This window comes from Pseudomonas sp. PDM26, assembly GCF_019219185.1.
Classification (GTDB): Bacteria; Pseudomonadota; Gammaproteobacteria; order Pseudomonadales; family Pseudomonadaceae; genus Aquipseudomonas.
The window spans coordinates 1-115,343 of sequence record NZ_JAHUWC010000009.1; the positions used below are offsets into that span (position 1 = coordinate 1).

A 115,343-nucleotide genomic window follows, 5' to 3' on the forward strand; every position below is an offset into this window, starting at 1 on the left:
TCAAGTTCCTCTTCGACCGCGACACCTGGCCCCTCGGCCAGGAAAGCAAATGGCTGCGCCAGGCCCGCGCCTACGCCGGCGACACCTACGGCCTGCACCTGCCGCTGATCGCCGGCACCGAAGTGGCGATCGCCTTCGAACAGGGCGACCCGGACAACCCCTACATCGCCCACGCCCTGCACGACGACCAGCACCGGGATCTGGTGTCCCAGCGTGCAAACAACTACCAGCGCAACGTGCTGCGCACGCCGGCCAACAACAAGCTGCGGATGGAGGACTTGCGCGGGCAGGAGCACGTCAAGCTCAGCACGGAATACGGCGGCAAGAGCCAGCTCAATTTGGGGCATCTGGTGGATGCGAAGAAGGCCAAGCGCGGCGAAGGCTTTGAGCTGCGCACCGATGATTGGGGCAGTCTGCGTGCGGGCAAGGGCGTGTTCATCAGTGCCGATGCCCAGACCAAGGCGCAAGGGCCGGTACTGGACATGGCCGCCGCCGTCGGCCGCCTGCAACAGGCTGGCGAACAGTTGCAACAGCTGTCCACCGACGCCCAGACCGCCAACGCCGAACCGGCGGATGTGGCGGCGCAACTGAACCTGCTGCGCCAGGACCTGGAACAGCTCAAGTCGCAGGTCCTGCTGCTCAGCGCCCCGCAAGGCATCGCGGTGACCAGCGGCCAGCACCTGCAACTGGCCGCGCAGGACAACCTGATGCTCAACGCCGGCGGCCAAGCCGACCTCAGCGTGGTCAAGCGTCTGTTCATCGGCGTCGGCCAGGGGCTGAGCCTGTTCGTGCGCAAGCTCGGCCTCCAGCTCATCGCCAACCAGGGCCCGGTGAGCGTGCAGGCGCAGAACGACCGCCTGGAACTGATCGCCCGGCTGGGTCTGGACATCACCAGCACCGAGGACGAAATCCACATTACGGCGAAAAAGAGGATCGTCCTCAACGGCGGCGGCAGTTACCTCAGTCTGGATGAATGCCGAATCGAATCGGGCACCGCCGGGGATCACAAGGTCAAGGCGGCGCACTTCGAGTACAGCGGTGCGGCGAGCATGAAGGCCACGCATCCGGACTATCCGCAAAGCCTGTCGAAACAAATGCTGCGATTCAACGTATCGCAAGCCCCCAACGCCAACCACCAAGTCTGGGCAGGCGTGCCCTACACGCTTTACGCCGACGGTGCGGTGCTCAAGCAAGGTGTGCTGGACGCTTCCGGGCAACTGCTGATCGATCATCAGGTGGTGACCCGGGGCTACCGGTTGGTCATGGCCAACGGTGTGACCTACCAGATCCCGGTGCCCACCGAATACCGCAACGCCGGACAGGCGCACCTGGCCAATCGCGGCTTGCATAACCATCCCTCGCAAGCCCACGCCGAGGTGAGTCAACCCACATCGCACACGGATCACCGAGGCCTGTATGCCACGGTGATGGAAGGAGCCAGTGATCAGGAAGGGAAAACAAAATGAGCCAATACGAGATCGTCACACCGGTCGCACTCCAGCATACCAACGAGGTGACCTGCACCCCGCCATGGTATGTGCGCAATACCGAATACCCTCCCGCCATGGCGACTTATCATCCGCTGATCAATGGGGAAGAGACGTTTCGGGCCGTGCACCTGGCCATTTCACAGGCCAAGGCAACTGTCGACATCATCTGCTGGGGCTTTCAGCCGTCGATGTATTTCATCCGCGATGGAATATCGCCGCGTATCGGCGAATTGCTGATGGCCATGGCGCGCGAAGGCGTCAAGGTGCGGATACTGGGGTGGGAAATGCCATTCAATACCGCCGGCAAAGCCGGAGAAGCCAACCTGCCCGGCAAAGGCCCATTCCGATACAAGGATCGGGAGCTGCAACCCTCCACGGATGAGCAATATGCTTATGACCGCCAGTGGTTTGCCAACTGTGCGCTTGCCGACAACATGGCCGCTGCGCATCTGGCGGCTCGCGGCACGCCAGTGTTCGTCAGTCGCGGTTTCAGCGTGCTTGAGAGGGCCGAAATAGCCCATCAAGCGATGTACAAAAGTCTCGACCCGCAGATCAGCGCCACCACGCAATTCATCCTGACGGCGACAGCGACCCATCATCAAAAGACAGTCCTCGTCGATTATGAACTTCCGGACCGCGCCGTCGGTTTCGTGATGGGTCACAACATGCTCGACGAGTACTGGGACACCAATGACCATTTGGCGGTGAAGCGTGACAAGGACACCAAACCCGCCCCCAACAAGGGCCCGCGTGGCGATACCCCACGTCAGGACATTTCCAGCCGGGTCAGCGGGCCGATCCTGGAACACCTGCACCACAACTTCGCCAGCGCCTGGCGCAAGGAAACCGGCGAGGACTTGCTCGACCTGCGCCAAGCCAAAGCGGTAGGGCCGCAACTGCAATGCGCCCCCCAAGCCACCCGACAAATCGCGCAGATCCTGCGCACCCAGGCCCAGGAGGGCAAGCGCGATATCGAAAAGCTCTACCTGCAAGCCGTCAATAACGCGAGCCAGTTCATCTACATCGAAAACCAGTATTTCCGCTGGCCGCCCCTGGCCGAATTGATCAAGGCCGTCGCCGCCGGCCAGACCAAGGCCGGGCGCGACCCTGGCATACACGGCCCCTTGCACCTGTTTGTGATCACCAATGCCAGCGAGGGTGGCATTGGCTCCGGCACCGTGAACACCCAGCGCATGCTCGAAAGCCTCGGGCGAGGTCATACCATGCCTGCAATCACCAAGTTACGGCGGATTGAAAAGGCAAAAGTCGAGGCCGCCGCACTGGAATCCAGTCTAGGCGAACGGCTGGAGCAGCATGCCTTGGTCACGATGACGAAACTCGCCGACGCATTGGGCGGAACCGATCTCAGCGACGAGGCCAAGGAAGCCCAGCGGCGCAAGACTCTGGACAACGATTGGCGCAAAGCCGCACTCCGGAGCCAAATCGAGGCAATCGAGAAGGAGACTTTTGCCCAACTCCCGGAATTAACCGGCCTGAAAGTCCATGTGTGCTCACTGGTTGCCCCCGACTCGCCGGCGGGCAAAAAATGGATGGAAGTGTACATCCACTCCAAGCTGATGATCGTCGACGATGTGTTCACCACTCATGGTTCGGCCAACATCAACACCCGCAGCATGCAGGTGGATAGCGAACTGAACATTGCTCATGAGTGGGCGAGTGTGACGCAGGCGTTAAGGCGGCGGTTGTGGGAGATGCATACGGCTAAAAAGGGTGCGCAGGATGATCCGGGGAAGGCGTTCAAAGCCTGGGAAGACATCATTAAACGAAATAAGGATTTTCAATCTAAACAACTGACTCCCTACGCCCCCCTTGTCGAGTTTTACTTCGGCGAATCCGACCTGTCGGACCTCGACTGATGCGACGGATCTTGTTGCTGTCATGCCTGCTGCTGGTCGCCTGCGATACCAGCAGTCCAACTTCTACGTCGACCAAGGAAACGCCCTTGAATCCTTTAACTGAAGCCAAGGCCAATATGGCCTTTACCTGTGTGCACGAGCAGATTCCCGCGCCCTCCGCCGAGACCGATGTGCTGTTCCAATACGCGCGCTGGTTGCAAAAGAACAACCAGCTCAAGCAAGACGAAGCCGTTGATGTGCAAATTGAGCGCCTGTATCGCATCGCCAGTGAAAACGGACACTACAAAGCCAATATCAACCTGCAGAACGGTGCGATGCGCGGTACTTTCAAACTCCGTGGGGAAGAGCACTTGCGCATGAGTGAGCAACTGATCAACGCGGGAGTGGCAACGGGATACTACTTTGTCGGAATTTTCCTGCAGAACGGTTCGGCGGGACTACAGAAAGATCACGAAATGGCGTTGCGTTACTACCGCAAGGCCGCCGATGAAGGTAACGCGCTGGCTCAAGCCTATGTCGCCGACAAGTTGGCGCCGATCAACATTGCCCCGGACGTTGCCCGGCAAATGCGCCGTTGCGCTGGAGAGCAAGGAAACGGCAAAGCGGCAAGAGCACTAGGTGTTGACCTGTCGACAGATGGGCATTATCAGGGGGCACTTGAAGCATTCCAACTCGGAGCTGCGGCGGGTGACAGCACTTCGGCTTCTTTTTTGAGTGAGGGCTTCCGTGGTCCGGAGCCGGATGATCGGCTGTACTACCTGGGCCAACAGGAAGACCTCGAACGCGCCGATCGCTACGAAAAAATCTGGAAAATCCTCTATGGCTACTCCTACGCCAATCCCAAGGTCCCTGAGATCAACGAGATCCTCCCGCTGCCGCCTGCCACGTTGCCCGCTTGGGACGGCAAACTGCAATGGCTCGAAGAACGCCTGGCCAATGTCCCACCAGAAAAACCCAGCGAAGCACTGATTCAGCAACTGGCCAAAGCCAAAGTCCTCGAACCCGCCACCGGCCGGCCCATGCCAGGCTCCTCGGCCTTTATAGAGATCGACTACATCAAAAGACCGACCTGCATCAGCGGCCAAGCCTGTACGCATACCGGTTATTGGCTGGCGGAAAGTATCGCCGGTCAATCCTGGTCGCGCCTGGAAAAAGGCGAGCCCCGGCGCTTCGAGAAGGGCGAGATCATGCCGACCCTGAACGTCAAGCATCGTCACAGCCGATTCCTGCTAGCCGACCGTGTGACGGTCGAGGCGGAAAATATCGAATGGAGGCTGTTCGGTGAGGCCTGAGTATTTATGGGGCTGTTTGATACTCATCGCCTTGACCGGTTGTGGCGCCAACAGTGCCGAGCCTTTGTCGGTGGACTTTGTAAACCCGCTCACCGATATCAACGTTAATCTCGCCTTCACCTGCCAACACGAAACAATTCCGGCGTACTCCGCCGAGACCGATGTGCTGTTCAAATACGCGCGCTGGTTGCAAAAGAACAACCAGCTAAAGCAGGACAAGACTGTTGATGCAGAGATCGAGCGCTTGTACCGCATCGCCAGTGAAAACGGCCACTACAAGGCCAATATCAATCTTCAAAACGGTGCCATGCGCGGGTATTTCAGACTCCGTGGCGAAGAGCATTTGCGCATGAGTGAGCAACTGATCGACGCGGGAGTGGCAACGGGATATTACTTTGTCGGCATTTTCCTGCAGAACGGTTCGGCAGGTCTGCAGAAAGATCACGAAATAGCGTTGCGTTACTACCGTAAAGCCGCTGACCAGGGTAGCGCGCTAGCCCAATACTATGTGGGGGAGAAGCTCGAACCTATCGATATCGCCCCGAAAGTTGCACTTAAAATGTACCGCTGCGCCGCCGAGCAAGGGGATGGAAAGGCAGCTACAAGTCTGGGGGTGTATTTGTCTGAAGTTGGCCAGTATCAGGAAGCATTAGAAGCATTCCAATTGGGCGTAGCAGCCGGTGATGAAACAGCAGCCGGCTTTTTAGATGACGGATTTCGCAGCCCGGAACCGGCCGACGAACTGAATTACCTCGGTCAACCTGAAGACCTCGAACGCGCTGATCGCTACGAAAAAATCTGGAAAATCCTCTCGGGCTACTCCTACGCCAATCCCAAGGTCCCCGAGATCAACGAGATCGTCCCGCTGCCGCCTGCCCCGTTGCCAGCCTGGGACGGCAAACTCCAATGGCTCGAAGAACGCCTGGCCAATGTCCCACCAGAAAAACCCAGCGAAGCACTGATTCACCAACTGGCCAAGACCAAAGTCCTCGAACCTGCCACCGGTCGGCCCATGCCAGGCTCCTCGGCCTTTATACCGATCGACTACATCAAAAGACCGACCTGCATCAGCGGCCAAGCCTGCACGCATACAGGTTATTGGCTGGCGGAAAGTATCGCCGGCCAATCCTGGTCGCGCCTGGAAAAAGGCGAGCCCCGGCGCTTCGAGAAGGGCGAAATCATGCCGACCCTGAACGTCAAGCATCGTCACAGCCGATTCCTGCTCGCCGACCGTGTGACGGTCGAGGAGGAAAATATCGAATGGAGGCTGTTCGGTGAAGCCTAAGTATTTCCTAATCTATATGCTTGGAGCGGCCTTGATGGGCTGTGACACCTCATCTGTCAATCGACCGAAGCCGGATACCAAGAACAATCCAAGTAAAGAAATTTGTCGTGAGTTCACCAATGACTCGAAGGGCAAGTGCACAACCAAACTACGTTTTATTTCCAGCAATTATGTTGTTAAAAAATGGCATGTTTACTGGATGACCAGAACAGAATATAAGGAAAAGCCCTGCGGTTTCGGTATAGCTTTTTACTTTCACAATCTCATGTCGTGGAGATGTTTTAGATCAGAGATGAATCAGATCGATCACATTGAGGAACGCCGACTTAGGAGTGTTGCGCCGTACTCTGCTGAGTTTAAAGCGCTGGAGGGCAGCGCACCTCTACTAGCAACCTGGCAACAGGAGCAAATGGCAAAGTATGCGAAAGACGAAAAATCAGTTTTCTTTGAAGACATTGAAATTATTGGGGCTGATCCAAATGATTTTGAGATCATCTTTCCATTTGGGGATGATGAAGTATGGAAAAAAATCAGCGTCTCGCAAAGTGGAAAATCGTTATTTTCCAGATGGAAGCCGATTGGAAATATTGAGCTGAATAAATTTCGTGCGTACATCCCGGTTCGATGTCCGAAAAACGGTCTCCGTTGTGTTGAAAATTTCGAAGATGTTAAAAATGATAGTTTCCGTTATGGAATAACTGGATGGATAGGCGATGACATTATTGTTCTCCATGAAAATGGCATAAGTCGTTTTCCTGGCATGGCATCGCCAGACACATTCATGTTCAGGACCAGATACAGAACCTACATTTACGCTCACAAAAATTTCTATGAGTTGAGTGGCGATCGCAACCAGCTACTTAAAATGGATATTGAATTTTATGAGTTCTACAAGTATTGATTATGGCTCTTGACTGAGGGCGGGATTTTGATGGCACTTCAGGGGGGTGTATTGTTGTCAAATTCCCATGGTGTTACAGCCGTGAGAGGATGAAACCACACACTTAGACTACGAAGATGACTTCGTAAGCGCCCAAGCTAATGGCAATGTCATTGAAAAAATTGAGAGCGACGTGGAAGTCACGCGCCGGGATGGGGCAACGATAGTCATGCGCGAGGGTAGTGTGACCATCGAGAGCCTTGCCCCAAAATCAGTGGGGATCAGGGACTTGTCCGAGATTGAATCATTCGCTGTGCGAGCCGTGGCCCAGACACGTATCACTCGTATTGGATTTATTGGCGGCGGCCATGTCGAAGTCACGTACTCACAAGACAATCAGGTGATGGAAGTCACCGGTCGAAACCTCAAGCAAACAATCTCCAAGGACAATGAAATTATCGTTAGCCAAGGTGATTCGGCCAGCGGTCAAGTGCATTGATTCCAGAGCCCCCGGTCGGTAGTTGAGTGCTGGAAGTGTTCGAAGTTGCCACTTGGAGGCGAAGGTTTCCGATTCGCTCGACCGAGGTAACTGATCTGGGTGTGCAGATGTATCCCTGAGCTTGCTCCGGGCGTCGTTCCGAAGATGACGTCGGCAACCCGGATACACCTCTCAAATCAGAATAAAGACCACCAGCAGCCCGGCAAAGATCGACCACTTTTCGAGGTAGTAAAGCGTACGATTGCGCTTTTTCAGTTGTTTGCCGTGCAGGCGAACCTTGTAGATCCTGCTGAACAGCCGGTTGAGCCCGCCGGTCCTGTCGCCCGCCTCGTTCGGCGCACCTGCCGCCGACAGGACTGTGCGGCTGAACCAGCGATTGAATGCCGCAGCCCAGCGATACTTCATCGGCCGCTCGACGTCGCAGAACAAGATGATGCGATTGTGCGGCGTGGTGTTCTCTGCGTAATGAATGTAGGTTTCATCGAACATCACCGCTTCGCCATCGCGCCAATGGTAGTTCTGGCCATCGACATTGATGTAGCAACCTTCAGCGTTGGGTGTTTCCAGGCCCAGGTGATAGCGGTACGAACCGGCGTACGGATCGCGATGGCGCACCAGTCTGGAGCCCGGGGGCAGTTCGGCGAACATCGCCGCCTTGATCGAGCCAATGCCCTGTACCAGCTCAGTGGTACGCGGGCAGAGCTTCATGGCCGACGGGTGGCTATCGCCGTACCACTTGAGATAGAAGCGCTTCCAGCCGGTCTTGAAAAACGAGTTGAAACCGACGTCATCGTATTGATTCGAGCGCTTGATCTCGCCGGTGTGAAGCAAGTTCTGGCCTTCGGCACGAATTTCTTCCCAATGCGCCTGCAGCGGGCTCAGGTCGGGAAAGTCGGCCGGGTCGAGATAAGGCTTGTTGGGGATTTTCGAAAACAGATAAAGAAAGCAATTGATCGGCGCCAGAAACGTCGAGTGATCACTCAACTGGCGGCCCAGCTTGTGGCGCACCTGACCGCGCAGGTGGACATACGCAATGGAGACAACGTAGATAACGGCAATGATGAGTTTCACGGAAATCGTCACAGATCGGAAGTAAACAAGCTGCGCCCTCCCGGGTCTTGTGCAGCGACTGGTCACGAAACAGCGGCCCCTTAGTGCCATCGAGCCTTGCCGATGGTCGGTTTTCGGCTGATGGATGGCATTTTAGCCACAGTTTGTAACCAATGGTTAACCTGCAACTGCGAAAATGTGTCCGCAAAATCCGCCAAAGCGTTGCAGTGGTCTCAACGCCCTATCGTTTAAAGAGCCAGACCAGTACAATTGCCGCCAAACTTTACGCGCGACCCAGGTTGAGAGCGGGAAATCCCCTTTCAGCGCACATTGACTCGGGTGAAGCGCGCCACATGCTGCTGTCCACTTAATGCCAGATGGATCTTGCACTGCCGATCGGGATGAACGTCCCGGGGTCCGGACAGTGGAAACCGGTACTGCCGCAACCCTGGCTACTCTGAATGCTTCGCAGGAAAAACCTTTGATTTCTACAGCTAACATCACGATGCAGTTCGGCGCCAAGCCGCTCTTCGAAAACGTTTCGGTCAAGTTCAACGGTGGCAACCGTTACGGTCTGATCGGCGCCAACGGTTGCGGCAAGTCGACCTTCATGAAGATTCTCGGCGATGACCTCGAGCCGTCCGGCGGCCAAGTCATGCTGGAACCGAACGTGCGCCTGGGTAAATTGCGCCAGGACCAGTTCGCCTACGAAGAATTCAACGTGATCGACACCGTGATCATGGGTCACGAAGAGCTGTGGAAGGTCAAGGCCGAGCGCGACCGCATCTACTCGCTGCCGGAAATGAGCGAAGAAGACGGCATGGCCGTGGCCGAGCTGGAAACCGAGTTCGCCGAAATGGACGGCTACACCGCCGAATCCCGTGCCGGCGAACTGCTGCTGGGCCTGGGTATTCCTCTGGAACAGCATTTCGGTCCGATGTCCGAAGTGGCGCCAGGCTGGAAGCTGCGGGTGTTGCTGGCACAGGCACTGTTCTCCGATCCGGAAGTGCTGTTGCTCGACGAACCGACCAACCACCTGGACATCAACACCATCCGCTGGCTGGAAACGATCCTCAAGGCGCGTAACAGCACCATGATTATCATTTCCCACGACCGTCACTTCCTTAACAGCGTCTGCACTCACATGGCCGACCTGGACTACGGTGAGTTGCGCCTGTTCCCGGGCAACTACGACGAGTACATGACCGCGGCGACCCAGTCCCGCGAGCAACTGCTGTCGGACAACGCCAAGAAGAAAGCGCAGATCTCCGAGCTGCAGACCTTCGTCAGCCGCTTCTCGGCCAACGCCTCGAAAGCCAAGCAGGCCACATCCCGCGCCAAGCAGATCGACAAGATCCAGCTGGCCGAAGTCAAGCCATCGAGCCGCGTCAGCCCGTTCATCCGCTTCGAACAGACCAAGAAACTGCACCGCCAGGCCGTTACCATCGAGCAGATGTCCAAGGGCTTCGACGGCAAGACCCTGTTCAAGAACTTCAGCTTCACCGTCGAAGCTGGCGAGCGCGTGGCGATCATCGGCCCGAACGGTATCGGCAAGACCACCCTGCTGCGCACCCTGATGGGCGAGCTGACCCCGGACGCCGGTTCCGTGAAATGGACCGAAAGCGCGGAGCTGGGCTACTACGCCCAGGACCATGCCCACGACTTCGAAGACGACGTCAGCCTGTTCGACTGGATGGGCCAGTGGACCCAGGGCGAGCAGATCATTCGCGGCACCCTGGGCCGCATGCTGTTCTCCAACGACGAGATCCTCAAGTCGGTCAAGGTCATCTCCGGTGGTGAACAAGGTCGTATGCTGTTCGGCAAGCTGATCCTGCAAAAGCCGAACGTGCTGGTGATGGACGAACCGACCAACCACCTGGACATGGAATCCATCGAGTCGCTGAACCTGGCGCTGGAGAACTATCCGGGCACGCTGATCTTCGTCAGCCACGACCGTGAGTTCGTATCGTCCCTGGCCACCCGCATCATCGAGTTGAGCCCTAACGGCGTAACCGACTTCAGCGGCACCTACGACGACTACCTGCGTAGTCAGGGTGTGGTGTTCTAAGGCAACTACAGGCCTTTAGCTGCAAGCTTCAAATGAAAAGCCCTGTCCGTGTGACGGGGCTTTTTGTATTTAGAGGCCAAAAGATCGCAGCCTTCGGCAGCTCCTACAGTTGACCGTGTACACACTGTAGGAGCTGCCGAAGGTTCGGGCCGCGTTCGGACGATCTTTTAATCGTTAGCCTGCTTTCTTTTATGACAACGCCGCGCCATGATGCAGGTCTCCCACCGCCGCCCGCGAACGAGCCCTCATGTCTGTGCAGCAAGCTGCCCCGCAAAGCTCCAAGGCGATCACCCTGCAGATCGTCTCCATCGTTTTCTATACCTTTATTGCCTTCCTCTGCATCGGACTTCCGATTGCGGTGTTGCCGGGTTATGTCCACGAGCAGCTCGGGTTCAGCGCCATCGTGGCCGGGCTGACCATCGGCTCGCAATACCTCGCCACCCTGCTCAGCCGGCCCATGGCCGGGCGGATGTCCGACAACGTGGGCACCAAGCGCGCAATCATCTATGGCTTGTCGGGGATTGCGCTCAGTGGCGCGCTGACCTTGCTGTCGACCCTGTTGCAAGGCTTTCCCTTGCTCAGCCTGCTGATTCTGATCGCCGGGCGCCTGTTGCTGGGGATCGCCCAAGGATTGATCGGCGTCGGCACCATCAGTTGGTGCATGGGCCAGGTCGGCGCCGAGCATACCGCGCGGTCGATTTCCTGGAACGGCATCGCGTCCTATGGGGCGATTGCCATCGGTGCACCGCTGGGCGTGGTCATGGTGCAACAACTGGGTTTCGCCAGCCTGGGCATCGCTCTGTCGCTGCTGGCCCTGGCTGCACTGTTGCTGATTCGCAACAAGCCTTCGGTGCCGGTGGTGCGCGGAGAGCGTTTGCCGTTCCGGGCGGTGTTTGGGCGCATTGCGCCGTTTGGCGCGAGCCTGAGCCTGGCGTCCATTGGTTACGGCACCCTGACGACCTTTATCACCTTGTATTACCTCAATCGCGGCTGGACCGGCGCGGCCTACTGCCTGACCGTGTTTGGCGTGTGTTTCATTCTGTCGCGACTGCTGTTCATTTCCGCCATCAGCCGATTCGGCGGGTTCACGTCGGCCATTGCCTGCATGGGCATCGAGACGGTTGGCCTGGTGCTGCTGTGGCTGGCACCTTCGACTGCGTATGCGCTCATTGGCGCCGGCCTGACCGGGTTTGGCCTGTCCCTGGTGTACCCGGCGCTGGGTGTCGAGGCCATCAAACAGGTGCCCAACTCCAGCCGCGGCGCGGGCTTGAGTGCTTATGCGGTGTTTTTCGACCTGGCGCTGGCCATCGCTGGCCCGTTGATGGGCGCAGTGGCGTTGAACCTGGGCTATGTGTGGATTTTCTTCAGCGCGGCGTTGTTGTCGGTGACGGGCCTTGGTCTGACGTTGTTGCTCAAGCGCCGCAGCCCTCTGTAGGAGCGAGTCTGTGGCGAGGGGGCTTGCCCCCGTTTGAGTGCGTAGCACTCACAAGATCTTTGGCACATCAGAGTTTTTGGGGCTGCTTTGCAGCCCAACGGGGGCAAGCCCCCTCGCCACAGACTCGCTCCTACAGGGCGGCGCGCACATTATTGATCGGCGGTTTGCATCCCGGCCCGGGTCGCCCTGCCCAGGGCGCGCGAGAAGAACCTTCCGGCTTCAGAGATCAAATTGCGGTGTATGTCTTGCCGATCGACGCCATCGGCATCGGTGCACAGCGCGGGCATGATCACGATCTGCTCGTCATTGCACGGCGCCATGAACACGAAGTGCCCTGCCCCGGCCAGCAGCTTGAAGTCAGGCGCTGTCGGCAGTTTGCGCGCCAGTGCCGCGGCGTTCTTGTCGACAGCCACCAGCTTGTCGCCATCGCCGCTGTAAAGCAGCACCGGCACATGCACATCGGCCAGGGTGTGGCGGCCGAATTTCAGGCTCAACGGCGCCATCAGCATCAAGGCGTGGACGCGAGGATCGGCCACCGGTTGCAGGTCGTCGCGGTCGACAATCAGTTCACCCTGGGTGTTGCAGGCATCGCGGTCATCCGGGCGCTCCTGGCAATAACGGCGCAGGCGATCCAGGTCCGGGGTCGCACCGGACAGAATCAATGCGGTCTCGCCACCGGCTGAGTAACCGATGACCCCCACTTGGTCGGCATTGACGAACGGCGATAGCATACGGTCGCCCAAGGTAGCGGTAATGGCTTCGGAAATCTGGATCGGCCGGCCATACAGGTTACTCAAGGTACCGAGTCGGCTGTGGTCCCTGGAGTTGTCACCGGGGTGAATCACCGCCACCACGACAAAGCCTTTGCGCGCCAGCGACGTGGCAAGGTCGTGCAGGGCCAAGGGGGTGCCTGTGTTTCCGTGGGACAGCATCAGCATCGGGAACCGGCCGATGGCGACCTTGGTGTCCTCCCCGGCTTCGACGGTGTAACCCTCGAGCTTACTGGTGTGCTCCCAATCACTGGACGGATAGAAGGCGATGGCGCGCATCGGCTGCAGGTCCAGTGGGTCGAGAAAAGTCATCTCATGGAAGCCGACGCTCCAGTGAGGATGCGGCGCAGGCGCGGCGTGCACTGTATTCAGGCTGCTGAGCAGGCAAATCAGCAAAGTTGCACAAAGACGCACCATGGGATGCCCCACCTGTTACCGGACTTGAGACGTAAGCCCTCGACTGCATAAGTCGGGCCACAATCTGAAACGACCAGAAACAAAAAACTCCGTAACTGGTACTTGCGTAACCAGAATACAGAGTTTTTTTGGGCTGTACCGGAACGGTTGAGTTCTTTACGCAAGCCTTACGCAGCGGCGAACAATTGCTCGCTGATTTGCGCATGAGCAGCGCTCATGGCTTTGTTGCGGACCTCGTCACCGTAAGCCAGGCCTTCGGCGCGGACGATTTCGATGTCGGTGATGCCGATGAAACCGAACAGCAACTTCAAATATTCTTCGTGGGCAACACCGCTTGCCTGACCGGCGTGGATGCCGCCGGAAGTCGAGACGATCACCACTTTCTTGCCGCCGCACAGGCCTTCAGGGCCGGCTTCGGTGTAACGGAAGGTCTGACCGGCGACGGCGATGCGGTCGATCCAGGCCTTCAGTTGAGTCGGGATGGTGAAGTTGTACATTGGTGCGGCAATCACCACGGCATCGGCAGCCAGGAATTCGGCCAGGGTCGAGGCGCTCAGTTCGGCTTCATGCTGTTGTGCGGCGTTGCGCAGTTCAGCGGTGGTGCCGGCGGCGACCAGGGTGGTGGCGGAAAAGTGGCTGATGGCGTCGGCGGCCAGGTCGCGGTAGGTCACTACGGCGGTAGGCTCGGCGGCTTGCCAGGCTTTGACGACTTCGCCGCTCAGCTGACGGGAAGCCGAGTTGTCGCCCAGGATGCTCGAATCGATATGCAGCAGTTTCATGTGGGATCTCCAAGTGAGGATCGCCCACAAGGGCGATCTGATGGAACTAATCCTACAGACGAAACCAATAGCTGATTAGACGGCAATAATGCGATAGTTCGTCTCACAGATAGAACAATCGGATTCACATCATGCAAGACCTCAACGACCTGTATTACTTCGCCAAAGTGGTGGAAGCCGGTGGTTTCGCGGCAGCCGGGCGTTTGCTGGGCATCCCCAAGTCCCGATTGTCACGGCGCATCGCCGAACTGGAAGAACGCCTTGGCGCTCGCTTGCTGCAACGCACCACCCGACAGCTGAAATTGACCGCTGTGGGTGAGCGCTACCTCAGGCACTGCCAGGCGATGCTGCTGGAGGCGGAAATGGCCGACGAGGCCGTCGCCAGCATGTCCAGCGAGCCCCGCGGGCGTTTGCGGGTGTCCAGCCCGGTCGGGCTGGCCCACGAAATATTACCGGGGGTGATCAGCGACTTTCTGGAACGCTTTCCACAAGTCCAGCTGGAGGTGATGCTGCTCAACCGACGGGTCGACCTGGTGAACGAAGGCATTGACGTGGCCCTGCGTGTGCGCGAGCTGGGCGACGAAGACCCGCTGCTGGTCACCCGCCGGCTACGTCAGGCGCAGATGCTGATGGTCGCCAGCCCCGGTTTCCTCGTTGGCCGTGAGATCAACCATCCCGAGGATCTGAAAAGCCTGCCGGTGCTCGGCGCTCTGGAAGCCGACCGCCTGGTGCACATCAGCCTGCTGGATCAAACAGGCAAAAGTTGTGAACTCGCGCTCGAGGCCCGGCTGGGCATCGATGACTTTATCGTGCGCAAGGCCAGCACCCTCTCTGGTCTGGGCTTTACGATGCTGCCCATGATGTATTGCGAGCAGGAACTGGAAAACGGCTCGCTGGTGCAGTTACTACCCGAGTGGTCGTTGCCCGGTGGCTGGCTGCAAGCGGTCTATCCTCATCGACGCGGGGTGATGCCGGCGGTACGTGCCTGGATTGACCATTTGGTCGAATCCTTCAATGCCTGTGGGGAACGATTGTTATGAAAGCCGGACGGATGAGCGAAGAGGATGTCGCGAAGTTTTGCCTAGCCCTGCCGGGAGCGCGGGAAGACTATAAATGGGGAGGCGTACGGGTGTTTTCGATTGCCGGGAACAAGATGTTCGCGTTGCAGGGCCTGCGGGGTGATTCCCTGGCCTTCAAGGTCGACAAGGATGTGTTTCTCGGCCATTGCGACCGCCCGGGGATTCATCCGGCGCCTTATTTGGCGCGCGCCCAGTGGATCATCATGGAAACGCCCTACCCGCTCGGTAGCGAAGAGCTACAGGGATTGCTGCAGCGTTCGCACCAGTTGGTGGTGAGCAGACTGCCAAAGCGTACTCAAGTCGGTCTGTTGCTATAGGGCCTTCTTTATCAGAACAAGGCGAACAGATGCGCACCGAGGAACAGGTGATCGATCCAGAACACCTGGTGCAGTAGCACGATGATCCAGAACACCAACTGGTACGAGACTTTGCGGGTTTTGTGCCGAAACGCTTGCTGGGCCAGCAAGGCACCGGGCCAGCCTCCGGCGAACTCCAGAGCATGCAGGACATTCTCTGGCGTGCGCCATTGCTCGGCGCGGGCCTTGCGCTTGTCGTTCCAGTACAGCAAAAACGTCACGACGCTGACGATGCCGTAGGCCGCCAGGGGAATCAGCGACTCCCCGTGCATCCATGACGACACTGAACCCGACAGCGGCAACGCGCACAGGATTGCAAACACCAGCCACTTCAACCTTGAATGGCGGATCTGTCCCCCGGGCTGGCGCCCGGGGTTGTTGCGCGCGCTTGAGTCACTCACGGCTTGACCGCGCTCCAGTCGACCCAACCGAATTGCCAGGTCGCCAGGATGATCAGACCGAACACAATGCGATACCAGGCAAACGCCGCATAGCTGTGGTTGGCGATGAACTTGAGCAGCCCGCGGACTGCGATCATCGCGAAGACGAACGCGGTGACGAAACCGATCGCGAACACCGGGAAATCCGCCGGGACAAACAGGTGGCGGTATTTATAGCCCGAGTACACCGCTGCGCCGACCATGGTTGGCATCGCCAGGAAGAACGAGAACTCGGTAGCGGTCTTGCGCGACAGGCCGAACAGCAACCCGCCGATGATCGTCGAGCCCGAACGCGAAGTGCCCGGAATCATGGCCAGGCATTGGGCGAAGCCGACTTTCAGGGCGTCTTTCCAGGTGATTTCATCCACCGTTTCGGCGTGTACTTCATGCTGACGGCGCTCGGCCCACAACATGATGATCCCGCCCACGACCAGCGCCGTTGCCACGGTGATCGGATTGAACAGGTATTCGTGGATCAAATCGGCGAAGATCACGCCCAACACCACGGCCGGCAAGAACGCGATCAACAGGTTCGCGGTAAACCGCCGAGCGCCCGGCTGGGTCGGCAGACCGATGACCACGTCGAAGATCTTGCGTCGAAACTCCCACACCACTGCCAGGATGGCACCCAGCTGAATGATGATGTTGAACGCCATCGCCCGCTCGCCCCCGAAGCCGAGCAAGTCGGCCACGATGATCTGGTGGCCGGTACTGGAAATGGGCAGGAATTCGGTCAGCCCCTCTACAACCCCAAGAATCAATGCCTGAAAGGCGGTCCAAAGATCCATCAATCCCCCAAAAGGCTATGCGCATTGGCATGCCCCGTTAGTATTTTCAAAAGCTTTAATTGCGATCAGCGTAGCTGAAGCCCCGCGCATCAAGGATCACCACAGAACCGTAAAAATCCTGTGAAAAAACAATCCTGATTCGGGTTTATCCGCGCGGGGCCGAAATCCTACCAGACAAGTCCGATTGGCGCTGCCGCGTTATCGCGCATCAATGAAGCACACCCTGCGCCACGGGATTCTCGACGCCGATCCGGCTACAATCCGTGCCCTTTTCGATTTTCCCAAGGAGCCTCCATGTCCGGGCTTGAACTGTTTGCCGCCGCCCTCGGTGTCATTGCCGTCTGGTTGACAGTCAAACAGAACCCCTGGTGCTGGCCCATCGGCCTGATCATGGTGCTGCTCTATAGCTGGATCTTTTTTGAGGTGAAGCTGTATTCGGACATGCTGCTGCAAGTCGTCTATGCCGCCTTGCAGCTTTACGGTTGGTGGCAGTGGACGCGGAGTGGTGAAACGACCCATGGCCGCGAAGTCAGTCGGCTCGACACTCGGTCCGTGGCGTTGAGCCTTGCCATTGGCGCGGTCGGCAGCCTGTTGCTGGGGGCGGCCATGGTCCACTGGACGGACGCTGCCCAACCCTGGCTCGATGCGGCGCTGACCGGATTCAGCCTGGTGGCGCAAGTCTGGATGGCGCAAAAACGTGTCCAGTGCTGGCCGCTGTGGATCGCCCTGGATGTGATTTTCGTCGGGTTGTTCATCTATAAAGGCCTGTACCTGACCGCCACACTGTACGGGTTGTTCACCGTGATCGCCGTGCAGGGCTGGCGCGAATGGCGCGCCGATCCGGCATTGCGCGCATGAAAGTCCTGGTACTCACAGGCCCCGAATCCAGCGGTAAAAGCTGGCTGGCGGCCGAGTTGCAACAGCACTTCGGCGGGATTCTGGTCGACGAGTATGTGCGCTGGTTCATCGAGCAGAATCCGCGGGACACCACATTGGACGACATTCCGGACATCGCTCGCGGTCAATTGGCATGGGAGGACCATGCGCGGGCGCAACAACCGTCTTTGCTCATCCTCGACACGCACCTGTTGAGCAATATCCTCTGGAGCCAAACCCTGTTTGGCGACTGCCCCGCCTGGATCGAACAAGCGCTACTGGCCCGGCATTACGACGTGCACTTGCTGCTGTCGCCGGAACAGGTCGACTGGAAGGATGATGGCCAGCGTTGCCAGCCCCGGTTGAGTGAGCGCCAGGCATTTTTCGAGCAGACCCTGGTCTGGCTCGAGCGCCACGCACAACCGGTTCAAGTACTGCAGGGAGATTGGGCCGAACGCCGTTTCCAGGCACTGGACGCGGTGACCCGATTGCTCAGCGCCTGACCTGTCTTTGGGGCAATTCCCCCACCATCCCCCCAACTCCCGGGGAAAAGTGTCCGGCCCTGAAACACCCTCCCTACCGCAAACCGCCCATTTCAGCGCCCGTCACCGTTTGATCATCGGGTTTGTTAAGACATTGATACAACATCACTGAAACCCTTGTTCCAGAGCGGTCTATTCGCATTTACGGGCTGCCTGCGCGGGGTTTTGTCTCAGCTTTGAAACATCCTCGACAAAGGGTATCCGGACAACATCCATAAGCCATTGAATCAACACGAGATTCAAATACCGGCACAGCTTTCGCTCACTCCTTCACACAGCCGACCAGAGCCAGCCTACATGATAAGGAAAGAGCGTCGTGGGGATACTCAATAAGAAAGCCTTGACGTGCCTGCTGCTGATCGCGAGCGCTGCAGGCACGCTTTTCAGTTTCGACGCTCAAGCCGAAGGCAATGGCGTCATCGTGCTTGATCGCACCATTCACCCAAGCCCTATCGGCCGCAGCGGCGGCAGAGATCCCAACCCCAACACTCTCAATGCCAACCCATCGGCCCGCGTCACCGGCGAACTCAGCGACGCCGACATTGCCGGGGTCACCACCGGAACGGCCCTTCGCCACAGCAACGGGCAAAGCCTGGGTGGCATGCAAGGCCTCAACGCCGTCACCCACCCCAACGGCATGCCCGGTATGTCCGTCGGACACGGTGGTGGCAGTGGCAGCGCGATTTCCACAACCATCAATCGCGCCATGAGCAGCGGCCTCGGCTCACTGGGCAGAATGGCCGGAGGCCAATGAGATGAGTCGATCCCTGCTGTTATTTGCCCTGTTCGGCTGCACCAGCGTGATGGCCGATTCCGGCGTCAGTTCGGTGAACAACGCCACCCTCCAGGATTCCGGTACTCAATACCGCGGCAACTTCAACGTCAACCAGGCGGCAGGCGATCAACAGCAGCAGGCCAACGTCCGCGCGATCGCGATGGGTACCCAAGCCGGTGCGACCACCAGTGTCAGGCAGAAAATCACCACGCCCGCCAATCCGTCGATGGATGCGACGGCCACTATCGGTGGCACCTCTTTCAGTAATGGCAATGGCGTACTGGGCGTCAATCAGGGTGCCGGAGCGAACAACCAGATGGCCAACGCCATGCGCATCAGCATCAGCGCTGCACCGCAAGCCATTGACGATAGCGCCCTTTCTCAACAGAACGTGGCGTTGTTACCGAACTCGGGAGCAACTGGCACCCAAAACGGCAGTCGCCAGGTCGTGACAAGTGACCAGGCCTTCACCGGCAGCCGGGGAGTGATCCAGGTGAACCAGAGTGCCGGGGTGGGGAACCGAATGGCTAACACCCTGAGCATCCGGGTCGCTGACTGACCCAACTACAGTGCGATCAGGAAAGTACCAACACTTAAGCAACTAAGAAGCACGGAGAAACACCATGAACCCGACAACGGCTCTCAGACCACTGGCTTTCGCTCTCGCAGCAGTGATGGCAATCGCAGCACAAGCCGGCGGTCTTGATGAAAATCAGGGTAACGGTCAGGGCAGTGGACCTGGCAACAATCATCAGCCTAACGGCCCGACCCTGGAACAAATTCTGCAGATTACAGCAGGCGCCGGGGCCGCCGTGATGGACTCGCAGGGCAGCAGTGACAACTCCGTATTGAACCAAGGCACCCTGAACGACGCTAAAGTCGATAGTTCCCTGAACAACTCCAACGGCAACATGGGCGCCAACGTTGCAGCCGGTGACGGCAACCAACAAGACAACGCCGCCGCCCTTGCCACGGCTGACGAAAGCTTCATCTTCGGCACCGCAGTCGCCGTCTCCAGCGCGACTCAGAGGAGCACCGGCAACACCGTCAAGAACTACTCCAACACCAACAACGCTACGCTCAATAACGCTGGCAATAGCGGTTCCGGCAACATCGGCATCAACGTGACCGCCGGCAACTTCAACCAACAGAAAAACAACCTGGCGATTGCCGTTTCTGGCGGGCGTGTAGCACTAGCGGCGGCAGCGGCCAACCAAAGCACGTCCGGGCTGAACGTCACCAACAACGGCAACACCACGACTGATTTCGTCACCGTGGGTGTATTCGGTCTGGCTGGCGTAACCACTCAACAAGTGATGACGCCAGATGGCTGGAAACCCCCTGTAACCAACAATACTTCGATAACAGGCTCGATGAACAACTTCTCCGGCAACGGCGGAGCCAACGTATCGTCCGGCGCAGGCAACCAGCAAAGTAACTCGCTGTCCATCGCCGCAGGCTGCAAGGCTTGCCAGTAATCGCGATCGCAGTGAAAGCACCGGCGACGGGGCTTTTCCACAGCCACAAGGCGTACCGATCATGCGTAAGACAGCCCTTTTCGCCCTGCTCTGTCTGTCTGGCCTGACCCAGGCTGCACAGATGCCGGTTGCCGCCCTGCCGGGTGGCGTGTTGGTGTACAAGCACGTACAGAGTTTGCGTGAGCGCAAGTTCAGCGACATCGTCGAACAGAAAACCGATTTCAGCTGCGGCGCCGCCGCGCTGGCAACGATACTGCGCCAGGCCTATTGGCTCGACGTCGATGAGGAGCACATCATCAAGGGCATGCTGGTCACCGCAGACCAGGACATAGTGCGTACCCAGGGTTTTTCCATGCTGGACATGAAGCGCTACATAGAGCGCATCGGCATGCGCGCCCGGGGCTACAAGATCCCGCCGGAAAGACTCGATGCAGTGACGATTCCGGTGGTGGTATTGATGGAAATTCGCGGCTACAAGCACTTCGTGGTGTTGCAGCGGGCGGACAAACACTGGGTCTATATCGGCGACCCCGTACTTGGACACAAACGCTACGCCCATGATGACTTTGTCAAAGGCTGGAATGGCATTATTTTCGCGATCGTCGGTCCCGGATACGACAAGACCAACGCGTTACGCAGTCCACCGGAACCGCTGACAGCCAAGAACAAGATGGATAACTTCAACCCGGTCAAAGATGCCGAATTGATGGATTTTGGTTTCATACAGAGCGACTTCTTCTAATCGCCAACAAGATGACAGGGGGCAGGATGCTCCGGGAGCAGCAAATGAAAACCTCGTATTGGGTGGTCGCAGCCTGTCTGGCAGCGAACACTTCAGGTTTTGCTGATGAGTTCAGACCCATCGAAATCAAGGACCAGGAACTGGCCGAGCTGCGTGGCCGGTATGTGATGCCGGGGCGGGTCATCAGCTTCGGTGTTGTCATGAGCAGTACCTGGCGCAATGCCAGTGGTGATCTGATCGGAGCCTCCACCTCGATGCAGCTTCAGGCCGCAACGGTCAAACCCGAGTTCTATGTTTCAACCATCAAGCAATCTGGTCATGGCGGCTCGCCCAGGTCGGGCAGCGGTAGCGTGACGGGTGGCGCTGCCCTGAACACTTCCCGGGGCATAACCCAGGTCACACGGGCTGCAGGCGATGGCAACAGCGCAAACAACAACATCGCCATCAACGTCAAAGAAGCCAGCGCGGCCCCGGCACTGGTGCCGAGCCAGGGCCAGGGCCAGGCGCTGATCGCCGGTCAAACCATTACCGGCAGCAATGCCGCAGGCAGTGTCGCCGTATCCGCGACGAGCGGCGGTGTTCAGGTGGCCATTACCGCCAACAACAACCAGGGCTCAAGCCTGCAACAGGTCGCCCAAGGCGGGTTGCTGCAAAACACCCGGTTGTTGGGCAGCAGCAATGTGGTCGACAACATGACTCAACTCAACGTAGTGCTCAACAATAATGGACCGAGTGCGGGTGTACTGGACTGCAACCTCAACCAACTCGCCGCATTACGGACCATGGGCTATTGAACTACGCTGAGTCTGGACCATTGGGCACAAATGGACGGCTTATTTCATGTACCGATCAGTATCACTGCGTGCAGTTGTCTGCTTGAGTGCCCTACTCCCCGTGGCGATGTTGCAGGCAGCACCTGACCCGGAAATGGAGGCGCTCAAACGAGAGCTTCTGGAGTTGAAACAACGCTACGAAGTCCAGCAAAAAGCCTTGGCGGTACTGGAACAACGAATCCGCCAGGTTGAAGACCAGCCGGCTTCTCCTCCCCCTAAACGCCTGGCCAAGTCGCCAGCCGACATGAAAGGCAATCCAAACGTCGCCACCGGCACCGGTGCGGCGGCCGCTTCAGGCGGTGCCGCCGGGGGCAGCGGCAGTTCGTATGGACAATCGCTGGCCGATGACTCACAACCGGCGCAAAGCGTTTCAAATCTGTATGACGAGGCTAGCGGATTCTTCGGCGGTGGCAAATTCAGCTTCGAAACCGGGATTACCTACTCCCGATACGATACCCGCCAACTGATCCTCAACGGCTTTCTCGCCCTGGACTCGATCTTTCTGGGCGCCATCAACCTGGACCGGATCAAGGCCGACACCTGGACGCTTGACCTCACCGGCCGCTACAACTTCAACAATCGCTGGCAGTTCGACCTGAACGTGCCGGTGGTCTACCGTCAATCCACCTATCAGTCCGGTGGCGGCAATAACGGCACCGCCAACGTCACGACTGAAGATACCGTCAAAGAAGACCCGACCATAGGTGACGTCAACTTCGGTATCGCCTACAAATTCCTCGACGAGTCGGTCAACACCCCGGATGCCGTGGTGACTTTGCGCGTCAAAGCGCCGACCGGCAAAGATCCGTTCGGCATCAAACTGGTTCGGGTGGCCGACAACTCTAACCTGGCCGTGCCTGAATCCTTGCCTACCGGTAATGGCGTCTGGTCGATTACGCCGGGGATCTCTCTGGTCAAGACGTTCGATCCGGCGGTGCTGTTCGGCAGCCTGTCCTACACGCACAATCTGGAGGAGTCTTTCGACGACATCAGCTCCAACCCGGCGGTCAAGACACCGGGCAAAGTACGCATTGGCGACAGCTTCCAGATTGGCGCCGGTATTGCGTTCGCCTTGAACGAAAAGATGAGTATGTCGTTTTCAGTCTCTGACCTGGTACAACGCAAAAGCAGGCTCAAGGAAGATGGCGGGGATTGGCAATCGGTGGTCTCCAGCGATGCCAACGCCGGTTACTTCAATATCGGCATGACCATTGCGGCCACCGACAACCTGACTATCGTACCCAACCTGTCCATCGGCATGACGGACGATGCCCCGGACTTTCAGTTCAGCCTGAAACTGCCTTACTACTTCTGATCCGAACAAAACCCGCAGCCATTTCAATCGCAGCGTTTTTTTGTTCAAGGCTGCGGTTCAGCGAATATGGTGCTTGTGCAACAACCGGTAGAAGGTCGGTCGCGACACACCCAATACTTTGGCGGCGACACTCAGGTTATCGCTGTGGCGGCTCAATACATCGCACAATGCCTGGCGCTCGGCCCGGCTCTTGTATTCTTCGAGGGTGCCCATCGGCGCGGCGATTGTATGCGGACTGATCAAGCCCAGATCACGGGCCTCGATCTGCCGGCCTTCGGCCAACACCAGCCCGCGACGAACGCGGTTGGCCAGTTCGCGAACATTGCCTGGCCAGTCGTGCTTGCTCATGGCAATCAATGCGTCTTCGCTGAAACTGCGTGGGCGGCGCCCGGTTTCACGGCTGTAGAAATGGGAGAAGTGGTTGGCCAGCGCCGCCAGGTCGCCATGGCGTTCGCGCAGTGGAACGGTCGCCACTTGCAGTACGTTCAAGCGGTAATACAAGTCTTCGCGAAAGCGTCTCTTCTCGATGGCGGCTTCAAGGTCGACATTCGTTGCCGCCAGAACCCGCACATCCACCGCAATCGGCTGACTGCCGCCCACCCGCTCTATGTGTTTTTCCTGGAGGAACCGCAACAGGTTGGCCTGCAACTCCAGCGGCAGGTCACCGATCTCGTCGAGAAACAGAGTGCCACCGTTGGCGGCTTCTATCCGTCCGATCTTGCGTTGGTGCGCGCCGGTAAATGCGCCTTTCTCATGGCCAAACAGCTCGGACTGGATCAAGTGTTCGGGAATCGCACCACAATTGATCGCAATAAAGGGTTTGCTGTGACGCTGGGACAGACGATGCAGGGTGCGTGCGACCAGCTCCTTGCCAGTGCCGCTTTCACCCCGAATCAACACCGGAGATTCGGTCGGGGCCAGTTTGTTCAACAGTTTTCGCAGTTCACGGACAGGTTTGCTGTCACCCATCAATTCGTGCTCGGGCTGGTCAACATGGACCGTGCCCTGCCCGCGCAATCGCGCCATGCCAAACGCCCGGCCCAGCGTTACCTGAACCCGGGACACATCGAATGGCAAGGTATGAAAGTCAAAAAACCATTCACAGACAAAATCGCCGACATTTTGCAGGCGCAGCACTTCCTGATTGAGTACGGCTATCCACTCGGTGCCACTGCGGCTGATCAACTCCTTGACGGCTTCCGGGTGCTCAAGGTGAGAGGGCTGCAAGCGTAACAAGCCCACGTCACAGGTTCGGTCAGTGGCGTTCGCCAGCGTGCAGCTATCGACGTCCCAACCGATAGCGCGCAATCCCGGGATCAGACGATAGCAATCGTCACAGGGGTCCACCACTAATAAACGTCGTAAAGCAGGCGCATCGCTCATGACTGTTCCTTGGCGCCAAATTTAAGAAATTTTATTAAAAACAGTCGTTTGGCAGACCTGACTGTAACATTAGCAAGAATTTGACAGCGCCTTGTACTGTTTGACTATAGGGACGCTGTAAAACCAGTTATAAGTTGCGATTATGTTAGTGACCTAACGACTCTTTCCTTTCATTGCGCTTTCAATGCCAGCCTCATTCTTGAGCCTATGAAATAAAGTGGAAATTTCTTTTAATTGTGTGTGACCCAAACCCCGGTTGCGGACATCAGTACAAGTAACCAGCCGAACGGTAAGCCCAACCGACGGCACATCACTTGATTGGGCATACAGAGAGAAGACCCTATGAACGCCCCGCTCCGTATCAACGAAGCACTGCTGATTGCCGACCGCGCATTCAAACCATTCAAATGCGTGGCCTGGGCCCCACAAGACGGTAATGGCGAACTCAGCCTGACCGTTATCGACCGCACCAGCACCAGCATTGGCCGCAAGCAGATCCCAAGCAGTGCCTACTCCGACCCTGAACAACTTGAACGTCTGCTGGAACAGGCCCGCGCCGAATTGAGCGAGGAAGGTTACACACTGCAGTCGTGGTCGATGCCGCACTAATCGTTTTGCGGATTACTCCGGGGTAATCCGCACCCTTCCCCCCTGTCATTAGTCGGGTTGATCGTTTTCACCGATCCGCACTCATTTCCCGCACACATTCGAACTTTTGCGCACCCGGTACTTTGCAGGCTTGCCATTGGTTCGAAAAGACACTGTTGTGGCACACAACGACTCTCCGTCTGTGAGTTCTCACCATTGCGCATCTCATCATTCAGGGATTGAATATCCTCCCTACATAGTCGCCACCCAAACTTCTGGATCAGGACGACTCGCAAGGAGATGCGGCGCATGTCAATCCGGTCCGCTTTTGCCTTCTCCGCCACCCGGAACACTCCCGGGACCCTCGATGCGACGTTTGCCGCCAACGGCAAAACCCAGGTGTTTTTCGCCGACAGCCTTTCCAGCCTCGCCAATGATATTGCGATCGATGCGCAGGGCCGCCTGCTGGTAGCCGCAAAAGTCGCCATGGCCGATGGCAGCCGCTTTGGTCTGGCCCGCTTGCTGGAGGATGGTTCCGCCGACCTCGCGTTCGGCAAGCAAGGTAGTGTCATCGGCCAATTCGAACCAGGGTTCGAAGCCATGGGCGCCAAGGTCCTGGTCATGCCCGACGGCAATATCCTGTTGGCCGGGCTGCACTACGAAAACACGCACCGCACGCTCCCGGCCCTTGCCTTGCTGGATCAGCAGGGTCGCCTGGTTCAGAGCTTTGGCGATAATGGCCGCTGCGTCGTGCGATTGCCTGGCGGTCTGTCCCTGGGCATTCGTGATGCCTGGCTGCCGCCCGGTGTGCCGGGCGCGGAAGCCTGCGATGTGGACGTACAGCAAGACGGCCGGATCCTGATCCTGGCCAACCATCACTACGAACTGGCCGATCACGTGGGCCTGTTGATACGACTGGATGTCGAAGGCTCGCTGGACTGCTCGTTCAACGGTAGCGGCTTCGTGGTGGTCAGGCACCTGCTGATGAATACCTGGCTCAGCAGCCTGACGGTACAACGTGATGGCCGAATTCTGGTCGGTGGATCGATCAACTTTCCTGAGGAAGGCTTGCTGGCACGCTATCACGCTGACGGCCGCCTCGACGACCGTTTTGCCGTGGATGGATTCATGACTTTCAAAACGCAAGGGCATGGCGCCCGGGTCAGTCAGGTGGTCCAGCAAAACGAAGGTGGCATCCTGTGTTTTGGCAGCAGTTGCGAGCCGATGCATTGCCTGACATTTAAAATGCACAGCGATGGCCGACCCAACAATCATTGCAACGGCGGACAACCACAGCGGCTGCAAATCGGTCACAGAGGATGCCAGTGGATCGCCGCGCAGTTACAGCCCGATGGCAGTGTGCTGGCGGCGGGTGCAACCATCGGCGGCGTTGAAGCAGACTTCATTCTCGGGCGATACCTGCCCAATGGCCATCCCGATCGCCGCTTTGGCAAAGGTTGCGGCTGTACGCGTACCCGCCTGGGCCCCGGCCCGGATACCGCCACCTGTGTCACGGTACAGGCCGACGGAAACATCGTGGCTGGCGGCTATTCGCTGCAGGGCAGTTACAAGGCAGTCGTCGCGCGCTTTCTGGGCTAACCCGATGCGCTTTTCCTGCGCTTGATCTTCTCGCCCGCTTACGGCAACTTGCGCGCTTCTTAAAACAAGGAGCAGCCGATGTCCGGTTCAATGGCCCAGGCGGTCGCGCACAACTTTCTCGGGAACTCGCCCCGTTGGTATAAGGCCTGCATCGTCGGCTTTCTGATTCTCAATGCCCTGGTGCTGTGGACCGCAGGCCCGGTGGCGGCCGGCTGGCTGCTGGTGCTGGAGTTCATCTTTACCCTGGCCATGGCGCTCAAGTGCTATCCGCTGATGCCCGGCGGCCTGTTATTGATTGAAGCCCTGCTGCTGAAGATGACCACGCCCCAGGCGCTGTACGACGAGTTGCTGCACAATTTCCCGGTGATCCTGCTGCTGATGTTCATGGTGGCCGGTATCTATTTCATGAAGGACTTGTTGCTGTACCTGTTCTCGCGCCTGCTGTTGGGAGTTCGCTCCAAGGCCCTGCTGGCCCTGATGTTCTGCTTTCTGTCGGCGTTTCTGTCGGCGTTCCTCGATGCCTTGACCGTGACTGCCGTGATCATCAGTGCCGCCGTGGGGTTTTACTCGGTGTATCACCGCGTCGCCTCGGGTAACGATCCGCGTCAGGACAGCGAATTCAGCGACGACAAACATCTGCCCACCCTCCATCAGGGTGATCTCGAACAGTTCCGCGCCTTTCTGCGCAGCCTGCTGATGCACGGTGCCGTGGGCACCGCATTGGGCGGAGTCTGCACGCTGGTCGGTGAACCGCAGAACCTGCTGATCGGCCATGAAATGGGCTGGCACTTCTCCGACTTCTTTACCCGGGTTGCGCCGGTATCCCTGCCGGTACTGGTTGCCGGGCTGGTCACGTGCGTGCTGCTGGAAAAGCTGCGCTGGTTCGGATACGGCACGCTGCTGCCGGATAACGTCCGTGCGGTGCTGGCCAACTATGCCGCCGAAGACAATGCCGAGCGCACCACACGCCAACGTGCAGCGCTGCTGGTGCAAGGCCTTGCCGCATTGATTCTGATTGCCGGGCTGGCGTTTCACATCGCCGAAGTGGGTTTGATCGGTTTGATGGTGATCGTGTTGATCACCGCCTTCACCGGTATCACCGACGAACACCGCCTGGGCACCGCGTTCAAGGACGCCATGCCATTTACCGCATTGCTGGTGGTGTTTTTCGCCGTGGTCGCGGTGATTCACGATCAGCAACTGTTCGCCCCGTTGATCCACTGGGTGCTGGCGCTGCCGGCGGACCAACAACCGGGCATGCTGTTCATTGCCAACGGCCTGCTGTCCGCCATCAGCGACAATGTGTTCGTGGCAACCATTTACATCACCGAAGTGAAGCGCGCATTCATGGCGGGTGAGATGACCCGTGAGCATTTCGAGACGTTGGCCATTGCGATCAACACCGGCACCAACCTGCCGAGCGTGGCGACCCCGAATGGTCAGGCAGCGTTTTTGTTCTTGCTGACTTCGGCGATTGCGCCGCTGGTGCGCCTGTCTTATGGGCGGATGGTCTGGATGGCGTTGCCGTACACCGTAGTGATGGGCTTGCTCGGATGGTATGCGGTGAGCTACTGGCTGTAACCCCGGGATAAATTGTCGGAGCCTTTGTGGCGAGGGGGCTTGTCGGATCGCCGCACCGCCCCGTTGGGCTGCGCAGCGCCCCCAAAACCTGCTACCGCGTTATAGCAGGTACACCGCGTGCGATGAAATTGCGGCTGCTTCGCAGCCGAGCGGGGGCAAGCCCCCTCGCCACAAAGGCTCGCTCGCACAAGGGTTTTGCGTTGTTATAGAGGGAGGATTCTCTCATCCGAGGCGGTGCCAGACGCGACCGTCACGGGTGAGCAACTCTTCGCCGGCCTTGGGGCCGTTTTCCCCGGCGGCATAACCCCGCACGCTGGAATCCTGCTGCCAGGCATCCAGGAACGGTTGCACCGCGCGCCAGCCGTTCTCGATGTTGTCGGCGCGCTGGAACAGAGTCTGATCGCCCGTCAGGCAATCGTAGATCAGGGTTTCGTAGCCGGTGGACGGCTGCATCTCGAAGAAGTCCTTGTAGGCAAACCCCAGCTCGATGTTGTCCATCTTCAGGGCCTGACCGGGACGCTTGGCCAACAGGTCGAACCACATGCCTTCGTTGGGCTGGATCTGAATGCGCAAATAGGTCGGCTGTAACTCGTCGACCTCGGTATCGCGGAACTGCGCATAGGGTGCCGGCTTGAAACAGATGACGATCTCGGTGTCACGCACGCTCATGCGTTTACCGGTACGCAGGTAGAACGGCACGCCGACCCAGCGCCAGTTGTCGATCATGACCTTGAGGGCCACATAGGTTTCGGTATTGCTGTCGGGGGCGACCTTGTCTTCCTGGCGATAGCCCGGCAGTGCCTTGCCGTCGATCTGACCTGCAGTGTATTGACCGCGCACCGAGTTGGCGCGGGCCTCCTCCACCGTCCAGGGCCTGATCGCGCCGACGACCTTGGCTTTCTCGCCGCGCACCGCATCGGCGCCAAACGCGGCGGGTGGTTCCATCGCCACCATCGCCAGCAGCTGGAACAGGTGATTGGGCACCATGTCCCGCAGGGCGCCGGTGTGCTCGTAAAAACTGCCACGGGTTTCCACGCCGACGGTTTCGGCGGCGGTAATCTGCACGTGATCGATGTAGTGATTGTTCCAGAACGCTTCGAACAGGCTGTTGGAAAAACGACTGACCAGAATGTTCTGCACGGTTTCCTTGCCCAGGTAATGATCGATCCGGTAGATCTGCTTTTCCGTCATCACCTTGAGCAGGCAGGTGTTCAAGGCCTCGGCCGTTTGCAGATCAGAGCCAAAGGGCTTTTCGATCACGACCCTTCTGAACGCCTCGGGGGTCTCCTCCAGCAAGCCGGCGGTACCGAGGCGACGTGCCACTTCGCTGAAGAAACGCGGTGCGGTGGCCAGGTAGAACACCGCATTGCCGGTTCCGCTGTCGGCGATTTTCGCCGCCAGCGCTTGATAGGTGCTGTCGTCCAGGAAATCGCCCTGGACGTAGCTGATGCCTTTGGCGAGCCTGGACCAGACCGCTGGATCAAGGGTGTGGTCACCCTTGCCAGCCATCTCGTTTCGAATGAAGTCTTCGAGCTTTTGCGCAAAGCCTTCATCGCTGATGGCGTTGTGGTCAACGCCGATGATCCGCAGTCCATCCCCGAGTAGCCCATTGCGCTTGAGGTTATACAGCGCCGGCACCAACAGACGCTTGACCAGGTCACCATGGGCGCCAAACAGGAACAGCGTCGTCGGTGGTGCGGGCTCAGCCTTGGATTTCCTGCGGATCGCATGGGTCATTTTTTCGAGGTCTCCACGTGGCCGCCGAAGCCGAAGCGCTGGGCCGAGAGAACCTTGTCGCCAAAGGTCCCTTGCCCACGGGAACGGTAGCGGGAGAATAGCGAATTCGACAGCACCGGCACCGGTACCGCTTGCTCCATGGCGGCTTCGATAGTCCATTGTCCTTCACCGCTGTCGGCCACGGACCCGGAGTAACCGTCGAGCTTTGGATCGCTGGCCAGGGCGTCGGCAGTCAGGTCGAGCAACCACGAGGACACCACGCTGCCACGACGCCAGACTTCGGCGATGTCGGCGACGTTCAGGTCGAAACGCTGGTCTGGCGCCAGGTTCTCGCTGTTTTTGGTTTGCAGGATGTCGAAGCCTTCGGCGAAGGCCTGCATCATTCCGTACTCGATACCGTTGTGGATCATCTTCACGAAATGCCCGGCGCCAGCGGGACCGGCGTGAATGTAGCCACGCTCGGCACGATCGTCGTCGGACTTGCGGTCCCTGGTGCGCGGGATGTCGCCCAGGCCCGGGGCCAGGGTTGCGAACAGCGGGTCGAGGCGTTTAACGGTCTCGGCATCGCCGCCGATCATCATGCAGTAACCACGCTCCAGGCCCCAGACGCCACCGGAGGTACCGACGTCGATGTAGTGCAGGCCTTTTTCCGACAAGGTTTTCGCCCGGCGGATATCGTCCTTATAGAAGGTGTTGCCGCCGTCGATGATGGTGTCGCCGGCTTCGAGCAAGGTGCTCAGGGTGTCGATGGTTTCTTCGGTCGGTGCGCCAGCCGGCAGCATGACCCAGACCGCACGCGGCCTGTCCAGGCCAGCGACCAGCGCTGGCAGATCGGTGACGCCTGTGGAGCCTTCTGTGGCCAGGGCTTCGACAAAGGCGGTATTGCGGTCAAAAACAACGGTGGTGTGCCCGTTGAGCATCAGGCGCCGCGCAATATTGCCGCCCATGCGGCCCAGTCCAATAATCCCGAGTTGCATGTGCTGATGCTCCCTACTACAAATAAAAGTGTGTCAAAGGTTATAGCCCAACGCGACTCATGAGGTTAGTCCAGAGCGTTGGCGTGAAGTTTCCGGGCATTGTGCCCGATCCTGATGGATAACGTCGGGAATCAAGCCGAAGACACAACGACCATGAAAAATAAAAAAGTTCCCTTCAGGAGCAAAAGAAATCAAAATTGGCGCCGATAGTAGATCAGCCGTTGTTTTCGAGGCGGTTCTACAGTTGAGACACGCCATTTGCGAGGTGAGCAATGGGCACAGTACACACCGCACTGCCAGCACAAACCCTTTACGTCACTATCCGTCGCGATGAATTGCGCCAGTTGAAGGACGAACGCGATCAATTGAAACAGGAGCTGGCGCAGTTGCGACTGCTGCTGCAAGCCAATCAGGTGCAGCCCCTGGCTGTGACGCAACGCGCCCCACTCGCCTGACCCCTCCTTTCAAGCGGGAGCAGTCTGCACTGCTTCCGCACCGGCTCACGCCCTGCCACCCTCGGCAAAGAAGACTGTTGGTGAAGTTGATTTCTATTTAATCGAATCAGCGGATAATGCCATTTCGACACTGCTTCATTGATTCATGGACGAAAGGCATCCGACAACTTCAGTGGGAGGCACACCATGAAACGCACAACATTGATCCTCGCCGGCCTGATGGCTTTGGGCTCCGCCAGCGCTTTTGCCGAAGGTGGAGCCGAACGCATGCGCTATTACTACGAAAGCCTGCGACTGGCCCAGCAACAAGCGTTGGGCCACCCCATCCAAAGCACTGAGCTGCGGGTGCCCGATGATCAAACCGCACAAATGACTGAAACCTACAGACCGAAATGATCCATGGACTTCTGACTGCGGCTCTAGGGGGCGTTCTCAATTAGTTTCCCCACCGCGTTGTCGCCTTAAAGCGGGCCAGGCAAGGCGTAGGCCGCTGGGAATGGTTGTTCCCTTTCCAAGGCCTACAACGCAGCATGGCCCGCCTTAAGGCACAACCCGAAGGGCCGGGCCTGCTGTTGTGCAGGGCTGTGTTGCTCGAAGCTGATTTGGAATGACCAAACTGCGCTTCTCGCGCCTTGCCCTGCACAACAGCAGACCCGGCGCGGCGGGGAAACTAATTGAGAACGCCCCCTAGGATCGGAGAAAACCGTCGGGCGTCCTGATGGACGCCCTTTCTTTGCCTGTCGAGTCAGAGGTTCTTGGTCCAGAACAGCATCCGTCCGTGGGCCGGGTCGAACATGCCAGCAGCGAAACCGGCTTTTTCATACGACCCCTGCGCCACGGCATTGCCTTCCAGCACTTCCAGGGTGAGCTTGCAGCAACCACGCTGACGGGCAATGTCCTCGACCTTTTGCAGCATCTTCTGGCTCAAGCCCAGGCCGCGAAATTTTTTCACCACCGACACATCGTGCACATTGACCAGCGGCCGGCAGGCAAAGGTGGAAAACCCCTCGAAGCAATTGACCAGCCCGGCCGGCTCGCCCCCGACAAAGGCCAGCACACTGAAAGCGTGGGGACGCCGGGCAAGCTCTGCCGGGAGTTGCGCCAGTACATGGGCTGGCAACGGCTAGCCGCCCCCCATCGGGTCCTCGGCGTAGTGGTTCAACACCAGACAAATAGCCTCGGCGTGCACCGGATTGGTGTAACTGGCCTGAAGCACAAGAATTTCTGCGGAGTCCATTTCCATCCTCGATCACACATGAAGTAGCCTCCAGCATGTATTTCACGCTGAAGTGCGCGCTGACCATAACGCGAGCACCGTGCCAACGACAATCGCAGCCGAGGAAATCTTTTGGCGCTCAAGCGCCCCAGATCAAGGCTTCGGTCCATCCCAGCTCGGCAAAATCCTCCGCCCGCAAGTGCGACTCACCGGCACAGAAAAACTCGTCGAGTTGCGGTGGCTTGACCGAAGTGCCGCTGAGCATGGCGTGAACCTGGCCGCGGTGATGGATCTGGTGTTCGAACAAATGGGACAGCAGACGCAAACGGCTGTCGTGCTGTGGGGTGTCGCGGGCGATGGTCACGATTTTGCCGAGGTCGGCATCGCGCATCTGCTCACAGTAGGCGATCAGCCGGCGGTCGACGTGGGCCTGTTCGCCAACGAGGTCCGGCGCCACGAGACAGGGCTCGTCTTCCTTGAAAAACACCTGGCAATCGGGATGCGGATCGTCGCCGCGCAATTCGCGCTCCAGAGCGTCCACATAAAACCAGTCACAGGTGAGGATGTGGTTGAGGGTGGCGCGGATAGTCGGGAAGAAACTGACCCGGGGCGCGCTCAGTTCCTGCGGGCTCAACTGACGCCAGGCCTTGGCCAGTCGGTGATTGGCCCAGGCGTTCTGATAAGCCATGGTCAGCAAATGGTGTGACAGGGGCTGATTCATGTTCGCTGCTCCCGATCAAATCCCGATCAAACTTCGGCAAACCGTTGCAGTTGCATTTCCTGTAATCGACTGAGGGTGCGGCGGAACGGAAACTCCAGATATCCCTCGGTGTAAAGCGACGCCATTGGCACCCGCGCTTCAAGGTACAGCGGAACCTTGCGGTCGTAGCATTCGTCCACCAGGGCGATGAAGCGTCGCACACCGTCGTCATGCACCGACAGCTGCGGCAACTCGCGGTCCCCCGCTTCCACCCGCTCGACACCGTCCTCGGTGCCACGGGCAATGCGCCCGGCGCGTTTCTGCGCGCTGAGGTTGGGCACCTCACTCAACAGAATAGCGCTGTAGGTATCGCACAGGGCGATGAAGTCCATGGCCGCGAAGGGTTGCTCGCACAGCGCGGCGTAACGGGTCCAGAGCACGGCCGGGCTGGCCTTGATCACCTCAAGGGAACGATAACCGACCCTGACCGACTCACTCGATACCGACTGGCCAACGCTCAACGTCTGGAACACTTCACCCAAAGCGCCGGGTTTATCGGGGTCGGCCACCCAATAACGTTGCGATCCGGCACCCGGATGCAGGCGATGGTCTTCCCCGCCATCCACTGCAATCACTTGCATATGCTGCTTGATCGCCGCAATGGCAGGCAGGAAGCGGTCACGGTTGAATCCGTCGGCGTACAACTGGTCCGGCGGCAGGTTGGAGGTGCAGACCACCACCACGCCCTGCTCGAACATCACCTGAAACAGGCGCCCGAGAATGATCGCGTCGCCGATGTCATTGACGAACAGCTCGTCGAAACACAGCACGCGCACTTCTTCGGCCAATTCACGAGCCAGCGCCTTGAGCGGATCGGCGGTGCCGGTCAGTTGAAACGAGCGTTGGTGCACCCAGCCCATGAAGTGGTGAAAGTGCTGGCGCCGCGCAGGTACCCGCAGGCTTTGGTAGAACTGGTCCATCAACCAGGTTTTACCCCGCCCCACGGGCCCCCACAGGTATACGCCGGAAATGGGCGAACGGCCTTCATGCAGCGCTTCGTGGCATTTTTGCAGCGCCCACACGGCATATTCCTGGGCCTCGTCCTGGACGAAGCCCTTTTGTTCGATGGCGTGCTGCCAGGCGCTTAAGGGGGAATCGATAGTCATGGGCGGCAGTATGCCATTGCGCATGGAAAACGCGACCGGTGATCGGCGGTTTTGTGCAGGAAGGAAAAGCACCTTGACGCATTAGATTACTACCATCATATTTTATAGATGTCGCAAACAATCTATTAAATCCTGTCGCCAGCCCCCTGGAGTCATCCCATGCATTACAAAGTCTTCGGTCGTAAAACCGGCTTGCGTGTTTCCGAACTGGCGCTGGGCGCCGGTAATTTCGGTACCGGTTGGGGCCATGGCGCCGAGCATGACGAAGCAAAACGCATTTTTGAGGGTTATCGGGAGGCCGGCGGAAACTTCATCGATACCGCCAACGGCTATCAGGGCGGGCAGTCCGAGGCCATGCTCAGCGAATTCATCGCCGCAGAACGGGATAGCCTGGTCATCGCCACCAAATACACCCTCGGGACTACACCCGCAGCCGGCATTTCCCACACGGGCAACAGTCGCAAGAACATGGTGCGCGCCGTCGAAGAAAGCCTTAAACGCCTGAAGACCGATCATATCGACCTGTTCTGGGCCCACATGAGCGATGGCGTCACGCCCATGGAGGAGATCCTGCGCGGCTTCGACGACCTGGTCAGTGCCGGCAAGATTCATTACGCCGGGCTGTCGAACTTCCCTGCGTGGCGCATCGCCCGCGCCGACCTGCTGGCCGAGATACGTGGCTTTGCGCCGATTGCGGCGATCCAGGTCGAGTACAGCCTCGCCGAACGCACCGCCGAACGCGAACAACTGCCGATGGCCGAAGCCCTGGGCCTGGCCGCGACCCTGTGGTCGCCGCTGGGTGGCGGCTTCCTGACCGGGAAATACCGCAACACTGAAGGGGACAACCGCGCGAACAAGCTGGGCGTGTTGATTCATGCTGAAAAAAGCGTCCGCGAAAGCGCTCTGCTCGATACCTTGATCGACGTCGCTGCAGAACTGGACGCCAGCCCGACCCATGTGGCCATTGCCTGGCTGCGGGAACAGGCCAAACGCTCGACCACGGCGCTGATTCCGATCCTCGGCTCCCGGACCCGGGAGCAACTGGATGCCACGTTGGGCGCGTTGAATGTGCAGTTGAGTAATGAACAACTGGCACGACTCGATGGCGTCAGTGACGTGGCCAAAGGCGTACCGCATGAATCCATTTCCGGTTCGTCCGCACGGTTCAGCGGCGGTCAGATCCTCGACCTGCCGGTCGTTCCAGTTGCCTGACACCCATCAAAACTGTAGGAGCGAGCCTGCTCGCGATGAGGGCGGAACATTCAACATCTATGTTGGCTGAACGATCGCTATCGCGAGCAGGCTCGCTCCTACATATCGACCTTATGTTTTGCCGCATACAGACACAGCATCTCCATCGCCAGCGTCGCCGCCGCCAGTGAGGTAATCTCCGCGCTGTCATAGACCGGAGCCACTTCCACCACGTCCATGCCCACCAGATTGATCCCGCGCAGACCGCCGCACACCGGTGTTCCGGTACCCGGGGCGAATATCACAACGACGAATTATTTTGCCATTACGACTTCAGTTGCCCTGGTGGGACTGGGCAAGGCCCATGGCTCGTGGGTGTATGTTCTGTGCAAACAAACGGCACTTGGCGGATGCGATTGTGCAAAGTCATGAGCGTCCACAATGGAATGCGGACACACAAGAAAGGCTCTCTTCAAAAAAGTCAATCGATTCGAGAGCAAGGCCGCTTTCACGTACGATCAGTTTTCCCAGCGTTTTAGCGGATTGTCAGCTGTTCCAGATCAGGTTCTGACGCGCGTAACCAGAATCGTCCAGCAGCCAACCACCTAAACGTTCCTTGGCCAAGGTCGATTTTTTACCGACCCAGATCACCACACCATCCGGCCTGACGATGACTCCCTCGCCAGCGGACAGCCTGTTATTGCGCGAATCCTCGCTGATAGACGCCGTTTGCAATCCCGGAAAATCACGTCGAAGATCGGCGGCCAGCCCATCGGCACGATGATGCACCAGGACAAACCGCCCCCCTCGCAGTAACTGGGTCAAGCTCTGTCGTGGTAATCGCTCGCCCTCAGGAAGCAGGCTCAGCAGGGGTAGACGTCGGCCCACCAAGCGATGATCGCCTCGGTGCCGCACACTGCCATAGCGCACGCCCTCTCCTGCCAGTGAACTGACCACCTTCTGCGCCACATACGGGGTCCGCGTCGCCTGCAACCCGATCCAGTGAATCAGACGGCCTACCGGGCCGGAAGCCGTATTGAAGCGGAAAAGCAGATCCGTGTTGCGCAATGCCGCCGCCGCGATAGGCTTACGCTCGGCCTCGTAACTGTCCAGGATATACATCGGCAATGTGCCCTGGATCACACCCGCCAGCTTCCAGGCCAGGTTCGCCGCGTCACCGATCCCCATCTGCAGACCTTGTCCTCCCGCGGGGACATGGGTGTGGGCGGCATCTCCCAGCAGAAATACCCTCCCCTGGCGGTAATGAGCAGCCAGGCGCTGCTGGCTGCGGTAACGAGCGCTCCACAGCACATGCGCCAATCCGAAATCGCTTCCCAGGATGTCCCTCATCCCACAGGCAATTTCCTCGTGGGTGACCGGCTGTTTGACCGGAGTATCCATGCGCTCGTTGTCTTCGATACTGACGCGATAACTGCCATCGGGTAATGGAAACAGGGCGACCAGCCCCCTGGAGACCGACCTTGCATGGACCGCGGGTGAAGGAGGATTTCTCAAGACAACGTCCGCAACCACCAACGAATGCTTGTAGTCCTGTCCGACAAACGAAATATCGAGAAACTGACGGACAGAGCTGTTGACCCCGTCAGCCCCCAGCACCCAGTCGTAGCAGCTATGCTGCACACTGCCGGACTCATTGTGTTCCAGGGTTACCTCAACCTGTGCCTCGCCGGTAACCAGAGCCTTTAGCGCATACCCACGCCTCAGATTCACCCCCAAGCGATTGACCCAATCGGTCAACACCGACTCGGTCTGAGACTGCGGGATAATCACCATGTGGGGATACTCACAAGAGAGTTTGGAAAACGAGAGCGTCCTGCCCGCCTTGTCACCCAGCGGCGCGCTTGCCCAGACGATCCCCCGGCGTATCATCTCTTCTGCCACGCCCCAGGCATTGAGCAGCTCCAGGGTGACGGGCTCCAAGCCAAAGGCCCGGGAATGGGGGGAGGCAACCGGTCTTTTATCGATGAGATCAACCGCTATTCCCAACTCGGCCAGGGCTGCTGCCACAGCCAACCCGACGGGGCCCGCCCCCACGACAAGGACCTGTTCGTTTTTAACGACCATGATCACCCACCTCTCCACAGCAGGGGCGGAAAGTGGCGACAATGACGTGCTGGTCGGTGACTCTCGTTTCCATGCTCTGCAGCCCGGCCGTTTGCGCGAGCTGGATCACCTCATGCTCTGATCGATAATCTGCCAGTGAACCCAGCAACCAGTTGATTAACGAGGTCAATCCCCAACCCGCGGGCTGGTTCTCCACCAGGCAGAAAAGGCCCTGAGGCTTGAGCACGCGACGGACCTCATTCAGGCCGGCAGACTTGTCGGCCCAATGGCCGAACGACATCGAGCACACCACCAGATCCATGCTTTGCGAGGGGAATGGCAAGGCTTCGGCAACGCCTTTGACGAACGAGGCGAAGGGACGTCGTTTAACGCCCTCGTCCACCATGCCTTGAGCCGGGTCGACGCCCTCGAAGCGCGCATCGGGCCACTGGGCGAACATGCGTTCGATCAGGGCGCCGGTACCACAACCAATGTCCAGAACACCCTCCGGGCTCGAGGTGCACAACCATCGGCTCAATATTCGCAGACATTCGTCATGGGCCTGGCTCAGTTTGGTACCGTACTTCTCTTCATAAGTCGGCGCAATACGGCTGAACGTATGCACAAAACCTGGATTTCCATTCCCTTTTCCGTCAGAAAAAACGCTAGGCATTATTTAGCATCCATATATCAATAGTTATCCATTACGGACCTTAGTAGCGAAACCCATCCTATACAAATTAAATAAAACAAATATACGCAGCCACCAATCAAACAAAATCCGCCCCCTGACTAGTGCCCTGACTCAAAAATAATCGCCCATTTTAAGTACTTTTATACAGTTGATCGCGAACTAGGGAAATCCTGAAAAAACCCACTATTTGGCAAAATGCCTGTCTGGAGCCCCCGTACTTTCAAAACTTATTTTTTTGGATGCTGGGCTTTTACAGATCATTCCTACAGATCATTCCTAAAATTTGGCCTCCCACCCCTGTTTCTGGACCGCTGCAATATTTTGTTACTTACTTATCATTTGATTTTCAATCTTAATAGTTAATCATAAATTCAACTGCAACAGCCGCACGGCGCTTAAAATTCAAAGTCAAAAATTCAACTTCATCCTGCAATCAAGGTCACTTTAAAAACCGCATGAGACATAAAGCTCCGCTGCTTCACCGTATCAGTACGACAAGTAAAAACGTTCATTCCATTACCAAGGAGATGGTATACGGTGCAAGCTTCCTTACGCCAAAAAGTTCTCTGCTTACAGCAGGCTATCGACCCCAACCTGCCTGGCCTGTTACTTGAAGTCGTTTTTCACGTGGTCACCGATCTTTCCACTTCGCAGTTGGTATCGCGTATCGAAAGAGTGGCCGAGCGGCATGCCTCTTTGCGGCAACGCTTTGTCATGCGCGGTGGCATTTACTGGATTGAACAGGTACCACCGCAACAGCGACGCTACTGCCAGGTGCGCACCTGTAATGAGGCATCAACCAATGCACTGCTGGTGCCAAGCCGCGAGCACATCGGGGTTGAGTCTGAGCGACTGTTCCACGCCGAAGTCGTGGAGCGCAACGACGGACAACGCTACCTAGTCTTCCGTATCCATCACACCATCGCCGACCTGTGGTCTATCGGCCTGCTAATTCGTGATTTTGCCAAAGACTGTAAAGACCGCTCCAGCGTCACCCTGGTGCCAAGACCGATTGCCCCGGTGATCGACCGTGAGTTCTGGCTGCACCAGATGTCGCAGGACACGCCGTTTTCCTTGCCCATGGCCTCCCAGGACCAGCGCACGAACCGCCGCATGGTGCTGTCCTCCTTTGTCATCGACCAGGAAACTACCGCTACATTGGCCCGACTGGCCACGGCCTGCGCGGTGACCCCCTACGCCATTCTGCTCGCCGCACAGGTACTGGCGCTGTCCAGAATCGGCCAGAGTCACCGTCTGTCGCTCGCGGTTACGTTCCATGGCCGCAATCGGGGCAACAAGGACGCGGTGGGTTACTTCGCCAATACGCTTGCCGTGCCTTTCGATGTCAGGGAAAGCAGCGTGGGCGAGTTTGTCAAACGCACCGCACAGCGCCTGGATGAAACATCAAAAGCCAGCGTCGGTGCCGGTTATCCCGAATTGGCAGATTTTATGGCACCACAGGGATGGGCACCGACCGTCCCGTCTAGTGCGGTGATTTTCCAGCAGGATATGCCAGGCATGCCAAGGGGATTGGCGGCAGCCCTGCTGGGACTGGGCACGGTGCAATTAGGCGAGATGGCGCTGACCGCGGTACAGGCACCGCCCAGCATCGGCCCCTTTGCCACTGCGCTGCTGCTGACGCGCCATGACGGCCAGTTGCATGGCCGGGTCGAGGTCGATCCTGCGCAGCATCCCGGTTGGCTGGCAGATGCGATAGCCGGTCAGTTCGCCGCGATCCTGAGGGAAATGGTGCGTGATCCACACGCCAGGCTGTCAGCCGTGCCAGCGTGCCTGATGCACCCGCCAAAAGCCCAGGGCCAAGCGAGGCCGGGGCCCGCGTTAGAGACATTGGTTGCCGCCTTTCTCCGGCAAGTCGCCATCGCGCCGGACCAACCCGCGCTGCTTACGCCCCAGGCCACCATCAGCTATGGCGAATTGGCCAGTCGAGTAGCCAGGCTTTCGGCAGCCATGCGCCTGCGCGGATTCGAACCTGAACAATCCCTGGCGATACTCCTGCCTCGCGATATCCATCTCGTCCCGGCCCTGCTGGCGGTCATGGCCTGCGGAGGCTGTTATGTGCCCCTTAGTGAAGCAAACCCTGTCGAACTCAACCGTTCGATTCTGGCCAAGGCCCGCTGCCGCGCGATCCTCACCGACCAGGAGGGCGTGACCCGTCTCGCCCTCCTGGCGCCCTGCTGGTCCTTGAGCGACCTGCTGTCGATGCCCAACGCCCCGCTGCAGGACCAGTCCAGGCTTCAAGCCAAGGCCTACATCCTGTTCACCAGCGGCTCCACCGGGGAACCAAAAGGCGTGGCGATCACCCATGCCAATGCCGCCAACCTGCTGCATTGGGCGGCTCAGGATTGTGGCCCCGAGTACCTGGCGCAAACACTGGCGGCAACCCCCACGACGTTCGATCTTTCGATTTTCGAGATGTTTGCCCCTCTTGTGGTCGGTGGCTGCGTCCGGCCCGTCTCCTCGGTCATGTCGCTGATCGACAATCCGGCCCTGCTGACCGGCACGACATTGATCAATACGGTGCCGTCGGTGGCCGACGCCTTGTTGCAGCATGATGTGCTGGATCCCTCCCTGCGCATGCTCAACCTCGCGGGAGAACCGCTGAGTCGGGATCTTTACCTGAGGCTTCAGGAAAAGCTGCCCGCCACACGCATCGTTAACCTCTACGGCCCGACGGAAACGACAACCTACTCCACCGCCCTGGTGATCGAACCCGCTCAACAGGAAATCACCATCGGTTTTCCACTGCCTGGCACCTGGGTTGATGTCGTGGATGAAAACATGCAGAGCGTCGGTATCGGTGTGCCTGGCGAACTGATCATCCATGGACGCGGCGTGGCGCAAGGCTATGTCAGCGACCCCGTGCGTAGCGCTGCTTCCTTTTTGCCAGCACCCGATGGCTTGCGTTGCTACCGCACGGGAGACTGTGTCCGCTGGTTGCCCGATGGCCGCCTGGACTTTATCGGTCGACGGGATGATCAGGTCAAAGTCCGCGGTTTCCGGGTCGAGCTGGGCCCCGTTCAGGCCGCGCTGCATGCCATTGAAGCCATTCGTGAATCCGCAGTGGTCGTTGTCGCGAAAGGACAGCAGCGCAGCATCGTGGCTTTCGTCTCCCTGAAAAAGCCGAGCGAAGATGAGTCGGTGCAGCGCAATGGCATAAATCAATACTTACTTGGCGTACTCCCCTATTACGCAGTACCGGACAAGTTTATTTTTCTTGAAGCCCTGCCAAGAAACAAACATGGCAAGATCGATAGAACCCTGCTCTTGAAACATGTGCCCCAGACTGCGCAAGAGCGCAAAATGCGAGAGGCGAGCGACCTCGAACAACGCGTCGCCAACTGCTGGCAAACAATCATCGGCCATCACATCCAACTCAACGAGAACTTCCTGGAAATTGGAGGTCACTCGCTTTCCCTTACGCATTTAACCGGTCTATTGAGAAAAGAATTCAATATTCATATTTCACTACATGATCTCTGGATCAGGCCAACCATAGAACAACAGGCCGAATTCATTCACAAGTTACTAAATTCGGCACTGACAAAGCCTGCCGCCGCGCCAATCCCACGACTTGACCGAAAGATCTCTCATCATTAATCAGGAGTACCGCATGAACGTTGATACATGCCGGACTGCAGCTTTCCCTGCGTCATACGGCCAGGAACAGATCTGGTTTCTGAACGAACTGAACCAGAACTCCCAGCTGGCTTATACCATGGCGATGAAAGTATCTATTGTCGGGAAACTGAGCACACTGCGGTTGCAGCGCGCGGTCAACAAAGTGGTGGCCTCCCAGGAAGTTTTGAGAACCTCATTTGCCTATAATAACGAGAAGTTGAGCCAAGTCATTTCACCCTCCGCCACACTGACCATTCGCTGCGTGGAGTGCATTGACGATGTACAGACGCTGCAACGCCTGATCAACATGGAAGTTCAGCGTGGCTGGTCGCTAAGCAGCGCTCCGCTGTACCGCCTGCTGCTGATAACAACCGGCGACCGGCAACATGAGCTGATCATCTGCACCCACCATATCGCCTGCGATGGCATCTCGCTGCAACTGCTGCTGCAAAAAATAGTCGTCGCCTATCAAGGCCAAGGCCATGAGGGGGCACCCACAATCTTGGATGAAGAGGCCCTGCAATTCGTCGACTATGCGGCCTGGTCAAGACAGCACGAATATGCCGGACTCGAGTACTGGCGCAAGCAGTTGGCCGACGCCCCGACGATCCTGGATATTTCGACAAGGCCCGGCCGAAGCGAACAACGGACATTTGTCGGCGCGCGAATTCCTGTCGAGTTCAGCCACCACCAATGGCAGGCAGTGCGCCAGCTGTTCAGACCCCAGGGCATCTCCTGCGCAGCGGTGTTTCTGGCGGCCTACTGCGTCGTCCTGCACCGACTGGCCGAGCAGGACGACATTCTGATCGGGCTGCCAACCTCAAATCGCCTGCGCCCGGAGTTGGCACAGGTGATCGGCTACCTGTCCAATATGTGCGTGTTTCGCAGCCGGTATGGTCAGGACCAGAGCGTTACGGATTTTCTTCAACAGATTCAGCTGACCCTTACCCATCTGATCGAGCACGGGGAAACCCCTTTCCAGCAAGTGCTGCAAAGCGTTGAGCATACACGGCAAGCCGGTATGACTCCGTTGTTCCAAGTACTGTTTGGCTATGAGCAGGACGTTCAACGCACGCTGGATACCGGTGACCTTCAATTGACGGTCTCGGATGTCGATACCGGGGCCGCACGCCTCGATCTGTCGCTGTTCCTGTTCGAGGACCACGAACTCAACGTATACGGCTTTCTGGAATATGCCACGGACCGTATCGACGCTGCGGCTGCCGAAAACATGGTCCGCATGCTCACCAGAGTGCTGCGCGAGTTTGTCACGGCGCCGCAGGCCCCGCTGAACGCTGTACAGCTGGGGGCGGTGGACTCCGAAGAGCAGGCATCCGCGATTACGCCGGCATTCCCGAGCGTGCCAGCCCGACTGTTCGCGTTGACAGACAGCAATCCCAGTGCGACCGCGCTGCGTGACGAGCAAGGCGAACTGACCTATGCGCAGTTGCGCCAGCAGATCATGCAGGCGGCGGCTGCCCTGCGCACCCAGGGCGCGAAATCCGGTACCCTGATCGCGGTCATCGGCGAACGCGGCATCCCCTGGGTAGTCACCATGCTAGCCATCTGGCAAGTTGGAGGCATCTACGTTCCGTTGTCCAAGGACCTGCCCGAACAGCGTCTGCAAGGCATCCTGGCGGAACTCGACGGGGCTATGCTGATTACCGACGACAGCGCGCCGGAACGCTTCGGGCAACCTGTGACGCTGGCCATGGACGCGTTGTTGGCCGATGCCGCAACGCATCATGAGCAGCACGCGACGGACGCCAGCCTCCAGTCCGGTTACATAATGTTCACCTCCGGATCGACCGGCAAACCTAAAGGCGTGCACGTCAGCCAGGCCAACCTGGTCGCTACCCTGAGCGCATTCGGCCAACTGTTGCAGGTGAAGCCAAGCGACCGGATGCTCGCGCTGACGACCTTCTCCTTCGACATCTCGCTGCTGGAACTGCTGCTTCCCCTGATGCAGGGCGCCAGCGTGCAGATAGCCGCCCCACAGGCTCAACGGGACGCAGAAAAGCTCGCTGGCTATCTCGCCGATCTCCAGATCACCCTTGTCCAGGCCACGCCAGTGACCTGGAGGCTGCTACTGTCGACAGGCTGGCAGCCACGGGAAAGCCTGACCCTGCTGTGCGGAGGCGAAGCGCTGCTACCGGATCTGGCGGACAGGTTGTGCCTGCCCGGCATGACCCTGTGGAACCTCTACGGCCCGACCGAAACGACGATTTGGTCCACGGCCTGTCGCCTTCAACCTGGCGCCCCGGTGCAACTGGGCCATCCCATTCCCGGTACGCAAGTGGCCTTAGTGGATCGGAACCTGCGCAGCGTCCCCAGAGGGATAATCGGCGAATTGCTGATCTGCGGTCCCGGCGTCAGCCAGGGCTACTATCGCAACCCGGTTGAAACGGCGAAGCAGTTCGTACCGGACCCGGTTGCTGCAGGTAGGCGCGCCTATCTGACCGGCGACAGGGCGCGCATGCTGCAGGACGGTTCACTGGTCTATATCGGTCGACGTGATGACCAGATCAAGCTACGCGGCCATCGTATCGAGCTGGGAGAGGTCGAGGCAGCACTGCGAACACTGCCCGGGGTACGGGATGCCGCCGCCCAACTCCACGGCCAGGACGCAAGCCGGGGCATACAGGCCTTCGTCCAGCTTTGCGCAACGGTCGATGATAGCCGGATCGATATCGGCCACTGGCTCGAGATACTGCGCCTGGCACTGCCTGAGGCGTGGCTGCCGACTGAGTATTACAGAATCGATGGCATTCCCCTCACCTACAACGGCAAGCGGGACAGGAAACGCCTCCTGCCCCAGGCCGTCAGGCTGCAAACGCCCAGCCAGCGGGCCGCCCCCGGGAGTGACACCGAGACCCAGGTTCAGCAGATCTGGTGCGAGCTGCTCAACCTCGAGGATATCGGCGTCACGGATGACTTTTTCCAGTTAGGCGGCCACTCCATTCTGGTGGCGCGCATGGTCGAACGCATCGAAACCACGTTCGGACGGCGCGTACCTATCGCAGATATCTATTTTTCTCCGACGATCGCCCGTGTGGCGGCGACGCTGGATTCCATGGCATTCGAAAGAGGACTGGCTGCACACAGCATGAAAGGCGATTGGGAATTCACCGCCATCAGCCTTCAACACAACGCCGACAGCACAGTCGCCGTTCAGGAGAGATAAATCATGCAATGCCCCAACATCGATTCTTTCGAGGCAGCACTGCGCTCGCTGCCCGCTGCCCGCGACGCACTCGGTGCATATCCGTTATCCAGCGAACAAAAGCGCCTCTGGTTACTGGCCCAACTGGCGGGTATGGCAACGTTGCCGGTAACGGTGCGTTATGAGTTCACCGGCACGGTGGACTTTGCTATCGTGCAACAGAACCTGAGCTCATGGATCTCACACAGCGAGTCCCTGCGCAGCCTGTTCGTCGAAGTGCTGGGACGCCCCGTCAGGCTTCTGATGCCTACGGGCCTGGTGAAATTGGAGTTCTTCGATCACCCGCAGTCTGATGCCGACATGGCCGGGCACCTGGGTGCCGCCTTCGAACTCGATAAGGGACCGTTGCTGCGTGCGTTCATCACTCGAACCGCCGCGCAACACCATGAATTGCAACTGGTCGGCCATCCTATCGTGGTGGACGAACATGCCTTGCAACGAATTGCCCAGTCCCTCTTCCAGGCCGAACCCGATCATCATCACCCCGCCGTCGGTGCGCTGGCCGAGGTGTTCCAACACGAACAGACGCTGGCACGGGATGCGCCGACCACCGAGCAATGGCAGCAATGGGGAATAGGCCTTCAGGCGCCTGCTGCCACGGAAATTCCGACCGAAAATCCCCGCCCCACCATCAAGGGTTCAGATCGTCAGGTACATGAAGTCCTTACCGCATGGGGCGACCGATCAGTAGCAGAAGCCGATATCGTCGCCAGTTGGCTGGCGGTACTGATGCGCTGGCAGGGATCGCAATCGGCGCTTTGCGCAATCAAGGTGCGCGACAAGGCGCATGCCAACCTGATCGGCCCGCTGCAAACCTACCTGCCGGTCCGCGTCGATACACCGGATGACAGCACCCTGGAACAACTGCGACGTCAGGTGGAAGAACAGCTCAACGGCAACGACCATCCCTCCTTCTCCACGTTGCTGGAAGTTTGCCCGCCGAAGCGGGACCTGAGTCGGACGCCCTACTTCCAGACCGGCCTGCACCTCATCGCGGACGATGTTCAACAGCGCTCCACCCGCGCGGGTAACCTGACGCGCCTGTCAACGAAGCAGCCCTGCAGCGACCTTGACCTGTTCATCTCCTGCTGGATTAACGAAGGCACCCTTGGCCTGACGCTGGATTATGATTGCGCCGTGCTGAATTCGAGCCAGATTGGGGTTCTGGCCCAGGCGCTCATCAGCGTATTGTCAGCGCCCGGCAAGCAGCCAATCGCAACCGTTGCGCTGATGGGCCAGCAAATGCAGCAAACCGTTCTAGCTCAGGCCCATGGCCCGCGTACGACATTGCCACAGCTGACGCTGAGCGAACTGGTCGGTGCCAGCACGGAAAAATCCCCGCAGGGCATTGCGGTTATCGACCACAGCCAGCAACTCAGCTACGGCGAGCTATGGGCAAGGGCCGCACTGGTGGCGGCGAATATCAGCCAGCATGTGCCAAAACCCGGGAGCATCATCGCCGTGGCACTGCCGAGGTCGGCCGAGTTCATTGCCGCGCTGCTGGGGGTACTGCGAGCAGGTCATGCGTTCCTGCCCATCGATCCCCGTCTGCCCACCGACCGCATCCACTTCCTGATTGAAAACAGTGGCTGCGAGCTGGTCATTACCTCTGACCAGCAATCCGTGGAGGGGTGGCCAGAGGTCGCCAGGATACGAATGGAGGCGCTTGATCCAGGCATTCGCTGGGCGGCGCCCAAGGGGCTCAGCCACCGCGATGCTGCCTACCTGATCTATACCTCCGGCAGCACCGGCGCTCCAAAGGGGGTCATTGTCGAGCACAGGCAAGTCGTCAACAACATCCTGTGGCGGCAACGAACCTGGCCGCTGACTTCACAGGACAACGTGCTGCATAACCATTCGTTCAGCTTTGACCCCAGTATCTGGGCGTTGTTCTGGCCGCTGCTGAGCGGTGGCGCCATCGTACTGGCGGATGTCAGGACCATGGAGGACAGCACCGCTCTGCTCGATCTGATGATCCGTCATCACGTCAGCGTGTTGGGTGGCGTACCGAGCCTGCTCGGCACCCTGATCGACCACCCGTTCGCCAATGACTGCCGGGCGGTCAAGCTGGTGCTCAGTGGCGGCGAAGTCCTCAACCCCGAACTGGCACACAAGATTAAAAAGGTTTGGCAGGCAGACGTCGCCAACCTCTATGGCCCCACCGAAGCGACCATCGATGCGCTGTATTTTGCGATCAACAAAAACGGCGCCGGCGCCATTCCAATTGGCTATCCAGTCGACAATACCGAAGCTTATATCGTCGACCCCGATCTCAATCCGGTCCCTCCAGGCGTTCCGGGAGAAATCATGCTCGCCGGCCAGAACCTAGCGCGTGGCTATCGGGGCAAACCTGGGGAGACCGCGCAGCGCTTCCTGCCCAACCCATTTGGCAACGGACGCTTGTATGCAACGGGCGATCTGGGACGACGCTGGTCATCGGGGGCCATCAGCTATCTGGGCCGACGCGACCACCAGGTGAAGATTCGCGGGCATCGCATTGAGCTCAATGAAGTGGCTCATCTGTTGAGCCAGGTGCTTGAGCTGAAGGAGGCCATCGTCTTCGCCCAGCACGCGGGAACCGAACAGGCACGACTAGTGGCGGCCATCGAGCAACAGCCCGGCCTGAACAGTGACGGCATCAAACAGGAATTGCTGCGCCATTTGCCGGCCTATCTGATCCCCAGCCAGCTCCTGCTATTGGACGAACTGCCAAGAACCGCCACCGGCAAGGTCGACATGCTCAAGCTGAATCAGTTGACGGCCCCCCAACTGAACGACGCCACGGCCACGGAATGCCGTGTGCCACGCACCGACCTTGAACAGTCGGTCATGGAGGATTTCGCGCAAGTACTCGGCCTCGCGGCGGCAACGCTGGACACGGATTTCTTCGAGCAAGGCGGTAACTCGATTCTGCTCACACGCCTGGCAGGCACCCTGGCGGCCAAATACCAGGTGCAGATCCCACTGCATGAACTTTTCCTGATACCGACCCCGGCAGCGGTGGCGCAGGCGATTGAAATCTACCGTCGCGAAGGCCTCACGGCCCTCCTGTCACGCCAGCATGCACAAACGCTGGAGCAGGACATCTACCTGGAAGAACACATCCGGCCGGACGGCTTGCCGCATGCCAACTGGTACCAGCCTTCTGTCGTGTTCCTGACCGGAGCCACCGGCTACTTGGGGCTGTACCTGATTGAACAGTTGCTCAAGCGCACCACGAGCCGGGTCATCTGCCTGTGCCGCGCGAAGAGTGCCGAGCATGCCAAGGCCAGGATTCTGGAAGGCCTGAAAACCTACCGCATCGACCTGGGCAGCGAACTGCACCGGGTAGAGTGCCTCGAGGGCGATCTGGCTTTGCCGCACCTGGGCCTGAGCGAGGATCAATGGCAAACGCTGGCCGAAGAGGTCGATGTGATTTATCACAACGGCGCCCTGGTCAACTTCGTCTATCCCTACAGCGCGCTCAAAGCCACCAACGTGGGAGGCACGCAGACCATCCTGGAATTGGCCTGCACCACTCAACTCAAGAGTGTTCAGTATGTCTCCACCGTGGATACTCTCCTGGCGACGCATATCCCCCGCCCCTTCATCGAGGACGACGCCCCCCTGCGTTCCGCCGTCGGCGTGCCAGTGGGCTACACCGGCAGCAAGTGGGTGGCTGAAGGGGTGGCCAATCTTGGCCTCTGCCGCGGTATTCCGGTCAGCATCTTCCGCCCGGGGTTGATCCTGGGCCATACCGAAACTGGCGCCTCGCAGAGCATCGACTACCTGCTGGTGGCGCTACGGGGTTTCCTGCCCATGGGAATCGTGCCGGATTACCCGCGCATCTTCGACATCGTGCCTGTGGACTACGTCGCCGCGGCGATCGTTCACATATCGCTGCAACCGCAAGGCAGGGACAAGTTCTTCCATCTGTTCAACCCGGCGCCGGTCACCATCCGTCAGTTCTGCGACTGGATCCGCGAGTTCGGCTATGAGTTCAAGCTGGTCGATTTCGAACACGGTCGGCAGCAGGCGTTGAGCGTACCGCCCGGGCACCTGTTGTACCCGCTGGTGCCCCTGATCAGGGATGCCGATCCGCTGCCTCACCGTGCGCTGGATCCTGACTACATCCATGAAGTGAACCCCGCGCTGGAATGCAAGCAGACCTTAGAGCTGCTGGCCTCCTCGGACATCGCCTTGCCGGAAACGACAAAGGCCTACGCGCACACTATTTTGCGTTACCTGACAGACACCGGCTTCATGGCCAAGCCTGGCGTGTAGCGGATTGATCAGAAACAGGACGAATATCATGGAATCGATAGCCTTTCCCATTGCACATGCGCCCTTCATCCTGGGCTGCCCGGAAAACCTGCCGGCCACCGAGCGGGAGCTTGCCCCCTCTGCGGTGATGGCACGGCAGGTTTTGGAGTATCTGGAAGCGTGCCCCCAACCGAAAAACCTCGAGCAGTACCTCGGCACGCTCCGTGAAGTCATGGCGCAACTTCCCTGCGCTGCCACAGGGCTGATGACCAATGATCCACGGGAAAACCAGGAAACCCGGGACAACGATTTCGCCTTCGGTATCGAACGGCACCAGGGCGACACTGTTGCCCTGATGGTCAACGCCGCCCTCGATGCGGCGATTCAAACGGGCGAGCTGGTCCAGCGCAGTGGCGCCAGCCTGGATCACTCGGAATGGAGCGACATGATGTCCGCCGCGCAGGTGATCCTGCAGACGATTGCCAGCCCCCGGCTCATGCCCGAATCCCGCGTGATGTTCCAGGCACCGAAAAGCAAGGTCGAGGAGGATGATCAAGACCCCCTGAGACGCTGGGTGCGCGGCCACCTGCTGTTCATGGTCCTGTGCCAGGGCATGAGCCTGTGCACCAACCTCCTGATCAGCGCTGCCCACGATAAGGACCTCGAACTGGCTTGTGCACAGGCCAATCGGCTGATTCAACTGATGAACATCTCGCGCATCACGCTCGAGTTTGCCACCGATCTGAACTCGCAACAGTACGTCAGCCAGATTCGACCGACCCTCATGCCGCCGATCGCACCACCCAAGATGAGTGGCATCAACTGGCGTGACCATGTGGTGATGATCCGTTTGATGCGCCAGTCCACCGAGGCCTGGAACTTCATTGAACAGACCTACCCTCAACTGGCTGAACGTATGCGAACCATATTGGCGCAGGTCTACAGCGCTCATCGTGGGGTCTGCGAAAAGTTCGTTGGCGAAGAAAACACCAGTTTGTTGGCAAAGGAAAACGCCACTAACACCGCCGGCCAGGTGCTGGAAAACCTGAAGAAATCAAGATTGAAATACCTCAAGACAAAAGGTTGCGCCGGTGCGGGATAACGCCTGACTGCACCTCGCACACCATTAAAACCGGTCCGATATACGGAAAAGCAAAGGAGAGAACCATGCCGACATTCCTGGGGGAGGACGACGCAGTGCCATGCGTTGTCGTCGTTAACGCCGACAAACAATATTCGATATGGCCAAGCGCAAGAGACATTCCATCGGGTTGGTCCGAAGCAGGATTCAAGGGGGCACGCGCAGACTGCTTGAAACATATCGCGGAGATCTGGCCAGAGCCAACGAAATAGATACAACGTGATGCAAAAAAGATTGCGTGAAATATCAATTAACCAAAGCAAGGTAGAAAAATGACTTTTACCCATCGCACCACCGACCAAGTCAAGCCTCCGGTACTGGATATGCCCGGCCTGTCAGGCATTCTTTTCGGCCACGCCGCTTTCCAATACCTGCGAGCCAGCTGCGAACTGAATCTGTTCGAGCATATCAGCGACCTGCGCGAAGCCACCAAGGACAGCATCAGCAACCGACTGAAACTGCAGGAACGCGCCGCCGATATTCTGCTGCTGGGCGCTACCTCCCTGGGCATGCTGGTCAAGGAAAACGGCATCTACCGCAATGCCGATGTGGTTGAGGACTTGATGGTCACGGACGACTGGCAACGTTTCAAGGATACCGTGGCCTTTGAAAACTACATCGTCTATGAAGGGCAGCTGGACTTCACCGAGTCCCTGCAGAAAAACACCAACGTCGGTCTGCAGCGTTTCCCAGGCGAAGGGCGAGACCTCTATCACCGCCTGCGACAGAATCCTAAACTGGAAAACGTGTTCTATCGCTATATGCGCTCGTGGTCCGAACTGGCCAACCAGGACCTGGTCAAGCACCTCGACTTGTCGCGCGTGAACAAATTGCTCGACGCGGGCGGCGGGGACGCGGTCAACGCCATCGCCCTGGCCAAACACAACGAGCACCTGAACGTAACGGTACTGGATATCGACAACTCCATTCCGGTCACTCAGGGCAAAATCAATGAATCCGGACTCAGCAACCGGGTAAAAGCCCAGGCACTGGATATCCTGCACCAGCCCTTCCCCGGGGGTTACGACTGCATTCTCTTCGCCCACCAATTGGTGATATGGACCCTGGAAGAAAACACTCACATGCTGCGCAAGGCCTACGATGCGCTGCCAGATGGCGGCCGTGTGGTCATTTTCAACTCCATGTCCAACGATGAAGGCGACGGCCCGGTCATGGCCGCACTGGACAGTGTCTACTTTGCCTGTCTGCCTGCCGAGGGCGGCATGATCTACTCCTGGAAACAGTATGAGGGCTGCCTGGCGGAAGCCGGCTTCAAAAAACCCGTACGCACCGCGATTCCAGGCTGGACCCCACACGGCATCATCGTGGCCTACAAGTAATTCTGCCTCCTCCGACCTCACTGGGGCCGGAGGAGGCATTTCAAAATTTCAGTATTGACGCCACCTGGCGATAGGGACACCAACATGGCACGGCCACCCGAAACAAATGTTGCGGTGCCGCAACAGATAAGACAGCTTTTATACAGCCAACTTATTTCGCAATCGGTTCAAACCTTTTGTGAACTGCGCCTGCCTGATGTCCTGCAAGCAGCCGGCCAGCCCACCTCCATCGAACGGCTGGCTGAGCAGACACACACCCATATCAGTGCCCTGTCACGCTTGTTGAAAGCATTGAAGCCATTCGGGCTGGTAAATGAAACCGACGAAGGTTTTTCCTTGACCGCTCTCGGCGCCAGTCTGACCCATGACGCCTTTGCTTCCGCTCAGCCCAGTGCTCTGTTGATCAATGGTGAAATGGGCCAAACCTGGCGTGGCATGGCGCATACGATCCGAACCGGCGAATCCAGCTTCAAGATGCAATATGGCATCAGCCTGTTCGAGTATTTTGAACAGCACCCGGAACGCCGGGGCATCTTTGACCGTTCCCAGGACATGGGACTGGATCTGGAGATTCCGGAAATACTGGAGAACATCAACCTGCATGACGGTGAGATCATCGTCGATGTAGGGGGTGGTTCGGGGCATTTGCTGATGCACATGCTGGACAAGTGGCCAGAAAGCAAAGGCATACTCTTCGATTTACCCGTCGCGGCAAAAATCGCGCAAGAACATCTGCACAAGATTGGAAAAGCTGGCTGCTTCGAAATCGTCGCCGGGGACTTCTTCAAGAGTCTGCCAGACAATGGCAGCGCTTACCTGCTGTCCCATGTCTTGCACGACTGGGGCGACGAAGACTGCCAGGCCATATTGGCCACCTGCCGACGGAGCATGCCGGACAATGCGCTGCTGGTTGTAGTGGACCTGGTGATTGACCAGGGTGAAAGTGCCCAGCCCAATCCCACGGGCGCAATGATGGATCTTTACATGCTGTCCTTGTTCGGTATCGCCGGTGGCAAGGAGCGCAACGAGGTTGAATTCAGAACCCTCATTGAAAACAGCGGCTTCATCGTCAAACAGGTAAAGCGCCTGCCAAGTGGGAACGGCATTATCTTCGCCTACCCGAAATAGATGATCACCATCGCCCCTCGCCACTTTCCAGAGGGGCTCTTTATTTACGGGTCATTTCCCGCCTGCATGATTACAAGGAAAACACATGTCGACGCTGGTCTATTACGTAGCTGCCACCCTGGATGGTTACATTGCCACTCAACAACACAAACTGGATTGGCTGGAGAACTTTGCGCTGGGGGATGACGCAACGGCCTATGATGATTTTTACCAGACGGTCGGAGCGGTGGTCATGGGGTCGCAGACCTATGACTGGATCATGTCGAACGCTCCCGATGACTGGCCCTACCAGGATGTACCCGCCTTTGTCATGAGCAACCGGAATCGGTCAGTCCCCGCCAATCTGGATATTACCTTCGTACGCGGTGATGCCGGAGCCATCGCGGCCAGGGCCAGGCAAGCGGCGAAGGGCAAGAATGTCTGGCTGGTCGGTGGCGGCAAAACGGCAGCCTGTTTTGCCGACGCCGGGGAGTTGCAGCAGCTGTTCATCACTACCGTTCCGATCTTTCTGGGCTCCGGCGTTCCCGTACTGCCCGTTGACCGTGCGCTTGAAGTCGTTCTCAGAAAACAGCGGGCACTGCAGAGCGGTGCCATGGAATGCGTCCTGGACGTGAAAGCGGATTAACGCACGCAAGACGATCGTGTATCGAAACTCGCAGCGTCGGACCCCAAGGAAGAAACCAGTGAAACGTTTGGCATTGAGTTTATGTTTGCTGGCCGTTGTCGTTCTGGCGAGTGTTCATGGAATAGGGATGGTGAAACCCGCCGCCCTGACAGCCGCCGATGCTCGCGATATCGGCTATTTGAATGTACGCAATAATCTGGGCGTCATCGCCGCTGCCCCACACCCCACCGCGTCACCACGCCAGGCCGCTGTCAGGCATTACTTGCAGGAAACGATTGTGGGTATGGGTTACCAGGTGGTTGAGCAACCCTTTCGATTTACCATCGAAAGCATGGTGAACCGGCAGAAAATGCTCTACGCCGAGCTGAACGAGCACCAGCGCCAAGCATTCGATGCTGAGCTGGCCCGGGTGGGCGCGGACAGTTTTGAAAAGGAAGTGCGAATTCGCTCCGGCCTGCTGGAAGGCAACAGCGGCCACGGAATCAACCTGATAGCCTCACGCCGCGTACCGGGAGCGACCGCGACGGTCCTGTTCATGGCGCATTACGACAGCGTCGGAACCGCCCCAGGGGCCAGTGACGATGGCATGGCCGTCGCCTCGATACTCCAGCTGATGCGGGAAACCGTTACCCGCAGCGATGCCAAAAACAATGTTGTCTTTCTTCTCACCGATGGCGAAGAACTGGGTCTACTGGGAGCGGAGCGTTACGTCTCGCAGCTCAGCGCGCCGGAACGTGAAGCCATCCGCCTGGTATTGAACTTCGAAGCCAGGGGTAACCAGGGCATCCCTTTAATGTTCGAGACCTCGCAGAAGGACTACAACCTGATCAGGAACCTGAACGCAGGGGTTCGGGACATCATATCCTTCTCATTCACTCCCCTGATTTACAAGATGCTGCAAAACGACACAGACCTTACGGTTTTCAGGAAAAAAAACATCGCGGGGTTGAATTTTGCGGTCGTGGAGGGTTTTCAACACTACCACCACATGAGCGACACGGTGGAGAATCTTGCGCCAGAAACCTTGTTTCGCTACCAAAAGACAGTGCGTGACGTGGGTAACCACTTTATCCAGGGTATCGACCTCTCCTCCCTGAGCGCTGACGAGGACGCAACCTATTTCCCACTGCCAGGCGGCACGCTGCTGGTACTCCCTTTGCCCGCCATGTATGCGCTGGGCATCGCCTCGTTCGTGCTCTGCGGTCTTTGGGCGCAACGCTGCCGCACTCGCCGCCAGCATCAGGGCAAGAATTCCGCGCTGCGACCCATGGCCATTGTCCTGTTCGGCATTGCCTGCGCGGCTCTTGCTTTCTACGTCCCCAGCATTGCCTATCTGTTCGTCATCCCCGGCATGCTTCTGGCTTGCGCCATGTTGTTGCGAAGCCTCTCCATCTCCTATTCGATCATGCTGCTGTGCGCTTATGCCTGCGGGATACTCTACGCGCCTATCGTCTACCTGATTTTATCAGGCCTTAAAATGCCGGTCATTGCCGGGATCATTGCACTCATCCCCCTCTGCCTGCTGGCCGTGGGACTGGGCCCAGTGTGGGCGAAGCTACAATTTGACGACATTTAGCTTTGCTGGGGTTCTTGATCGGTCTCACGCAAAGCGTCGTAGAGCGTCGTCTTCCCGATTTTGAGCCGTATTGCCACTTCACGAACGTTGACCCCCTGTGTCAGCAGTACCCTCGCTATTTGCAATATACGGATCGATTCGGCTACACAGCGTTGCCGGAATTGGTCGATAAATTTGGCGGGAATGTCCTGAAACACTGCCGGCGCCAAGCCAATATCGTTGAGGCACTTGAGCTTGGCGATGGCGACCAATACGCTGTCCAAGCTGGCCTTGCCGGGATCGGTCTTGAGATTACTGAACGAGATGGCAGTAGCTTGCTCGCTGCGCGTGTCGTCGGGGTCGACTTCCTCGTCGCCCAGCAGTCGCTCGAGAGCCGCCTGGTCATCTGCACTCAAGCGCGTGAATGATCGCTTGCTGCCTGGTTTCGTAGCTGCGCACGGAAGAACGGATGACACGATCAAGGTGATCGCAGGCAGGTGGCTCCAGGCGTTGCGCACGAAACCAGTCATGCGCCATCTCGCGACCATGGCCGGCTTGTGGATCGAAGGGTAATACCTCCTCGCCTAGCCACTTGCCTAATCGTTGTAGGTCAGTTCCATTTGTAGGCCGGAAATCAAGAACGGCGCAGATGGTGCGCCGATGTCGTTGACCCTGTCTGCCGCCAAATTCATACGAGGCTAACATTTCGGCCGTCGTACTGAGCTGTATGGCCAGCCACTGCACGGCGCTTGGATCGAGTTCGTTGTGACACTCCGGAAATCTGCCGTGCAATTCCATACTTTTGAGCTGAACCGCGAAACCGATCCGACCTTTATTGGTCATGCCGGGCAGCAACGCGACCTCTTCAACAGTAAGAGTCCACAAGTCCTGATTGTCTGAATCATTCCATGAATACGCCACGGCAAGCCCTTCCATGTGTTGGTTGGGTGACGTACATGAAAATGGCGACCGTTTTGGCGGTGACGGGAAGTCTAAATGTCGTCAAATTGTAGCTTCGCCCACACTGGGCCCACATTGGGTTTTGTACTACCGATCGACCTTATGCCTGGCCGCATACAGACACAGCATCTCCATCGCCAGCGTCGCCGCCGCCAGTGAGGTAATCTCCGCGCTGTCATAGACCGGAGCCACTTCCACCACGTCCATGCCCACCAGATTGATCCCGCGCAGACCGCCGAGGATCTCGAGCGCCTGCACCGTGCTCAAGCCGCCGCACACGGGGGTTCCGGTGCCTGGGGCGAACGCCGGATCGAGGCAGTCGATGTCGAAGGTCAAGTACACGGGGTTGTCGCCGACCCGCGCCCGAATCGCCTCGACAATCGCTTCGCAGCCACGGCGATGCACCTGCCGCGCGTCGAGCACTTGAAAGCCTTGATGATCATCGTTGGTGGTGCGCAAGCCGATTTGTACCGAGCGTGACGGATCGACGAGCCCTTCCCTGGCCGCGTGCCAGAACATGGTGCCGTGGTCGATGCGCTTGCCTTCTTCGTCCGGCCAGGTGTCGCTGTGGGCGTCGAAGTGGATCAGCGACAACGCCCCGTGCTTGCGGGCATGGGCCTTGAGCAGCGGATAGGTGATGAAATGGTCGCCACCAAAAGTCAGCATCGCCGTGTCGGCATTGAGGATGCGTTCAGCGTGGGCCTCGATGCATTCCGGTGTCGATTGCGGCGAGCCGAAATCGAAGTCGCAATCGCCGTAGTCGATCACCGCCAGGTGATCGAACGGGTCGAAGGTCCATGGCCAGTGCCGTTCCCAGGCAATTCCGGTCGAGGCCGCACGAATGCCACGTGGTCCAAAGCGTGCACCGGGGCGGTTGCTGGTAGCGGTGTCGAACGGCACGCCACTGACGGCCACGTCGACACCGCGCAGGTCACGACTGTAGCGCCGGCGCATGAAACTGGTGATGCCACCGTAGGTACTTTCGGCGGCCGTGCCGTAAAGGCTGTCACGGGTGATGGCTTGATCGTTTTGCACAGGGGCGTCCATTGAAGGCTCCTTCATTTCTGGTTATTGGCGGCTACGGAAAGTGGTCCACAAGCGAGTGCGCTGACGCATGTCCTTGAGGCTCATGCTGCGGTCGGCGTAAAGCCGGTCACGCACATCGGCGGGTGGGTAAATGTCCGGATCTGTGCGCACTGCCTCATCCACCAGCGGCGTGGCGGCCTGGTTGGCGGTGGCAAAAAACAGCGTGTTGGTCAGCGCCGCGACGGACTCGGGGCGCAACATGAATTCGATGAACTGGCGGGCAGCCTCGGGGTGTGGCGCGTCCTTGGGGATCGCCAGGTTGTCCTGCCACACGATGGTGCCTTCCCTGGGAATCCGGTAGGCGATTTCAAACGGTTTGTTGGCCTTGCGCGCCTGGTCGGCGGCCATGCTGGCGTCACCGTTGTAGGTCAGCGCAAGGCAGAGGCTGCCATTGGCCAGATCGTTGATCTGTCGCCCACTGGCGACGTAAAGCACCGAAGGCTGCAATTGATGCAATAACGCTTGGGCCGCATCGAGATCGTGCTTGTCGGTGCTGTACGGATCCTTGCCCAGATAATGCAACGCCAGGCCGATCACCTCTTGTGGTGAATCAATGACCGCGATGCCACAGTCCTTCAGCTTGCTGGCGTATTCCGGTTTGAACAGCAGGTCCAGGCTGTTGAGCGGTACATTCGGCAGGCGTTTCTTCACCTCCTCGACATTCATCCCGAGTCCCAGGGTGCCCCAGGTATAGGGCACGCCATAGCGATTACCGGGATCGACCGCGGCCATCTTTTCCAACAGGTCGGGATCAAGATTGGCGTAGCCCTTCAGGCCCTCATGGGGGATGGCCTTGAGCGCACCTGCCGCCAGGCCGCGCGCCAGCACACTGGACGACGGGACGACCACGTCGTACCCGCTACCACCGGTGAGCAGCTTGGTTTCCAGTACCTCCGGCGCATCGAAGGTGTCGTAGCGCACATGGATGCCCGTCTCCTGCTCGAACCGTTGCAGGGTTTCAGGAGCCACGTAATCGGCCCAACTGTACAGATTGACCACCTTGTCCTCGGCCTGGGCCGAAGCGGCAACGACGAGCAACAGCGCGGGCAAACACAGCTTGAACATGGGAGCCATGACGAACACCTGACCAGAAGAAGTGGTTGCAGGATGCGTCGTCGGATACATTGGTGAAATATCAAGTTAATTAACCTGACTTTATGACGGAGTAATGTTTGATGCTCGGCCAACTGCATGATCTGGATCTGCAATTATTGCGGTTGTTCGTCAGCGTGGTGGAGTGCGGCGGCTTTAGCGCCGCCCAGGGCGAGTTGGGGTTGAGCCAGTCGAGCATCAGCCAGCAAATGGCCAAACTGGAAACCCGCCTTGGCTATCGCTTGTGCAGTCGCGGCAAGGGCGGATTCAAGATCACTCCCAAGGGCGAGCAATTGCTCAGCGCCACCCGTGGACTGTTCGAGTCCATCGAAGCCTTCCGTCATCAATCCAACGGCGTGGCCGGACGCTTGATCGGCGAAGTGCGTCTGGGCCTGTCCGAAGCCCTGGATCAATCGGTGCTGCAACGGGTGGCCAAAGCAATCCGGCGCTTCCGTGAGCGGGACGAGTCGGTGCGTATCGAGCTGATCAGCGCCATGCCCGGCGAGATGGAACGCCTGCTGCTGCAACAGCGGCTGGACCTGGCCATCGGCTACTTCTCGCAAGTACAAAGTGCGTTTGACTACCGCCAGTTGTTCATTGAAACCCAGCACCTGTATTGCGCCCCCGGCCATCCACTGTTCACTAACCCGGCCCCCGAAGATCAGGATCTGCAAGCCTGCGACCGGGTCGATCACCCCTACCGGTTCCTGCGCAGCGACGAACCCTTCCAGGGCAAGTTGTGTTCGGCGCGCTCCGAACAAGTCGAAGGCACCCTCGCCTTCATCCTTTCCGGCAAGCATGTCGGTTATTTGCCCAGCCACTTTGCCCGTGGCTGGGAAGACAAAGGTTTGCTCAGGGCCGTGCGTCGCGGCGACATGAGTTTCGATGTCGCGTTTCATCTGGCCCGGCACCGGGCTCAGGTGGCCGGCGATGCGCAGAAGGCGTTCGAAGAGGATCTGCTCGCGGCGTTTGCCTGAATACGCGTTGGTCTACGCTGAAACAGTGCCGGTCATCACCATGCAAAAATGCACAGATAACCTGCACTTATCCGGGTTGTACAAGGCAAATTTGCACTGATACGATCCGTCATCGCTCGCGCGCGAGCATCTCGATAAAGACAATAAAAGCAGGGAGTTAGTGATGACTGCTCAGGTTTCATCGAAGGGGGCGCAGTTCCTGGATGCCATGCAAAACGAAGTGCTGGCCGAAGTGCGCAACCACATTGGTCATCTGACCCTCAACCGCCCCTCCGGCCTCAATGCCCTCACCCTGGACATGGTGCGCAACCTGCACCGCCAGCTCGACGCCTGGGCCCAGGATTCGCAAGTGCATGCCGTGGTCTTGCGCGGTGCCGGGGAAAAAGCCTTCTGCGCCGGCGGCGACATACGCTCGCTGTATGACAGTTTCAAAAGCGGCGACACCCTGCACGAAGATTTCTTCGTCGAGGAATACGCCCTCGACCTCGCGATCCACCACTACCGCAAACCGGTGCTGGCCCTGATGGACGGCTTTGTCCTCGGCGGCGGCATGGGCCTGGTGCAAGGCGCGGACCTGCGCGTGGTCACCGAGAAAAGCCGTCTGGCGATGCCGGAAGTCGGCATCGGCTACTTCCCCGACGTCGGCGGCAGCTACTTCCTGCCGCGCATTCCCGGCGAACTGGGGATTTACCTCGGCGTCAGTGGCGTACAAATCCGCGCTGCCGATGCGCTGTATTGCGGGCTGGCGGACTGGTACCTGGAAAGCGACAAACTGGGCGCCCTGGACGAGAAACTTGACCAGCTCGAATGGCACGACACGCCGCTCAAGGACCTGCAAGGCCTGTTGGCGAAATTCGCCGTGCAGCAACTGCCTGACGCACCACTGGCAACGTTGCGCCCGGCCATCGACCACTTCTTCGCCCAACCCGATGTGCCGAGTATTGTGGAGCAACTGCGCCAGGTCACGATCGCCGACAGCCATGAGTGGGCCGTCACCACCGCCAACCTGCTGGAAACCCGCTCGCCGCTGGCCATGGCCGTGACCCTGGAAATGCTCCGTCGTGGACGCGAACTGCCCCTTGAGCAATGTTTCGCCCTTGAACTGCATCTGGACCGCCAGTGGTTCGAGCGCGGCGACCTGATCGAAGGCGTGCGCGCCTTGCTGATCGACAAAGACAAGACACCCCGCTGGAACCCGCCCACCCTCGAGGCGCTGGACGCCGAACACGTGGCGAGCTTCTTCAGCGGGTTTGACCAGAGCGAGAGCTGAGCCATGCACGATATCGAATTGAGCGAAGAGCAAGTCATGATCCGCGACATGGCCCGGGATTTTGCCCGTGGCGAAATCGCGCCCCATGCCCAGGCCTGGGAAAAGGCCGGCTGGATCGATGACGGTCTGGTGGCCAAGATGGGCGAACTGGGCTTGCTGGGCATGGTTGTGCCCGAGGAATGGGGCGGCACCTATGTCGACTACGTCGCCTACGCCCTGGCCGTGGAAGAAATCTCCGCCGGCGATGGTGCGACTGGCGCTTTCATGAGCATCCACAACTCCGTGGGCTGCGGGCCGGTGCTCAACTACGGCAGCGAAGAACAGAAACAGACCTGGCTGGCGGACCTGGCCAGTGGCAAGGTCATCGGCTGCTTCTGCCTGACCGAACCCCAGGCCGGTTCCGAGGCACACAACCTGCGCACCCGCGCCGAACTGCGCAACGGCCAGTGGGTGATCAACGGCGCCAAGCAATTCGTCAGCAACGGCAAGCGCGCCAAGCTGGCGATTGTGTTTGCCGTGACCGATCCGGATTTGGGCAAGCGTGGCATCTCGGCGTTCCTGGTACCGACCGATACCGCCGGTTTTATCGTCGATCGCACCGAACACAAGATGGGCATCCGCGCCTCCGACACCTGCGCGGTCACTCTGAACGACTGCACCATCCCCGAGGCCAATCTGCTGGGAGAACGCGGCAAGGGCCTGGCCATCGCCTTGTCCAACCTCGAAGGCGGCCGCATCGGCATCGCAGCTCAAGCACTCGGCATCGCTCGCGCGGCCTTCGAAGCGGCGCTGGCCTACTCCCGTGATCGGGTGCAGTTTGGCAAGACGATCAATGAACACCAGAGCATCGCCAATTTGCTGGCCGACATGCACATGCAACTCAACGCGGCGCGACTGATGATCCTGCACGCCGCGCGCCTGCGCACGGCCGGCAAACCCTGCCTGTCGGAGGCCTCACAAGCCAAGCTGTTTGCGTCGGAAATGGCGGAAAAGGTCTGCTCGTCCGCCATTCAGATTCATGGCGGTTACGGGTACCTGGAAGACTATCCGGTGGAAAAATACTACCGGGATGCGCGGATCACGCAGATCTACGAAGGGTCGAGCGAGATTCAGCGGATGGTGATTGCCCGCGAACTGAAGAACTACCTGGTTTGATGCCTTGTAGGAGCGAGCTCGCTCGCGATGGGGGTCAACGATGACACGGGGTACCTGAATCGCCCCGGTGCCCTCAGGTTTTTCGCGAGCAGGCTCGCTCCTACTAGGGATCTCATAAACACTGAGGTCCAATGTGGGAGCGAGCCTGCTCGCGATGAGGCTCGCAAGAACGCTACATCACTTACCCTGGAACTCAGCCTCGCGCTTGGCAATAAACGCCGCCATCCCTTCCTTCTGATCCTGCGTCGCAAACGCCGCATGGAACACCCGGCGCTCAAAGCGCACGCCTTCGGCCAGGCTCACTTCAAAGGCGCGGTTGACGCTTTCCTTGACCATCATCGCAATCGGCAACGACTTCTTGGCGATCAATGCCGCGACTTTCAGCGCTTCATCCAGCAGCTCATCGCTCGGCACGATACGCGCCACGATGCCGCAACGCTCCGCTTCCACGGCATCGATCAGACGACCGCTCAGGCACATTTCCATGGCCTTGGCCTTGCCCACGGCGCGGGTCAGGCGCTGGGTGCCGCCCATGCCCGGCAGCACGCCGAGGTTGATTTCCGGCTGGCCAAATCGGGCGTTGTCGCCAGCCAGGATGAAGTCGCACATCAGTGCCAGTTCACAGCCGCCACCCAGGGCGAAACCGTTGACCGCCGCGATGATCGGCTTGCGGCGGTTGGCCACGCGATCGCTGTCGCTGAACAGGTCGTCGATGTAGATCTGCGGATAGGTCAGCTCGGCCATTTCCTTGATGTCGGCACCGGCGGCGAAGGCTTTTTTCGAACCGGTCAGGACGATGCAGCCGATGTTCGCGTCAGCCTCGAAGCCATCGAGGGCCTGGTTCAGTTCGCTGACGATCTGTGCGTTCAACGCGTTCAGCGCTTGCGGACGGTTGAGGGTGATCAGGCCAACGCGGCCATGGGTTTCCAGCAAAATCGTTTCGTAGCTCATAAACAACTCCTGTTTTACATAAGGCCAGATCCCTTGTAGGAGCTGCCGCAGGCTGCGATCTTTTGACTTTGATTTTCAAGATCAAAAGATCGCAGCCTGCGGCAGCTCCTACAGAGGTCTCCTTTTCAAAGGTTGCGCGAAATGACCATGCGCTGAATATCGCTGGTGCCTTCGTAGATCTGACAGACCCGCACGTCACGGTAGATCCGTTCCAGCGGGAAGTCGTTGAGGTAGCCGTAACCGCCCAGGGTTTGCAGCGCCGAGGAGCATACCTTCTCGGCCATTTCCGAGGCGAACAACTTGGCCATCGACGCTTCGACCAGGGCCGGCTGGCCGCTGTCACGCAGGGCGGCGGCGTAGTGCACCATTTGCCGCGCCACGGCGATCTGGGTGGCCATGTCCGCCAGGCGGAACGCCACGGCCTGGTGCTCGATGATCGGCTTGCCGAAACTCTCGCGCTCACGGGCGTAGTCGCGAGCTGCTTCGAACGCAGCGCGGGCCATGCCCACCGATTGCGAAGCGATGCCGACGCGACCGCCTTCAAGGTTGGCCAGGGCAATCCTGTAGCCTTCGCCCTCCTCGCCCAAACGGTTGGCCACCGGCACCTTCACGTCTTCGAAGAGAATCTGGCAGGTGTCGGACGCATGCTGGCCGAGCTTGTCTTCGACCCGCGCGACGGTGTAGCCCGGTGAATCGGTCGGCACGATAAAGGCGCTGATGCCGCGTTTGCCGGCGCTCGGATCGGTCACCGCAAACACGATCACCACCCCGGCATTCTGCCCGGACGTGATGAACTGCTTGCAGCCGTTGAGCACGTAATGATCGCCGTCCAGGCGCGCACGGGTTTTCAGGCCGCTGGCGTCGGAACCGGCCTGGGGTTCGGTCAGGGCGAAAGCGCCGAGCATCGCACCGCTGGCCAGCGGTTTGAGGAAGCGCTCCTTCTGATCGTCGTTGCCGTACTTGAGGATCGGCACACAACCCACGGAGTTGTGCACGCTCATGATCGTCGAGCAGGCGCCATCGCCGGCGGCGATTTCTTCCAGGGCCATGGCGTAGGCCAGGTAACCGGTGTCGCATCCGCCCCACTGCTCTGGCACCAGCATGCCGAAGAAGCCCAGCCCGGCCATCTCGCCGATGGCTTCCTTGGGAAAGCGGTGCTCGCGATCCCATTCGGCGGCGAACGGTTTCAGCCGTTCCTGGGCAAAGTCCCGGGCCATGTCGCGGATTTGTGTTTGGTCGTCATTGGGGATCATGCCAAGTCCTTATAAATGAATTGCCCCTGTAGGAGCTGCCGAAGCCTGCGATCTTTTGATTTTTGGCGGTCTTGAAATCGCTAAAAAATCAAGGTCAAAAGATCGCAGCCTGCGGCAGCTCCTACAGGAACTGCGTAGGTCTTAATACAGGCATTCCACGGCCATGGCCGTCGCTTCACCGCCACCGATACAAATCGCCGCGACGCCACGCTTCAAGCCTTTCTGGCGCAGGGCCGAAAGCAGGGTCACCAGAATCCGCGCACCGGACGCGCCGATCGGGTGACCGAGGGCGCAAGCACCGCCGTGCACGTTGAGTTTCTCGTGGGGGATTTCCAGATGAGTCATCGCGGCCATGCCGACCACGGCGAAGGCTTCGTTGACTTCCACCAGATCGACGTCATTGAGCGACCAGCCGGTTTTCTTCATCAACTTCTTGATCGCACCAATCGGTGCCACCGGGAACAGGCCCGGCGTATCGGCAAACGCCGCGTGACCATGAATCACCGCCAACGGTTTCAGCCCTTGTTTCTGTGCCTGGGACTGGCGCATCAGCACCAGCGCAGCGGCACCGTCGGAGATCGAACTGGAGTTGGCCGCGGTCACCGTACCGCCCTCGCGGAACGCCGGCTTCAACGAAGAAATCTTGTCCAGCCTGGCTTTTGGCGGCTGCTCGTCATTGCTGATCACCACCTGCTCTTTGCCGACCATCACGGTCAGCGGGACGATTTCGGCCTTGAAGCTGCCGTCCTTGATCGCCTGCTGCGCGCGAGTGGTCGAGGCAATGGCAAAGGCGTCCTGGGCTTCACGGCTGAAGCTGTTGGTTTCGGCGCATTCTTCGGCGAAGGTGCCCATCAGGCGGCCCTTGTCGTAGGCGTCTTCGAGGCCGTCGAGGAACATCGAGTCCTGCACCCGGCCATGGCCCATGCGGTAACCGGCACGAGCGCGGTCCAGCAGGTAGGGCGCGTTGGACATGCTTTCCATGCCACCGGCGACCACCACGTCGGCACTGCCCGCCACCAGCATGTCGTGGGCCAGAATCGCCGCTTCCATGCCCGAGCCGCACATCTTGTTCAGGGTGGTGCAGCGGGTCGATTTATCCAGCCCCGCGCCCAGCGCCGCCTGACGCGCAGGGGCCTGGCCAAGGCCGGCCGGCAGTACGCAGCCGAACAACACTTCGTCGACGGAATCAGTGGCGACCCCGGCGCGTTCAACCGCGGCCTTGATGGCCGCAGCGCCGAGTTGCGGCGCCGTCAGGCTTTTCAGATCACCCTGAAAACCGCCCATCGGGGTACGGACGGCGCTGACGATTACAATCGGATCGTTGGACATTGTCATGACAAATCCTCCTTACTTGGCGGCCATGCGCAAGGCACCGTCGAGACGGATCACCTCGCCATTGAGCATGCTGTTTTCAATGATATGCCTGACCAGCCCTGCGTACTCGGCCGGTTTGCCCAGGCGTGGCGGGAACGGCACACCGGCGGCCAGGGAATCGCGGACTTCCTGGGTCATGCCAGCCATCATCGGCGTTTCGAAGATGCCGGGGGCGATCGTCATCACGCGGATGCCGAAACGCGCCAGTTCCCGGGCAGCGGGTAAGGTCAGACTGACAATCGCGCCCTTGGACGCCGAGTAAGCCGCCTGGCCAATCTGGCCGTCGTAAGCTGCAGCCGACGCAGTGTTGATGATCACGCCGCGCTCGCCATCGGCATCCGCTTCGGTTTCGGCAATCGCCGCCGCTGCCAAACGCAGCATGTTGAAACTGCCGATCAGGTTGACGTTGATCACCTGGCTGAAACCGGCCAGCGCGTGCGGACCGTTCTTGCCGAGAATCTTCTCGCCACGCACGATGCCGGCGCAGTTGACCAGACCATTGAGGCCGCCAAAGGCCTTGACCGTCGCCTGCACCGCGGCTTCGGCCGCCGCTTCGTTGCTGATGTCCGCCACCACGCTGTGCGCGCCAAGGCGCTGGGCCTGGGCCGCAACGGCTTCGGCGTTCATGTCCACCAGCATCACTTTCGCGCCAGCGGCAACCAGCACCTCGGCGGTGGCGGCACCGAGGCCGGAAGCGCCACCGGTGACGATAAAAATCTTGTTCTCGATCTGCATCATTGTTTCCCTGGATTCAAGCTGGAACGTTCTTCGCCGCGGCCTCTTGAGCTTTGGCGATTTCCTGGTTGCGCAAGATAAAGCGCTGCAATTTGCCGCTTGGGGTTTTCGGCAATTCGCTGACAAATTCGATTTCGCGGGGGTACGAGTGTGCCGCCAGACGTTTGCGCACGTGCTGGCGCAGCTCTTCGGCGAGCGCAGGTTCAGCGCGGTATTGCGGGTTGAGCACGACGAAGGCCTTGACCAGTTCGGTGCGCTCCGGATCGGGTTTGCCGACCACGGCGGCCTCGACTACGACCGGGTGTTCGATCAGCGCACTCTCCACATCGAACGGACCGACCCGGTAGCCGGAGGTGGTGATCACGTCATCGCTGCGACCGACGAAGCTGATGCTGCCGTCCGGGTTCCACTCGACGGTGTCGCCACTGAGGTAATAGTTGCCGACAAAGGCCTTGGTCGGCCCGCCTTCGTAGCCGGCGAACCAGCACATCGGCGATTGGCTGCGGTCGATGGCCAGGATGCCCGGCTGGCCAACACCCAGTTCCTGGTATTGCTCATCCAGCACCACGATACGGTGGCCCGGTGAGGCAAATCCCGCGGCGCCCATGTGAATCGGATGTTCAAGGCCGTGGTGGTTGCACAGCACCATGCCCAGTTCGGTCTGGCCGTAATGGTCGTGGATGACCACGTCGAGGTTGTCGGCGAACCAACGGATCACTTCCGGATTCAGCGGCTCGCCGGCGCTGCTGACGATACGCAGCTTGCCCTTGATCGATCTGGCGAACTCATCGCCGCCGGCAATCAGCAAACGGTAGGCCGTCGGCGAACCAGTGAGGTTGGTGATCCCGTACTTGTTGATCACCCGGCAGGTGCTTTCGAGGGTGAACGGGCCATCGTAAAAAGTGATCGGATGCCCCATGGACATGGGTCCCGTGACACCGAAGTAAATGCCGTAGGCCCAACCCGGATCGGCGACGTTCCAGAACGCGTCTTCCGGGCGCAGATCCACCGCATCGCGGGTGTAGCTCTGGAACGCAACGATGGCCTTGAGCGGCACCGACAGTGCTTTCGACGGGCCGGTGGTGCCCGAGGTGAACATCAGCAGGAATGGATCTTCCCCGGTCAGCAGCACCGGTTCACAGTCAGCGGAGTAGTTGGCCAGTTCGGCCCAGAAACTGAAATCGCCGCGAACCAGGCCCTGCCCTTTGGGGCCGGTGACGGTCACCGTGGTTGGGCATTCGGCGACCTCGGCCAGTTTCGGCCGGTTCACCCCATCGGTGACCACCACTTTGGCGCCAGAGCAGCTCAGACGGTGCTCGATGGCTTTGGGACCGAACGCGGTAAACAGCGGTTGATACACCGCGCCGATGCGCCAGGCGGCGAACACGGTGATCAACAATTCGATATTGCGTGGCAACAGGCCAGCGACCTTGTCGCCTTTCTTCACGCCCTGGGCCAACAGGAAATTGGCAAAACGCGCGGCCTTGTCCTGCAATTCGGTGAAGGTGTAAGCCGCGCTGCTACCGTCGCGGCCTTCCCAGAACAGCGCGATGCGACCCGGCAAGGCATGCCGGTCACAGCATTCGATACAGGCGTTGAGGGCCGTCAGATCGCCTGCGAGTGCGGCATCGACCGTGTGCTGATAATTGAACTGAGAAGCAGCAGACAAGTAATCGCGCATTGCCAGAATCCCTCTGTGTTTTTTATTAGGTTGGGGGGAACCGTAATCAACAGGGAAATACTCGCTCTGCGCGGGGTGGCGGGCAATGGTCAAAGTTATCAAGTTGTCTGACTGTTTTGGCCAAAGCCCGCAGGGCATCAAGCGATGAAGCGCACCCCGGGTTTGACGCGCTCGTCCACGGTCAGCTCGAATACATCCGGGCGGGCATAGTGGCCAACCACGTCAAAGTCATAACGGGCGCGTACCAGGTCGTCGGTGTCGATTTGTGCGGTGAGAAGACCGGCGCTATCACGCAACGGTCCGGCGAGGATGTCGCCCATGGGACCGACGATCACGCTGCCGCCGGCGATCAACGGCCGATCCGCCGGCCAGTTGGCGATGTCCACACCCAGGGCCTGGGGCGATGCCTGGACCTGACAGGCACTGACCACGAAACAGCGCCCCTCGTGGGCAATGTGGCGCATGCTGACCTGCCACATCTCCCGTTCGTCCACGGTCGGCGCGCACCACACCTCCACGCCTTTGGCGTACATTGCCGTGCGCAGCAGCGGCATCATGTTTTCCCAGCACACCACCGCGCCGACGCGCCCGACCTGGCTGTCGATCACCGGCAAGGTCGAGCCATCGCCCTTGCCCCAGATCAGCCGTTCGGTGCCGGTGGGCATCAGCTTGCGGTGTTTGGCCACCAGCCCGGCCTGCGGATCAAAGTACAGCGCGGTGCAGTACAAGGTGCTGCCAGCGCGCTCGATCACGCCGATCACCAGATTGGCTCCAGTGCGCGCGGATAGCGCTGCCAGCGCTTCGGTTTCCGCGCCGGGCACGTCAATGGCATTGGCAAAATAGCGGGCAAAGGCTTCGCGACCTTCCGGCAGGCGATAGCCCAGTTGCGTGCCAAAGCCCTCTCCTTTGGGATAACCACCCAGTAGCGCTTCGGGCATCACCACCAACCCGGCGCCGGATTCGATGATCGCGTTTTCATAGGACAGGATCTGTTCCAGTGTTTGCGCCTTGCCACCGGGCAAGGCGCCGATTTGCAGGGCCGCAACGATTGATTTGGGCATCTCGAAAACTCCATTCGCATCAGGTGTTGCTCATTCTCCGGTGCCACGTGATCATCAATAAAGACCGATTCACTGCTGAATGATATGAGCCAAATGAATATCACCGACATCGACCTCAACCTGCTCAAAGTCTTCGAAGCGCTGCACGAAGAGTCCAGCGCCAGCCGTGCCGCCCTGCGCCTGGGCGTGACGCAATCGGCCGTCAGCGCGGCCTTGCGTCGGTTGCGCGAGGTGTATGGCGATCAGCTGTTCGTGCGCACCGGACGCGGCCTGGCCCCCTCGCTCAAGGCCAATCAGCTCAAACCGGTGGTCAGCGATGCCTTGAACAAGTGCCGGCAGAGCCTGGCGATGGTCGATCCGGCCGCGCAACAGTACGAAGGACGCTCGGTCACCGTAGGAATGTCGGATGATTTCGAAATTGCCTACGGCCGGCGTCTGATCGAGGAAATAGGCCGTAGCGCGCCGAAACTGCGGTTGATTTTTCGCCAGACCCACAGCCAGATCGTCGCCCAGGCGTTGCTGGAGCGCAGCATTGACCTGGCGATTACCGCGGGCGGGGTTGCCGAGCGACTGCTCAGCCGTCAGGTACTGGGGGAAGGTGATTATTTGTGCCTGGCGGACCCGTCGAGCCTGGTCCAGGGCCAGCAGAGCATCAGTCTTGAGGAGTTTGTGGCCCGCGAACACATTCTGGTGTCGTCCGGCGGTTTTATCGGGATTACCGATGAAGGATTGGCGGCGCTGGGGCTGAGTCGAAGGGTGTGCGCCTCGACCACGCATTTTGCCGCGTTGCCGCATTTGCTCAAAGGCAGCCAGGCCGTGGCGACCATTCCGGCCCATGCGGCGCAAAGCATCGCAACGCTCAGCGGACTGGCGCTGCTGCCCTGCCCCCTGGCCTTGCCGCGCTACCCGATCGAACTGGGTTGGCGGACCAGCACCCAGCTCGACCCGGTGGTGTTGAAAGTGCGCGAGGCGATCGTCGCGAGCTTTTCGTAGGAGCTGCCGCAGGCTGCGATCTTTTGATGTTTTCTTTTCGGCGACTGCAGCGCAACAAGCTCAAGCTCAAGATCAACAGATCGCAGCCTGCGGCAGCTCCTACTTGGCCGCCATCAGGCGATTGACTTCACTGCGCACCATGTTGGCGAACTCCGGTGGCGACATGCCGTCCAGCTCGGCGCGCACCCATTCGGCCCATTTGCCTTTGCGTTTGGCCCGCTCGCCGAACAACCGTGCGGCCTCACCCTTGGCTTTGCCCAGGTTGTTTTGCCAGAGTTCGAACAGACGGGATTTCTCGTCTTCAAGCGCAGCGCGCTCGGCGAGGGGTTTGTCGGCCAGATTGAAGCTCATGGGAATTTCCTGCTGCGTAAAATTGGCGACATCTTACACTGTAGGACGAAATGTCCTGCGCCGGTTTTTCAGCAAGATGGCCTGCCCGGGCAAAATAGCTGCCACCAGCGCGCGCGACCGGACCTTTGTAGGAGCGAGCTTGCTCGCGATGACATCAGCCTATTCAACAGAGATGTTGGCTGGACTGCAGCCATCGCGAGCAAGTCGGATCGCCGCACCGTCGCTCCTACAGGATCACTCCCCCGCCAGCTCCCGCAAGTTCACCAGCGTCTGCGCATCCAGCTCAATGCCATTGACCTGTGATTTGGCGCGTTGATGGTGACGCCGGTCACCGGGCAAACGCTTCAAGCCGACGCCGTGCATTTGCCGCACCAGTTCCTGGCTGCGCTCGGCAAAACTTTGCCCCACCGCTTTGCTCGGGTCGATCACGATAAGCAATTGGCCAGTCCAGGGCGTCTTGGCGCCAGGATGGTTGTTCCAGTCGAATTCGAAGGAAAAATTGCCGCCGGTCAGTGCCGCCGCGAGCAACTCGACCATCATCGACAATGCCGAGCCCTTGTGCCCGCCAAAAGGCAGCAACGCACCGCCCTCAAGAATCGCTTTCGGGTCTGTGGTCGGCTGGCCGAGGCTGTCCACGCCCATCCCTGCCGGCAAGCGTTTGCCCTCGCGTGCGGCAATCTGCACATCGCCATGGGCAATGGCACTGGTGGCCAGGTCGAAGACAATCGGTGCGCCATCGGCCCGCGGTGCAGCGAAGGCAATCGGGTTGGTACCGAACAGCGGCCGGTCGGCGCCGTGGGGCACCACGCAGGTCATGCTATTGACCACGCTCAAGGCCACGAGGCCTTCTTCGGCGAAGGGCTCGACATCCGGCCACAAGGCAGCGAAATGGTGCGAGTTACGGATTGCCAGCACCGCGATGCCGGCACTCCGGGCTTTCTGTACCAGCAACTCGCGTGCCGCCGCCAGGGCCGGTTGCGCAAAACCGTTAGCGGCATCGACCCGCACAAACCCTGAAGCCACATCTTCGACCACCGGAATGGCCTGGCCATTGACCCAGCCGCTTTGCAGCGTCGAAACATAACCCGGAATCCGGAATACCCCGTGACTGTGCGCGCCGTCGCGCTCGGCACCGGCGCAGTTTTGCGCAAGCACCCGGGCAACGTCGGCCGACGTGCCGTGACGCAGAAAAATCTTCTCGAGCAAAGCGCTGAGCGCTTCGAATGACAGGTGTGACGAGATCGCAGTAGAGGTGTGATCGTGTGGCGCAGACATCTGAAGCTCCAGACTGATTATTGGAGGGAACAACAGCGTACAAAGACCCGCCGATTAACAACGCGCGGCGAGCGACCTGTCAACCTTTCGCTCAGGGCCGATGGGGTATATCCGTGTCACGAATGCCCACGGCCCGTGCGTTATCTATTTACCGCCTGCATCGTCCCGCCGGCTTTTAGTCTCGAAACTCAATCCACAGGTGCCCTTGAATGGCACCTTGAACGAGACTCGACGATGCCTGCATCTTTAACTCCGCTGTTTTTCCCCGAGGCACTGTCGTTGCCCGGTCTCTGGAGAGAACTTGGCAAAGCCCACGGGCTGACGCAAAAGGACTTCGAATGGTTCAGCCATATCCAACTGGCGAGCCAGGCCCTGCGCAATGAGCAGACGCCGCCCATGCTGGCGAAAAAAATCCTGCTGAAAATACCGGGACTGGAAAATTTGGCGCTGGCCGGCAGTTTTTTGCTGACCGCGACACCCGATGACCACGGCGTGATTCTCTACACCCCATACGCCGGGATACAGAAGTTCACTGACCGTTCGGCCCTGACCGAGCAGCTGGTGAAACAACTCAAAGCGGCCGACGAAGACGATAATCTGCTGGCCTTCATGGCGCTGTCTCAACGCAAGGCCGTTGTGGACGCCGTGGCCATCGAACTGGACTTTCAAACCATCGAAGGCGAGGTGTTCGAGGACCAACGCAACACCCTCTCCACCCACCAACAACTCAATGACCAGGCCCTGCTCGCTGAGCTCAAAGCGTTGCCGTCCCTGACGTCGCTACTCGAAGCATTGCTCAGTGAACAGCTAGCTACAGCTTTTCCCGGTCTGGACCAGAGCCAGACCCAAGTGAATTTCTACCTGGCAACAACGCAAGAAAGCGCTGGAGAAAGCCATCCGACGCGACGCTGGGTCAACTCCCTGTCCCTGAGTGACGCGGTACTCCTGCACTATCGCCATCAGCGTTGGCCGTCCGGACAGTCCCATGAGTTTTCCCATCCGAAAAAAACCTCGGCAAAAACCGACCAGCCACTCTGGGAAGCTGCCGCCACCACGATCTCGCGCAAACTCGTCAGCCTGCTGGTCAGGCAGCTCGAAGGTTTCTGGGCTGCGGCGAGTGTCGATGGCGCATCGCGTCGCGCATTCTTCGGCCAGGCCATCTCCGCTCAGGCGCGAGTGCAACTGCTGCTCAAGCGCGAAGCCGGGATCATCACCCCGGAGCAAAGCCAGGATTTGCATGCGCTGGTCTCGACGGCCAGCCGGGCGAGCCAATCAATGACTATCGAAACCGTGCGCCTGTGGGAGCACCGGGCCAACTATGTCGAGTTGGCCGGCTCACTGATGGTCAGCGCCAGCGATGCGTTTCTCTACACACCCACCCGAGGCCTGCAGGTGCTCAAGGACTATCAGGACTTGTGCGATACGGTGCTGAGCAAGTTCAGCGCGGCCGGACACGAGGATGAGCTCTATGGCCTGCTGAGCCTGGACGAACGCCAGCGCTTCATCGGTTTTGACCGGCCGAATGTGGCCGGGGAAGTGATGTCCGGCGCGATCTTCCCCACGCTCTTCGACGCGATCGTCACCAAGCAACTGCAGAACATGGAATATGCCCTGCAGGTGTTCCGTCACAGTGACGGCAGCGTGAACATCCACGCCCTGTTCGACAAGGCGCTGGATATCCGCTCGATGATCAGCGAACGGTTGCTGACACTGGAGACCGACGGACGCTGGAGCACACGGCCCGTGTTAACCGGCGATCAGCATCCCTCCGCGGTGCTGGCGGATACCGCGGCAGCTTTCGCCAAGACCTTCAGCGACATCGAAACACTGATCAACGCAGATTTTGCGGCGCAACCGGTTGCTTCGCTGGCTTTGCAACGGGTTTATCTGGAAAGCATGAAAACCCGCCTGGCCCATGCGCTTTCCGTCGGCATCCGGGGCGAGGCCAGTCTGCGCAGGCTCAGCGCGACACTGCGGGATGCGGACCGGGCCATTGTCGAAACGGTATTCAACCCGGATCAGGCCGAACGGCAAAACCGCCGGTCCCTCAAGGGCTTCCGGCCCGACGCCTACTCATTGACCCTGGAATGCTCCGGTCAGAAGGATGTCCTGCCCCTGGCTCATTGTCTGCTCTTGACCGAGCGTGGCGGGCTCGACGCCTCGCATTCCGGCAGGTCGATCCTGTGGACACCCGCCGAGGGCCTGGAAGTCTTTGACACCATCACCCGTGCACGGCTGGAACTGAACCGCCGCCTGCTCGACCCACGACAACGCCTGGCGCTGCTGGACAACCTCACCCCCGCCCAGCGCGTCTTTCACCAACGTTACTCGCTGGGACCGCTGCGGCTGATTGAAGGATCTGTATTGGAGCGGGTCGCGCAATCGTCCATCGAACACTTTCTGGCTCGCAGCGAACACGTACGCACCTTCGACCTGAGCGAAACGAAGCAGAAAGAAGCCCAGAAAACCCTGACCACAACGGCCTTCAACGCCAACCTGCCAAGAGCCACCTCGATTGCCCGTGCGATCAGCCGGCAGCAGACCCTGCCCGCCTGGCTTGGCATGGCTCCACTGGAAGACCAGTGTCAGCACCTTGAGTTGCTGGAGCAATACCGCAACAGCGTTGATGAGGACAAAGACTATTTGCACGGGATCAAACCCCTCAAGTCGTATGTGCATGAGACGTTGACGTCATTGCTCGGCAGCCGCTTCCCTGCACAAACGCTGGACCCCGACAACATCGAAATCACCCCCGACCTGGCCCTGGTTGGCCCGGCAAGGAGCCTTACCGAGTTCGCCCTGAACCATGTCAACATCGCACAGGGCACCGGGTTCAAAGTCAGCTCGGCAACCCTTCAAGCCCTGCCCGTCGGGCTGGATCAGGCGGCTGTCCGTCAATTGTTGCTGTCATTGAACATCGCGCAAAACTACGCCAGACAGGTCACCGACAACTTGTCGAATCAAGCAGCTGACGTCGAAAACCGAATGCTGCGTTTCGTCAAGCAACTGCCCTGGCAACTGCTGCAACACGCCCACGAACTCAAGCTGCGGCAACGGCTGTCCGGTAGTGCTTTCGATTTGCTTCGCCAGGTACTGGACATGCCGGACGCCATCGCCCGGACTACCGTTGAGGGGGCACATGCGATTGTCCGGCCACTGGAACTGATCAAGACAACCGGCACCGCCGCCGTCAAAGCGCTTGGCCTTTACCTGATCGGCCCTGGCGGTGGCAACACAGGCCCACATATTCTCTATGCCCCCTACCATCCCGCAGGCTCACCGTTTGTAGAGTTTGAAAATGAGGCCAGCGTGGTCTCGGCGTTCAATACGCCGGGAGTCTTGCAGGAAATGTTGATACGTCGCCTGCCAGACCGTGAGCAGCCAGTGTTTCGCAACCTGTTCGAATCCACCATTGGCCAGTTGAGCGAAATGACTCTTGCGTCCACCCCCATCGGCGGCAACGTACTCACCCGTTTTTTCCATGACAACACCCAACTGCTGACACGATTGCTCGGCAGCCAGTCGCATGTTTCAGGCCAGTCGGACTGGGAGGCTGTCAAACACCTGTTCAGCTCCGCAATCAATCTCTTCTCGGGGCTGTTACCGGGCAAACTCGCGTATCTACAGTTTCTGTGGAATGCCTACAAGGACGCGCGAAACTCGGCCGAAGCCCTGCAGGACCATCACTGGACAACTGCATTGCTGGATTTTATTGCCGGTGCGGTGCAGATCGTGACGTTGGGCCGGTTATCGCTTGAAGGATGGGCCGACAGCGCCCAGGCAACCGGTGAAGCCATCGCTCAACCGGTTACCACCCCCGTGATTGCGCAACCCTGGTCGCAGATCCGTTCGACAGCACCGTTGCGTACACGACTGCAACCGTTCGAAACCACCGTCGAACTGAAGAACCTGACGAAAAACCGCACGGACGGCACCTATCTCGAAGCGGCCAGCCAGAAAACTTTCGCCGCCATTGCCGGCAAGGTGTACGGCGTGAACAAGACCGGAGCGGTGTGGCGAATGGTCAAAGGCCAGGAAGAAGGCCCCGTGTTACTGACGACGCCTGACAAGCAACTGGTGATCGACCCGGACACCCACACCGTCCACTTCGGCAAAGCCCTCTCGAAAATGCACAATCAGTTTGCTTATGCCCATGCTGCCGGGGATGTGCTGAACATCGAGGCCCGGGGGATGAAGGAAATCCGCGCAAAACATCCCGAAAAAGCCCGTATGATCGTGCAGGCCATCGACATGGCTCGCTATTACGCGTTCAACAGCCTGCACAACCTGGTGCAACTGCGCAAACTCGTCCCGGGCACACGGCTGGATACCTTCCTCAAACAGTTCTTTGATGTCGGGCAGGTCGACAATGCACTGATCGACAAAATCAAACAGGCTATCGTTCCCATCTGTAACGCGCTGGTCGACCCCGATGAAGACTGGATGAACTCGCAACGTTTTATCGTGGGTTCAAACCGGAACCCGAAGGACATCCTCGTCGCGTTTGTCCTGGACAAGGATAAACAGCGCCATGTGCATTTCACGGAACGATTCTTCGACCAACAACTGGACTGGTACAAATCCTGTTTGACACAACCCTTCGACGTCGACAGCCACAGCCAGGCCGCGACGTTGATACACGAGTTCGCTCACTTGTTTTCCGGGGCCGTGGACATTGCATACCTTGAGGCCAGGCGACCGTTCAGCGATCTGGTGGCATCGATCACCGCCTATGGCGCAGAAATGAAACAGTCCCAGCTGGACTTCCAGCGAGTAGCCTTGTCGATGGAAACACCCAAGGAAGAATTGTTCGCACGCTGGAACAGTGGGCTGCGAGCGTGGATCAGCCTGGATTCGATTCCGGATTCTTATCACGTCGGCAAGGCCATTCTGCGGCTGACGGGCAGCAAGACCATGGAGAAGGCACGGGAAGCTTTTTTGAACGGGCAGGATTCGAAGTTCCGAACCGACGTCATTTTGCACAATGCCGACTCCATCGCCTTTTTGATCTGCGAAATGGGCCGGCAATTGGACCCGGTGCCGCTCGCCACGACCACTGAAACCTGATCCCGACGTAATAACGCGCAGATCTGCAGATCTGCGCTGCACAGTGGTGTTTGTCTTGATCTTTTTTCCACGCGCCCTGTGGAGACTGCTACCCCGACAGCAGGTGTTCCAGAGGTGAGGCGTTGAAAAAAAACTACACATTGATGGTTAAATGCCATGACTGATGTTCTCGCAAACTTCCCCCCAAGGTTAGAATGCACGAAATCAGGATGAGCCAATGACCGACCACATGCTCTCGCAAGCTGAATACGACGCCATCACCGATGCCGCTGCGCATTGGTGCATGCGTTTGCACGCCAATGACTGCACCGAGCAAGAGCGCCAGGCGTTCGAGCAATGGCGTGATGCGCATCCGCTCCATGCCTTCGAGTACGAAGCGATGCTGCAGATCTGGGATGTCGCTGGCGACCTGCCCCGTCCCGAGCCCGTCGTACCTTTGGTTCGGACTCAACCGGTAAACCCGTGGCGGCGCCTGGGTATTGCCGCGGCGATATGCGCACTGGCACTGCCTTTGGCCGGTTATGGCGGCTGGCACCTGGGCTGGGTACCGAACGCGTACCAGCATTTCGAAGCGACTGACAATGTTCGCGCGGTCACCTTGAAGGACGGCAGCCAGGTGGAACTGAACCTGGGCAGCGAGCTGACCTACAGCAACTACAAGGATCAACGGCAAGTCACGCTGAAAAAAGGCGAAGCCTTCTTCAGTGTCAGCCATGACACCCGTCACCCGTTTGTGGTCAAGGCCGCCGAAGGCCGGATTCGCGTGACCGGTACCCAATTCAACGTCTGGATCTATGAAGACCAGGTCAAGGTCAATCTGATCGAAGGCTCGATACTGGTCAGCAGCAACGCCGACCAGCCCGGTGACGGCTTGCGCCTCGAGCCGGCGATGCAGGCCAGTTATCGCCACGGCGACTTCATTCCCCGCATCAGCCAGACCTATGACAATGACAGTTCTCTGGCCTGGCGCCAGGGCAAACTGGTACTCGACGATCTGGCACTGAGCGATGCACTGCCCTTGATCAATCGCTACCTGGACAAACCGTTGATGGTCGCGGACAACAGCACCGGCTCGATCCATATCGGCGGGATCTACAACATCAAGGAGATCCACGGCCTGGTGAAATCCTTGCCGCGGGTCCTGCCGGTCTACCTGACCCGTAACCAGAACGGCAATCTGGTGGTCAATGCGATTCCGCAAAAAACCCCGAAAAGCTGAAAAGGCCGCCACCCTTGCGGGGTGCGGCCTTCAGCGTTCATGCAATGCTCCACGACCTTACTGCGCAGTCACCTTTGCATCCTGCTGACGAATCGTCTGCACCTGATAGTTCGGATCGGACAGGATCTGTTGCTCGGTAAAGGGCAGCACGCTCCATTGCTTCCTGGAAAAGGCCTGCGTCTGGTCCCGTGAAAACTTCGAGGCCGGGTCGCTGGATAGCGAGAACGCGAGAAGCCCTTTGGCCTGTGGTCCGGTTTCGTCAAAGGTCACCACTTGCAGGTAACTGGTGCCGCTGACCACTTCGCGCTTGCCATCGCTGCGCGGCACGCTCTGGATGGCGTTATAGACGCCCAGCGTCCCCGGTCCGCCGTGGATTGGCGTCTGGTGCCCGCCGCTGCTGACCACCTGGATATCGCCCCAACGGCTGTCCGGCTTGAGACCTGACGCCTTGACCTGTTCAGCCGAAGCCAGCATCGCTGCCCGTAGCGCCTTCGCTACGTCCGGGTGATCGACCGCGAGTCCACGCGGAGTCTGTTGCGGGTCCTGAAGATCGAACGCCACGCGCCATACGTCCGGCACTTGTTCCAAAGACTCCATGACATTCTGGAAATGCACAAACCCCAGACCACTGTCGAGGTTGGCCTTGCGGTCCCATGCCTTGAGGCTGACGCACAGTGCCGTCAGCGTTTTTGCATCGGCACCCAGATCCGCCGCGCAGAACTGCAGCAGGTCCGGCATCACTTGATTCGCCTGATAAACCTGATCGTCCATGACCATGTGTTGTAAATCCGCCGCCCCGACCTGGGGCAACGTACTCAAACGCTCCAGGGCAAAACGTGATCGCAACCCCAATGGCTGGCCATCCTGGCTGATCAGCGGCGAATAGCCGGTCAGCGGTTGCACCGGGTTGACCATCCAGGCCGAATCGTTGGAGTGTTGGACAAAATCCTTGCGCAGCAATTGCGGCAACTTGTCCGCCGCATAGATACCCTGTTGTGGCGCCTGCGGGTCGATGTCCCAGGCACAGGCGCTGTTGGAACCGTCAAGGATGATCATCTGCAGGCCGATCCGCGGATCGCTGCACTGCGCCAGCTTGTCGACACTGACGTTGGGCACCACCGAGAGGTTCATGTACAGCGTCTGCCCCTGATCGTCCGCCGCCAGCGTGTTGACCCACGGTATGCCCTGGATCTTGTGCACCGCGGCCTGGAAATCCTTGAGGTTTTCGGCGCGGTTCATCGCGTACCACTGCTGCAGGACGCGGTCGTTATCCAGATTGGCGTCACGCAGGCTGTAGGCGTATTGATGATCCCAATCCAGTTTTCCCGGCCATTGCACCACCGGACCGAACTTCGAGCTGTAGACTTCATGGGAAATCGCCCGGACCTGCCCGTCCGCCTGCCTGACGTTGACGGTCAGGGTCTGCCTGTCCATCGGCAAGGACTGGCCCTCGAGCAGGTAACGAGTCGAATCCTTGGGATCCAGTTGCAGGCGGTACAGCGTGAAATGTCTGGACGAGTCCACGGTGTGGGTCCAGGCCAGATGTTGATTGAAACCGATGTTGATCACCGGCAGGCCGGGCAATGCCGCGCCCATCACGTCCAGCTTGCCGGGAATGGTCAGGTGCATCTGATAAAAACGCATGCCGCCCACCCACGGAAAGTGTGGATTGGCCAGCAGCATGCCACGACCGTTGAAAGAACGCTCGCTGCCGACCGCGACGGCGTTGCTGCCCCGGTCCAGGGCAAAGCGCTGCATGCGCGTGGCGGCCACCTGGAACGCCGGCTGCGCGTTTGCCGCCTGGGCCACGGCTTTGGGTGGCGTGGCACCGGCCAGGGCTTCGGCAAACTGGCCGACGCCACCTTCGACCAACAGGCGCCGGGTCAGCTTGACCAGATCCGAGGCGGTGATTTCCCGCACCCAATCGCCCTGGCACAGTTGCGGCAGACCCTGGGCACGACGTTCACTCAGGAAGCGGTTGTACCCCGCCACATAACCTTCAACCAACTCACGCACTGGCGGGTTTTGGGCATTCCAGAAACCGGCGACCGCCTGCGGGGTGTTCAGCCAGGTGAAAAATACATCGCTGACCAGGTTCTCACGCCCTTCGACGGTGAGCTGGTCCGGCCCGAAATACCGCGAACGTTCGCCGTTCACCGTGGTGATCTCGTTCGCCAGCAGGCACAGGTTGTCCTGGGCGTAGGCATAGCCGATGCCATAACCGAGCCCGCGCTCATTGTCGGCGCGGATGTGCGGCACGCCGAAACTGGTGCGGCGGATGTCCGCGCTCGCTTGCGCAGGCGTACCGCTCGCGCTCGCCGCAAGGCTCAACCCCAGAGTCACACCCGCCAGGCTCAACCTGGCTAACTGGCTGGAAATAATCACGCTCGCTCCTGATCGAAAAAACGATGGCTACAGCTGCGCATACCCACGCGCACCGTGCCTCCCTGTAGGGACGAAGCTCACATCAAAAATTTAGGTTCTTCACGGAATCCCGGAGGAACACATATAACGAAAATATCTGTAGGAGCTGCCGAAGGTTCGGGCCGCGTTCGGACGATCTTTTGATCTTGATCTTCAGCAATCTCCAGATCGCAAAAGCAAGATCAAAAGATCGCAGCCTCCGGCAGCTCCTACAGGGGAACGCGTGCACCACCCAACAAGAGGTCGAGCGTTAGCTCGCCTCGCGGTGCTGTTGCGGTGCACGCCGCCTCGAGAGGCCGAGTGCAGGTTCTGCGCAGTGGGCAACCCGGCATGGATGCCGGGTTAGCCGCGCACGGCCATGGATGGCCGATCGCGGCGGGCCCACGGAGCAGGACCGGAGCGAGGGCATGCCGAGCCTGGGCGAGGCACCGAACGTCAGGGGCAAGAGCCCTTGGTTACTTGGGGCTCTTCCAAGTGACCCGCCGTCAGGGCGGAACCCTAAGTGGCCGTTACCGCAGCAATGAATATGTACACCAGGAAGAAAATGGTCGGCCGTCAGGTCGCCATCGCTGGCAAGTCGGATCGCCGCACCGCAGCTCCTACAGGTATCGGTATTCCCCGGGATTGCGTGAAGAACCAAAATTTAGGGTTTTACCGCGCATCGGCGCGTGGACTGACAGGTTGATCACACGGTGGCGACAAATTTTCTACATTCGAGCCTTCATGATTTGCACTGCTCATGCGTCTAGTCTTGCAAGAGCGCCCACTTTTTCCTGATCAGGCTCTGAAAAGGAGTTTTGCAATGTACAACTCGCAACTGCCAACGGACGGTAGCAATGCGCCAAAGGGTGCTTCCATGGGAGTCGGCGTATTCGAGCCGCATACCGATCGCCACCGCAACGAGCGGATCAGGATCCTGCTCAAAAGCTTTGGCCTGCGCACCAGCCTGATCCGCCTGAAAGTCATCGATGCCCTGCTGACGGCCGCCGAAAACGACCGCAGCCTGGGTGTGCGTGGTGTGCACAGCCAATTGCTGGAGCTGGATATTCCGTTGTCCTTTCTCAGCGTGCGTGAAGTGCTCAAGCGCTTGTGCAGCGAAGGCGTGATTGTCCTCAATCCCGACAAAAGCTACAGCCTGCATCCCCAGGCTGCTGCCATTCTGCGCAACCAATGATCGAATGATCAGGGCTTGACCTTGCGGCGCATCACGCCATTGACGACCACCACGATCACCGCCACGCCTATGGCGATGTACTGGAACATTTTTTCACTGATGACGCCGGTGTTCTGCAACCAGGAAAGGCCAAACATGATCCCCAGCACCACCAGGGAGATCAGAATCGAGTATTTCAAACGTTGCGACTGAGTCATTGCAGGTTCCTGAATCTGAAAATGTATCCGGTTTGTATCGATACGCATGCCAAGTGCCTACCCTGTTTCGGGGATAAACAACTACGAGCGGGGGTCTCATGTTACAGCCGATGAAGAGTTTTGGCTTCATAACGGCGATAACCATGAGGACTTTCACATGTTGCGACGAATCACATTGCTGATGCCTCTGCTGGCCATCCTGACCTTGAGCGGTTGCATTGTTTACCCCTACGGGGGCTGGCACCACCATCACCACTACGACCATCGCGGACCGGGTTACTACCAACATCGTTAACAGCTATTCAACGTCCTGAATCCTTTCGATAGAAGTCATTGCCGGGCTGGGCACACAACTCAACCAGCCAATCGACAAACACACGCACACGCCGGGATAACTGGCGGTGCGGCGGATAAAGCGCCGTCATCGGCATGCCCGGTGGCGGCACTTCCCCAAGCACTTCACGCAATCGTCCCTCCTGCAGTTGCCGGGCGACGTGATAGTACGGCGTCTGCACCAGGCCATATCCGGCCTCGCACGCTGCCAGATAACCATCGGCACTGTTGACCGCCACCTGCTTGGGCAGATCGACCGACTGCACCTGGCCATCCACGACAAACTCCAGCCCATAGCGTTTTGCGTTGCTGGAGATGTACTCGACCATCCGGTGTCCGTCCAGGTCGTCCAGGCTATGGGGCGTTCCGTGCCGCTGCAGGTAGTCCGGACTGGCACAGGTCACCTGATCCATCATCACCAGCGGCCGTGCCACCAGCGAATCGTCCAGCGGCGAGCCTCCACGCAACACGCAATCGACACCTTCGCGAATCAGGTCCACCGGCCGGTCATTCAAACCTATTTCCAGCTCGATCAAGGGATAGCGGGCCGTGAATTGCGGCAGCGCCGGAATCACCACCAGACGCCCCACTCCCGCCGGCATGTCCACCCGCAACAAGCCCTTGGGATTGTGGCGCGCCGCGCTGAACACCGCTTCGGTCTCTTCAAGATCCGCCAGCAAGCGCACGCAACGCGGGTAATAGGCCGCACCGTCGAGCGTCAGGCTGATCTGCCGCGTGGTGCGTTGCAGCAGTTGCACCCCCAGATGTGCCTCCAGTTGCTTGATCAGGATAGTCACCGAGGCCCGGGGCAATTGCAGGCTGTCGGCGGCCCTGGAAAAGCCACCGAGTTCGACGATTCGGGTAAAGACGCGCATGGCGTTGAAACGGTCCATTGCTGGCTCCACCGGCAGATTGTTTAGATTTAACGAATAGTGATAGCCGTTTTAGCCGGTTTATCTTGTTTCTGTCGAGGCGAACAATAGCGACTCACTTCACAGGGAGCTGATTTCATGCACACACGTCAATTGGGAAAAAACGGTCCGCAGGTGTCGGCCATCGGCCTGGGCTGCATGGGCATGACTGACTTCTACACCACCGGCACGGACACCCGCGAAGCCACGGCCACCCTGCATCGCGCGCTGGAACTGGGCGTCAACCTGCTCGATACCGCCGATATGTACGGCCCACACACCAATGAAGAACTGATTGGCAAGGCCATTGCCGGCAAGCGCGATCAGGTGTTCCTGGCCAGCAAGTTCGGGATCGTCCGCGACCCGGCCAACCCCACCACCCGGGGCGTCAACGGTCGGCCGGAATACATTCGCCAGTCCATCGATGGCAGCTTGAAACGCCTCGGCGTGGACACTCTGGACCTGTATTACCAGCACCGAATCGACCCACAGGTGGCTATCGAGGAAACCGTCGGCGCCATGGCCGAACTGGTCAGTGCCGGCAAGGTGCGTTACCTGGGATTGAGCGAGGCATCGGTGGCGACCCTGGAACGGGCACACAAGGTTCATCCGATCAGTGCGTTGCAAAGTGAATATTCATTGTGGAGCCGTGACCAGGAGGAAAACGGTTGCCTGGCGGCCTGCCAGCGCCTTGGCGTCGCCTTTGTGCCTTATAGCCCGTTGGGCCGAGGCTTTCTGACCGGCGCTTTGAAAAGTCCGGATGATTTCGCGGCGGATGACTACCGCCGCTTCAGCCCGCGTTTCCAGGGCGAAAACTTCGCGAAAAACCTGCTACTGGTGCAACAGGTACAGGCGCTGGCGGCAGAGAAAGGCGTGACGGCCGGCCAACTGGCGCTGGCGTGGGTGCTGGCCCAGGGTGATTACCTGATTCCGATTCCGGGCACCAAGCAACGTAAATATCTGGAAGAAAACGTGGCTGCTCTGGAGGTGACGCTGAACGCCGAAGAACTGCACGCGCTGGAAGCGATCTTTCCGGCGAATGCCACCGCGGGCCTGCGTTATCCGGAAGAGGTCATGAAACTGCTCGACCGGTAAGGGTCGCCGGCCCGCTCAATGAACCGGGCGGGCCGGGCAACACGGCGTCAGGCCTCTTCCGAGAGAACACTGCCGGGCCTCACCATGGGGCCGTTGTTCTTGCCGTAAGTTTCCAGGTTTTGCAGCACGTAGATCGCTTTTTTGAACTCGGGAATCAGGTAGTTGGCGTACTTGTTACCCTTCAGATTGTTGTTCTGGATGTTCTCCAGTTGCGTGGCGAAATATTCCAGCGCATTGAACTTCGCGTCAGGGTCCTTGATACCAAACCGGTCGAACTTGTCACCGGCATTGCTCAGCGTGACCGCCGTCACATCACTGATCAGGCCACGCTCTTTCAGAAAGACACTGAGACTGCCCATGGATTTGACCGAAATATCAGTGGGATCAAAACCCTTCATCTGCTTGCGCAATTTCATCTTGTCCATCTTGACTGTATCCAGTTCGACTGGATTGTTGCCCACCAGGTCAAGCATCTGCCTGACCTTGACGCTCTGGGGAACAGGCTTTGATCTGCTGGCGGTATCTCGAACCAACAAGCCCGCTTTCGCAGTCCAGGCGCCGGTATAACCGATAGTCATTGAAAACTCCTTGCTTGACCAAGTTAGGAGGTCAGAAGTATCGGCCGGAGCACTTGAGGCCACCAAACTTTAATTCGGAGCTTTAACAATTCTCGTACAATTCAGATACATGTTGTAAAACTTATTGTTTATTAGATATTCGCACTTTGAAGAATGGCCCTTCAGACTTTTCCTACATGGCGACTAGTTGGTTTTTATCAACACCGATACTTACCCTCGGCATTTCAACCTGACGATTTTGTAATGTGCTCCTCATCTGCCTGACAGCGATGATCTACCATCATCTAACAGCGGTTTTTTGTAGCAATTAGAAATACTCCTTGAATGCCCGACCAGTAAAAATGGTCAAAATGCGTTTTTTTCGCCCGTTAGCCGAGACGAATCCCATGCGAAACCCTCTGCGTCTGATCGCCCTGAGCGCCCTGTTCATGTCCTCCCTGGCCCAGGCCGCCGACCTCATCCCGATCGAGGTTCATCGCGACGCCAACTGTGGCTGCTGCAAAAAATGGATCACTCATCTGGAGGCCAATGGCTTCAAGGTCGAAGACCACGTCGAAGCCAACATGAGTGAGTTCAAGCAACAGCACGGTGTGCCGCCACGCCTGGCGTCGTGCCACACCGCGTTGATCAACGGCAAGTTCGTCGAAGGTCATGTCCCGGCCGACCAGGTCCTCGCCTTGAGCAAGCGTGATGATCTGTTGGGCGTCGCCGCCCCCGGCATGCCCATGGGGTCGCCCGGCATGGAAATGGACGGCATGAGTGATGCCTATCAGGTCATTGGCCTGAAAAAGGATGGCACTGACGTGGTGGTTGCGGATTACCCCGCCCATTGATGTCCGGCGCATACCTCGGGCTGTTTTTCGCGGCATTCGGTGCCGCCACGCTGCTGCCGTTGCAATCCGAAGCCGTGCTGGTGGGTCTGTTGCTCAGCGATCGGTATTGGCTCTGGGCACTGCTGGCAGTGGCAACGTTCGGCAACGTTCTGGGGTCGCTGCTTAACTGGTGGCTGGGGCGCGGGATCGAGCGGTTCCGCGACCGGCGCTGGTTTCCGGTAGGCCCCCGACACCTGGAAAAAGCCCGGCGGCATTACCAACGCTACGGCCACTGGTCATTGCTGCTCAGCTGGCTGCCGGTGATCGGCGATCCGCTGACGCTGGTCGCCGGGGTCATGCGCGAACCGCTGGGGCGCTTCCTGCTGATCGTCACCCTGGCCAAAGGCGCCCGCTACGGCGTGCTGGTCATGGCGACCCTGGGCTGGATGGGGTGAACCACCAAGAGCGGCGATTGCCTGAGTTTAATATCGCCCTAATCGAGCCGATCCAGCATCGGCGGCTTTTATATGGAGCTCTCCCATGTCGCGTCCCCTCATCCGCTGGTTACCCAGCCTGTTGCTGACCGCCGGCCTGCCCGCCATAGCCCACGCCGAAGGACCGGCATACGGCCCCCAACTGCAAGGTTTCGACTACCCCTACACCCTCAAGCACTTCGCCTTCGAATCCCAGGGCCAATCCCTGCAAATGGGTTACATGGACGTCGCCGCCCACGGCAAGGCCAATGGTCGCAGCGTGGTGTTGATGCACGGCAAGAACTTCTGCGGCGCCACTTGGGACACCTCGATCAAAGCCCTCAGCGACGCCGGCTATCGGGTCATCGCCCCGGACCAGATCGGTTTCTGCACCTCCAGCAAACCGGCGCACTATCAGTACAGCTTCCAGCAACTGGCGACGAATACCCAACAATTGCTCAAGACGCTGGGCATCCAGAAAGCCACCCTGCTGGGGCACTCCACCGGCGGCATGCTCGCCACCCGCTATGCTTTGCTATACCCCGAACAGGTCGAGCAACTGGCGCTGGTCAACCCCATTGGCCTGGAAGACTGGAAAGCCCTCGGTGTGCCCTATCGCACCGTTGACCAATGGTACGAACGCGAACTCAAACTCAGCGCCGACGGGATCCGCACCTACGAGCGCAACACCTATTACGGCGGCCGCTGGAAGCCGGAATTCGATCGCTGGGTAGACATGCTCGCCGGCCTGAACAAAGGTCCGGGGCATACGCAAGTCGCGTGGAACTCGGCGCTGATCTACGACATGATCTTCACCCAACCGGTGTACTACGAATTCAAGGACCTGAAAGTACCGACCCTGCTGTTGATCGGAACGTCCGACACCACCGCCATCGGCAGTGACATCGCCTCCCCCGAAGTCAAGGCGAAGCTCGGGCACTACGAGGTCCTCGGCAAACAGGTGGCCAAGCTGATTCCCCAGTCCACGCTGGTCGAATTCCCTGGCATGGGCCACGCGCCACAGATGGAAGAACCGGGAGAGTTCCACCAGGCCCTGCTCGCCTGGCTGAACAAGACCAACCCCGTGCGTTGAAGAGGAAAGGCTGATGCCCGTGCAGATTGCAGTGCTTGATGATTGGCAGGATGTGGCGCGGGACGTGGTGGACTGGTCGGCGCTGGACTGCGTCGGCCAGGTGAGTTTTCTCCATGACTACCCCACCGATAACCCATCCCTGGCCGAGCGCCTGGCCGGGTTCGAGGTGATCTGCGTGATTCGCGAACGCACCCGTTTCGATGAAGACCTGCTGCGCCGCCTGCCGAAGCTCAAACTGCTGGTGACCGGCGGCATGCGCAACGCCGCCCTGGACCTGAAAACCGCCGCTGCGCTGGGCATTCAGGTCTGCGGCACCGACAGCTACAAACACGCCGCACCGGAACTGACCTGGGCGCTGATCATGGCCGCAACCCGCAACCTGGTGGTCGAAGCCAATGCCTTGCGTGCCGGTCAGTGGCAACAAGGCCTGGGTGGCGACCTGCATGGCAAGACGCTGGCCATCCTCGGCCTGGGCAGCATCGGCCAGCGCGTCGCGCAGTTCGGTCAGGTGTTCGGCATGCGCGTGATCGCCTGGAGTGAGAACCTCACGGCCGAACGTGCAGCACAAGTCGGTGTGACCTATGTCAGCAAGCAGGAACTGTTCGAACAGGCCGACGTGCTGTCGGTGCACCTGGTGCTCAGCGAGCGCAGTCGGGGCCTGGTGGACGTGCAAGCACTGGGCTGGATGAAACCCACGGCGCTGCTGGTGAACACCGCTCGCGGACCGATTGTCGATGAAGCGGCACTGATCAAGGCGCTGCAGAAACAACGGCTGGCCGGGGCCGCACTGGACGTCTTCGAGCAAGAGCCGCTCCCTGTGCACCATCCGTTCCGGACCCTGGATAACGTGCTGGCAACCCCCCATGTCGGGTACGTGAGCCAACAGAACTACCAGCTGTTTTTCTCGCAAATGATCGAGGACATCCAGGCCTGGGCGGCAGGGGCTCCGATTCGTTTGCTGGGTTGATACTCCAATGTGTGCGAGCCTGCTCGCGATAGCGGTGTATCAGTCGACATCAACGTTGAATGACACTTCGCTATCGCGAGCAGGCTCGCTCCCACAACGAATAATTTTTCATGCTGCGGTGTTCACATCACATCTACCTTGCACTGCGTCTGACGGGACGCGACCTGATCTGAAACGCATGAACCTCTGGAGCACAGCCCATGAATATTCGTTTTGCCGTTCTGATGACCCCGCTGTTGCTGACCGTTGCGTTGTCCGGCTCCCTCGCCCTGGCCAACGGTGGTGGTGGCGGTGACGACATGCCCAGCCGGCCCAACTGCCCGAAAGGTCAGGTGCTGGATACCCGATCGCATCGGTGCGTCAGGCAGACCAGCAACCTGGTGCCGGACGAAGACCGCACCAACTATGCCTGGCAACTGGCCAAGGACGGACGTTACGAAGAAGCCCTGGCCCTGCTCGACACACTGAAACAGCCAAATACCGCAAAAGCACTGAACTATCGCGGCTACGCCACGCGTAAACTGGGGCGTACCGACGAAGGCATCGGCTATTACCTGCAATCGGTGAAACTCGACCCGCAGTACGCGCAAGTCCGCGAATACCTCGGCGAGGCCTATGTGATCAAAGGCCGGCTGGACCTCGCGCAGGAGCAACTGCAGCAGATCAGATCCATCTGCGGCAGCACTCAATGCGAGGAGTACCAGGACCTGGCCGAAGCCATCAACGACTCATCGAAAACCTGAAAACCTGAGCGGACGGAGGTCGCCATCGCCAGCGATCAGACAATACGAACGGAACTGAACCAGCATCTGGCGCGTTTATGGCGCTACGGCCTGCTGTTGTCCCGTCAACGGCATGTTGCCGATGACCTGGTGCAGGCCACCTGCGTGCGGGCGCTGGAGCGGGCCGGGCAATTCGTGGCGGGAACGCGCATGGACCGCTGGCTGCTGAGCATTCTGCATTCGATCTGGCTCAACGAAGTCCGCGCCCAGCGGGTGCGTCAGGGTCAGGGTCAGGTGGATGCCGATGGGGCCTTGTCGTTCGATGGTGAATCCGTGGCCCAGACCCATGTGTTGGCGGCACAGGTCATCCGTCGCGTCGATGCGTTGCCCGAGACCCAGCGCGAAACCGTGTTTCTCGCCTACGTCGAAGGCTTGTCCTACCGCGAAGTCGCCGACGTGCTGCAAGTGCCCATCGGCACGGTGATGAGTCGCCTGGCCGCCGCTCGGGCGAAACTGGCCGAATACCCACCGTTGCACGCGGTGCCGCACCCTTACCGAGGAGAACATTGATGAGTACGAGAACCTCGGACGAACAACTGGTGGCCTACCTCGACAACCAACTCGATGCCGAGCAGCGCTCGCGCATCGACGCGGCCATCATTGCTGATCCGATGCTCGGCCTGCGCCTGCAATGGCTCGATCGCAGCAGCCTGCCGTTCAAGGACGCCTACGATGAACTGGCCCGACAGGCGCCGGCGGATCGCCTGCAAGCCATGCTCGCGACGCTGCCCTCACCCGTCCGCCCCGGGCTCAACCGGCGCTGGTTTCTTGCCGCCGCGGCCGCACTGTTGGCCGGCGGCGTGCTGGCGGACCGGCTGTTTCTCGGCTGGCAAGCGAGTCGGCTGACACACAACTGGCGCGGTGAGGTGGCCGATTACATGGCGCTCTACGTGCCGCAAACCCTGGAACATTTACCCGCTGATGAAGCCGCGCAACGGGCACAGCTGCGGACCATCGATGCGCGTCTGGGCCTGGACCTCGCGCCGGCGAAACTGAGCTTGCCCCGTGCCGAATTCAAGCGCGCGCAAATCCTCGAGTACGACGGTGTGCCCATCGCCCAGATCACCTACCTCGATCCGGTGCACGGCCCCATGGCGCTGTGCGTCACCCGCTCCAACAGCGGCAGCCGCCATTTCGCCCGGGAACAGCGGCGCGAGATGAACATCGTGTATTGGGCTGACATGGAACACGCCTGGATGCTGATCGGGCATCAACCGATGGCGGATCTGGAGGAGATGGCGAAGTTGTTGCGCAGTCGTTTGAGCGCTTGAAGCACAGACAATGGCTTGCGGGATCGAAAAAGACCCCGCAAGCCATCACGTTGTCCAGACATCGACGCCCACCCTCTCAAGGTCGTGTGCGCTCAGCAGCTCTCCGTCTGCCCCCTTCGTCATCGTATATTTCACTGCATCGCCAACAAGAAAACAGGCGCGACCCTCTGCTGTGATGTTGGGTCCGATCCTGATCGCCAATCTGCTATAGCCGCCATCGGGCAGGACCATCGCGAATTTTGTCGACACACTCTCGACTTTGACATCCCGGATTGCACTGATCGTGCCTCGCCCGCTGATTCTTATTGTTGGCGCGCTCATTCTTTTCCTCCAGCCTATCGCCTTCTCTTGAGGTCGCAGACCAATGAAACGCGCAAGCTCAGCGTCTTGCTACTGTCAAAGTTGACAGAAGAAGCTGCCGCTTGTCGTAATCAGGCCGAAGCCGGCAACCACAAGCGAAACCGCGCCCCACCCAGCGGCGAGACTTGCACCGTCAGCGTGCCGCCCTGGGCCTCCAGCGCGCGGCGGCTGATCGCCAGCCCCAGTCCGAAACCACCCGTGGCGCGGTCGCGGCTGCGGTCGAGGCGGTAGAAGGGTTCGAAAATCCGCTCACGCTCGTCATCCGGAATGCCAATGCCGTCATCGTCGACCCAGATCTCACAACCGCCGACATACACCTGAACACCGATCTGGATACGCTTCTCGCAGTAGCGCATGGCGTTGCGCAGCAGGTTTTGCAGGGCGCGAGCGGTCAGGCGCGGGTCCAGACCGAAGCGTTCGAGCTGGCCGTGGAGCAGCACGTCGATGACGATTTCCGGGGATTCCAGCTCTTCGTCGACGCTACCAAGGATACTGTCGATGAACTCATCCAGCGACACCTCGACCTGCTCCGGCAACTGCCCCGGGTTTTGCAGGCGACTGTAGGACAGCAATTCCAGCACCAGTTCATCGAGTTCCCGAATGTGCGCCACCAGGCTTTGCAGGCGCTCGCGGCTGGCCGCCGGCAAGTCGTCGGACAGCGCCAGCGCCAGGCCGAAATCCAGGCGCGTCAGCGGGGTGCGCAACTCGTGGGACACCGCATTGAGCAAGTCCCGCTGCTGGTTGAGCAGGTTCTCGATGTCGCCGGCCATGGTGTCGAAAACGCTGGCCAGGCTGCCGATGTTGGAACTCGGGGAAATTTGCGTGCGCTCGCTCAAGTGGCCCTTGCCAAAGCGTTCGGCCGCGCCCTTGAGACGTTCCAGATCACGCCAGTGCGGGCGCAGCCACAGCAACAGACACGCGAGCATGGTCGCGCCGATCAGCACGTTGATGCTCCAGTACAACAGGTTGACGTCCAGCGGATCGGGTGGCACGACCATTTGCACCACGGTGCGCTCATTCAGCGGTGCGACCGCCAGCGTGCGCCAGCCCCAGTCGCCGACGCGCACGACGTTCTCGCCGCGGCGCAAGCGCTGCTGTTCATCAGGCGTCAGGCTGCTGTCGTCATTGCCACTGAGCACGATGTGCAGTGGTTTGAAGTCCTTGTCCATTTCAGCCGCCAGGGCCGGCCACTGCTCGGCCGGGGCTGCGTGAAACTGTTTGACGATCAGCGTTTGCAATCCGCGGGAGTAATCGAGGTTGTAGGTGACAAAGCGCTCGTGGAACACCTTGACCACCAGATCCGGCACCAGATAGATCGCCGCGCTGAACGAAACGATGGTCACCAGGTACAAACGAAAGAGGATTCTGAACATTGGCTCAGCATTCCCACTCGGAACGACTGAACAGGTAACCCTTGCCCCACACGGTCTTGATCTTGCGCGCCTCGCCGGCGTGGTCGTCGAATTTGCGCCGCAGCTTGGAAATCGCCACGTCCACCGAACGGTCGGTGCCGTTGAACTCGATGCCGCGCAGGCGTTGCAGGATCTGGTCGCGACTCAACACCTCACCGGCATGCCGGGCCAGCACCACCAGCAGGTTGTACTCACCGCTGGACAGGTCCACCAATTGCTCGCGCCAGGTCACGGTGCGTTCGGACAAATCGATGCACAGGTTGCCCATCAGAATTCGGTCGTTGGCGGTCTGCGGCTCGCTGAGGCTGCTGCGGCGCAACAAGGTCCGCACCCGGGCCAGCAGCACCCTCGGCTCGCAGGGTTTGGTCACGTAGTCGTCGGCGCCCATTTCCAGGCCCAGGACCTGGTCGTGGCTGTCGTCGCGGGCGGTGAGCATCAGGATCGGCAAGGTCGCCGAATCGGCACGCAGCAGGCGGCAGACTTGCAAGCCGTCGAGGCCGGGCAGCATCAGGTCGAGGATCACCAGGTCCGGCGGATTGAGCCGCGCACGTTCGCGCACATGGTCACCACGACCGATCACGCTGACGGAATAACCGTTGCGCTCCAGGTAGCTGGCAATCAGTTCGGCGAGGGCGGTGTCGTCTTCGACCAGGAGGATGTTGGGCATGGGGTGTTTCCAGAAATAGCTGTGGCGCCAGATACGCCGCCATCGCGAGCAAGCTCGCTCCCACAGTGGTCGGTGGTGTTCACAACATTTGTGTTCACATCAAATCCCTGTGGGAGCGAGCTTGCTCGCGATAGCAATCTATCTGGCGCTATAAAATTCAAGGACTGAAGGATATACGCCCTCACGCCCACCCGAGTAAAACCCTTACACAATTTCACACAGCACCAACAAAGCTTCACCGCTACCCTCGCCTTCGCCCAGTAGGATGCTGGGGGTCTTTATTGGGGTATTACATGTCGAAGAATCTGCTTGCCAGGCTCAGTCTGATTGCTCTGGCGTTGACACTGGGTGCGTGTGACAAGTCCACGAATGCCGAGGAACAGGCGCCGCTGGCCACGGTGCGCATCGAGACCATCGTAGCGCGGCCACTGACCATCAGCAGTGAACTGAGCGGGCGGATTGCCGCACCGCGCATGGCCGAAGTGCGTGCCCGCGTGGCCGGCGTGGTCTTGCAGCGGACCTTCCGTGAAGGCAGTGACGTGAAACAGGGCGATGTGTTGTTCCGCATCGACCCGGCGCCGTTCAAGGCTGACCTGGACAGCGCTGAAGCGGCATTGCGCAAGGCCGAGGCCAATGCGTTCCAGGCCAGATTGCAGGAACAGCGCTACGCCCAGTTGATCGACGAAAAGGCCATCAGCGGCCAGGACTACGACAACGCACGGGCCAACGCCCGGCAGACCGCCGCCGACGTCGCCGCCAACAAGGCAGCAGTGGAGCGCGCCCGGTTGAACCTCGGTTATGCCACAGTCACGGCGCCGATTTCCGGGCGTATCGGTCGCGCGCTGGTCACCGAAGGTGCGCTGGTCGGGCAGAACGAAACCACGCCGCTGGCGCTGATTCAGCAACTGAACCCGATTCACGCCGACCTCACCCAGTCCACCCGCGAACTCAACGAGCTGCGCCGCGCCTTCCGCTCCGGCCAGTTGCAGCAGGTCGGCCAGGACCAGGCCAAGGCCACGCTGATTCAGGATGACGGCAGCCTCTACCCGCTGCCGGGCAAAATGCTGTTCAGCGACATCACCGTCGACCCGGGCACCGGCCAGATCATTCTGCGTAGTGAGTTCCCCAACCCCGACCTTGACTTGCTGCCCGGCAGTTTCGTGCGCGTACGCCTGGAACAAGCGGTCAACCAGCAGGGCATCAGCGTGCCGCAACGGGCCATCCAGCGCGACAGCGCCGGCATCGCCCAGGTGCTGCTGCTCGACGGCGAACAGCGGGTCGGCCAGCAACCGGTCGAACTCGGCGCCGTGCAGAACGATCGCTGGATCGTCACCAGCGGCCTGAAAGCAGGCGACCGCATCGTCATCGAGGGTCTGCAGCACGCTCGCGTCGGCGAGAAAGTGCAAATCGACGACACCCCTCTTCCACTTGCCCAGGTGACTGGTCAGTAAGCAGGACGCTTTTTTATGCCGCAGTTCTTTATCGACCGCCCGGTGTTCGCCTGGGTGGTTGCCCTGTTCATCCTGCTGGCCGGTGCGCTGGCCATTCCGCAACTGCCGGTGGCGCAATACCCGAATGTTGCGCCGCCACAAGTCGAAATCTACGCCGTGTACCCGGGCGCTTCGGCGCAAACCGTGGACGAGAGCGTGGTCAGCCTGATCGAGGAAGAGCTCAACGGCGCCGATCACCTGTTGTATTTCGAATCCCAGAGCAGCCTCGGCAGCGCGACCATCAAGGCCACCTTCCAGCCGGGCACCAACCCGGAATTGGCTCAGGTCGATGTGCAGAACCGCCTGAAAGCCGTGGAGTCACGCCTGCCACAAGCGGTGATCCAGCAAGGTTTGCAGGTGGAGAAAGTCTCCTCCGGTTTCCTGCTGTTGATCAGCCTCACCTCCAGCGACGGCAAACTCGACGACGTAGCGCTCAGCGATTACCTGGCGCGCAATGTGATGAACGAAATCAAGCGTCTGGACGGCGTCGGCAAGGCGCAGTTGTACGGCGCCGAGCGGGCGATGCGGATCTGGATCGACCCGCAGAAACTGCTCGCCTTCAACCTGACACCGGCGGACGTCAACGCCGCCATCGTCGCGCAAAACGCCCAGGTGTCGGCCGGCAGCATCGGCGATCTGCCGACCCGCACCACTCAGGAAATCACCGCAACCATTCTGGTCAAGGGTCAGCTGTCGGCCCCCGAAGAGTTTGCCGACATCGTCCTCAAGGCCAATCCGGACGGTTCGACCGTGCGCATCAGCGATGTGGCGCGGGTCGAGATCGGTAGCCAGGAATATCAGTTTTCCACGCGTCTGAACGGCAAGCCGTCCACCGCCGTCGGCGTGCAATTGTCGCCCGGTGCCAACGCCCTGAACACCGCGACCCTGGTGCGGGCGAAGATGGATGAGCTGTCGCGCTACTTCCCGGCGAACGTCGAATACAAGATCCCATACGACACCTCGCCCTTCGTCAAAGTCTCGATCACCAAGGTCGTCTACACCCTCTTTGAGGCGATGTTGCTGGTGTTCGCGGTGATGTTCCTGTTCCTGCAAAACATCCGCTACACACTGATTCCAACGTTGGTAGTGCCGGTGGCGCTGATGGGCACCTTTGCAACGATGCTGGCGCTGGGGTTTTCGATCAACGTGCTGACCATGTTCGGCATGGTGCTGGCCATCGGCATTCTGGTGGACGACGCCATCGTGGTGGTGGAGAACGTCGAGCGGATCATGGCCACCGAGGGCTTGTCGCCCAAGGAAGCCACGCGCAAGGCCATGCGGCAGATCACCGGGGCCATCATCGGCATCACCCTGGTGCTGGTCGCGGTGTTCATTCCGATGGCGTTCATGCAGGGCTCGGTCGGGGTGATCTACCAGCAGTTCTCGCTGTCGATGGCCACGTCCATCCTGTTCTCGGCGTTCCTCGCCCTGACCTTGACCCCGGCCCTGTGCGCGACGTTGCTCAAGCCGATTGCCAAGGGCGAACACCACGAAAAGACCGGCTTCTTTGGCTGGTTCAACCGTCGCTTCGAGCAACTGACCGAACGCTATCAAGGCTGGGTTGCCTATGCACTGAAACGCAGCGGGCGTTTCCTGCTGATCTACGGCGTGTTGCTGGTGGGTCTGGCCGTGTGCTTCAGTCGCCTGCCCTCCTCGTTCCTGCCGGTGGAAGACCAGGGTTACACCATCACCGACATTCAATTGCCACCGGGCGCGAGCAAGAACCGCACAGTGCAGGTGGCCGAGCAGGTTGAAGCGCACAACGCCGGGGAGCCGGGCATTCGTGACAGCGTGGTGATTCTCGGATTCAGCTTCTCCGGCAGCGGGCAAAATGCGGCGCTGGCGTTCAGCACGCTCAAAGACTGGTCCGAGCGTGGCAGCGACGATTCGGCCAGCTCGATTGCCGACCGGGCCAACGTTGCCCTCAGCCAGATCAAGGACGCGGTGACATTTGCCGTACTCCCACCGCCCGTGGATGGCCTGGGTACATCCAGCGGATTCGAATTTCGCCTGCAGGATCGCGGCGGCCTCGGTCATGAGAAGTTGATGGAGGCTCGCACCGACCTGCTCGCGGCGGCCGAAAAAAGCCCGATCCTGATGAACGTGCGCGAAAGCGCCCTGGCCGAGGCACCGCAGGTGCAACTGATCGTCGACCGCAAGCAGGCCAACGCGCTGGGTGTGTCCTTTGCCGACGTCGGCAACGTGCTGTCCACGGCCGTGGGCTCGGCCTACATCAACGACTTTCCCAACCAGGGGCGGATGCAGCGCGTCGTGGTGCAGGCCGAGGGCGACCAGCGCAGTCAGGTGGCAGACCTGCTGAAGATTCACGTGCGCAACACCCACGAAAAAATGGTGCCGTTGTCGGCCTTCGTGCAAGCCAGGTGGACCCAGGGCCCGGCGCAGTTGACCCGCTACAACGGCTACCCGGCAATCAGCATTTCCGGTGAACCGACGCCGGGCCACAGCACCGGCGAGGCCATGGCCGAGATCGAGCGGCTGGTGGCGCAAGGTCCGGCAGGCCTGGGCCAGGAATGGACCGGGTTGTCGTTGCAGGAACGGTTGTCCGGCAGCCAGGCACCGATCCTGCTGGGCTTGTCGCTGTTGATCGTGTTCCTGTGCCTGGCGGCGTTGTACGAGAGCTGGTCGATCCCGACCTCGGTGCTGCTGGTGGTGCCGCTGGGTGTGCTCGGGGCGGTGCTGGCGGTGACCTTGCGCGGGATGCCCAACGATGTGTTCTTCAAGGTCGGGCTTATCACCATCATCGGCCTGTCGGCAAAGAACGCGATCCTGATCATCGAGTTCGCCAAGAGCCTGTACGACGAAGGCCACGACCTGATCGATGCAACCCTGCAAGCGGCACGCCTGCGGTTGCGGCCGATTGTCATGACCTCGCTGGCGTTCATTCTTGGCGTGGTGCCGCTGGCGATTGCCACTGGCGCCAGTTCGGCTAGCCAACAGGCAATCGGCACCGGGGTAATCGGCGGGATGATCACGGCGACCCTGGCCGTGGTGTTCGTGCCGGTGTTTTTTGTGGTGGTGATGAAGCTGGTGCGCAAGCGCTAACCCACACACCCCCCTGTAGGAGCGTCGACCGGCTGCTCCTACAGGGGGGGGACGCGTTGATTTCAAGAATGTGGTCTCCTGGGCTAAGGTGTGTGCAATGCCCCGAACCAACGAGCCTCCATGATCTTCCTCGCACGCACCCACCCTCGCCTGTCCGCCGCCATCCTGCTGGGCATCGCGGTGGGCATTCTGGCTCCGGCCGATTCGCCGATCAGCAAGATCCTCATCGGCTGGAATGCCGGCGTCTGGATCTACCTTTTGCTGATGTTCTGGCTCACCGTGCGTTCGAAAGCGACTGACGTAAAACGCATCGCCGAAATCGAGGACGAAAATGCCGGGCTGGTGCTGGCGCTGGTGTGCATTGCGGCACTGGCCAGCCTGGCGACCATCACCTTCGAACTGGCCGGCAGCAAAGACCTGGAAACCACCCGCAAACTGATGCGTTACGGTTTCACCGCGCTGACCGTCATCGGCTCATGGCTACTGATCGGCGTCATCTTCAGCCTGCATTACGCGCGGCTGTATTACATCTGGAATGGCAAGGAGCCGGCGCTGCGCTTTGCCGAAGGCCTGACGACGCCCGACTACTGGGACTTCCTGTACTTCTCGTTCACCATCGGCGTGGCAGTGCAAACTTCGGATGTCGGCGTCGCCACGCCAGGCATGCGCAAGATCGTGCTGGCGCAGTCGCTGATCGGCTTTTTGTTCAACACTGCCATTCTCGGGTTCTCGATCAACATCGCCGCCGGCCTGTTCGGCTGATGACTGCACAAACGTTCTAGGCATGGCCCTCGGTCAAGGCGTTAAATAGCCCGGCAAACCGTTTCGCAGGTACCCCATGAGCGCTCACAACTGGATCGACCTGGCCCGGGATGCCGACACCGGCATCGAGACCCTGCGCGCGCATTTCGAAGGTCACGCCTATGACCCGCACTGGCACGACAGTTATCTGGTGGGCGTCACCGAGCAAGGGGTCCAGCAATTCAATTGCCGACGGGCCAGGCACCAGAGCACGCCGGGCAAGGTGTTTCTGCTGGAACCCGGTGACATCCATGACGGTGAAGCGCCGACCGCCGACGGTTTCACCTACCGCATGCTGTACCTCGACCCGCAGTGGTTGCAACGCGAACTCAGCGCCGTGTTCGATCATGCCCCCGACAACAGCCAGCTGAGCTTCGCCGCCACCCTGGCCTGCGATGCGCGTCTGGCCCAGGCCACCAGCCTGGCGTTTGAAACCCTGCATCGCGGTGAACTGAAGATCGTCCGCCAGACCGCCCTCGACGGTTTGCTCGAGCGCCTGACCAGCCACTTGCACTGGCGCGCCCGCGATGGCCAGGACCCGCGTCTGCCGCGGGTGGCACACAAAGCCCGGGAATACCTGCATGCCAACGCGCAATACGACATCGGCCTCGATCAACTGGCCGCCGTCACAGGCGTCGACCGCTTTCGCCTGACTCGCGCGTTCAAGGCTGCCTATGGCATGGCGCCCCACGCGTATCTGGTGCAACTGCGCCTGGCAACCGCCCGCCGCCTGCTGGCCCGTGGCGAACAACCGGCGGCGGTGGCAATGGCGCTGGGCTTTGCCGATCAGAGTCATCTGGGGCGCTGGTTCATGCGCGCCTACGGCCTGACGCCGGCGCTGTACCGCAAGCGCTGCTCAAATCTTCCAGACAGATAAGCCCGGGATTGTGAAGATCGACTTCACTGATCTTCACCGGAGTTAGCCCGCGATGCTGCCCTCATTCCCGACTTTATTGCCTTTCCTGCTGTTTGCCTTCGTAGCCTCGATCACCCCCGGCCCGACCAATATTCTGGTGCTGAGCAACAGCGCTCGATACGGGTGGGTCGCGGCTGTGCCGATCATCGTCGGCGCCTGTGCCAGTGCTGCGACCCTCGTGATGCTGGTGGGCACGGGCATCGGTTCATCATTGACCGCGTGGCCCGCCGTGCAAGGTGTCATGCAATGGGCCGGCGTGGCGTGGCTGAGCTATCTGGCCTGGCAGATTTTCAATGCCCCGGCGACAGACATTGCCGCGCGCGACAACGAAGCGCGCCTCGGGTGGATGGGCGCCGCCAGCCTGCAACTGGTCAACCCGAAAACCTGGATGATGGCGCTGGTGGTGGTCAGCGTATTCGCCGGGGATGGCGAGCATCGCGCCGTGCAGGTGATGTATTTGTCGCTGGGGTTTTTTCTGGTTTCCCTGCCATGTCTCGCGGTCTGGGCAATGCTCGGTGCCGGTTCAAGTCGCTGGTTGCGCTCACCCCGTGCCATGCAACGTTTGAACCGCTGCATGGGCCTGTTATTGCTGGGTTCTGCGTGGTTGAGCGTGTTGGCCTGAGCGCCGCTTGTCGGTCATTGTTCGACAATCAACCATCCGGGGCTTGACGGCGAATTGACTTTTGGTGTCTTCTGAAACCGGTTTCAGTGCTGTCTCACGAAGCACTCGACCTTATAAATCCAATAAGAAGGTTTCAGACCGTGAACGATTTCTCCGCCGCCCAGCGCAGCCGCGTGACCATGCTCGACGTGGCCGAACACGCCAAGGTCTCCAAGGCCAGCGTTTCGCGGTTCATTGGCGATGATCGCGCCCTGCTCTCCGATGCCATTGCCCAGCGCATCGAACAGGCAATTGCCGAACTCGGCTATCGCCCGAACCAGATGGCCCGCGGCCTGAAACGCGGGCGCACCCGCCTGATCGGCATGCTGGTGGCCGACATCCGCAACCCTTATTCAATTGCCGTGATGCACGGGGTGGAAACCGCCTGCCGTCAGCACGGCTATAGCCTGGTGGTGTGCAACACCGACCGCGACGACGAGCAAGAGCGCCAACACCTGGCCCTGCTGCGCTCGTACAACATCGAAGGCCTGATCGTGAACACCCTCGGTCATCACCGCGACCAATTGCACGAACTGCACCGGGAAATGCCCATGGTACTGGTGGATCGCAAGGTGGAGCACCTTGAAAGCGATATGGTCGGGCTGAACAACCCGCAGGCCATCGAGATGGCCCTCGCCCATCTTGAAGAGCGCGGTTATCGCGATGTGTTGCTGGTCACCGAACCGTTCGACGGCACCAGTTCGCGAATCGAGCGGGTCACCAGCTTCAAGGCGCAAATCGGGCAACGCCCGGCGCTTCGCGGCACGCACATCGAAACCGGCAGCGAACTGACCGCACAGCTGAAATCCTTCCTCGACAGGCCTGGCCCCGGCCTTAAGGCGTTGTTTTGCGCGAACGGGGTTGCGGCGCTAGCCAGCACCCATGCGTTGCGTGAACTCCAGTGCAATCTGTTCGACGACGTGGGCTTGATCGCCCTCGATGACCTGGATTGGTACCCGTTGGTGGGCAGCGGCATTACTGCCCTCGCGCAGCCGACCACCGAGATGGGCGCCAGCGCGTTCGAGTGTCTGCTCAAGCGGCTGCGCGGGGATGACGGAGCGGTGCGGACGCTGGATTTTTCGGCGCGGCTGGTTGTGCGGGGTTCAACCCTTGGGAATTTGCGTTGAATGTTAAGACGCCATCGCGAGCAGGCTCGCTCCTGCAGTTGATTTGCGAACACAGAGCCATTGTAGGAGTGAGCTTGCTCTCGATGGGGCCCTGACTAGCACAAAAAAATTTGAACAAAAATGAAACCGGTTTCAGAGGTAGAAAAACAATGAAAAAACCAGCTGTTTCCATCAGCCTTTCCAGCTACGGCGCCGACCTTGTGCGTCAACGCGGCCAAGGCAGCTTCATCGGGATTCTCGCCGCCGCCGGCGCCACGCGCATTGAGTGGCGTGAAGAATTACTGACCATCGAGGACCCCGCTCAACTGGCCGATGCCACTCAGGCAGAAGGCCTGCAGAGCGTGTATTCATCACCCATGGAGCTATGGCTGGCCGGGCAATCCAGGCCCAACCCCGAACTGGTCACGGCCCTGCAACGCGCCCAGGCGTTCGGCGCCAAATGGCTGAAGGTGTCGCTGGGCTATTTCACCGACAACAGCGATCTGCAAACCCTCGCCCGAGTGCTGGGCGAAAGCGCCGTGCAGTTGCTGGTGGAAAACGACCAGACCCTGCACGGCGGCCGCATTGAACCCTTCCAGCGCTTTTTCGCGGACGTCGAGCGGCACGAGCTGCCGATCAAAATGACCTTCGATATCGGCAATTGGCACTGGCAGGACCAGTCCGCCGCCAGCGCCGCGCGGTTGCTCGGTCGTCACGTCGGTTATGTGCACTGCAAAGCGGTCACGCGCCGTGCCGACGGCAAACTGGTCGCCATCCCGCCCGCCGCCAGTGACCTGCAACAGTGGGAACACCTGCTGCAGCACATGGCCCAGGGCGTTATGCGGGCCGCGGAATATCCGCTGCAAGGCGATGACCTGGTGCAACTGACCACCGAGCACGTCGCTGCCCTCGCCCACCTCGGCCAATCGCAGCTGGAGAGTGCTCATGTCTGAGATCGATATTCTGTCCTTCGGCGAGACCATGGCGATGTTCGTCGCCGAGCAGGCGGGTGATCTGGCCAGCGTCGGCGCTTTTCACAAACGCATTGCCGGAGCTGACAGCAACGTCGCCATTGGCCTTTCCCGACTGGGCTTCAACGTGGCATGGCTGAGCCGCGTCGGTGCCGATTCGCTGGGCCGGTTCGTGGTCGACACCCTGGAAAAAGAAGGCCTGGATTGCTGCCACGTCGACATCGACACCGCCCACCCGACCGGTTTTCAACTCAAGTCCCGCACCGACGATGGCAGCGATCCGGTGGTCGAGTACTTCCGCCGTGGTTCGGCGGCCAGTCACCTGTCGCCGCACTCGATCGTGCCCCAATTGCTCAAGGCCCGACACCTGCACGCCACCGGCATTCCTCCGGCGCTGTCGGACTCCGCGCGGCAGATGTCGTTCGAATTGATGACCCGCATGCGCGAGGCCGGGCGCAGTGTGTCCTTCGACCCGAACCTGCGCCCGCGCCTGTGGGCCAGCGAGCAACAAATGATCACCGAGATCAACCGCCTCGCCGCCCTCGCCCATTGGATACTGCCGGGGTTGAGCGAAGGTCGCTTGCTGACCGGTTTCGAAGACCCGGCCGACATCGCCGCCTTCTACCTCGACCAGGGCGCCGAAGCCGTGGCGATCAAGCTTGGCCCGCACGGGGCTTACTACCGCACACATGTTGATCAGGGTTTCGTGGCTGGCGTACCGGTGGCAACGGTGGTCGATACGGTGGGTGCCGGCGATGGTTTTGCCGTCGGCATGATCAGCGCGCTGTTGGAAAACCAAAGCGTTGTCGAGGCCGTGAAACGCGCCAACTGGATTGGCAGCCGGGCGGTGCAAAGCCGGGGGGATATGGAGGGGTTGCCGACCCGATCCGAAATGGTCAGCGAATTTGAGGCCACCATCGCGAGCAGGCTCGCTCCTACAGAGGATTTGTGTCGAACGTAGATCCAATGTAGGAGCGAGCCTGCTCGCGATGAGGCCAATAAAGGCACCGAAGATTCAAACCGTTACCTGCTGCGACAAAAACAACAAGCTCAGGAGCACCACCATGAAAACCGCAACGCTCGCCACCCGCCGCTGGTGGTACATCATGCCCATCGTGTTCATCACCTATAGCCTGGCGTATCTGGATCGCGCCAACTATGGGTTCGCCGCCGCGTCCGGCATGGCGGCGGACCTGATGATCACACCAGGACTGTCGTCGATGCTCGGCGCGCTGTTCTTCCTCGGCTACTTTTTCTTCCAGGTACCCGGCGCGATCTACGCGCAGAAACACAGCGTGAAGAAGCTGATTTTCGTCAGCCTGATCCTCTGGGGCGGCCTGGCGACGTTGACCGGGATCGTCTCCAACGCCTGGTGGCTGATCGTCATCCGCTTCATGCTCGGCGTGGTCGAAGCCGCAGTGATGCCGGCGATGCTGATCTATCTGTGCCACTGGTTCACCCGCGCCGAACGCTCGCGGGCCAACACCTTCCTGATCCTCGGCAACCCGGTGACCATGCTCTGGATGTCGGTGGTCTCGGGCTATCTGGTGCAGCACTACAGCTGGCGCTGGATGTTCATCGTCGAAGGTTTGCCAGCGGTGTTGTGGGCATTCATCTGGTGGCGCCTGGCCGATGATCGTCCATCACAAGCCAAGTGGCTCAACGATCAGGAAAAACAGGACCTGGAAAGCGCACTGGCCGCCGAACAGGTCGGCATCAAGGCCGTGAAGAACTACGCCGAAGCGTTCCGCTCACCCAAAGTGATCATCCTGGCCCTGCAGTTTTTCTGCTGGAGCATTGGCGTGTACGGTTTCGTGTTGTGGCTGCCATCGATCCTCAAGGCCGGCGCGCAGATGGACATGATTCAGGCCGGCTGGCTGTCGGCGCTGCCGTACCTGGCGGCGGTGATCGGCATGCTGCTGGTGTCCTGGGGTTCGGACAAGCTGCAAAAACGTAAACGTTTCGTCTGGCCGCCACTGCTGATTGCCTCGATTGCCTTCTATGGTTCCTACGCCTTGGGTGCCGAACACTTCTGGTGGTCCTACACCCTGCTGGTGATTGCCGGCGCCTGCATGTACGCGCCTTACGGACCGTTCTTCGCAATCATTCCGGAGATCCTCCCGGCCAACGTCGCGGGCGGCGCCATGGCGCTGATCAACAGCATGGGCGCCCTCGGTTCCTTTGGCGGTTCCTATCTGGTCGGTTACCTGAACAGCTCTACCGGCTCGCCCGGCGCCTCGTACCTGTTGATGAGCGGCGCGCTGATGTTCTCGGTGTTGCTGACCATTTTCCTCAAGCCCGGCGCCAGCGATCGGGAGCGGCCCGCGGCCACGGTAACGCGCACCGCCACGGCACATTCCTGAATTGAAGTTGAGATCCCGAAGATGAAAAAGCAGGTCGTCCTGTACAAGAAACTCTCGCCGCTGCTGATGGCTCGCCTGCACGAGCAGGCCGAAGTGACGCTGATCGAAAGCCTTGATGCCGAGGGCCTGGGCAAACTGCGCGATGCCCTGCCCCGCGCCCACGGCTTGCTGGGTGCCAGCCTGAAACTGGATGCCGAACTGCTCGATCTGGCACCCAACCTTCAAGCCATTGCCAGCGTCTCGGTGGGTGTCGATAACTACGACATCGACTACCTGACCGAGCGGCGCATCCTGCTCAGCAACACGCCGGATGTATTGACAGAAACCACCGCCGACACGGGTTTCGCGCTGATCCTGGCAACGGCCCGGCGCGTCGTGGAATTGGCAAACATGATTCGCGAAGGCAATTGGACCCGCAACATCGGCCCCACGCATTTCGGCAGCGACGTGCACGGTAAAACCCTGGGCATCATTGGCATGGGTCGCATTGGCGAGGCGCTGGCCCAGCGCGGGCACTTCGGTTTCGGCATGCCGGTGATTTATCACAGCCATTCGCCGAAACCGGCTGTGGAGCAGCGATTCGATGCGCAGTACAGGAGTCTGCCGGAGTTGTTGCAGGAGGCTGACTTCGTCTGCCTGACGTTGCCGCTGACGGCTGAAACTGAAGGGCTTATTGGCGCTCAAGAGTTTGCGCTGATGGGGCCTGGGACGATCTTCATCAACATTTCCCGGGGCAAGGTGGTGGATGAAGCCGCCATGATCGAAGCGTTGCGTGACGGGCAGATTCAGGCTGCTGGGCTGGATGTGTTCGAGCGTGAGCCGTTGAATCCTGACTCGCCGTTGTTGCAGTTGGATAACGTCGTGGCGACACCACACATTGGCTCGGCGACCCATGAGACGCGCGAGGCAATGGCCCGGTGTGCGGTGGACAATCTGCTGGCGGCGCTGGCGGGCGAACGGCCTGTGAACTTGGTGAATCCTGGGGTTTGGAAAGGCTGAAGATCAAAAGATCGCAGCCTGCGGCAGCTCCTGCATGGACCGGGTTCACCGCAGCTTTGTGGATGGACATCAATCCTGTAGGAGCTGCCGCAGGCTGCGATCTTTTGCTGTGGCGATCAGGCCCGCCGCGCCTCCAGCAAATTCGTCGCACACAAAGCAATCCGCCGACAGGCATCAGCCAGTTTCATCTGATCCACCACCAACCCGATCCGGATATGCCCCGCCGCGCTCGGCCCGAACGCTTCGCCGGCCAGCACCGAGACGCCATGGCCCTCCAGCAGCCGTTCGGCGAAGTGCTGGGCCGACAACCCGGTCTGGCGTACATCGACCATCACGAACATCCCGCCATCCGGGCGAATCGGCTTGAGGCCCGGACATTGGCCCAGACTTGCACACACCAGGTCACGACGCTGGCGATACTCTTCGCGCATCGAGGCCACTTCCGGCAGGTCACGGTCCAACGCCAATTGCGCGGCGTTCTGCACGAAATCCGGGATACCGAACAACATGCTCAGCGACAGATTGACCAGGTGCCCGGCCATGGGTTTGGGCCCGATCACCCAGCCCACCCGCCAACCGCTCATGGCGTGGGACTTGGACAGGCTGTTGATCGTCGCCGTCCGTTCGGCCATGCCAGGCAGGCTCGCCGGGCTGATGTGCTCGCCCTCGTACAGCAGATCGCTGTAGACCTCGTCGCTGATCAGCCACAAGTCGTAACGAATGCACAGCGCCGCCAGCTGCTGCCAGATCGCCAGTGACAAACTGGCGCCGGATGGATTGTTCGGACTGTTGAGCAGGATGGCGCGAGTCTTCGGCGTGATCCGTGCCGCGACATCCGCCGGGTCGACGCGAAACCCGTTCTGCGGACGCACTGGCACCGGGACCACTGTGGCCGCACACGCGCCGATCACACCTTCATAGGTCACGTACATTGGCTCGGCGACGATCACTTCATCGCCCGGATCGAGCAGGCATTGCGCCACCGAATACACTGCGCACTGCGCACCTGGAAAGACGATCACATGCCCGGCATCCACCGCCTGACCGCTGCGTTGGCGTTGCCGGCGGGCAATGCTGTCGCGCAGCCCCCGACTGCCGCGCACTTCAGGATAGTGCGTGTCACCGGCCAACAGGCTGGCGATAGCCGCCTGGACAATCGGTTGCGGCGTATCGAAGTCGGGATCGCCAATTGACAGCAGCAGGACGTCAACACCCTGTTCGCGCAATTGCAGCGCTCGATCGTGAATCTGCCAGGCCGCCGCTCCGTCACCGGCGATTCGTTGGGTCAAGGCTGAATAGCGCATGTTTGTCTCCTGTCGCGCGGGTGCTCCAAGCCTCAACCCTATCTCAAATCGCGAAACACGCCACCATGGTGTTCAAATCCGCCGCCAAAACTGCCATCGGGGCTTTTGTGAAAAACCCTCAGACGCAGCGAACGGCCATCCGCCAGACGCGAGCGATATCGGTCGCCCGCTCACGCAGCAAGCGCGGCGCCTCGGCGCAGGCCTGGTCCAGGGTCATCGGCCCGCTCGCCAGGGCAAACGCGGCATCGATGCCATGCTCATAGAGCGCCTGATAGCCGTCGCCCAGGGTGCCGGCGATGACGATGACCGGCACGCCTTGCTGGCTGGCGACACGCGCCACACCAAACGGCGTCTTGCCGCGCAGGGTTTGCGCATCGAAACGCCCTTCCCCGGTGATCACCAGATCGGCGCCTGCAACCGCCTCGGCCAGGCCCACGAGTTCGGCAACCACCTCGACCCCGGCCTTGAACTGCGCGCCCAGGAACGCTTTGGCGGCAAAACCCAGGCCACCCGCCGCGCCACTGCCCGGCTCGTCGCGGACGTCCTTGCCCAAGGCTGTCGCGCAATGGTCGGCAAAGTGGCCCAGGGCACGGTCCAGTTGTTCGACCTGCGCCGGCGAGGCGCCTTTTTGCGGGCCGAAAATCGCCGAAGCGCCGTGGGGACCGCACAACGGGTTGTTGACGTCGGCGGCGATGTCAAAGCGGACCCGCGCCAGACGCGGATCCATGTCACTCAGGTCGACGCGGGCCAATTGTGCAAGGGCGAGGCCGCCCGGTGACAGCGTCTGCCCCCGGGCGTCCAGCAGTTTCACGCCCAGGGCTTGCATGGCTCCGGCGCCGGCGTCATTGGTCGCACTGCCGCCAATCGCCAGGATCACCCGTTGTGCACCGGCATCCAGTGCGGCGCGGATCAATTGCCCGGTACCGAAAGTGCTGCCGATGCACGCATCCCGTTGCGCCGGCGGGACCAACTGCAAACCGCTGGCCTCGGCCATTTCGATGATCGCGGTGTGGCTCTGCGGCAACCAGCCCCAGGCGGCATCCACCGTTGCTCCCAACGGCCCGCGAACCACGGCGCGGCGCTGTTCGCCTTCGCAGGCGGCAAGAATCGACTCGACAGTCCCTTCCCCGCCGTCGGCCATCGGGCATTTGATCAGTTGGGCATCGGGCCAGACTTGCGCCAATCCCAATGCAATGGCGTCGGCCACGCCTTGAGCGCTGAGGCTGTCCTTGAACGAATCGGGGGCGATCACGATTTTCATGGGAATTCTCCAGTTCCAATGCCCACATGCTGCCAGCCGCCATGAACAATAACGCCGGTCCGCTGCACAAGCGCCGATGAGGATTATTGTTCATTTCCACAAACCGGCAGCTCCTACAGGGGGTCTGCGTCGGTTTGCGGGAGGAGTTGGACGCCGAGATACAACGCCAGCATCCCATCCAGGCGCAACGGGTCAACCCCGCTCAGCTCGGCAATCCGCTCCATCCGATAACGCAGGCTGTTGCGATGAATGCCCAGTGAATCGGCGCAAGCCTGGCTCTGGCCGTCGTGTTCGCACCAGCTGCGCAGGGTCGCCAGCAACTGGCCGTTGCTGTCCTTGGCAATGACCTTGCGCAGCGGGTTGAGCAATTCGTCGAGGGCATCGTCGTTGCGGTGTCGCCAGAGCATCACCGGCAGTCGATAGCGGTTCAGCGTCAGCAATCGGGAGCGCGGCAACACCTCGCGTCCGTAGGCCAGCAAGTCACCGACCCGGCGATAGCAGCGGCGCAACCCTGCCAGCCCGTCGGCTTGCCCACCCACGGCGATACGCAGGATGTTCCAGCCAAGGCCATCGAGCTTGTCCAGCAAGCGCTCGTTATCGACCGACTGGCCGGCCGGCCGGCACCAGAGCAATGAAGTTTTGGCCGAGCTCACGCACCAACTGTCGGGGTGACGGCTGGTCAACCAGGCACTGAGTGCCTCGACGGTTTGCCCTGGAGCGTGTTCCAGGCCCAGTTCGAACAAGTACGGCACCCGGGTCATTTGTGGCTTGAGGCCCAACTGCTGTGCTTCATCGACCAGTCGCGGAGCATCCCCGGCTTCGCTGAGCAGCAGCGCCAGCAGATCATCGCAGCGCTGGCGCCGCCATTGCTGTTCGGCCTGCTGGTTGCGCTGGCCCACCAGCATTTCGGCGGTCATGCGCACCAGTTCGGCGTAGGTGCGCAGTTGCTCGGGTTCACCGGTGATGCCCAGGACGCCGATCAGGCGCTGGTCGAGCATCAGCGGCAGGTTGATGCCTGGCTGCACGCCCTTGAGATGAATCGCCGTCTGCGCATCGATCTCCACCACGCGGCCGTTGGCCAGGACCAGTTGCGCGCCTTCATGCCGGGTGTTGACCCGCTCCGGCTCGCCGCTGCCCAGAATCAGGCCTTGGCTGTCCATGACGTTGACGTTGTACGGCAGGATAGCCATCGCCCGGTCGACGATATCCTGGGCCAGGTCGTGATCGAGTTCGAACATGCAAGTGATCCTTGAAGACGGTGATGGAACGGGTTGTTCACCCGCACAGGCCTTGGTTGCAAACCCTGTGCTCAGGCACAAAGACAGCCACCCTGAGGGTGGTCGAGACTCTCTGGGCGATCAACGTTACCCTTTGCATCGCAAAAAATCATAATAAAGAGAGAGCCGCCATGACACAGAGCGCCGTAGCGTCCGACGCCATCGCTGACGACAAAAACGCCGTCTACAAGCGCATCACCCTGCGTTTGATCCCCTTCATTTTCATCTGCTATCTGTTCAACTACCTCGACCGGGTCAACGTTGGATTTGCCAAACTGCAGATGCTCGACGCGCTGAAGTTCAGCGAAACCGTGTACGGCCTCGGTGCCGGCATCTTCTTTATCGGTTACGTGCTGTGCGGTGTGCCAAGCAACCTGGCCCTGACCAAATTCGGCCCACGGCGCTGGATTGCACTGATGATGATCACCTGGGGCACGCTGTCGACCTGCCTGCTGTTCGTCACCACCCCGACCGAGTTCTACACCTTGCGCCTGTTCACCGGCGCTGCCGAAGCCGGTTTCTTCCCGGGCGTGGTGCTGTATCTCTCGCAGTGGTTCCCGACCTTCCGCCGTGGCCGCATCATGGCGTTGTTCATGTCGGCGATCCCGGTATCCGGCCTGCTCGGCAGTCCGTTCTCCGGCTGGATTCTCAACCACTTCGGCGCAGGCCAGGGTGGTCTCGCCGGCTGGCAGTGGATGTTCCTGATGCAAGGCATTCCAACTGTGATCCTGGGTGCGCTGGCTTATTTCCTGCTCAGCGACAGTTACGCCAACGCCAAATGGCTGACCCCGTTCGAGCGCACGGTACTGGAAGCCGACCACGCTATCGATCTGGCCAACAAACCGAAAACCACCTCCGATTCACTGCTGGCGGTGTTCAAGAACCCGGCAATCTGGGCCTTCGGCCTGATCTACTTCTGTATCCAGAGCGGCGTGTACGCGATCAACTTCTGGTTGCCGTCGATCATCAAGAACCTGGGCTTCAGCGATAACCTGGTGATCGGCTGGCTCAGTGCGATTCCGTACCTGCTAGCCGCCGTTTTCATGCTGATGATTGGCCGTTCGGCGGACCTGCGCAAAGAACGCCGCTGGCACTTGGTGGCGCCGATGTTGATGGGCGCGCTGGGGCTGCTGATTGCGGTGAACTTTGCCGCCAACCCGGCCATCGCGATTCTCGGCCTGACCATCGCCACCATGGGCGCCCTCACCGGCCTGCCGATGTTCTGGCCGGTGCCGACCGCCCTGCTCAGTGCCGGTGCTGCGGCGGGCGGCCTGGCGCTGATCAACTCGATGGGCCAGATGGCCGGCTTCCTCAGCCCCTACCTGGTGGGTTGGGTCAAGGACAGCACCGGTTCGACCGATGCGGCGCTGTATCTGCTGGCGGGCGTGATTGTCTGCGGCAGTCTGTTGGCGCTTCGCATGACCCGTACCCTGCGCGCCTGACCACCACCTGACCACTGTAGGAGCGAGCCTGCTCGCGATGGACGTCAACGATAACGCGTTTATCCTGGATAAACGTGGTGTCCTGAAGTTCTTCGCGAGCAGGCTCGCTCCTACAGTTGATTCGAGTGTGTTTGAGATTTGCGTTTGCTCCCGGCAATGGTTCTGGTATCTGATTGGACCTTTCCCACTGGTAAAAGGATTTGCTCATGAGCTATCGCACGCTGGGTCATTCGGGTCTGCAGGTGTCCACCCTGACCCTGGGCACCATGATGTTCGGCGAACAGACCAGCACCGAAGATTCCCTGCGGATCATCGACAAGGCCTGGGACCAGGGCATCAATTTCATCGACACCGCCGACGTCTACACCAACGGCCGTTCCGAAGAAATCGTCGGCGAAGCCATCGCCAGCCGCCGCCATGAATGGGTTCTGGCGACCAAGGTCGGCTTCGGCCCCGTGGACGGTGTCCCCAACCGCAGCGGCCTGAGCCGCAAACACCTGTTCAACGGCATCGATGCCAGCCTGACGCGCCTGGGCACCGATTACCTCGACATCTATTATCTGCATCGCGAAGACCACAACACGCCGCTGGAAGTCACGATCTCGGCCATCGGCGATTTGATTCGCCAAGGCAAAATCCGTTATTGGGGCCTGTCGAACTACCGTGGCTGGCGCATCGCCGAAGTCATTCGCGTGGCCGACAAACTTGGCGTTGACCGGCCGGTGATCAGCCAGCCGCTGTACAACATCGTCAACCGCCAGGCTGAATCCGAGCAGATCACGGCGGCGCAAAACTACGGTCTGGGCGTGGTGCCTTACAGCCCGCTGGCGCGCGGGGTGCTCAGCGGCAAGTACGCGCCGGATGTGAAACCGGACGCCAACAGCCGTGCCGGCCGTCAGGATAAACGCATCCTGGAAACAGAATGGCGCGTCGAGTCCCTGCGCATCGCCCAGCAAATCCAGCAGTACACCCAAGGGCGCGGCGTCGGCATCGTCGAGTTCGCGCTTGCCTGGGTGCTGAACAACAGCGCCATTACCTCGGCCATTGTCGGGCCGCGCACCGAAGCGCAGTGGGACGCCTACACTAAGGCGCAGACGGTGAAGATCACAGCCGAGGACGAGGCATTCATCGATTCGCTGGTGACGCCGGGGCATGCGTCGACACCAGGGTTCAATGATGTGAGCCATTTTGTGTCGGGGCGTAAACCACGCAGTGCCTGACAAAACCGCACCCTCCGTAGGAAGCTGGCTTGCCAGCGAAGGCGTCATCACAGACAACCCTTCGCTGACTGGAAGACCGCTTTCGCTGGCAAGCCAGCTCCTACGGAGGCGAGTGTTGATCAGTTGGTCAGTAATCACCGCTAAAACCACGTATTCTCCGCACCCCGTTTCACCTTCAACCTTGCGAGGACAGCTTGTCTAAAGGTATCGCTCTATCGGTTTCAGCCTCGGTGCTTTTTGCCGTCATGTATTACTACACGTCGCTGCTCACCCCCTTGAGCGGCGTGGAAATCTTCGGTTGGCGCATGCTGCTGACCGTGCCGTGCATGACCGTGTTCATGGTGGCGTCCGGCGAGTGGAAGCGCGTGCTGGAGATCGTTCGGCGCGCCATTGCCAACCCGAAACTGATGGGTGCACTGATCGCCTCCTCTGCCCTGCTCGGCGTGCAACTGTGGTTGTTCATGTGGGCGCCGCTCAATGGCTACAGCCTCGACGTATCACTGGGCTATTTCCTGCTGCCGCTGACCATGGTCTTGACCGGCCGCCTGGCCTACGGCGAGCGCCTGTCTTATCTGCAAAAAATCGCCGTGGTGTTCGCCTGCCTGGGCGTGATCAACGAGGTGTATCAGGTCGGTGGTTTTTCCTGGGCGACCTTGCTGGTCTGCATTGGCTATCCGGCCTACTTCATCCTGCGCAAACGGCTGGCGTCGGACAATCTCGGCGGCTTGTGGCTGGACATGGCATTGACGCTGCCGGTGGCGCTCTGGTTCATCCAGAGTGGCGCACAAGGTTTCGCTGTGTTTGACCAGCATCCCTGGTTGTCGCTGTTGATCCCGCTGCTCGGCGTGATCAGTGCGTCGGCGCTGGTGGTCTACATCATTGCCAGTCGCCTGCTGCCGTTCAGCCTGTTCGGCTTGTTGAGCTACGTCGAACCGGTGTTGCTGCTGGGAGTGGCATTGCTGCTGGGAGAGAGCATCAAGTCCGGCGAATGGCTGACCTACATCCCGATCTGGATGGCCGTGCTGGTGCTGATGTTCGAAGGGTTCAAGCATCTGGTGCGGCAGCGCAGGCCTTAAGCACATACAAAACAATTGTAGGAGCGACGGTGCGGCGATCCGACCTGCTCGCGATGGCGTCTTCAAACTCAACATAGATATTGGCTGACAGATAGCTATCGCGAGCAGGCTCGCTCCTACAGTTACTACATCTGCAAGGATTTAGTCGGTGGAGAGAACACCACGACGCACCTGGTCACGCTCGATGGATTCGAACAGTGCCTTGAAGTTGCCTTCGCCGAAACCGTCGTCGCCCTTGCGCTGGATGAATTCGAAGAACACCGGCCCCATCAGGGTTTCCGAGAAGATCTGCAGCAGCAGGCGCTTGTCGCCCGACTCGGAAGAACCGTCCAGCAAAATGCCCCGCGCCTGCAGTTGGTCCACCGGCTCACCGTGGTTCGGCAAACGGCCTTCGAGCATTTCATAGTAGGTGTCCGGCGGCGCGGTCATGAAGCGCATGCCGATGCTTTTCAGATGGTCCCAGGTCTTGATCAGGTCATCGGACAGGAACGCAACGTGCTGGATGCCCTCGCCGTTGAACTGCATCAGGAACTCTTCGATCTGCCCGGCGCCCTTGGACGACTCCTCGTTCAGCGGGATGCGGATCATGCCGTCCGGCGCGGTCATCGCCTTGGAGGTCAGGCCGGTGTATTCACCCTTGATGTCGAAGTAACGGATTTCGCGGAAGTTGAACAGCTTCTCGTAGAAGTTGGCCCAGTAGGCCATGCGACCGCGATACACGTTGTGGGTCAGGTGATCGATGATCTTCAGACCGGCACCGACCGGGTGGCGGTCAACGCCTTCGATGAACACGAAGTCGATGTCATAGATCGAGCTGCCCTCGCCGAAACGGTCGATCAGGTACAGCGGCGCACCACCGATGCCTTTGATCGCCGGAAGGTTCAGCTCCATCGGGCCGGTTTCGATGTGAATCGGCTGGGCGCCGAGTTCCAGGGCGCGCTTGTAGGCTTTTTGCGAATCCTTGACGCGGAACGCCATGCCGCACACCGACGGACCGTGCTCGGCCGCGAAGTACGAGGCCACGCTGTGGGGTTCGTTATTGAGGATCAGGTTGATCGCGCCCTGGCGATACAGGTGCACGTCCTTGGAACGGTGGGTCGCCACCTTGGTGAAGCCCATGATCTCGAAGATCGGCTCCAGGGTGTTCGGGGTCGGCGATGCGAGCTCGATGAATTCAAAGCCCATCAGGCCCATTGGGTTTTCGTATAAATCTGCCATGGTCGGCGCCTCATCATTCTTTATCAATTAACAAAGGTTAGTTGTAAGCAATGCTGAGACCGGTGGGTGGCGCACAGGAGATGCCCCGCACGCTGCGGGCGAGAAAGTCACCGTAGATCAGTTGAAACCCGAATATCTTCATTGTCGACCCAAGGCTCTTGCGGGCGAGGCTTCTGCTGCCAGAAGACGATTATTATTGTATGCGTAAACCAATTCTACACAGCGTAAATCAATTTGTCCGCCTTCTGTATCAAATCCCCTTTTTCCCTGCTCGTGCAAGGGGTTTATTGCACAGGAAAATCCCCGCCAGAATCAGCCCGCCGCCCAGACACATGGCCAGCGTCAGCGGCTCGTCCAGCAGCAGCGCGCCAAGGAGAACCGCCGTCAGCGGGTTCAAGGCAATGAACACCCCGGAACGTGTCGCGCCGATTTTGCGGATGCCGTCGTAGTAGGCGATGTAAGCCAGCGCCGACCCCAGTACGCCCAGGTACAACAGACTCAACCATTGTTGCGCACCCAGGCTGGCGACCGCTTCGATACTCACCTCGCCGCGCACGATGCAGGTGATCCAGAGCATGACGGTGCCCAGCAGGATCGACCAGGTCACGGTTTGCACCGGTCCCAGGCTGTGGTCCAGCTCCCTGGAGAACAGCGAGTAGACACCCCAACCGAGGACGCAACCAAAAATCAGCAAGTCGCCGAGCCAGGCATCGGCTCTGCCGGCCAGTAGTTGCGGGTCACGACTGACGATCACCATGCATGCGCCTGCCATGCAGATCGCAATGCCGACGACTTTGGCCCGGGTCAAACGCTCCTTGAACAGCAGCCAGGACGCCAGGCCGATCACCGCCGGATTCAGCGCCACGATCAAGGACGCCCGTGAGGCGTTGATGTAATGCAGGCCGTAAAAGAAGCACAAGTTGTAGAAAAAGATCCCGAAAAAGCCAAGCAACGACAATTGCAGCCATTGCCGGGGGCTGGGCCGGACCAGCGGCGTCCGTGCCATTCGTATAAACAGCAGCAACGCCATGCTGGCCAGCAGAAACCGCAGACTGGCCGCCAATAACGGGCTGAGGCCGCCGGCCAGATAGCGCCCAGCGACGAAGGTGCCACCCCACACCATGGTCACGGCCGCCAGTTTCAGATACACCGGCAGATCCGAGGGTTTTGACAGGGTTTGCTCGCAGATCGTCATTAGATTCCAGGACCGGATATTGGAAAGATGACGTATCATTTGGCTAATACCCAGTCATCGCAAAATGAGCAAACACTCATGACCCTCACTCAACTGGAGATTTTCTCCCTCGTGGCCGAACTCCAAGGCTTCACGGCAGCAGCCAATCGCCTGGGTATTTCCCAATCGGCGGTGTCCCATGCCTTGAAGTCCCTGGAACTGGAGTTGGGTGTCGAGCTGTTGCGCCGCCATCAATCCCGGGTCGAGTTAAGCGACATTGGCCAGCAGTTGTTGCTGCGCGCCCGAACGATGCTCGGCCTGGCCAACACCCTGCGCCAGGAAGCGGCCGATGCGAGGGGCATGAAACGCGGCACGCTGCGCATCGGCTCCTTCGGCCCGACCTCATCGATCAAATTGCTGCCGTTGATTTTGCAGCAGTACCGCGCCGCCCATCCCGGCATAGAGGTGCATATCGACGAAGGCCCCGACCGCCAGGTGCTCCAGTGGCTGGAGGAACGACGGATCGACATCGGCTTTGTGGTGTTGCCCGAGGAGCGTTTCGACACGGTCGCGTTGATCGAAGACCAGATGGTCGCGCTACTGCCCGCCGACCACCCGCTGGCGGTTCACGACAGCCTGAAC

Annotated in this window: 100 protein-coding genes and 2 pseudogenes (1 of these 102 running past the window's edge); 64 read left to right on the top strand and 38 right to left on the bottom strand. The window is 59.7% G+C overall.

Annotated elements, in window-relative coordinates; all coding sequences use genetic code 11:
• From KW849_RS17905 to KW849_RS17930, 6 genes are all read left to right on the top strand, one after another.
• Positions 1 to 1,466 (top strand): type VI secretion system Vgr family protein (locus tag KW849_RS17905; RefSeq protein WP_218430636.1); only part of this gene is annotated, 1,466 nt, incomplete at its 5' end.
• The gene (locus KW849_RS17910; protein ID WP_218430637.1) at positions 1,463 to 3,367 is read left to right on the top strand and encodes a phospholipase D-like domain-containing protein; all 1,905 of its coding nucleotides are present in this window, start codon (positions 1,463 to 1,465) and stop codon (positions 3,365 to 3,367) included. The genes KW849_RS17905 and KW849_RS17910, both read left to right, overlap by 4 nt.
• 86 nt (positions 3,368 to 3,453) lie before the next feature.
• A complete protein-coding gene (locus tag KW849_RS17915; protein WP_371319151.1) occupies positions 3,454 to 4,659 on the top strand; it encodes a DUF6396 domain-containing protein in 1,206 nt (401 codons plus the stop codon).
• Positions 4,649 to 5,944, top strand: coding sequence for a DUF6396 domain-containing protein (locus KW849_RS17920; RefSeq protein ID WP_371319152.1), 1,296 nt, complete (start codon positions 4,649 to 4,651; stop codon positions 5,942 to 5,944). Before KW849_RS17915 ends, KW849_RS17920 begins: the two co-directional genes overlap by 11 nt.
• Positions 5,934 to 6,845, top strand: a complete 912-nt coding sequence (locus KW849_RS17925; RefSeq protein WP_218430639.1) for a hypothetical protein — start codon at positions 5,934 to 5,936, stop codon at positions 6,843 to 6,845. Before KW849_RS17920 ends, KW849_RS17925 begins: the two co-directional genes overlap by 11 nt.
• 172 nt (positions 6,846 to 7,017) lie before the next feature.
• Complete coding sequence (locus KW849_RS17930; protein WP_218430640.1) at positions 7,018 to 7,323, top strand: hypothetical protein; 306 nt, start codon at positions 7,018 to 7,020, stop codon at positions 7,321 to 7,323.
• A 171-nt stretch (positions 7,324 to 7,494) separates the two neighbouring features.
• On the opposite strand, the gene lpxO is transcribed toward KW849_RS17930, so the two are convergent.
• Positions 7,495 to 8,394: a lipid A hydroxylase LpxO gene (gene lpxO / locus KW849_RS17935; RefSeq protein WP_218430641.1), complete on the bottom strand. Its 900-nt coding sequence runs from the start codon at positions 8,392 to 8,394 to the stop codon at positions 7,495 to 7,497.
• Between the two features lie 460 nt (positions 8,395 to 8,854).
• Here lpxO and KW849_RS17940 point away from each other — a divergent pair, with 460 nt between their 5' ends.
• Positions 8,855 to 10,441, top strand: a complete 1,587-nt coding sequence (locus tag KW849_RS17940; RefSeq protein WP_108217586.1) for an ABC-F family ATPase — start codon at positions 8,855 to 8,857, stop codon at positions 10,439 to 10,441.
• Between the two features lie 247 nt (positions 10,442 to 10,688).
• Complete coding sequence (locus KW849_RS17945; protein ID WP_218430642.1) at positions 10,689 to 11,876, top strand: MFS transporter; 1,188 nt, start codon at positions 10,689 to 10,691, stop codon at positions 11,874 to 11,876.
• A 149-nt stretch (positions 11,877 to 12,025) separates the two neighbouring features.
• Here KW849_RS17945 and KW849_RS17950 read toward each other — a convergent pair whose 3' ends face one another.
• Positions 12,026 to 13,063: a dienelactone hydrolase gene (locus KW849_RS17950; RefSeq protein ID WP_218430643.1), complete on the bottom strand. Its 1,038-nt coding sequence runs from the start codon at positions 13,061 to 13,063 to the stop codon at positions 12,026 to 12,028.
• Between the two features lie 167 nt (positions 13,064 to 13,230).
• Complete coding sequence (locus KW849_RS17955) at positions 13,231 to 13,842, bottom strand: FMN-dependent NADH-azoreductase (RefSeq protein ID WP_218430644.1); 612 nt, start codon at positions 13,840 to 13,842, stop codon at positions 13,231 to 13,233.
• Positions 13,843 to 13,973: 131 nt separating this feature from the next.
• Here KW849_RS17955 and KW849_RS17960 point away from each other — a divergent pair, with 131 nt between their 5' ends.
• Positions 13,974 to 14,882 carry a LysR substrate-binding domain-containing protein gene (locus KW849_RS17960; protein ID WP_218430645.1) on the top strand — a complete coding sequence of 303 codons (909 nt, stop codon included), beginning with the start codon at positions 13,974 to 13,976 and terminating at the stop codon, positions 14,880 to 14,882.
• Positions 14,879 to 15,238 carry an MmcQ/YjbR family DNA-binding protein gene (locus tag KW849_RS17965; protein ID WP_218430646.1) on the top strand — a complete coding sequence of 120 codons (360 nt, stop codon included), beginning with the start codon at positions 14,879 to 14,881 and terminating at the stop codon, positions 15,236 to 15,238. Before KW849_RS17960 ends, KW849_RS17965 begins: the two co-directional genes overlap by 4 nt.
• An 11-nt stretch (positions 15,239 to 15,249) precedes the next feature.
• Here KW849_RS17965 and KW849_RS17970 read toward each other — a convergent pair whose 3' ends face one another.
• Together KW849_RS17970 and KW849_RS17975 are read right to left on the bottom strand one after the other, a co-directional pair.
• The gene (locus tag KW849_RS17970) at positions 15,250 to 15,678 is read right to left on the bottom strand and encodes a DUF1294 domain-containing protein (protein ID WP_218430647.1); all 429 of its coding nucleotides are present in this window, start codon (positions 15,676 to 15,678) and stop codon (positions 15,250 to 15,252) included.
• Positions 15,675 to 16,505, bottom strand: a complete 831-nt coding sequence (locus tag KW849_RS17975) for an undecaprenyl-diphosphate phosphatase (protein ID WP_218430648.1) — start codon at positions 16,503 to 16,505, stop codon at positions 15,675 to 15,677. The genes KW849_RS17970 and KW849_RS17975 overlap by 4 nt, the downstream gene beginning before the upstream one ends.
• A gap of 294 nt (positions 16,506 to 16,799) precedes the next feature.
• Here KW849_RS17975 and pnuC point away from each other — a divergent pair, with 294 nt between their 5' ends.
• The 8 genes from pnuC (at position 16,800) to KW849_RS18015 (ending at position 23,066) form a co-directional block, all read left to right on the top strand.
• Positions 16,800 to 17,363, top strand: coding sequence for a nicotinamide riboside transporter PnuC (pnuC, locus tag KW849_RS17980; protein ID WP_218430649.1), 564 nt, complete (start codon positions 16,800 to 16,802; stop codon positions 17,361 to 17,363).
• Complete coding sequence (locus tag KW849_RS17985; RefSeq protein WP_218430858.1) at positions 17,360 to 17,884, top strand: AAA family ATPase; 525 nt, start codon at positions 17,360 to 17,362, stop codon at positions 17,882 to 17,884. Before pnuC ends, KW849_RS17985 begins: the two co-directional genes overlap by 4 nt.
• A gap of 355 nt (positions 17,885 to 18,239) precedes the next feature.
• Positions 18,240 to 18,677 carry a hypothetical protein gene (locus KW849_RS17990; RefSeq protein WP_218430650.1) on the top strand — a complete coding sequence of 146 codons (438 nt, stop codon included), beginning with the start codon at positions 18,240 to 18,242 and terminating at the stop codon, positions 18,675 to 18,677.
• 1 nt (position 18,678) lies between these two features.
• Positions 18,679 to 19,257: an adhesin gene (locus KW849_RS17995; protein WP_218430651.1), complete on the top strand. Its 579-nt coding sequence runs from the start codon at positions 18,679 to 18,681 to the stop codon at positions 19,255 to 19,257.
• Positions 19,258 to 19,321: 64 nt separating this feature from the next.
• The gene (locus KW849_RS18000) at positions 19,322 to 20,176 is read left to right on the top strand and encodes a heme utilization protein (RefSeq protein ID WP_218430652.1); all 855 of its coding nucleotides are present in this window, start codon (positions 19,322 to 19,324) and stop codon (positions 20,174 to 20,176) included.
• Positions 20,177 to 20,237: 61 nt separating this feature from the next.
• A complete protein-coding gene (locus KW849_RS18005; protein WP_108217498.1) occupies positions 20,238 to 20,918 on the top strand; it encodes a C39 family peptidase in 681 nt (226 codons plus the stop codon).
• A gap of 26 nt (positions 20,919 to 20,944) precedes the next feature.
• Positions 20,945 to 21,712 carry a hypothetical protein gene (locus KW849_RS18010; RefSeq protein WP_218430653.1) on the top strand — a complete coding sequence of 256 codons (768 nt, stop codon included), beginning with the start codon at positions 20,945 to 20,947 and terminating at the stop codon, positions 21,710 to 21,712.
• 46 nt (positions 21,713 to 21,758) lie between these two features.
• On the top strand, positions 21,759 to 23,066 hold the full coding sequence (locus KW849_RS18015; RefSeq protein WP_218430654.1) for a hypothetical protein: 1,308 nt from the start codon (positions 21,759 to 21,761) through the stop codon (positions 23,064 to 23,066).
• A gap of 57 nt (positions 23,067 to 23,123) precedes the next feature.
• On the opposite strand, the gene KW849_RS18020 is transcribed toward KW849_RS18015, so the two are convergent.
• Positions 23,124 to 24,449: a sigma-54 dependent transcriptional regulator gene (locus tag KW849_RS18020; protein WP_218430655.1), complete on the bottom strand. Its 1,326-nt coding sequence runs from the start codon at positions 24,447 to 24,449 to the stop codon at positions 23,124 to 23,126.
• Between the two features lie 342 nt (positions 24,450 to 24,791).
• Between KW849_RS18020 and KW849_RS18025 the strand changes: the two genes are divergently transcribed.
• From KW849_RS18025 to nhaB, 3 genes are all read left to right on the top strand, one after another.
• Complete coding sequence (locus KW849_RS18025; protein ID WP_108217494.1) at positions 24,792 to 25,058, top strand: hypothetical protein; 267 nt, start codon at positions 24,792 to 24,794, stop codon at positions 25,056 to 25,058.
• Between the two features lie 288 nt (positions 25,059 to 25,346).
• Entirely contained in the window at positions 25,347 to 26,636 is a 1,290-nt protein-coding gene (locus tag KW849_RS18030; RefSeq protein WP_218430656.1) for a hypothetical protein, read from the top strand.
• A 78-nt stretch (positions 26,637 to 26,714) separates the two neighbouring features.
• Complete coding sequence (gene nhaB / locus KW849_RS18035; protein WP_218430657.1) at positions 26,715 to 28,217, top strand: sodium/proton antiporter NhaB; 1,503 nt, start codon at positions 26,715 to 26,717, stop codon at positions 28,215 to 28,217.
• A gap of 222 nt (positions 28,218 to 28,439) precedes the next feature.
• On the opposite strand, the gene zwf is transcribed toward nhaB, so the two are convergent.
• Positions 28,440 to 29,954 (bottom strand): glucose-6-phosphate dehydrogenase, encoded by a 1,515-nt coding sequence (zwf, locus tag KW849_RS18040; RefSeq protein ID WP_218430658.1) that lies wholly within the window; start codon positions 29,952 to 29,954, stop codon positions 28,440 to 28,442.
• Complete coding sequence (gene gnd, locus KW849_RS18045) at positions 29,951 to 30,931, bottom strand: phosphogluconate dehydrogenase (NAD(+)-dependent, decarboxylating) (RefSeq protein WP_218430659.1); 981 nt, start codon at positions 30,929 to 30,931, stop codon at positions 29,951 to 29,953. The genes zwf and gnd overlap by 4 nt, the downstream gene beginning before the upstream one ends.
• Before the next feature lie 272 nt (positions 30,932 to 31,203).
• Here gnd and KW849_RS18050 point away from each other — a divergent pair, with 272 nt between their 5' ends.
• Positions 31,204 to 31,386 carry a DUF6026 family protein gene (locus KW849_RS18050; RefSeq protein ID WP_108217489.1) on the top strand — a complete coding sequence of 61 codons (183 nt, stop codon included), beginning with the start codon at positions 31,204 to 31,206 and terminating at the stop codon, positions 31,384 to 31,386.
• Between the two features lie 186 nt (positions 31,387 to 31,572).
• The gene (locus KW849_RS18055; RefSeq protein ID WP_218430660.1) at positions 31,573 to 31,782 is read left to right on the top strand and encodes a hypothetical protein; all 210 of its coding nucleotides are present in this window, start codon (positions 31,573 to 31,575) and stop codon (positions 31,780 to 31,782) included.
• Positions 31,783 to 32,131: 349 nt separating this feature from the next.
• On the opposite strand, the pseudogene KW849_RS18060 reads toward KW849_RS18055, so the two are convergent.
• The 3 genes and pseudogenes from KW849_RS18060 to zapE all read right to left on the bottom strand — a co-directional run bounded on the left by KW849_RS18060 (position 32,132) and on the right by zapE (position 34,468).
• Positions 32,132 to 32,623 (bottom strand): annotated as a pseudogene (locus KW849_RS18060) (GNAT family N-acetyltransferase).
• Positions 32,624 to 32,741: 118 nt separating this feature from the next.
• Positions 32,742 to 33,323, bottom strand: coding sequence for a DinB family protein (locus KW849_RS18065; RefSeq protein WP_218430661.1), 582 nt, complete (start codon positions 33,321 to 33,323; stop codon positions 32,742 to 32,744).
• A 26-nt stretch (positions 33,324 to 33,349) separates the two neighbouring features.
• Positions 33,350 to 34,468 carry a cell division protein ZapE gene (gene zapE, locus KW849_RS18070; protein WP_218430662.1) on the bottom strand — a complete coding sequence of 373 codons (1,119 nt, stop codon included), beginning with the start codon at positions 34,466 to 34,468 and terminating at the stop codon, positions 33,350 to 33,352.
• Positions 34,469 to 34,627: 159 nt separating this feature from the next.
• Between zapE and KW849_RS18075 the strand changes: the two genes are divergently transcribed.
• Positions 34,628 to 35,680, top strand: coding sequence for an aldo/keto reductase (locus tag KW849_RS18075; protein ID WP_218430663.1), 1,053 nt, complete (start codon positions 34,628 to 34,630; stop codon positions 35,678 to 35,680).
• Positions 35,681 to 35,778: 98 nt separating this feature from the next.
• Here the strand turns inward: KW849_RS18075 and KW849_RS18080 are convergent.
• From KW849_RS18080 to KW849_RS18090, 3 genes and pseudogenes are all read right to left on the bottom strand, one after another.
• Positions 35,779 to 35,958: pseudogene (locus KW849_RS18080) on the bottom strand (arginase family protein); the annotation flags it as partial.
• Between the two features lie 247 nt (positions 35,959 to 36,205).
• On the bottom strand, positions 36,206 to 37,744 hold the full coding sequence (locus KW849_RS18085; protein ID WP_218430664.1) for an FAD-dependent monooxygenase: 1,539 nt from the start codon (positions 37,742 to 37,744) through the stop codon (positions 36,206 to 36,208).
• Positions 37,734 to 38,348 (bottom strand): class I SAM-dependent methyltransferase, encoded by a 615-nt coding sequence (locus tag KW849_RS18090; protein ID WP_218430665.1) that lies wholly within the window; start codon positions 38,346 to 38,348, stop codon positions 37,734 to 37,736. Before KW849_RS18090 ends, KW849_RS18085 begins: the two co-directional genes overlap by 11 nt.
• A 606-nt stretch (positions 38,349 to 38,954) precedes the next feature.
• Here KW849_RS18090 and KW849_RS18095 point away from each other — a divergent pair.
• From KW849_RS18095 to KW849_RS18135, 9 genes are all read left to right on the top strand, one after another.
• The gene (locus KW849_RS18095; protein WP_218430666.1) at positions 38,955 to 42,035 is read left to right on the top strand and encodes a non-ribosomal peptide synthetase; all 3,081 of its coding nucleotides are present in this window, start codon (positions 38,955 to 38,957) and stop codon (positions 42,033 to 42,035) included.
• A 13-nt stretch (positions 42,036 to 42,048) separates the two neighbouring features.
• The gene (locus tag KW849_RS18100) at positions 42,049 to 45,240 is read left to right on the top strand and encodes a non-ribosomal peptide synthetase (protein WP_218430667.1); all 3,192 of its coding nucleotides are present in this window, start codon (positions 42,049 to 42,051) and stop codon (positions 45,238 to 45,240) included.
• A 3-nt stretch (positions 45,241 to 45,243) separates the two neighbouring features.
• The gene (locus tag KW849_RS18105; RefSeq protein WP_218430668.1) at positions 45,244 to 49,542 is read left to right on the top strand and encodes a non-ribosomal peptide synthetase; all 4,299 of its coding nucleotides are present in this window, start codon (positions 45,244 to 45,246) and stop codon (positions 49,540 to 49,542) included.
• Positions 49,543 to 49,570: 28 nt separating this feature from the next.
• A complete protein-coding gene (locus KW849_RS18110; RefSeq protein WP_218430669.1) occupies positions 49,571 to 50,623 on the top strand; it encodes a hypothetical protein in 1,053 nt (350 codons plus the stop codon).
• Between the two features lie 65 nt (positions 50,624 to 50,688).
• The gene (locus KW849_RS18115; RefSeq protein WP_218430670.1) at positions 50,689 to 50,874 is read left to right on the top strand and encodes an MbtH family protein; all 186 of its coding nucleotides are present in this window, start codon (positions 50,689 to 50,691) and stop codon (positions 50,872 to 50,874) included.
• Positions 50,875 to 50,934: 60 nt separating this feature from the next.
• Positions 50,935 to 52,002, top strand: coding sequence for a methyltransferase (locus KW849_RS18120; RefSeq protein ID WP_305729724.1), 1,068 nt, complete (start codon positions 50,935 to 50,937; stop codon positions 52,000 to 52,002).
• A 54-nt stretch (positions 52,003 to 52,056) separates the two neighbouring features.
• Positions 52,057 to 53,130, top strand: a complete 1,074-nt coding sequence (locus KW849_RS18125) for a methyltransferase (RefSeq protein ID WP_218430671.1) — start codon at positions 52,057 to 52,059, stop codon at positions 53,128 to 53,130.
• Positions 53,131 to 53,215: 85 nt separating this feature from the next.
• Positions 53,216 to 53,755, top strand: a complete 540-nt coding sequence (locus KW849_RS18130) for a dihydrofolate reductase family protein (RefSeq protein ID WP_256357275.1) — start codon at positions 53,216 to 53,218, stop codon at positions 53,753 to 53,755.
• Positions 53,756 to 53,813: 58 nt separating this feature from the next.
• Positions 53,814 to 55,331 carry a M28 family metallopeptidase gene (locus KW849_RS18135; RefSeq protein ID WP_218430672.1) on the top strand — a complete coding sequence of 506 codons (1,518 nt, stop codon included), beginning with the start codon at positions 53,814 to 53,816 and terminating at the stop codon, positions 55,329 to 55,331.
• Here the strand turns inward: KW849_RS18135 and KW849_RS18140 are convergent.
• From KW849_RS18140 to KW849_RS18155, 4 genes are all read right to left on the bottom strand, one after another.
• Positions 55,328 to 55,726, bottom strand: coding sequence for a hypothetical protein (locus tag KW849_RS18140; RefSeq protein ID WP_218430870.1), 399 nt, complete (start codon positions 55,724 to 55,726; stop codon positions 55,328 to 55,330). The two genes, KW849_RS18135 and KW849_RS18140, sit on opposite strands and share 4 nt — an antisense overlap.
• Positions 55,713 to 56,231, bottom strand: coding sequence for a DUF4158 domain-containing protein (locus KW849_RS18145; RefSeq protein ID WP_218430673.1), 519 nt, complete (start codon positions 56,229 to 56,231; stop codon positions 55,713 to 55,715). The genes KW849_RS18140 and KW849_RS18145 overlap by 14 nt, the downstream gene beginning before the upstream one ends.
• A 126-nt stretch (positions 56,232 to 56,357) precedes the next feature.
• Positions 56,358 to 57,317 (bottom strand): agmatinase, encoded by a 960-nt coding sequence (gene speB, locus KW849_RS18150; protein ID WP_218430674.1) that lies wholly within the window; start codon positions 57,315 to 57,317, stop codon positions 56,358 to 56,360.
• Positions 57,318 to 57,338: 21 nt separating this feature from the next.
• Positions 57,339 to 58,430, bottom strand: a complete 1,092-nt coding sequence (locus tag KW849_RS18155) for a polyamine ABC transporter substrate-binding protein (protein ID WP_218430675.1) — start codon at positions 58,428 to 58,430, stop codon at positions 57,339 to 57,341.
• A 101-nt stretch (positions 58,431 to 58,531) separates the two neighbouring features.
• Between KW849_RS18155 and KW849_RS18160 the strand changes: the two genes are divergently transcribed.
• From KW849_RS18160 to KW849_RS18170, 3 genes are all read left to right on the top strand, one after another.
• Positions 58,532 to 59,425, top strand: a complete 894-nt coding sequence (locus KW849_RS18160) for a LysR family transcriptional regulator (RefSeq protein ID WP_218430676.1) — start codon at positions 58,532 to 58,534, stop codon at positions 59,423 to 59,425.
• 163 nt (positions 59,426 to 59,588) lie between these two features.
• Complete coding sequence (locus tag KW849_RS18165) at positions 59,589 to 60,695, top strand: enoyl-CoA hydratase/isomerase family protein (protein ID WP_218430677.1); 1,107 nt, start codon at positions 59,589 to 59,591, stop codon at positions 60,693 to 60,695.
• A gap of 3 nt (positions 60,696 to 60,698) precedes the next feature.
• Positions 60,699 to 61,850, top strand: coding sequence for an acyl-CoA dehydrogenase family protein (locus KW849_RS18170; protein ID WP_218430678.1), 1,152 nt, complete (start codon positions 60,699 to 60,701; stop codon positions 61,848 to 61,850).
• Positions 61,851 to 62,027: 177 nt separating this feature from the next.
• On the opposite strand, the gene KW849_RS18175 is transcribed toward KW849_RS18170, so the two are convergent.
• From KW849_RS18175 to KW849_RS18200, 6 genes are all read right to left on the bottom strand, one after another.
• Positions 62,028 to 62,801: an enoyl-CoA hydratase gene (locus KW849_RS18175; RefSeq protein WP_218430679.1), complete on the bottom strand. Its 774-nt coding sequence runs from the start codon at positions 62,799 to 62,801 to the stop codon at positions 62,028 to 62,030.
• Between the two features lie 125 nt (positions 62,802 to 62,926).
• Positions 62,927 to 64,054, bottom strand: coding sequence for an acyl-CoA dehydrogenase (locus KW849_RS18180; protein WP_218430680.1), 1,128 nt, complete (start codon positions 64,052 to 64,054; stop codon positions 62,927 to 62,929).
• Positions 64,055 to 64,195: 141 nt separating this feature from the next.
• Positions 64,196 to 65,389 (bottom strand): acetyl-CoA C-acyltransferase, encoded by a 1,194-nt coding sequence (locus KW849_RS18185; RefSeq protein ID WP_218430681.1) that lies wholly within the window; start codon positions 65,387 to 65,389, stop codon positions 64,196 to 64,198.
• A gap of 12 nt (positions 65,390 to 65,401) precedes the next feature.
• Positions 65,402 to 66,163, bottom strand: coding sequence for an SDR family NAD(P)-dependent oxidoreductase (locus tag KW849_RS18190; RefSeq protein WP_108217477.1), 762 nt, complete (start codon positions 66,161 to 66,163; stop codon positions 65,402 to 65,404).
• 16 nt (positions 66,164 to 66,179) lie between these two features.
• Complete coding sequence (locus KW849_RS18195; RefSeq protein WP_218430682.1) at positions 66,180 to 67,844, bottom strand: AMP-binding protein; 1,665 nt, start codon at positions 67,842 to 67,844, stop codon at positions 66,180 to 66,182.
• Between the two features lie 137 nt (positions 67,845 to 67,981).
• The gene (locus KW849_RS18200; protein ID WP_218430683.1) at positions 67,982 to 68,905 is read right to left on the bottom strand and encodes a carbon-nitrogen hydrolase family protein; all 924 of its coding nucleotides are present in this window, start codon (positions 68,903 to 68,905) and stop codon (positions 67,982 to 67,984) included.
• An 84-nt stretch (positions 68,906 to 68,989) separates the two neighbouring features.
• On the opposite strand from KW849_RS18200, the gene KW849_RS18205 reads away from it, so the two are divergent.
• On the top strand, positions 68,990 to 69,898 hold the full coding sequence (locus KW849_RS18205; RefSeq protein WP_218430684.1) for a LysR family transcriptional regulator: 909 nt from the start codon (positions 68,990 to 68,992) through the stop codon (positions 69,896 to 69,898).
• A 99-nt stretch (positions 69,899 to 69,997) separates the two neighbouring features.
• Here the strand turns inward: KW849_RS18205 and KW849_RS18210 are convergent, their stop codons facing one another.
• The gene (locus KW849_RS18210) at positions 69,998 to 70,249 is read right to left on the bottom strand and encodes a hypothetical protein (protein WP_007983592.1); all 252 of its coding nucleotides are present in this window, start codon (positions 70,247 to 70,249) and stop codon (positions 69,998 to 70,000) included.
• Positions 70,250 to 70,483: 234 nt separating this feature from the next.
• The gene (locus KW849_RS18215; RefSeq protein ID WP_218430685.1) at positions 70,484 to 71,524 is read right to left on the bottom strand and encodes an Ldh family oxidoreductase; all 1,041 of its coding nucleotides are present in this window, start codon (positions 71,522 to 71,524) and stop codon (positions 70,484 to 70,486) included.
• 234 nt (positions 71,525 to 71,758) lie between these two features.
• On the opposite strand from KW849_RS18215, the gene KW849_RS18220 reads away from it, so the two are divergent.
• On the top strand, positions 71,759 to 76,591 hold the full coding sequence (locus KW849_RS18220; RefSeq protein ID WP_218430686.1) for a dermonecrotic toxin domain-containing protein: 4,833 nt from the start codon (positions 71,759 to 71,761) through the stop codon (positions 76,589 to 76,591).
• 217 nt (positions 76,592 to 76,808) lie between these two features.
• A complete protein-coding gene (locus KW849_RS18225) occupies positions 76,809 to 77,810 on the top strand; it encodes a FecR family protein (RefSeq protein WP_218430687.1) in 1,002 nt (333 codons plus the stop codon).
• Positions 77,811 to 77,867: 57 nt separating this feature from the next.
• On the opposite strand, the gene KW849_RS18230 is transcribed toward KW849_RS18225, so the two are convergent.
• Positions 77,868 to 80,195 (bottom strand): acylase, encoded by a 2,328-nt coding sequence (locus KW849_RS18230; RefSeq protein WP_218430688.1) that lies wholly within the window; start codon positions 80,193 to 80,195, stop codon positions 77,868 to 77,870.
• A gap of 541 nt (positions 80,196 to 80,736) precedes the next feature.
• On the opposite strand from KW849_RS18230, the gene KW849_RS18235 reads away from it, so the two are divergent.
• Positions 80,737 to 80,919 (top strand): hypothetical protein, encoded by a 183-nt coding sequence (locus KW849_RS18235; protein ID WP_218430689.1) that lies wholly within the window; start codon positions 80,737 to 80,739, stop codon positions 80,917 to 80,919.
• 117 nt (positions 80,920 to 81,036) lie between these two features.
• Positions 81,037 to 81,408, top strand: a complete 372-nt coding sequence (locus KW849_RS18240; RefSeq protein ID WP_218430690.1) for a fe2+ zn2+ uptake regulation protein — start codon at positions 81,037 to 81,039, stop codon at positions 81,406 to 81,408.
• 8 nt (positions 81,409 to 81,416) lie between these two features.
• On the opposite strand, the gene KW849_RS18245 is transcribed toward KW849_RS18240, so the two are convergent.
• Positions 81,417 to 81,605, bottom strand: coding sequence for a hypothetical protein (locus KW849_RS18245; protein WP_007983579.1), 189 nt, complete (start codon positions 81,603 to 81,605; stop codon positions 81,417 to 81,419).
• Between the two features lie 157 nt (positions 81,606 to 81,762).
• Here KW849_RS18245 and KW849_RS18250 point away from each other — a divergent pair, with 157 nt between their 5' ends.
• Positions 81,763 to 81,900 carry a hypothetical protein gene (locus tag KW849_RS18250; protein WP_178086788.1) on the top strand — a complete coding sequence of 46 codons (138 nt, stop codon included), beginning with the start codon at positions 81,763 to 81,765 and terminating at the stop codon, positions 81,898 to 81,900.
• Positions 81,901 to 81,907: 7 nt separating this feature from the next.
• Here KW849_RS18250 and KW849_RS18255 read toward each other — a convergent pair whose 3' ends face one another.
• On the bottom strand, positions 81,908 to 82,831 hold the full coding sequence (locus KW849_RS18255) for a LysR family transcriptional regulator (RefSeq protein WP_218430691.1): 924 nt from the start codon (positions 82,829 to 82,831) through the stop codon (positions 81,908 to 81,910).
• A 117-nt stretch (positions 82,832 to 82,948) separates the two neighbouring features.
• Here KW849_RS18255 and KW849_RS18260 point away from each other — a divergent pair, with 117 nt between their 5' ends.
• Positions 82,949 to 83,944, top strand: a complete 996-nt coding sequence (locus KW849_RS18260) for an aldo/keto reductase (protein ID WP_218430692.1) — start codon at positions 82,949 to 82,951, stop codon at positions 83,942 to 83,944.
• A 47-nt stretch (positions 83,945 to 83,991) separates the two neighbouring features.
• Here KW849_RS18260 and KW849_RS18265 read toward each other — a convergent pair whose 3' ends face one another.
• Entirely contained in the window at positions 83,992 to 84,522 is a 531-nt protein-coding gene (locus KW849_RS18265) for a hypothetical protein (RefSeq protein ID WP_218430693.1), read from the bottom strand.
• A gap of 386 nt (positions 84,523 to 84,908) precedes the next feature.
• Between KW849_RS18265 and KW849_RS18270 the strand changes: the two genes are divergently transcribed.
• The 7 genes from KW849_RS18270 (at position 84,909) to KW849_RS18300 (ending at position 89,920) form a co-directional block, all read left to right on the top strand.
• Entirely contained in the window at positions 84,909 to 85,355 is a 447-nt protein-coding gene (locus tag KW849_RS18270) for a DUF411 domain-containing protein (RefSeq protein WP_150753558.1), read from the top strand.
• A complete protein-coding gene (locus KW849_RS18275; protein ID WP_218430694.1) occupies positions 85,355 to 85,789 on the top strand; it encodes a YqaA family protein in 435 nt (144 codons plus the stop codon). The genes KW849_RS18270 and KW849_RS18275 overlap by 1 nt, the downstream gene beginning before the upstream one ends.
• A gap of 85 nt (positions 85,790 to 85,874) precedes the next feature.
• Positions 85,875 to 86,900: an alpha/beta fold hydrolase gene (locus KW849_RS18280; RefSeq protein ID WP_218430695.1), complete on the top strand. Its 1,026-nt coding sequence runs from the start codon at positions 85,875 to 85,877 to the stop codon at positions 86,898 to 86,900.
• 13 nt (positions 86,901 to 86,913) lie between these two features.
• The gene (locus KW849_RS18285; RefSeq protein ID WP_218430696.1) at positions 86,914 to 87,867 is read left to right on the top strand and encodes a D-2-hydroxyacid dehydrogenase family protein; all 954 of its coding nucleotides are present in this window, start codon (positions 86,914 to 86,916) and stop codon (positions 87,865 to 87,867) included.
• A 200-nt stretch (positions 87,868 to 88,067) separates the two neighbouring features.
• Complete coding sequence (locus tag KW849_RS18290) at positions 88,068 to 88,610, top strand: tetratricopeptide repeat protein (RefSeq protein WP_218430697.1); 543 nt, start codon at positions 88,068 to 88,070, stop codon at positions 88,608 to 88,610.
• A 66-nt stretch (positions 88,611 to 88,676) separates the two neighbouring features.
• The gene (locus tag KW849_RS18295) at positions 88,677 to 89,159 is read left to right on the top strand and encodes a sigma-70 family RNA polymerase sigma factor (RefSeq protein ID WP_371319160.1); all 483 of its coding nucleotides are present in this window, start codon (positions 88,677 to 88,679) and stop codon (positions 89,157 to 89,159) included.
• The gene (locus KW849_RS18300; protein WP_218430698.1) at positions 89,159 to 89,920 is read left to right on the top strand and encodes an anti-sigma factor; all 762 of its coding nucleotides are present in this window, start codon (positions 89,159 to 89,161) and stop codon (positions 89,918 to 89,920) included. The genes KW849_RS18295 and KW849_RS18300 overlap by 1 nt, the downstream gene beginning before the upstream one ends.
• Before the next feature lie 45 nt (positions 89,921 to 89,965).
• On the opposite strand, the gene KW849_RS18305 is transcribed toward KW849_RS18300, so the two are convergent.
• The 3 genes from KW849_RS18305 to KW849_RS18315 all read right to left on the bottom strand — a co-directional run bounded on the left by KW849_RS18305 (position 89,966) and on the right by KW849_RS18315 (position 92,359).
• Positions 89,966 to 90,241 carry a hypothetical protein gene (locus KW849_RS18305; protein WP_218430699.1) on the bottom strand — a complete coding sequence of 92 codons (276 nt, stop codon included), beginning with the start codon at positions 90,239 to 90,241 and terminating at the stop codon, positions 89,966 to 89,968.
• A gap of 110 nt (positions 90,242 to 90,351) precedes the next feature.
• Positions 90,352 to 91,653 carry an ATP-binding protein gene (locus KW849_RS18310; RefSeq protein ID WP_218430700.1) on the bottom strand — a complete coding sequence of 434 codons (1,302 nt, stop codon included), beginning with the start codon at positions 91,651 to 91,653 and terminating at the stop codon, positions 90,352 to 90,354.
• 4 nt (positions 91,654 to 91,657) lie between these two features.
• Complete coding sequence (locus tag KW849_RS18315) at positions 91,658 to 92,359, bottom strand: response regulator transcription factor (RefSeq protein ID WP_007970971.1); 702 nt, start codon at positions 92,357 to 92,359, stop codon at positions 91,658 to 91,660.
• A 293-nt stretch (positions 92,360 to 92,652) separates the two neighbouring features.
• On the opposite strand from KW849_RS18315, the gene KW849_RS18320 reads away from it, so the two are divergent.
• From KW849_RS18320 to KW849_RS18365, 10 genes are all read left to right on the top strand, one after another.
• Positions 92,653 to 93,810 (top strand): efflux RND transporter periplasmic adaptor subunit, encoded by a 1,158-nt coding sequence (locus KW849_RS18320; protein ID WP_108217456.1) that lies wholly within the window; start codon positions 92,653 to 92,655, stop codon positions 93,808 to 93,810.
• A 15-nt stretch (positions 93,811 to 93,825) separates the two neighbouring features.
• Positions 93,826 to 96,912, top strand: coding sequence for an efflux RND transporter permease subunit (locus tag KW849_RS18325; protein ID WP_218430701.1), 3,087 nt, complete (start codon positions 93,826 to 93,828; stop codon positions 96,910 to 96,912).
• Between the two features lie 120 nt (positions 96,913 to 97,032).
• Positions 97,033 to 97,674, top strand: coding sequence for a DUF1345 domain-containing protein (locus KW849_RS18330; protein WP_108217454.1), 642 nt, complete (start codon positions 97,033 to 97,035; stop codon positions 97,672 to 97,674).
• Between the two features lie 76 nt (positions 97,675 to 97,750).
• Entirely contained in the window at positions 97,751 to 98,590 is an 840-nt protein-coding gene (locus tag KW849_RS18335) for an AraC family transcriptional regulator (protein WP_218430702.1), read from the top strand.
• 52 nt (positions 98,591 to 98,642) lie between these two features.
• Positions 98,643 to 99,251 carry a LysE family translocator gene (locus KW849_RS18340; RefSeq protein WP_218430703.1) on the top strand — a complete coding sequence of 203 codons (609 nt, stop codon included), beginning with the start codon at positions 98,643 to 98,645 and terminating at the stop codon, positions 99,249 to 99,251.
• A gap of 140 nt (positions 99,252 to 99,391) precedes the next feature.
• Positions 99,392 to 100,417, top strand: a complete 1,026-nt coding sequence (locus KW849_RS18345; protein ID WP_371319153.1) for a LacI family DNA-binding transcriptional regulator — start codon at positions 99,392 to 99,394, stop codon at positions 100,415 to 100,417.
• 149 nt (positions 100,418 to 100,566) lie between these two features.
• On the top strand, positions 100,567 to 101,349 hold the full coding sequence (locus KW849_RS18350; protein ID WP_218430704.1) for a sugar phosphate isomerase/epimerase: 783 nt from the start codon (positions 100,567 to 100,569) through the stop codon (positions 101,347 to 101,349).
• Entirely contained in the window at positions 101,342 to 102,328 is a 987-nt protein-coding gene (locus KW849_RS18355) for a sugar kinase (protein WP_218430705.1), read from the top strand. Before KW849_RS18350 ends, KW849_RS18355 begins: the two co-directional genes overlap by 8 nt.
• A gap of 103 nt (positions 102,329 to 102,431) precedes the next feature.
• Positions 102,432 to 103,730, top strand: coding sequence for an MFS transporter (locus tag KW849_RS18360; RefSeq protein ID WP_218430706.1), 1,299 nt, complete (start codon positions 102,432 to 102,434; stop codon positions 103,728 to 103,730).
• 21 nt (positions 103,731 to 103,751) lie between these two features.
• A complete protein-coding gene (locus KW849_RS18365; RefSeq protein ID WP_218430707.1) occupies positions 103,752 to 104,729 on the top strand; it encodes a D-glycerate dehydrogenase in 978 nt (325 codons plus the stop codon).
• Positions 104,730 to 104,845: 116 nt separating this feature from the next.
• Here the strand turns inward: KW849_RS18365 and KW849_RS18370 are convergent, their stop codons facing one another.
• The 3 genes from KW849_RS18370 to KW849_RS18380 form a co-directional block, all read right to left on the bottom strand.
• A complete protein-coding gene (locus tag KW849_RS18370) occupies positions 104,846 to 106,033 on the bottom strand; it encodes a pyridoxal phosphate-dependent aminotransferase (protein ID WP_218430708.1) in 1,188 nt (395 codons plus the stop codon).
• A 118-nt stretch (positions 106,034 to 106,151) separates the two neighbouring features.
• On the bottom strand, positions 106,152 to 107,294 hold the full coding sequence (locus KW849_RS18375; RefSeq protein WP_218430709.1) for a glycerate kinase: 1,143 nt from the start codon (positions 107,292 to 107,294) through the stop codon (positions 106,152 to 106,154).
• A 113-nt stretch (positions 107,295 to 107,407) separates the two neighbouring features.
• Complete coding sequence (locus KW849_RS18380; RefSeq protein WP_218430710.1) at positions 107,408 to 108,532, bottom strand: sugar diacid recognition domain-containing protein; 1,125 nt, start codon at positions 108,530 to 108,532, stop codon at positions 107,408 to 107,410.
• A 170-nt stretch (positions 108,533 to 108,702) separates the two neighbouring features.
• On the opposite strand from KW849_RS18380, the gene KW849_RS18385 reads away from it, so the two are divergent.
• The 3 genes from KW849_RS18385 to rarD all read left to right on the top strand — a co-directional run bounded on the left by KW849_RS18385 (position 108,703) and on the right by rarD (position 112,309).
• Complete coding sequence (locus tag KW849_RS18385; RefSeq protein WP_218430711.1) at positions 108,703 to 110,013, top strand: MFS transporter; 1,311 nt, start codon at positions 108,703 to 108,705, stop codon at positions 110,011 to 110,013.
• 206 nt (positions 110,014 to 110,219) lie between these two features.
• A complete protein-coding gene (locus KW849_RS18390; protein ID WP_218430712.1) occupies positions 110,220 to 111,233 on the top strand; it encodes an aldo/keto reductase in 1,014 nt (337 codons plus the stop codon).
• A gap of 194 nt (positions 111,234 to 111,427) precedes the next feature.
• On the top strand, positions 111,428 to 112,309 hold the full coding sequence (rarD, locus tag KW849_RS18395) for an EamA family transporter RarD (protein ID WP_108217441.1): 882 nt from the start codon (positions 111,428 to 111,430) through the stop codon (positions 112,307 to 112,309).
• A 141-nt stretch (positions 112,310 to 112,450) separates the two neighbouring features.
• Here the strand turns inward: rarD and hppD are convergent, their stop codons facing one another.
• Together hppD and KW849_RS18405 are read right to left on the bottom strand one after the other, a co-directional pair.
• Positions 112,451 to 113,527: a 4-hydroxyphenylpyruvate dioxygenase gene (hppD, locus tag KW849_RS18400; protein WP_218430713.1), complete on the bottom strand. Its 1,077-nt coding sequence runs from the start codon at positions 113,525 to 113,527 to the stop codon at positions 112,451 to 112,453.
• 250 nt (positions 113,528 to 113,777) lie between these two features.
• Positions 113,778 to 114,722, bottom strand: coding sequence for a DMT family transporter (locus KW849_RS18405; RefSeq protein WP_218430714.1), 945 nt, complete (start codon positions 114,720 to 114,722; stop codon positions 113,778 to 113,780).
• 78 nt (positions 114,723 to 114,800) lie between these two features.
• On the opposite strand from KW849_RS18405, the gene KW849_RS18410 reads away from it, so the two are divergent.
• Positions 114,801 to 115,343, top strand: partial view of a LysR family transcriptional regulator gene (locus KW849_RS18410; RefSeq protein ID WP_218430715.1) — the 5' portion only. The gene runs 330 nt beyond the window's last position; only the first 543 of its 873 coding nucleotides appear in the window; its start codon is at positions 114,801 to 114,803; its stop codon lies off the right edge, out of view.

What these genes read in the sequence shown, in the direction of transcription:
- KW849_RS17910 (WP_218430637.1), top strand. Translation starts at nt 1,463, where the DNA reads ATGAGCCAATACGAGATCGTCACACCGGTCGCACTCCAGCATACCAAC.
- KW849_RS17945 (WP_218430642.1), top strand. Translation starts at nt 10,689, where the DNA reads ATGTCTGTGCAGCAAGCTGCCCCGCAAAGCTCCAAGGCGATCACCCTG.
- KW849_RS17950 (WP_218430643.1), bottom strand. Translation starts at nt 13,063, where the DNA reads ATGGTGCGTCTTTGTGCAACTTTGCTGATTTGCCTGCTCAGCAGCCTG.
- KW849_RS17955 (WP_218430644.1), bottom strand. Translation starts at nt 13,842, where the DNA reads ATGAAACTGCTGCATATCGATTCGAGCATCCTGGGCGACAACTCGGCT.
- KW849_RS17960 (WP_218430645.1), top strand. Translation starts at nt 13,974, where the DNA reads ATGCAAGACCTCAACGACCTGTATTACTTCGCCAAAGTGGTGGAAGCC.
- KW849_RS17965 (WP_218430646.1), top strand. Translation starts at nt 14,879, where the DNA reads ATGAAAGCCGGACGGATGAGCGAAGAGGATGTCGCGAAGTTTTGCCTA.
- KW849_RS17975 (WP_218430648.1), bottom strand. Translation starts at nt 16,505, where the DNA reads ATGGATCTTTGGACCGCCTTTCAGGCATTGATTCTTGGGGTTGTAGAG.
- pnuC (WP_218430649.1), top strand. Translation starts at nt 16,800, where the DNA reads ATGTCCGGGCTTGAACTGTTTGCCGCCGCCCTCGGTGTCATTGCCGTC.
- KW849_RS17985 (WP_218430858.1), top strand. Translation starts at nt 17,360, where the DNA reads ATGAAAGTCCTGGTACTCACAGGCCCCGAATCCAGCGGTAAAAGCTGG.
- KW849_RS17995 (WP_218430651.1), top strand. Translation starts at nt 18,679, where the DNA reads ATGAGTCGATCCCTGCTGTTATTTGCCCTGTTCGGCTGCACCAGCGTG.
- KW849_RS18000 (WP_218430652.1), top strand. Translation starts at nt 19,322, where the DNA reads ATGAACCCGACAACGGCTCTCAGACCACTGGCTTTCGCTCTCGCAGCA.
- KW849_RS18005 (WP_108217498.1), top strand. Translation starts at nt 20,238, where the DNA reads ATGCGTAAGACAGCCCTTTTCGCCCTGCTCTGTCTGTCTGGCCTGACC.
- KW849_RS18010 (WP_218430653.1), top strand. Translation starts at nt 20,945, where the DNA reads ATGCTCCGGGAGCAGCAAATGAAAACCTCGTATTGGGTGGTCGCAGCC.
- KW849_RS18015 (WP_218430654.1), top strand. Translation starts at nt 21,759, where the DNA reads ATGTACCGATCAGTATCACTGCGTGCAGTTGTCTGCTTGAGTGCCCTA.
- KW849_RS18020 (WP_218430655.1), bottom strand. Translation starts at nt 24,449, where the DNA reads ATGAGCGATGCGCCTGCTTTACGACGTTTATTAGTGGTGGACCCCTGT.
- KW849_RS18025 (WP_108217494.1), top strand. Translation starts at nt 24,792, where the DNA reads ATGAACGCCCCGCTCCGTATCAACGAAGCACTGCTGATTGCCGACCGC.
- KW849_RS18030 (WP_218430656.1), top strand. Translation starts at nt 25,347, where the DNA reads ATGTCAATCCGGTCCGCTTTTGCCTTCTCCGCCACCCGGAACACTCCC.
- nhaB (WP_218430657.1), top strand. Translation starts at nt 26,715, where the DNA reads ATGTCCGGTTCAATGGCCCAGGCGGTCGCGCACAACTTTCTCGGGAAC.
- zwf (WP_218430658.1), bottom strand. Translation starts at nt 29,954, where the DNA reads ATGACCCATGCGATCCGCAGGAAATCCAAGGCTGAGCCCGCACCACCG.
- gnd (WP_218430659.1), bottom strand. Translation starts at nt 30,931, where the DNA reads ATGCAACTCGGGATTATTGGACTGGGCCGCATGGGCGGCAATATTGCG.
- KW849_RS18050 (WP_108217489.1), top strand. Translation starts at nt 31,204, where the DNA reads ATGGGCACAGTACACACCGCACTGCCAGCACAAACCCTTTACGTCACT.
- KW849_RS18055 (WP_218430660.1), top strand. Translation starts at nt 31,573, where the DNA reads ATGAAACGCACAACATTGATCCTCGCCGGCCTGATGGCTTTGGGCTCC.
- KW849_RS18065 (WP_218430661.1), bottom strand. Translation starts at nt 33,323, where the DNA reads ATGAATCAGCCCCTGTCACACCATTTGCTGACCATGGCTTATCAGAAC.
- zapE (WP_218430662.1), bottom strand. Translation starts at nt 34,468, where the DNA reads ATGACTATCGATTCCCCCTTAAGCGCCTGGCAGCACGCCATCGAACAA.
- KW849_RS18075 (WP_218430663.1), top strand. Translation starts at nt 34,628, where the DNA reads ATGCATTACAAAGTCTTCGGTCGTAAAACCGGCTTGCGTGTTTCCGAA.
- KW849_RS18085 (WP_218430664.1), bottom strand. Translation starts at nt 37,744, where the DNA reads ATGGTCGTTAAAAACGAACAGGTCCTTGTCGTGGGGGCGGGCCCCGTC.
- KW849_RS18100 (WP_218430667.1), top strand. Translation starts at nt 42,049, where the DNA reads ATGAACGTTGATACATGCCGGACTGCAGCTTTCCCTGCGTCATACGGC.
- KW849_RS18105 (WP_218430668.1), top strand. Translation starts at nt 45,244, where the DNA reads ATGCAATGCCCCAACATCGATTCTTTCGAGGCAGCACTGCGCTCGCTG.
- KW849_RS18110 (WP_218430669.1), top strand. Translation starts at nt 49,571, where the DNA reads ATGGAATCGATAGCCTTTCCCATTGCACATGCGCCCTTCATCCTGGGC.
- KW849_RS18115 (WP_218430670.1), top strand. Translation starts at nt 50,689, where the DNA reads ATGCCGACATTCCTGGGGGAGGACGACGCAGTGCCATGCGTTGTCGTC.
- KW849_RS18120 (WP_305729724.1), top strand. Translation starts at nt 50,935, where the DNA reads ATGACTTTTACCCATCGCACCACCGACCAAGTCAAGCCTCCGGTACTG.
- KW849_RS18130 (WP_256357275.1), top strand. Translation starts at nt 53,216, where the DNA reads ATGTCGACGCTGGTCTATTACGTAGCTGCCACCCTGGATGGTTACATT.
- speB (WP_218430674.1), bottom strand. Translation starts at nt 57,317, where the DNA reads ATGGACGCCCCTGTGCAAAACGATCAAGCCATCACCCGTGACAGCCTT.
- KW849_RS18155 (WP_218430675.1), bottom strand. Translation starts at nt 58,430, where the DNA reads ATGGCTCCCATGTTCAAGCTGTGTTTGCCCGCGCTGTTGCTCGTCGTT.
- KW849_RS18160 (WP_218430676.1), top strand. Translation starts at nt 58,532, where the DNA reads ATGCTCGGCCAACTGCATGATCTGGATCTGCAATTATTGCGGTTGTTC.
- KW849_RS18165 (WP_218430677.1), top strand. Translation starts at nt 59,589, where the DNA reads ATGACTGCTCAGGTTTCATCGAAGGGGGCGCAGTTCCTGGATGCCATG.
- KW849_RS18170 (WP_218430678.1), top strand. Translation starts at nt 60,699, where the DNA reads ATGCACGATATCGAATTGAGCGAAGAGCAAGTCATGATCCGCGACATG.
- KW849_RS18175 (WP_218430679.1), bottom strand. Translation starts at nt 62,801, where the DNA reads ATGAGCTACGAAACGATTTTGCTGGAAACCCATGGCCGCGTTGGCCTG.
- KW849_RS18180 (WP_218430680.1), bottom strand. Translation starts at nt 64,054, where the DNA reads ATGATCCCCAATGACGACCAAACACAAATCCGCGACATGGCCCGGGAC.
- KW849_RS18185 (WP_218430681.1), bottom strand. Translation starts at nt 65,389, where the DNA reads ATGACAATGTCCAACGATCCGATTGTAATCGTCAGCGCCGTCCGTACC.
- KW849_RS18190 (WP_108217477.1), bottom strand. Translation starts at nt 66,163, where the DNA reads ATGCAGATCGAGAACAAGATTTTTATCGTCACCGGTGGCGCTTCCGGC.
- KW849_RS18195 (WP_218430682.1), bottom strand. Translation starts at nt 67,844, where the DNA reads ATGCGCGATTACTTGTCTGCTGCTTCTCAGTTCAATTATCAGCACACG.
- KW849_RS18200 (WP_218430683.1), bottom strand. Translation starts at nt 68,905, where the DNA reads ATGCCCAAATCAATCGTTGCGGCCCTGCAAATCGGCGCCTTGCCCGGT.
- KW849_RS18205 (WP_218430684.1), top strand. Translation starts at nt 68,990, where the DNA reads ATGAGCCAAATGAATATCACCGACATCGACCTCAACCTGCTCAAAGTC.
- KW849_RS18210 (WP_007983592.1), bottom strand. Translation starts at nt 70,249, where the DNA reads ATGAGCTTCAATCTGGCCGACAAACCCCTCGCCGAGCGCGCTGCGCTT.
- KW849_RS18215 (WP_218430685.1), bottom strand. Translation starts at nt 71,524, where the DNA reads ATGTCTGCGCCACACGATCACACCTCTACTGCGATCTCGTCACACCTG.
- KW849_RS18220 (WP_218430686.1), top strand. Translation starts at nt 71,759, where the DNA reads ATGCCTGCATCTTTAACTCCGCTGTTTTTCCCCGAGGCACTGTCGTTG.
- KW849_RS18225 (WP_218430687.1), top strand. Translation starts at nt 76,809, where the DNA reads ATGACCGACCACATGCTCTCGCAAGCTGAATACGACGCCATCACCGAT.
- KW849_RS18240 (WP_218430690.1), top strand. Translation starts at nt 81,037, where the DNA reads ATGTACAACTCGCAACTGCCAACGGACGGTAGCAATGCGCCAAAGGGT.
- KW849_RS18245 (WP_007983579.1), bottom strand. Translation starts at nt 81,605, where the DNA reads ATGACTCAGTCGCAACGTTTGAAATACTCGATTCTGATCTCCCTGGTG.
- KW849_RS18250 (WP_178086788.1), top strand. Translation starts at nt 81,763, where the DNA reads ATGTTGCGACGAATCACATTGCTGATGCCTCTGCTGGCCATCCTGACC.
- KW849_RS18255 (WP_218430691.1), bottom strand. Translation starts at nt 82,831, where the DNA reads ATGGACCGTTTCAACGCCATGCGCGTCTTTACCCGAATCGTCGAACTC.
- KW849_RS18260 (WP_218430692.1), top strand. Translation starts at nt 82,949, where the DNA reads ATGCACACACGTCAATTGGGAAAAAACGGTCCGCAGGTGTCGGCCATC.
- KW849_RS18265 (WP_218430693.1), bottom strand. Translation starts at nt 84,522, where the DNA reads ATGACTATCGGTTATACCGGCGCCTGGACTGCGAAAGCGGGCTTGTTG.
- KW849_RS18270 (WP_150753558.1), top strand. Translation starts at nt 84,909, where the DNA reads ATGCGAAACCCTCTGCGTCTGATCGCCCTGAGCGCCCTGTTCATGTCC.
- KW849_RS18275 (WP_218430694.1), top strand. Translation starts at nt 85,355, where the DNA reads ATGTCCGGCGCATACCTCGGGCTGTTTTTCGCGGCATTCGGTGCCGCC.
- KW849_RS18280 (WP_218430695.1), top strand. Translation starts at nt 85,875, where the DNA reads ATGTCGCGTCCCCTCATCCGCTGGTTACCCAGCCTGTTGCTGACCGCC.
- KW849_RS18285 (WP_218430696.1), top strand. Translation starts at nt 86,914, where the DNA reads ATGCCCGTGCAGATTGCAGTGCTTGATGATTGGCAGGATGTGGCGCGG.
- KW849_RS18290 (WP_218430697.1), top strand. Translation starts at nt 88,068, where the DNA reads ATGAATATTCGTTTTGCCGTTCTGATGACCCCGCTGTTGCTGACCGTT.
- KW849_RS18300 (WP_218430698.1), top strand. Translation starts at nt 89,159, where the DNA reads ATGAGTACGAGAACCTCGGACGAACAACTGGTGGCCTACCTCGACAAC.
- KW849_RS18305 (WP_218430699.1), bottom strand. Translation starts at nt 90,241, where the DNA reads ATGAGCGCGCCAACAATAAGAATCAGCGGGCGAGGCACGATCAGTGCA.
- KW849_RS18310 (WP_218430700.1), bottom strand. Translation starts at nt 91,653, where the DNA reads ATGTTCAGAATCCTCTTTCGTTTGTACCTGGTGACCATCGTTTCGTTC.
- KW849_RS18315 (WP_007970971.1), bottom strand. Translation starts at nt 92,359, where the DNA reads ATGCCCAACATCCTCCTGGTCGAAGACGACACCGCCCTCGCCGAACTG.
- KW849_RS18320 (WP_108217456.1), top strand. Translation starts at nt 92,653, where the DNA reads ATGTCGAAGAATCTGCTTGCCAGGCTCAGTCTGATTGCTCTGGCGTTG.
- KW849_RS18325 (WP_218430701.1), top strand. Translation starts at nt 93,826, where the DNA reads ATGCCGCAGTTCTTTATCGACCGCCCGGTGTTCGCCTGGGTGGTTGCC.
- KW849_RS18330 (WP_108217454.1), top strand. Translation starts at nt 97,033, where the DNA reads ATGATCTTCCTCGCACGCACCCACCCTCGCCTGTCCGCCGCCATCCTG.
- KW849_RS18335 (WP_218430702.1), top strand. Translation starts at nt 97,751, where the DNA reads ATGAGCGCTCACAACTGGATCGACCTGGCCCGGGATGCCGACACCGGC.
- KW849_RS18340 (WP_218430703.1), top strand. Translation starts at nt 98,643, where the DNA reads ATGCTGCCCTCATTCCCGACTTTATTGCCTTTCCTGCTGTTTGCCTTC.
- KW849_RS18350 (WP_218430704.1), top strand. Translation starts at nt 100,567, where the DNA reads ATGAAAAAACCAGCTGTTTCCATCAGCCTTTCCAGCTACGGCGCCGAC.
- KW849_RS18355 (WP_218430705.1), top strand. Translation starts at nt 101,342, where the DNA reads ATGTCTGAGATCGATATTCTGTCCTTCGGCGAGACCATGGCGATGTTC.
- KW849_RS18360 (WP_218430706.1), top strand. Translation starts at nt 102,432, where the DNA reads ATGAAAACCGCAACGCTCGCCACCCGCCGCTGGTGGTACATCATGCCC.
- KW849_RS18365 (WP_218430707.1), top strand. Translation starts at nt 103,752, where the DNA reads ATGAAAAAGCAGGTCGTCCTGTACAAGAAACTCTCGCCGCTGCTGATG.
- KW849_RS18370 (WP_218430708.1), bottom strand. Translation starts at nt 106,033, where the DNA reads ATGCGCTATTCAGCCTTGACCCAACGAATCGCCGGTGACGGAGCGGCG.
- KW849_RS18375 (WP_218430709.1), bottom strand. Translation starts at nt 107,294, where the DNA reads ATGAAAATCGTGATCGCCCCCGATTCGTTCAAGGACAGCCTCAGCGCT.
- KW849_RS18380 (WP_218430710.1), bottom strand. Translation starts at nt 108,532, where the DNA reads ATGTTCGAACTCGATCACGACCTGGCCCAGGATATCGTCGACCGGGCG.
- KW849_RS18385 (WP_218430711.1), top strand. Translation starts at nt 108,703, where the DNA reads ATGACACAGAGCGCCGTAGCGTCCGACGCCATCGCTGACGACAAAAAC.
- KW849_RS18390 (WP_218430712.1), top strand. Translation starts at nt 110,220, where the DNA reads ATGAGCTATCGCACGCTGGGTCATTCGGGTCTGCAGGTGTCCACCCTG.
- hppD (WP_218430713.1), bottom strand. Translation starts at nt 113,527, where the DNA reads ATGGCAGATTTATACGAAAACCCAATGGGCCTGATGGGCTTTGAATTC.
- KW849_RS18405 (WP_218430714.1), bottom strand. Translation starts at nt 114,722, where the DNA reads ATGACGATCTGCGAGCAAACCCTGTCAAAACCCTCGGATCTGCCGGTG.